The organism is Agrobacterium sp. MCAB5 (genome assembly GCF_052114365.1).
GTDB classification, from domain to species: Bacteria; Pseudomonadota; Alphaproteobacteria; order Rhizobiales; family Rhizobiaceae; genus Agrobacterium; species Agrobacterium tumefaciens.
The window spans coordinates 115,343-208,924 of record NZ_JBFREP010000012.1 but is presented as its reverse complement, the minus strand read 5'-3'; the positions used below and the strand labels follow the sequence as shown (position 1 = coordinate 208,924).

Sequence of the window (93,582 nt, the reverse complement as noted above, 5' to 3'; positions counted from 1 at the left end):
CGCCGTAACCGGGATGCATGATCATGTTCTTCCACACCAGCGCCGCAACAGGCGGCATGACGAAGAAGGGCGAGATGATCATGATGCGCACGATGCCCTGACCGAAGATGTCCTGGTCAAGCAGAAGCGCAATCGCAATACCGCCGATGACAGTGATCAGAAGCACGCCGCCGACGATGGCAAGCGTGTTGAAGATCGACTGGAAGAAGGCCGGATCGGTATAGAAATACTGGTAATTGAACAGGCCCGCGAAGCTGACATTGGCAGGGTTGAGCAGATTGTAGTTCTGGAACGAAAACCACAGCGTCATCGCCAGGGGCACGATCATCCACACCAGCAAAAGCAGCACCGAAGGCGCAAGCATAACCCGCGCCAGACCGCTCGTGTTTCGTGTTGCCATTGCACTAACCTCCCCATGGGCTCGGGCATCACGAAATGCCCCCGGCATATCCGGAAGAACCGGCTCATTCCAGTTTTGATTTGAAAGGCTTAAAGGCCGCCGCGCAGCTCGCGGCTTGCGCCCCCAAGGTTCGCTGCCCGGCATTGGCGCCGGACAGCGATCTTCAGGAGGATTACTTGATGTAACCGGCGCGGGTCATTTCACGCGTCGCTGTCGACTGGGCGCTGGCAAGCGCATCGTCGACACTGGACTGGCCGGCAACGACCGCCGAGAACAGCTGACCGACCGTGGTGCCGAGCGCCTGGAATTCAGGGATCGCCACGAACTGACCGCCGGTGTAAGGCACGGGCTTTACGGTCGGCTTGGTGATGTCGGCGGCATCCATCGCAGCAAGCGTCGGCTTGGCGAAGGCGGCTGCTTTTTCATAGTCAGCATTCTTGTAAAGCGAGGTGCGGGTACCCGGAGGCACGTTTGCCCAGCCTTCCTTGGCAGCGACGAGTTGGGTATATTCCTTGCTTGTTGCCCAGGAGATGAACTTCTCGGCGGCATCCGCCTTCTGCGAGCTCTTCGGGATAGCAAGGTTCCAGGACCACAACCAGTTGCCATGGTTCTTCAGCTCGCCATGCGTCGGGAAGAGCGCATAACCGACCTTGTCGGCAACGGTCGAATCCTTCGGGTTTGAAACGAAGGAAGCAGCCACCGTGGCATCGATCCACATGCCACATTTGCCCTGCTGGAACAGCGTCAGGTTTTCGTTGAAGCCGTTGGAGGAAGCACCCGACGGACCGGCATCCTTCATCAGATCGACGTAGAACTGAAGAGCACTCTTCCATTCCGGCTGATCGAACTGCGGCTTCCAGTTCTCATCGAACCAGCGGCCGCCAAAGGAGTTGGTGAGCGCGCTGATGAAGGCCATGTTCTCGCCCCAGCCAGCCTTGCCGCGCAGGCACATGCCGTTGATATCCGCCTTGCGATCGGTAATCTTGCGGGCAGCGTCACCGATGAATTCCCAGGTCGGGTTTTCAGGCATCTTCAGGCCGGCTTTTTCAAACAGGTCCTTGCGATACATGATCATGGCGGATTCGCCGTAGAACGGCGCCGCATAAAGCTTGCCTTCGCTGGAAAGACCACCACGGATCGCCGGCAGAATATCATCCACGTCGTATTTGTCGCCAAGCTTTTCGAGCGGCAGCAGCCAGCCCTGCTTGGCCCAGATCGGCACTTCATAGTTGCCGATGGTCATGATGTCGTACTGACCGCCATTGGTGGCGATATCGGTCGTCACGCGCTCGCGCAGGACGTTTTCTTCAAGCGTGACCCATTCCACCTTGATGTCGGGGTTCTTGGTGGTGAAGTCGGAGGTCAGACCCTGCATGCGGATCATGTCGCCGTTGTTGACGGTGGCGATGGTCAGCGTTTCGGCGGAAGCAAGGGTCGAAAAGGCGAGTGCCGAGCATGCGCCCAGCAAAATGGTCTTCAATGTCATATCTTCCTCCCAGAAGAAATTTATGAGCATTCGCTTTGCTCTGGGGCATTTACTCACCCGCAGCCGAAAAAAGTCAAGCAACATCCTGTGCTGCGGCGCACATGGAAAAATCAAACTATTGATTTTAATGGATTAATTTTTGCTCAGTGTGTGAGCAAATATTCACTTGTCGCTTCGTCGGTGATGAGGCCGTTCAAAAGACCACCCCTCAGTGCCGCGAGAATCGAGGCATTCTTGCGCGCGCCCTGCGCCATGCCGATGACCGTGCAGGTCTCTCTGGACGGAATGGGAACGGAGGCGACGCGCTCGTTGACGGAATGGTCGAGAATGCGGCCGTTGGCATCATACATCCAGCCGCAGATTTCGCCGATCGCACCGCTTGCCATCAGGGCCTTCATCTCGTCGACACCGAGAAAACCATCAACGCAGAGCGGTGCATTTTCTCCCAGTTCGCCGACGCCGACGAAGGTGACATTGGCGGCTGCACCCAGCGCCAGCGTGGAGCGCACCATGGACTGGTCGTGCAGCAGTTCCCGCTCTTCCGCAGACGAGCAGAGAACCGGCAGCGGCATCGGGAAATGCCGCGCCTTGATGGCATCGGCCATACTGAAGATGACGTTGTAATAGGCGGCCGATCCATCCGGCCCGATATTGCCTGTCAGTGACACGATGCGGTGCTGCGGACATTCCATCGGCGGCAGTTGGTCCACAGCAGCCTTCAGCGTACGGCCGGTGCCGATGGCAAGCACGATGGGATCGGCATTTTTCAGCCAGCGCTCGATTTCCGCCGCGCCGGCCTCGGCAATGCCGACCGTGGAGGAAACGCCAGCGGGATCGCTCGGCACCACCTCGATATATCTAAGGTCGAATTTCTGCTTCAGCCGCTCCGCTTTTTCGAGACAGGCGGCGATGGGATGATCGAGCCGGACCTTGATCAACCGCTCGGCAACGGCCAGCGATACCAGCCGCTGCGCCGATTGCCGGGATATGCCCATGGCAGCGGCGATCTCGTCCTGCGTGCGGCCCGCGACATAATAAAGCCAACCAGCACGCGCCGCATCATCCAGCCGTCCATGTGCGTCGTTCCGTCTGGCCATGCCGCCGCCCTCTAAGAATTATGCTCGAGCATTTGCTGGCATTTTTTCAGGCCGCCTGTCAAACGGCACAGCGACTGAGCGAAGCGTTTGGCGGGACCGGGCACCTCTAAAGAAGATGCAAAACATTTCCTCCGTCATGCTCGGGCCTGTCGCAAGCATCTGCAATGCACCGATTTACGAGACATTGGCAGATCCTCGGCACAAGACCGAGGATGACGTCGTGAACACAGAGGCACCTATCCCTGCGCAGTTTCCTCTATATCAAGCCGCTTCCTGCACCAGATGCCCTGCCGAAACCTCGCGGTAATGGCGTTGCGGCGGAACATAGTTCACAGGACGGATCGGGCTTTTGATCTCGTCCGTTGCTATGTTGCGCCTGATCTGGCGCCGGGCCGGATCCGGCACCGGAACGGCGGACATCAGCTTTTTCGTATAGGGGTGCTGCGGATTATCGAAGACGGCGGCGCGTGGGCCGATTTCGACGATCTCGCCGAGATACATCACCGCGACACGATGGCTGACACGCTCCACCACAGCCATATCGTGGGAAATGAACAGGAAGGCGAGGTTGAGGCTCTGTTGCAGATCGAGCAGCAGGTTACAGACCTGCGCCTTGATGGAGACATCAAGCGCCGACACCGCTTCATCGGCAACGATGACCTTGGGGTCAAGCATCAGCGAACGGGCAATGGCGATGCGCTGGCGCTGGCCGCCGGAAAACTCATGCGGGAAGCGCCGCATCATATCCGGGCTGAGGCCAACCTTCTCCATCAGGTCCGCCGCCTTTTCACGCGCCTGCGCCTTCGGTCCAAGCCGGTGTTCGATGAAGGGCTCCATGATCGCCGTGCCGATGCTCATGCGCGGATCGAGACTGGCGAAGGGGTCCTGAAAGATCATCTGCACGCTGCGGCGCATGGTGCGCAGCGTCGTCTTGTCGAGTTTCATCACCTCGTAACCGTCGAGAGTCACGTTACCGGAGGTCGGTTCGATCAGCCGGGTGATCGACCGCCCGGTGGTGGACTTGCCGCAGCCGGATTCACCGACCAGCGATAGTGTCTCGCCCTCAGCCAGATCGAAGGAGACCTTCTCCACCGCATGCACGGCACCGGACTTGCGACCGAGAAGACCGGAGCGGATATCGAAGCGGGTCGTCAGGTCCCGGACCGAAAGAATGGGCGTGCGACCACCGGAAACCGTGTTCCTGACCTCTTCGACCGGTTGGCTTTCGCCGGTCTTGATATCGATGATCGGAAAGCGGGCGGGCAGCACCCGCTCTTTCATCGAACCGAGCTTCGGCACCGCCGAAAGCAGGGCGCGCGTATAGGGATGGTTCCCGCGATGGAAGATATCGTCCGTCGTGCCGGTTTCCACCACGTCGCCCCGGAACATGACGATGGTGCGGTCAGCCACTTCCGCCACCACGCCCATATCATGGGTGATGAACAGGACCGACATGCCCTCCTCTTCCTGCAATTGCTTGATAAGGTCGAGAATCTGGCCCTGAATGGTCACGTCGAGCGCAGTCGTCGGCTCGTCTGCAATCAGGAGCTTCGGCTTCGACGCAAGCGCCATGGCAATCATCACGCGCTGGCGCATGCCGCCGGAAAACTGGTGCGGATAGTCGTCGAAACGGTTCTTCGCATTGGGAATGCGGACTTTTTCCAGAAGCCTGACAACTTCGGCCTTGGCAGCAGATGAGGAAATATCCTGGTGCACGGTCAGCGCTTCGGCGATCTGCTTGCCGATCGGGAAGATCGGATTGAGGCTGGTCATCGGCTCCTGGAAGATCATCGAAATGTCCTTGCCACGAACCTTGCGCATCTCCTCTTCCGGAAGTGCCAGCAAATCGCGCCCGCCGAGCATGACCTTACCCTCGATGCGGCTCGTTTTCTTATCGAGAAGCCGCATGATCGACAGCGACGTCACGCTTTTGCCCGAGCCGCTTTCGCCAACGATCGCCACCGTCTCGCGGGGCGCAATGTCGAAACTCATATTGCGGACCACCGATTTCCAGCCGCCATCAACGCGGAAGGACGTGGTCAGATTTTGAACCGAAAGAACCGGACTTACCGAACCGCCGGTCTGTTCCATGGATGTTGCCGCCAAAAGCATGCCGATCTCCTGAAAAGCGAAAGGCGGCCGTGAAGGCCGCCGGATGTCTTACGCAGCAAGCGCGGTTTCGGCCATCGAGACCCAGTAGCTGATGCCGTAAGGCAGGGCCTCGTCGTTGAAGTCATAGGCGGCATTGTGCAGCCCGGCCGTGTCGCCGTTACCGATGAAGATGAAGGCGCCGGGGCGTGCTTCCAGCATGTAGGAAAAATCTTCCGCGCCCATATGCGGGTTGGGATTGGTGTTGACGGCGTTTGCGCCTGCCACACCTGCCGCCACGCTGGTTGCGAATTCGGTTTCGTCATTGTGGTTGAAAGTAACGGGATAACCGCGATCGTATCTCACCTCCGCCGTCGCGCCATGCGCCATGGCGGTGGCTGTCGCCACTTCCTTCAACCGTTTTTCGGCGAAATCGCGGGTTTCCGGCAGCAGGGTGCGCACCGTGCCGGTCAGCGTCACCGAACCGGGAATGACATTGCCCGCTGTGCCGCCGTGGGTAGTGGCGACGGTGACGACCAGCGATTTCAACGGGTCCGTTTCCCGCGAGACGATGGATTGCAGGGCGATGATGATATAGGCCGAGGTCAGAACCGGATCGATGGAAAGATGGGGGGCCGCCGCATGGCTGCCCTTACCGGTAATGACGATCTCGAAACTATCCGCCGCCGCCATCGTCGAACCTTTGCGGATGGCGAAATTGCCGACCGGAATGCCCGGCTCGTTATGCATGCCATAGACCTGGGAAATGCCGAATTTCTCCATCATGCCGTCGTTCAGCATGGCAAGTGCCCCTGCGCCACCCTCTTCAGCCGGCTGGAAGATGACGGCCACGGACCCTTTGAAATTACGGGTCTCGGCCAGATATTGCGCCGCACCCAAAAGCATGGCCGTGTGCCCGTCATGGCCGCACGAATGGGCCTTGCCCGGAACCTTGGAAGCCCAAGGCTTGCCGCTGGTTTCGAGGATCGGCAGCGCATCCATGTCGGAGCGAAAACCGATGGTCGGGCCGTCCCCGTGCCGCCCCTTGATGATGCCCACCACGCCGGTCTTGCCAATGCCGGTTTCGACGATATCGCATCCGAAGGATTTGAGTTTCTCCGCCACGAATTTCGAGGTTTCGAAGACGTCGTAGAGCAGCTCCGGCGTCTCGTGCAGGTGGCGCCTCCAACCGGCTACTTCTTCCTGCATCTCGGCCACACGGTTCAATATCGGCATTCCCATTTTTCCTTTTTTTGTTCCCCGCCGGGTTGTCGGGAAGCATATTGCGTTTGGAATTTCTGCTTTTGCAAGTATGAATTTCGCTAGATGAGTGAAAAATAGGCCCGAAGCCAATCGGCTCAAATTTTGTTCATCAATCAGAGTTTGGGGCTTGCATTTCAAAAAAACTGACAATAGCATCACTGGGAACGGAAGAATATTCGTTAGCAAAGTCAAACACTTAAAACAAAAGACTTGCAAATGACGTTGAGGAAAAGCGTCAAACATTCAAACAGATAAAATCTTCAAAGGGGAAAATCACAATGAAGAAGCGCAGCGTTCTCTTTGCCAGCACGGTGGCGGCCTTGGCCATGGCAGGCTCTGCCGCCCATGCCGAGCGTGGCAGTGACGGCGAACTGAAAATTCTTTTCTGGCAGGCTGTATCGACACTCAACCCATATCTGTCCGCTGGCACGAAGGAAGTCTACAGCTCGTCCATGGTGATCGAGCCGCTGGCGCGCTACGACGAAAAAGGCGAGCTGGTGCCGATGCTGGTGAGCGAAATTCCGACGGTCGACAATGGCGGCATCGCGAAAGATCTGCTCAGCATGACGTGGAAACTGAAGAGCGACGTCAAATGGTCTGATGGCACGCCCTTTACCGCTGACGACGTCATCTTCACCTGGAAATATTGCATCGCACCGGACGGCGGCTGCGCGCAGGCGGCACAATATGAGGGCGTGAAGAACGTCGAGGCGGTCGACGCCCACACCATCAAGATCAGCTTCAACGAACCGAAGCCCTACCCCTATTCCGCATTTGTTGGCGCACAATCGCCTGTCATCCAGAAGAAACAGTTTGAAAAATGCGTCGGCGCTGCGGCTCCCGGCTGCACATCCGCCAATTTCGGCCCCATCGGCACCGGCCCCTTCGTGGTCAAGGATTTCAAGCCGAACGACGTCATCAGCTTCGTGGCCAACCCCAATTATCGCGATCCGGCCAAGCCCGCCTTCGCCACGGCTACCCTGAAGGGCGGCGGCGATGCAGCTTCCGCTGCACGCGCCGTTCTTGAAACCGGCGAATTCGACTACGCCTGGAACATGCAGGTGGAGCCGGAAATTCTGGCCACCATGGTAGCTGCCGGCAAGGGCAAGCTGGAAACTGCCTTCGGCACGCAGGTCGAGCGTATCAATCTCAACTGGTACAACGCCGATCCTGCGCTGGGTGACAAGCGCTCCACCAAGGAAGGCGGCCCGCATCCGGCCCTTTCCGACCCGGCCGTGCGCCGCGCGCTCTCGCTTGCCATCGACCGCGATATTATCGATGAGGCAGGTTATGGCGAGGCAGGCAAGCCGACCTGCAATATCGTGCCGGCTCCGGAAGCCGTCGCTTCGACCAAGAATGACAGCTGGTGCCTGAAACAGAATCTGGAAGGCGCAAACAAGCTGCTGGATGATGCGGGCTGGGTAAAGGGCGCCGACGGCATCCGCGCCAAGAACGGTGTGAAACTGTCCTTCCTGTACCAGACCTCCACAAACTCCGTTCGCCAGGCCACGCAGGAACTGGTGAAGGACATGTGGTCGCAGATTGGCGTTGCTTCCGAACTGCGCAATGTCAGCGCCTCCGTCTTCTTCGGCGGCGATCCGGCAAGCCCCGACACCTTCCAGAAATTTTTCGCCGATGTTGAAATGTACACCAACAATTTCGACGGAACCGACCCGGAAAAATATCTGGCGGAATGGCTATGCGACAAGATCCCGGCTCCGGCTAACGGCTGGCAGGGCCAGAACATTCCGCGTTATTGCAACCCGGAATTCGACAAGCTGGTGGGCGAACTCTCCAAGACCGCAGACCCTGCCAAGCGCGGTGAGATTTCCAAGCAGCTGAACGATATGCTGACCGAAGAAGGCGCGCATATTCCGCTCATCCATCGCGGCAGCGTCTCCTCGCATTCGTTGACACTCGAAGGCGTTCGCATGAACGCCTGGGATTCGGAACTCTGGAACGTCGCGGACTGGTCCCGCAAGAAGTAACCCGCAAATGCGCGGTCGCCCCTGACGGGGGGACCGCGCTCGTTTTGCGAGACCCTGACGGTCTGGAGACTTTCCGATGTTTACCTTTACGCTCCGGCGGCTTGCCTTTGCCGTACCGACGTTGCTCGTCATCAGCTTCGTCATCTTCGCCCTACTCGATCTGGCGCCGAATGATCCGACCGGCGACCTGCCGCTGACCATTCCGCCCGAAGTGCGCGAGCAGATCCGCGCCTCGCTCGGTCTCGACCAGCCCTTCTTCATCCGTTACATGCTGTGGCTGCAGCAGTTCTTCATCAATGAACCGCTGAACCTGTTCGAGAAGCTGACAGGCTGGCAGATCGGCGACGGCAGCCGCATGCGTGTGCTGTCCTGGGCAACGCGCAGCCCGGTGGTCGATCTTGTCATCCAGCGCATGCCGCAAACGCTTTGGGTCGTCGGCCTTGCCTATCTCTTCGGCGCGCTTCTGGCGATCCCGATCGGCGTCATTTCCGCCTACAAACAATATTCGATCTTCGATCAGATCGGCACCTTCGTCTCGATGGTGGGTTATTCGGTTCCCACCTTCTTCACCGGCGTGCTGCTGGTCGTCATCTTCAGCTCCTATCTGCAATGGTTCCCTTCCGTCTACGACACCAATCTGCAGGTGACTGACTGGGGAAGCCTCGTGGCACAGATCAAACAGATGTTCATGCCGGTTCTGGTGCTGACCCTCTACAACGTCTCGCAGATCAGCCGTTTCGTGCGCGCCTCCATGCTGGACAATCTCCATCAGGACTATGTACGCACCGCGCGTGCCAAGGGCGTGAAGGAAAAATCCGTTCTGCTCGTTCACGTCCTGCGCAACAGCCTTATACCCGTCGTCACCGTCATCGCACTCGGCGTGCCGACGATCTTTTCCGGCGCCATCATTACCGAACAGATTTTCCGTGTGAACGGGCTTGGCCAATTGCTGATCACCGCCGTTCAGGGTGCGGATATTCCGCTGGTGCAGACGCTGACCTTCATTTTCGCGGTGCTTATCGTGCTCTTCAACCTGATTGCCGACGTGCTTTACGGCATTCTCGACCCGAGGATCCGCTATGACTGACGCCACCCTCGCAGCACCAGCCGTTGCCGCCACGCCTGTGCAATCGGCACTTGCCGATATCTGGAAACAGTTCCGGGTCCACAAGGGCGGCGTGGCAGGCCTGTTCGTTTTCATCTTTATTTTGCTTGCGGTCTATGTCGGGCCCTATATCCACACTGTCGCGCCCAATGCCATCAATGTGAAGGAACGCAACCAGTGGCCGTCGCTGGCGCATCCCTTCGGCACCGACAATCTGGGCAAGGACATGCTGGCGCAGGTGCTGGCGGGCGGGCGCATCTCGCTTGCCGTCGGCATCACCGCCATGCTGCTGGCGCTGTTTCTCGGCACGCTGGTGGGGGTGCTGTCAGGCTATTTCCGAAGGCTTGACGGGCCGCTGATGCGGCTGACGGACCTGTTCCTGGCCCTGCCGCTGCTGCCGCTGCTGCTCGTCATTCTCATGCTGTTCCGTGATACGCTGCGTGCCGCCTTCGGGCCGGAAACCGGTATCTTCATCCTCATCGTCTTCGTGATCGGGGTAACCAGCTGGATGCATACCGCACGCATCGTGCGCGGCGACGTGCTGACGATCAAAAGCCAGGAGTTTATCATGGCGGCGAAATCGAGCGGCATGCGCGAATACCGCATTATCCTGCGCCATATCCTGCCGAATGTGTTGAGTTCGATCATGGTCTCAGCCACGCTCGGCATCGCCTCGGCCATCATCACGGAATCGGCGCTGTCCTTCCTCGGCCTCGGTTTTCCGTCCGACTTTCCGACCTGGGGACGACTGTTGTTCGATGGCGCCAACTTCCTGCAGCTGACGCCCTCGCGCGTGCTGTGGCCTGGACTGGCAATCTCGCTGACGGTTCTGAGCGTCAACTATATCGGCGATGCCGTGCGCGATGCGCTTGATCCAAGGGCGCTTAAGAGCTGAGGCGAAGGGCGCGGTGGCTGCGCCCTTCCCTTTACCTCAGTGATAATTCATCTTTTCCGCGTCGAGAATGCTGTCTGCATCCAGCGCAGCAATCGGAATGTCGCTGCGCGCCGGAATATCGCCGGAAAGCTGCAAGGCCAGATAACGCCCGCAGCAGACTCGTAGAAACGAGGTGAAGTTGCCGAGATCATGCCCGGCATCGATCGATTCATTATAAAGCTTGGCAATGAGCTGCGCGCTGTTCATGCCATCGCGGCGTGAAATCTCGTCCAGAGTCGTCCAGAAGAAGTTTTCAAGTCTGACACTGGTGACCATGCCATCGATCCGCAAAGACCGGGTATGGCTTTCCCAAAGCGTCGGGTCTGCCTTGATGAAAAGCTTGCACATTGTGTCCTCCCTCAGCAAGCTGCAGAAGATAGACGGGAAACGGGACCGGCAAAAGCCCCATTCCGCCGGCCTTATCTGCCGAGCACCGCCATGAATTGCGAAAGCCATGCCGGATGCGCCGGCCATGCGGGCGCCGTCACCAGCTTGCCGTCGGTAACCGCCGCATCGATGGCGATATCGGCATAGGTACCGCCCGCCAGTTCCACCTCGGGGCGGCAGGCCGGATAGGCCGAGCAGGTGCGGCCCTTGAGGACACCCGCAGCCGCCAGCAATTGGGCACCGTGGCAGACGGCCGCGACCGGCTTGTCAGCCTCGAAGAAATGCTTCACGGCGGCAAGCACATCCGCATTCAGCCGCAGATATTCCGGCGCGCGACCACCCGGAATGACCAGCGCGTCGTAATCCGCGACCTTGATATCGGCAAAAGTTGCGTTGAGCGCGAAATTATGGCCGCGTTTTTCTGAATAGGTCTGGTCGCCCTCGAAATCATGGATCGCGGTCGCGATCGTCTGGCCAGCCTTCTTGCCGGGGCAGACGGCATGCACCGTGTGACCAACCGCAAGCAGCGTCTGGAACGGCACCATGGTCTCGTAGTCCTCGGCGAAATCGCCGGTGATCATCAAAATCTTCTTCGGCATGCTTGCTCCTCCCGTTTTGAATGCCCGGGGCACCGTAACAGGAGGGGTGGAGAAGCGGGTATTATGGCTATACTACAGGGCCGATAAAGACGCGATCAGCGCGCTTTGGGCGGCTCCGGCCAGCGCCGAACACCGCCGCCCCAATCCTCGAAGGCCTTGGAAAGCTTGAGCACGAGCAGATCCGCGTAACGCGGGCCGACGATCTGCAAGCCGATCGGCATCCCGGATTTCGAGAAACCGCAATTGATCGAGGATGCTGGCTGTTCCGACATATTCCAAGGGACGGTGAAGGCGATATGTTCGAAGGGTCGCTCGGGGTCGTTGGTGGGCGAGGCCCAGTCGGCCGGATAGGAGACGATGGGATTGACGGGTGAAATCACCACATCAACCGACTGCATCAACCGCCCGCAGGCTTTGCGCATTTCCATGGTCTGGTTGAAACCGAAAACGGCCCGCGCGCCGGAAACATCAGCGCCCTTCTGCGCCCATTCGTGAATATAGGGAAGGATCGCCGCGCGTCGTTCGTCACTCAGCGCCGCCATATCGCCCCAGAATTTCGCCCGCCAGAAATCATCCAGCCCATCAAGCATGTCCCGAGACAGCACCGGCTCGACCGGGACCACGATGGCACCTGCATCCTCGAACAGCTTTGCGGACGCCACAACAGCATCCCGCACCTCATCGTCCAGGGCCAAGCCGCAGCCGGCATCCAGCATCAGGCCGATCCTCAGGCCCTTTACGTCGATATCGAGGTCCATCCAGTTGATATTGTTGGGCGGCAGCGCGGTGCCGTCGCGCCAGTCCGGGCGGGAAAGCGTGGCCATGGCATAGGCGGCGTCGACGACGGTGCGGGTCATCGGTCCGGCGCAGCGGCCGGTATAATAGGGATCGACGGGTATGCGGCCCTGGCTGGGCTTGAAGCCGAACAGCCCCGTCCACCCCGCCGGTAGCCGCACCGAGCCGCCAATATCCGTGCCGATATGCAGGGTGCCGTAACCCGCAGCACCGGCAGAAGCCGCGCCGGCACTGGAGCCGCCGGGGTTCTGTGTCGGGTCCCACGGGTTGCGGCTGAGCTTGTGAAAACTGGAAAGGCCCGATGACAACATGCCGTAATCCGGGCAGGTGGTTTTGGCGTAAATGATGGCGCCGTCCTCGCGGCAGCGGGCCGCAACCGGCGCGTCTTCCAGGGCCGGCACCAGTTCCACCGCTTTGGTGCCAAGCGGAACCGGCTGGCCTTTAGTGGCGATCAATTCCTTCAGCGACACCGGAATCCCATCGAGGGGCCCGAGCGTTTCACCTTTTTGCCAGCGCGTCGTTGAGGCCAGCGCCTGCTTGCGGGCATCCTCGGGATCATAGGCGTAAAGCGCGTTCACCGTGGGCTCGAATGCGTCGATACGGGCCTCTACCGCCTGCCAATATTCCGATGGCGACAGCTTCTTTTGCCCGTAAAGCGCCAGGATTTCGAGCGTGTTGAGGTGTATGAGATCGGTCATAAGCTTCGTCTCGTCAGAAAACAGATAATATGGGCGATATCGGCTTGAAGCGGTCAGCTGGTATCGCGTGGGTCCAGCAGGTCGCGCAGGCCATCGCCAAGCAGATTGAGGCCGAAGACCGCGAGCGCAATGGCAAGGCCGGGCGTGATGGCAAGCCAGGGTGCAGCACCTAGATAGGTCTGCGCATCGGCCAGCATCCGCCCCCAGGTGGCAGCCGGCGGCGGCATGCCGAGACCGAGGAATGAGAGTCCCGCTTCGGTAAGGATGGCAAGGCCGAGCTGGATGGTCACCTGCACGATGATCTGGTTGGAAATATTCGGCACGATATGAAACAGCGTGATCTTGGCGCGGTTCTGGCCGATGCTGGTGGCGGCGGTGACATATTCCCGCGACCATATCTGCAAGGCCGCACCCAGCGTCAGCCGCGCAAAGACCGGCACCATGAAGGTGGCAATGGCGATGATGGCGGTGAACCGCCCCGTACCGATGAACGCGCCGAGCATCATGGCCGACAAAATCGGCGGTACGGCGAAGATGATATCGCAGGCGCGCATCACCAGGGTTTCGGTGAAACCGCGCAGTGCCGCGACCGATACGCCAAGCGCCGTGCCAATGAGCGCGCCGATGGCAACGGCGGCGATGGAGGTGGAGAGCGAATTCCATGCCCCCGCCATCAGCATGGACAGCACATCGCGGCCAAAATGGTCGGTGCCAAGCCCGCCATAGGCAAAGGGCGATTTCAGCTTCTGGGCAATCTGTATCTTCGTCGGAGAAACCGGCGTCCAGACCAGCGAAAGCAGGGCAACCGCGACAAGAAAGAGAGTGACAGCGATGCCAAGGACGAAAGCGGGGCGGCGGCGGATCAGTCGCATCATCGTGCACCTGCCCGCAGTCTTGGATCGATAAAGAGATAGGCGATATCGACCAGAAAATTCATGACGATGACAAGCGCCGAGAAGAACAGCACGACGGACTGCATGACGACGATATCCCGCTGGGTCAACGCCTGATAGGCAAGCCGCCCGAGGCCCGGCAGGTTGAAGACATTCTCCACCAGCACTGCCCCGGCAATCAGGAAGGTGAATTGCAGGCCGATCATGGTGACAACGGGGATCATGGCGTTCGGCACCGCATGTCGCCACAGCGCTACCCGCTCGCTCAGCCCCTTGGCGCGGGCGGTGCGCACGAAATCCTCGTTCATTACCTCAAGTACTGCCGAGCGGCAGACGCGGGTGAGGACGCCTGCCTGCGACAGCGCAAGCGCGATGGCTGGAAGCACAAGCGCGATAAATCCGGCAGAAAAACTCGGACGCCAGCCGGGAAAACCGCCTGATGGCATCCAGCCGAGCGTGGTGGAAAAGACGATGATGAGCAGCAGCCCGACCCAGAAACCGGGAACGGCAATGCCGACATGGGAAAACAGCCCGGCTGCGAAATCCACCGGCCCGTTTCGGCTTCTCGCTGCCGCGACGCCGAGCGGAATGGCGATGGCGACCGACAGGCAGACCGCGAGCAGCGCAAGCGGCAGGGTGACGGCAAGCCGCTCGACAATAAGCCCCGCTACCGGCACGCCGTAGGTATAGGATTGTCCGAGATCACCCCGGAATACGCCTGCAAGCCAGTGGATGTAACGCAATGGCAAGGGCTGATCGAGACCCATCTGCTTTTGCAGCGCGAGAAGCGTATCCGGGCTCGCCGACGTGCCGAGCATGATGGCCGCCGGATCACCCGGCAACAGCCCCATGATGATGTAGATGATGAGCGACACCGCAAACAACGTGACGATGAGGCTTGCAAGGCGCCGGACGAGAACGGCTAACATCTGGCATTCTTTCCTTGCGTTGTTTCGTTTCGGGATGTGGCGGATGGATTTATTGTCATCCCCGCACACTCTTCCCTCACCCCTGTGCTTGTCACAGGGATCCAGCCGAAGCGTGCCTGCACGGCGGAAAGATTCCTTTCAGCCCAACGACTTGGGCTGGCTGGATTTCTGTGACAGGCACAGGAATGAGGTGGTGGGTAGGAATGCGCCTCACCGTTCACAACAAACGTCACTCTTCCCAATGCACATCCGTCAGCACATTGGACGGAATGGGTTCGTTTTCCCACAACCCCTTCAACTTCTTGTCCCAGACGCCGAGTTTCGGCATCACGAACAAGAACAGCGCCGGCACATCTTCGGCGAGGATTTTCTGGGCTTCGCCGTAAAGCTTTTCCTGCTCGGCCGCATCCGCCGTTTTTTCAACATTGGCGATGACCTCGTTGAAGGCAGGGTTCTTATAGTTGAAATAATAGGGATCACGGGAGTAGATATCGATATCCATCGGCTCAGCGTGGGCGACGATGGTCATGTCGTAATCCGCGCCCTTCAAAACATCCGCCACCCATTTTGCCGGAAATTCCGTGGTCTCGATGGTCATGGTGACACCGATTTCGGCCAACATCGCCTGGAGGATTTGCGAGGTCCGCTGGGCATAGGCCATTTGCGGGGCCTTGATCGTGAAGCTGAAACCGTCGGGGTAACCCGCTTCGGCAAGAAGCGCCTTTGCCTTGTCTATATCGTAAGAATGAACACCGGTCGTATCGATGTAACCGCGATCGTTCGGCGTGTAGTGGCTGCCGATGGCCGTGCCGTAACCCGACCATGCGCCTTCAATCACCGTGCCGCGGTCCACCGCCATCATCAGCGCCTGGCGCACGCGCTTGTCGTTGAAGGGTTTGCGGGCATTGTTCATGCCAGCCACGACCTTGAGTTCCGTATTGCCGACGAAGGTACCGAGACGCGCATCGCCGTCGAAGGACGTCATCAGTTCCGGCGCGCCGAATTCCGGGAAGGCATCGATATCGCCGGATTTCAGTGCCGCTGCCTGCGCCTGCGGATCGGAAACGAAGCGGAAGGTGGCCTTTTCAAGCTTCACCGCCACCGCCTTGTCCCAATAGGCCGCGTTCTTCTCCAATTCCACCTTGTCGCCCTTGGCCCAGTTCACGAACTTGAACGGGCCGGTGCCGATGGGCGTGGTACGGTTATTGTCAGCGCTCTTCGGCGCAACCATGACGGAGGCCGGCCAGCCGAGCCAGTAGATCAGGCTGCCCGCCGGCTGCTTCAGCTTCAGTACCAGCGTCGCGGCATCCGGCGTTTCTATGCTCTCGATGGCGGTGAAGAAGCGTTTTTGTGGGTTTACCGACGTTTCACCGCGCGCCCGGTCGAGCGAAAATTTCGCAACAGAGGAATCGAAGGCCTCGCCGTCGTGGAAGGTAACACCCTGGCGCAGCTTGAACGTATAGGTCTTGCCATCGGCTGAAATTTCCCAGCTTTCGGCAAGCTGCGGTTTCACCTTGCCGTCATGGTCGATGGTGACGAGACCTTCGAATATGTTCTGCCAGCTGACCTGACCGATGGCGACGGGTGCCGCAATTGTCGGGTCGAGACCAGTCGGCTCCACTGTCATGCCCAGCGTCAAGGCGGTCTTCGGCGCGGCCGCGGCGTCCGTCATAGAAAGCGGCATCCAGAGCGCCGTCCCCAGTGCAAGCGCAAGCGCGGCGCGCCGCGTAACTTTCAGCGGCTGCGAAAAATAAGTGCGTGGCATCATTTTCCCCTGTCTGGCGGCCGAGGCATTTTTGCCTTTCGAAGACCACCCGTTGCAAAAAGAGTGTCATGTTGCAGGCGCACACACAATCGTGATTTTTGTGTGCTCCGTGTAGCTGAAATGGCTACACGGAAATACGGATGGAAATCAACCGGGATGGACAATTCTCCAGGCTGACGAATTCCCCTACCCCGCTGTCGCCTCGCGCATGAAACGCTCGATGAAATCGGCAAGCTTAGAGGCGGCGAAGGATAGTTGACGGTCGGGCGCCACGCAGAGATCGATCTGGGTGTGGATGCCCTTCTTGCCGGAAAGCGGAACAGCAACCATCTGGCCGCTGCGAATTTCACGCGCCACCGACAAGGCCGGCAACAGCGTGGCCGCGGCATGGCCCAGAACCAGTTCCTTCAGCATTTCCAGCGAACTGGTGATAAAGACGGGATCAAGCTCGATACCGGCATCGGCAAACAGTGTATCGAAGGCCTGACGCGCCGCGAAACTCTTGTCCGGCAGGGCAAGCGGCAGGCCGGCCAGTTCTTTCAGCGAGACTTCCGCCTGCGCGGCAAGCGCATGGCCGGTCGGAAAGATAGCATCGTAACTGATACGGGTGCGCGAGCGCACTTTCACGCCGGAGACCTTGGGCGCAAAAAGGCTGACGACCAGATCCGCTTCGGCTGCACCCAGTGCTTCCATCGCCTGGCGCGCGCTGGTGATGTGCACCTCGAAGCGCAACTGCGGATATTTGAGGCTGAACTGCGCCAGCACCGGCGCCAGAAGGTTCGCAACCGTCGCGCCATTGGCATAAACGGTGACCCGGCCGCGCTGAAGCCCCTTCAGGTCATCGATCAGCTGGTGCACATGGTCGAGTTCGCGCAGCGTCTTGCCGGCGCGGGCAGCCAGCAATTCCCCCGCCGCCGTCAGCTTCACGCCCCGGCTGGAACGCTCCACCAAAGGCGAGCCAAAATAATATTCGAGGTTCTCGATCTGGCGGCTGACTGCCGTCGGCGCGACATTCAGATTTTCGGCAGCGGCGCGCATGGAATTGGTGCGGACAAGTTCGTCGAAATACATCAATGCGCGCAATTGCATGGTCGGGATACCCTGTTTTGGCCGACACTGTCCGTCATGCCGGGCTTGACCCGACTATAGCGGCAGCTCAAGCGCGCTTGAAGCCCTCGCTCGCCACCAGCAGCTGCCTGGTATAATCCGCAGTAAACTCGCGGCTTTCCAGCGCTTCCGCCTCCAGCATTTCCACCACCTTGCCGCTTTTCATTACCGCAAGGCGATCGCACATGTGGCTGATGACGCCGAGATCGTGGCTGACCATAACGAAGGTGAGGTTGCGGTCCTTGCGGGCCTGTTCCAGCAGATTGAGGATTTCCGCCTGAATGGACGCGTCGAGCGCCGAGGTCGGCTCATCCAGTAGCAGAATCTTCGGCTCGACGATCAGCGCGCGGGCAATGGCAATACGCTGCCGCTGACCGCCGGAAAGCTGGTGCGAATAGCGGAAGCGGAAACCGGTGCCGAGACCCACCTCATCAAGCGCACGCGCGATGCGTTGCTCGCGATTGTCGAGACCGTGGATGACGAGTGGTTCTAGCAGCAGCGCATCCACTGTCTGGCGAGGGTGCAGGGAACCGTAAGGGTCCTGAAACACCATCTGCACATCGCTATAAAAGCTCTTGTCGCGGTGCTTGCCCGAATAGGAGCGACCGGCCACCATCAACGAGCCTTCGTCGAAATGGTTGAGGCCGGCAATTGCCCGAAGCAGCGTCGACTTGCCGGAACCGGACTCGCCGACGATACCGAAGGACTCACCCTCGGCCACATCGATGCTGACGCTGTCGAGCGCGATATATCCGTCGAAATCGACCACCATGTCTTTGATAGAAAGAACCGTGCTCATGCGCGCCACTCCGCCTTGCGTTCCAGAACCGGCAGCGGATGCCGGTGGCCGCCAATTTCCGGCAGGCAGTTCAAAAGACCCTGCGTATAGGGATGCTTCGCCTCTTTAAGATTGGCAGAAGAGAGCTCCTCAACGACCTTGCCCGCATACATGACCAGAACGCGGTCGCAGAAAGACGACACCAGCCGCAGATCGTGGCTGACGAAAATCAGCCCCATGCCGCGGTCGCGAACCAGCTTGTCGAGAATATCGAGCACTTCGAGCTGGACCGTCACGTCGAGCGCGGAAGTCGGCTCATCGGCGATCAGAAGTTCCGGGCCGCAGACCAGCATCATGGCAATCATGACGCGTTGGCCCATTCCGCCGGAAACCTCGTGCGGGTAAAGATCGAACACGCGCTCGGGATCGCGGATCTGCACCGCCTCCAGCATGGCGAGCGTGCGTTGGCGCGCCTCGCCGGAACCGATGCTTTCATGGGTACGCAGCGTTTCCATGATCTGGCGGCCGATGGGCATGACCGGGTTCAACGAATATTTCGGGTCCTGCAGGATCATGGCCAGGCGCTTGCCGCGCATGAGCCGCCGTTCCTTTGCCGAAGCACTGAGAAGATCGACATCGCCGAAGCGCAACACATCGGCCTCGATGCGAGCGCTTTTCGGCGTCAGGCCCATGATGGCGCGGCCGGTCTGCGATTTGCCGGAGCCGGACTCGCCGACGATGCCTAGGCGTTCGCGTCCTAGCGTGAACGAGACGCCACGCACCGCCTCCACCAGCCCGGTGCGGGTGGGAAAGGAAACGCGCAGGTTCTCGACGGTCAGAAGCGGCGCGCTCATTGGTTCGCCTCCTTGGGGTCCAGCGCATCGCGCAGGCCATCGCCCAGAAGGTTGAAACCGAGGCTGACGATCAGGATCGCAATGCCCGGCATGGCGGCAACCCACCATTGGTCGAGAATGAAACGGCGTCCGGAAGCAATCATCGCGCCCCACTCCGGCAGCGGCGGCTGTGCACCGAGGCCAAGGAAGCCGAGACCGGCTGCTGTGAGGATGATGCCCGCCATATCGAGCGTGACACGCACGATGAGCGACGACATGCAAAGTGGCATGACGTGTTTCAGAACGATGCGAAACGGCGACGCGCCCATGAGCTTGACCGCCGCGATGAAATCGGAATTGCGGAAGGTCATGGTTTCGGCGCGCGCGATGCGCGCATAGGGCGGCCATGAGGTGACCGCGATGGCGAGCACCGCGTTTTCAATGCCCGGCCCAAGTGCGGCCACCAGCGCAAGCGCCAGAACCAGCTTCGGAAAGGCCAGAAAAATATCGGTGATGCGCATCAGAACGGCATCCACCCAGCCGCCGGCATAACCCGAGACGGTGCCGACGATGAGTCCGATGGGTGCGGCGATGATGGCCACCAGCAGCACGACGAACAGGGTCAGCCGCGAACCGTGGATGAGGCGCGAGAGAATATCACGCCCCTGATCGTCAGTGCCGAGCAGGTAACCTTCTGTCCCCGGAGGCAGAAGTCGGGCATTGCGCAGATCGCCCTGCACCGGATCGTGTGGTGCAAGCACATTGGCGAACAGTGCGACAAGCAGCAGCGCAATGATGATGCCGAGGCCAAGCAGCGCCAGCCGGTTTTCCGAAAAGCGCCGCCAGATGACATAGGCACGGCCTAGCCGTGCCTGCCTGCGCGAGGCAGGCCGGTCGGAGAGCAGCCATTCGCGGCTGTAGGGTTTGAGTGTATCGGTCGAAATCGTCATCGGCTGCGCGTCCTTGGGTCGAGCGTCCGGTAAAGCAGATCGGAGAAGAGATTGATGCCGACGAAGATGGCGCCGATCACGATCGTGCCGCCAAGAACGGCATTCATATCCGCATTCTGCAGGGAATTGGTGATGTAGAGGCCGAGCCCCGGCCACGCGAAGATGGTTTCGGTCAGCACCGAACCTTCCAGCAGACCGGCGTAAGATAGCGCAATCACGGTCACCAGCGGCACGGCGGCGTTGCGCAGCGCGTGAAACCAGATGATGCGCGTTTCCGAAAGCCCCTTGGCGCGCGCCGCAACGATATATTCCTGGGCGAGCTCATTCAGCATGAACGAACGCGTCATGCGGCTGATATAGGCCAGCGAAAAATAGCCGAGCAGCGAGGCGGGCAGGATGATGTGGCGGAACAGATCCCACAATACGTCCCATTGCCGTTGCCAGATCGCGTCGATCAGGAAGAAACCCGTGACCGGCGTAAAGGTGAATTCGTAGACGATATCCATCCGGCCGGGATAGGCGACCCATTGCAACCGGGCGTAAAACACCAGGAGCGCCAGGAGGCCAAGCCAGAAAATCGGCACGGAATAGCCGATAAGGCCGATGACGCGCACGACCTGGTCGGCAAAGCTGCCGCGCTTGACCGCGGCAAGCACGCCGAGCGGAATGCCAAAAACGGCGCCGATGATGGTGCCGAGCGTGGCAAGCTCTATGGTTGCCGGGAAAACCCGCTTGATATCCTCCATCACCGGGTTGGTGGTGAGGACTGAGATGCCGAAATCACCCGACAGCGCCTGCTTCAGATAGATGAAGAACTGCTGCCAGAGCGGCAGGTTGAGGCCGAGCTGCTCACGCACGCGCTCGACCACATGCGCAGGCGCGCGGTCGCCGACAATTGCTAGCGCGGGATCGATCGGCACAACGCGGCCAATGAAAAATGTGACCGCCATCAACCCCAGAAAGGTGGTGATGACGGTGACGGCGAAGCCGAGAATGGCCTTCGCGCGGGCGTTGGCACGGCGTTTGCCCTGCCTCGCCCGGCTGTTTGCTTCAACGATGCTCAATAGACCGATCCTTCCGGATCATTCCTTGGAGATCGTATAGACATAGTTGGTGTCGAAGCTCGGGCCGAGCTTCAGGCCCTTGAGCTTCGCGGAGTATCCCGCCACTTCCGTCTGCTGGAAGATGATGACGAACGGGCCTTTTTCGAGAACTTCCTTCTGGAGGTTCTGATAGATGGCGGCGCGCTTGGCATTATCCTTTTCCAGAAGTGCCGACTGCGTTTCCTTCGTCAACTCCGGAACGTCCCAGGCGTTACGCCAGGCAAGCGTCTTGTTCTTGCCTTCTTCGGAGTTGTCGTAGTTGATCGTGAAGGTCTCGGCATTCGAGTTCGGGTCGAAATAGTCCGAACCCCACTGGCCGATGTAGATATCGTGCGTGCGGGCGCGATACTTGGTAAGCGTCTGCTTGCCGTCGCCGGGAATGATTTCCAGCTTGATGCCAGCCTGCGCCAGCGTCTGCTGTACGCTTTCGGCAATGCCGGTCACCGGCTGCGTGTTGCGCACATCCATGGTCACGGTGAAGCCGTCCTTCAGACCAGCCTTCGCCAGCAGTTCCTTGGCCTTGGCGACGTCGAGCTTGTATGGGTTCTCGTCAAGCGCGCCGAGCTGGCCCTTTGGCAGGAAGGTCTGGTGGATTTCGCCGATGCCCTTGATGATCGTCGCGCCGATCGCGTCGTAGTCGACGAGATATTTAAAGGCCTCGACGACCTCAGGCTTCTTCAGGTTCTCGTTCTTCTGGTTGAGGCTGAAGTAATAAACGGTGCCCTTGGGCGCGGAGGTGACGGCAAGGCCTTCCTTCTTGGAAACGGCTTCCATATCACCCGGCTCGAGGTTGCGGGCAACGTCGATATCACCGTTTTCAAGCGCCAGGCGCTGGCCGGAGCTTTCCTTCATGTGACGATAGACCACGCGCTTCAACTTCGGCTTCTCACCGTAATAGTTGGGGTTGGCCTCCAGAATGACGGCTTCGTTGGCCTTCCAGCCAAGGATCTTGTAGGGGCCGGAACCGGCATAACCTGTTTTCAGGAACGCATTGCCGAAATCGGTGTCGTATTTGTAATCGGCGCTCGGCGTGACGGGCTTGGCCTTTTCGGTTACCAGCTTCTTGTCGACAACTGCGGCAACGGTCGCGGTCAGAACGTTCAGCACGAAGCTTGGTGCGTAGGGCTTGTCGACCGTCAGTACGAAGGTGTTGGCATCCGTCGCTTTCGCCTTCTCAGTGACGTTGTCGCCCTTGAGACCGAACTGCGTCAGAAGGAATGCTGGCGACTTGTCGAGCTTGATGGCACGTTCAAAGGAAAAGGCAACATCATCTGCCGTCACCGGATTGCCGGAGGCGAATTTCAGGCCGGTCTTCAGCTTGAAGGTATAGGTGAGACCGTCTTCAGAGGTCGTCCAGCTCTCGGCCAGATCGCCGATCACCTTGGAGGTGTCGTTGAGATCGATGGAAACCAGCTTGCTGTAGGTGTTGCCAGTAACTTCAGCTGCCGACAGCTCGAATGCCTCACCCGGATCGAGCGTGATGATGTCGTCGATGGCGAAACCTTCAACCAGCGTATCGGCCGGCGTGGCGGCAAAAGCGTGCGGCGCAGACAGCATCATCAGCGACAGAGCAGCGCTGGTGCTGAGGATACGCATGGACTTGTTGAGCGATTTGATCATAGGATCTCCCCTTTTGTTATGAGATTGATTTAGTTCGCTTTTATTTGCCTTCAGGCCGGCTCGTGCCAGGCCTGGGATAGGACGCGCAGCCAGTTTTCCCGGCATATTTTAGCAAGTTCTCCATCACCGTAGCCCGCCGATTTCAGCGCCGCAACCAGATTGTGGTTGCCGCTGGCATCGGCAACGCCAACGGGTACCGTCGCGCCGTCGAAATCCGATCCGAGCGCCACGCAATCGACGCCCATACGCTCCACCATGTAGTCGATGTGGCGCACCATGTCGGAAAGCGGCGTGTCGGCAATGTCGCGCGCATCCGCCCGCAACATGGTGACCGCGTAGTTGAGGCCCACCAGACCGCCGCTCTCCTTGATGGCATCCATCTGCCGGTCAGTAAGATTGCGGGCGACGGGGGTGAGCGCATGTGCGTTGGAATGGCTGGCGATCAAAGGCTGGTTCGTGGTCTTCGCCACATCCCAGAAGCCCTTTTCGGTGATGTGGGCGAGATCGATGAGAATGCCGAGCCGGTTGCACTCCTTGACCAGCGCAAAACCGGCATCGGTAAGGCCGGGCGCGGTATCGGGCGACATTGGATAGGAGAAGGGAACGCCGTGACCGAAAATATTGTGCCGGCTCCAGACCGGACCGAGCGAGCGCAGGCCGGCGGCATAAAAAACCTCAAGCGCATCGAGATCGGCACCGATCGCCTCACAGCCTTCCATGTGCAGCACGGCCGCGAAAATATCCTCGGCAAAGGCCTTGCGGATATCGGCCGTCGAGCGGCAAAGGCGCCAGGCGCCGGCACGGTCAAGCCTGAGCGCGATCGCAGCCTTTTCCATCGCAATATCGAGCGAGGGCTGGCGTTCGAGCGGCGCCGCAAGCGGTGTATCGTAATGACCCTGCGCGTCCGGCTCCTGCAGGACCAGATCGCCGGAAGGAATGTAGATGGCGCAGATGCCGCCGCCGAGACCGCCTGCACGTGCACGCGGACCGTCGATATGGCCTTCGCGGGTGCCGTTCTTGAATTCAGCCACCGGATCGCCACCGGCCTTGCTGTTGCGCCACAACCGAAGCAGCACATCATTATGACCGTCGAACACTGCATGCATGTCAAGAAATTCCAGTAAGCGGCAAAACCAAAGGGGGCGGGCAGACGCCGGAATAACACCGCGCGAGAGCAAACCGGCGCATTTTTCGCCGACTGCTATAGTCTGTCAGAAACGATCTTAGGACGATCTCTCACGGCTCCGCAAGACGCAAATTAGGCAACGATGAAATTATCACCACTTGCCTTTTGCCGGGAATTGCGCAACGTCAAGCCTGCCAGCCGCCTTCGGCTTTTTTCAGCAGCGGCGTCGCGAAAACACCCCTCACCCGCTCCGGCCATTCCGGCCCGAAAGCAGCGATTTTTTGCACCCAGCGATCCGATTGCAGCATGGCAGCGCCGATTGCCACCGGCTTGATGCCGGATGAGGCGAGAAGCGAAAGACCTGAAATGATTGAGCTGCCGCTGGAGATGACATCGTCCACCAGCGCCACCCGCCTGCCCTCGATGAGGGGCAACATGCGCGGATCGATGTAAAGCCGTTTTTCCTGCTTGGTGGTGATGGAGGACATCGGCACCGACAGTTCCTCCAGATACCAGAATTTGCGCGAAGTGCCGAGCGGCACATATCGCGAATGGCCGAGGTGACGGGCAACGGCTGCGGCAAGCGTCAGCCCCAGAGTCGGCAGGCCGATCACGACATCTGGCTTGAGGGGGCGAAGCTTTTCCGCCAGGTCGGCGGCCAGCACTTCCAGCACGTCAAAAGAGGCCTGATTGACGATGAGCGAGGCGAGCGCATGTTCGCCATCCGCCAAGGACCGGATCGGCAGGCAGATCTGCCGCCCGTCATCCAGCTCCGCCGGAAAGAAAGCCGAATGCGGGCCTGTCGTATCGAACGAACGGGGCGGAAGAACATCCTGCCAGAACTCATGCGGCGCGGCGGGGGATGATGCGGCGGGCGATGCGGATTGCGGCATCGGTTTTCCTTTCAGAAGCGGGACGGCAAAAGCGGAAGCGATTTTCATCCGCGCCATCCCCGTTCGGCATATCAGGCATTTCGACAACCGCAGGCATGCGGCGGGTTCATTTCATTGGGTTTTTCAGCTAGAAGGAAACAAAGCAACAGGCATTCGGACAAGCCCACCTATGGCGTGGGTTTTCCCCATATTCAAGGACAAGCTACCCATGAGACTGCTGGACCGCATCGGCGAGGACCTGCCATTCCTGACGGAGCTTCGCCACGATCTCCACGCCCATCCGGAACTGGGCTTTGAAGAGGAGAGAACCAGCGCCATCGTCGCCGATCTTCTCGAAAGGGCGGGAGTGAAGGTGCATCGCGGCCTTGGCGGTACCGGCGTGGTCGGCACGCTGCAGGTGGGCAACGGCACCCGCAGTATCGGTCTTCGCGCCGACATGGATGCGCTGGCCATGCCGGAAATTCCCGACCGGCCCTATAAATCGAAGTTCCCCGGCAAGATGCATGCCTGCGGCCATGACGGCCACACCGCCATGCTGCTGGGCGCTGCGCGTTATCTCGCCAGTACCCGCGATTTTTCCGGCACCGTCCATTTCATCTTCCAGCCGGCCGAAGAAGGCCGTGGCGGCGCGAAAAAAATGGTTGAGGACGGGCTTTTCGACCTGTTTCCCTGCGATGCAGTTTATGGCCTGCACAACATGCCGGGGCTTGGCATTGACGAAATGGCCGTGGTGGAAGGACCGCAGCTTGCCTCTTCCGATAGCTGGCGCGTCACCTTCAGGGGCATCGGCACCCACGGCGCCAAGCCGCATCTCGGCCGCGATCCGGTAACGGCGGCGGGCACCTTCCTCGCTTCGCTGCAAAGCATCGTCGGCCGCGTCGTCGATCCGCTGCAACCTGCCGTCGTCAGCGCCTGCTCGGTGCAGGCGGGTGACCCCAAGGCGCTCAACGTCATTCCCGATCTCGTCGAAATCGGCGGCACCGCACGCGCCTACGCGCCTGAGGTGCGCAGCCAGCTTGAAACGGAAATCGGCAGGCTCGCCAAGGGTACGGCGGCGATGTTCGGCATCGAGGCAAGCTATGAATTCATCCGCCGCATTCCGCCCGTCATCAACGATGCCGATGCGACGAAACGGGCGCTGCGAGCCGCCAAGACCGTCTTCGGCAACAAATCCCGCACCGCCTTCCCGCCCTCGACCGCCGGCGACGACTTCGCCTTTTTCGCGGGCGAAGCCCCCGGCTGCTACGTCTGGCTCGGCAACGGCCCCGCGGTGGATGGCGCGCTGCACCACAACACCTCCTACGACTTCAACGACGCGGCAATCGTTCCCGGCGTCGCTTTCTGGGCAACACTGGTGGAGCAGGAACTGGCGGCGGAGTAAGGCCGAAAGCCACTTTTTGCATTCCCAAATCTGAAAAGCCGGGCAGCGGCAGACGCGCTGCCCGGCTTTCTCGCTCAGATATTCCGGCGGTTCAACAAATATAGCGCCGTCAGGACAAGGCAGGCCATGATCGATGAATAGGCGATCACCGGCCATGCCGCATCACCCGGCAGAATGACGACAGCCAAGGTGCCCGCTATTCCCACAAACAGACTTTGAATGCAGAAATAGAAGGCGACGGCTGTTCCAGCCATGTGCCCGAACTCCTCCAGCGCGCCATTGGCGGTGACTGAAACCGTAAAAACGATTCCGACCGCCATGACCCACATCGGTACGATAAACGTCAAAAATGACGGAACCGCCCCGACTTCACCTGCAGTGAACAGAAACGCCCCCACGAACAACAGGGCCATGCCCCTCACGAGACTGCCCTGCACACCCCATCTGGCAACGAAAAACTTCGCAAAACGGGTGGTAACGATCATTGCGATTGCGACGGTTGCAAAAGCCAGGCTGAACTCCACCTCGGAGAGACCTGCCCTGCCGATCATGACGAGCGGAGCGGTGGAGAAGAATACGAAAAACGTTCCCATGGCAGTGCTGAACCCAAGCGTATAGGTCCAGAAGCGACCACTGCCCAACATGCGCAAAGGCGATAGGCGTGACATCGTTGCCGTCGCCGGTCGGGTTTCGCTCCAGTTCATCCCTGCGGCAACCGTCGCAATGAAAGCTGCCGCGCCCAGGGTGACGAAGATGGCACGCCAGCCGAATTCATTGGCGATGACCGCCCCGACAATCGGACCGAGTGCCGGGACGAATGCGAGAATGGAGCTGAACGTTCCGTATATCGTCGTTGCTTCCGGACGATCCGCATAGACGTCGCGAACGGTGGCGAAAGTGGCGACCAATGCCGCCGCCGCTCCAGCCGACTGAAGGAACCGGAAAACGATAAAGGCGCTCGCCGTTGTCACAGCTGCGAGGCAGAACGAGGCCACGACGAACAGCAGGGCACCGCCGATCAAGACGGGCCGGCGACCGATGCGGTCGGAGATGGGGCCAAACACGATTTGCCCAAGGCCGAGCATCACCATGTAAACGGTGAGCGTGAGTTGAACCACCACCGGTGTCGTGCCGAGGGCTTCCGGCATGATGGGGACGACCGGCAGGTAAATATCCATGGCCAGCGAGGCGAGAATATCAAAGGGAGCCATCAGCAGCATTGCTGCCAACAGCGATCTCCCCCAAACGGGAGTTGGAATAGACATTAGAATTGATCCGCTCAAATGAGGACATTTGGCGGCGTCTGCCCGAAGAAACAGGGATCGCTCGACAGAACGCCGCAACAACGAAATATCGTCGTTGCGGCTTACTTATCTGATGACTTCGAGGCACCCATGTTCAACATCCATATAGAGCGACAGGTAAACAGGGGTTGGATTTAGCAATATGCCGGCTTTTTGGCAACGCTCGACCCTGGTTTACCCCACCACCGCAAGCACCGGGCTTTCCATCACCCGTCCCGTCAACACATCGGCAATGCCCATATCTGTCTGGTGAGGACCGATGTTGCAGGCGAGCGTGGCGCCGAAGCAGGCTTTGAAGACCAGATAGGGTGGCTGCCAATCGACCACCTTGCCGACAGCGGCGCGCAATTCCTCGAAAGCCTGTGCTACGTCTTCAAGCGGCGCATCGGAAACGAGGCCTGAGAGCGGCAGGGGTAGAAGCGCGGTCACCTTACCCTCAGAGGCGACAGCCATGCCGCCGCCTGTCGCAATCACCGCATTGGCGGCCAGCGCCATGTCTTCGGCATTACCGCCGAAGACAGTGAGGTTGTGGCTGTCATGCGAGACGGTGGTGGCGAAGGCGCCGTTCCAGCGTCCCCAGCCGGTAAGGAAGCCGGTCCTGGTAACTGGCTCGGCCTTGCCGTGGCGGTGGGTGACGGAAATCATCGTGGCGCCTTCGGGGGGAACGACGAAACCATCCTTCACCTCGGCTTCCGCCTCGCCCCATTGCGTGAAGCGTGGGCGGTCGATGGTGGCAAGGCGCACCCTTGCGCCCTCGCAGGCAACCCGGAAATCATCGGCTGCGCGCAGCGGCAGCTTCATCGAGCCTTCGAGCGCCGCCGCATCGCAGGCTGGAATGTCGACGAGCATATGCCCGGCTTCCGCAACCGCCCTGCCACCGGCCAAGACATGACGGGGTGAAAAACCACTCAAATCCTCGAAAACGACGATATCGGCACGGCGACCGGCGGCGATGAGGCCGAGATCGGCACGGCCAAGCCTTTGCGCAGCATTCAGTGTTGCGGCGCGCAGCGCCCATTCCGGTTTCAGGCCATAACGGACAAGGCGGCGCACCACATCATCCAGCCCGCCGCCCCGCAACAGATCGTCCGGGAAAACATCGTCAGTGCAGAGCGTCAGCGTCTGCGGCAGGTGGCCGAGCGCATTCAGCGCCTCCACAAATTCCGGCAGCAGATGATCGTGCGAGCCGCGCAGCTCGATGGTCAACCCCGCCCGAAGCTTCGCCATCAGGTCTTCAGCCGAGACCAGCTCGTGATCGGAAGAAACACCGGCCACCATGAAGGCGTTGAGATCGGCGTCCTTCAGGCCGCGCGCATGGCCACAGATGAGCTTTTCCGAGACAAGACCGGCCTGTACGATGCCGCTCATGCGCGGATCGCGTTCGATGACGCCGCGCATGTTCATGATTTCCGCAACCCCGCCAATCTGCGGCCATGACAGGATATCAGCGAGAATTCCGGCATCGAAATCAGCGCCGCCGCGCTCCAGACCCGGTGCTGATGGCACTGAGGAGGGTGCAAGCAGAATGGCGCGCAGCGGCAGGTTTTCGATGGATTTCGCCGCCCAGCGCACCCCTTCGACACCATGGACATTGCCGAATTCATGCGGGTCCCAGACGATAGTGGTGACGCCGCGGGCAACCACGGCTGCCGCATAGGCAGCGGGCGTTATCATCGAGCTTTCGATGTGCATATGCGTGTCGATCAGGCCGGGCGAGACAAAGGCGCCCGACGCGTCGACGAGCTGCGCAGCATCGCTGCGGCTTGCCGGTTCGTGAACGCTGGCAATTAGCGGACCGACAATGCCGATATCAGCGGCGCGAAGCTCCCCCGTCACCACATCCACCAGCGTTCCGCCGGTAATGAGAACATCGAAAGCCGCATCGCCGCGCGCAGCGGCAACCGCGCGGGCGCGCATCGCATCGTCGTTGAGATCGGCCGGCTCGCGTATCGGGGATTGTGCACTCATCGGGCAGCCTCGCGGCGCAACGCCTCGAGAACCGCAGCCTTTGCCGCTTCGGCATTCACGGTGTCGGCGAAATGCGCGTTGAAGGCGGCAACCTTGTCGGCACGCGGCTCAACCACCGTTCGCCCGCGCGTTAGCGCCGCGTGAAGCTCGACATCGATCCGCGTATGGCGCCAGCCAAGCAGCTCGGAGGTGAAGCCGACAGCGGCAACGGGATCGTAAAGCGCCATGCCCGGTCTGCCGCGTCTCGTGGCGATGCCGATGAAACCTTCCAGCAGGTCGGCAATCAGGCCGGCGTTTTTGCCGCCAGCATTTCGGATCGGCAGCACATCGGCTGGCGAGGCGGTGACCTTGCGGCAGGCGTCCAGATCGACCATGCGCAGCGGCAGGTCATGGGAAAGCACGATGGCCAGCGCTTCCGGATCGGCAAAGGCGTTGAATTCGGCAGATGCGGTGTGGTTGCCGCTCGTCACGCCGCCACCCATCCAGGTCAGATCGGAAATTTTCGCGGCAAGATCGGGCCGGGCAAGGCAAAGGGCGGCGATATTGGTAAGCGGGCCGAGCGCGAGGATACGCTTTTCGCCTGCCCCCTCAAGCCAGCCGCACAGCGCAGTGAAAGCGTCGCTTTGCGGCAGAGCGGGCGCATCCGGCAGGCTAAGGCCGACGGTCGGAATGCCGCTGTCACCCAGAATGCATTGTGCGGTTTCGAGCGCGCCAAGGACGGGTTTAGCACGGCCCTGATGGAGCGGCATGGACCAGCCGAAGGCGGCGACCGCGCCTGCGGCGTTGCTGCAGACAACATCCAGCGTCGCATTGCCGAAGACCAGCGAAATGCCGTCTATGGCAAGGCCTGCCGACTGCACCACCATGATGGCGGCGATATCGTCAAAGCCCATATCGGTATCGATCCACACACCCATGATCAGCCAAACACCTTGAGGCTTGCCGCCTTTTCGACCGGGAGGTCGAAGGCGAGCGTATCACCGATCGTATGGGCGGTCAGCGCAGCATCGGTCTCCGCCTTGATGGGACCAAGCAGCGTATCCAGCAGGTACTCACGGGTATTTCCGGCAAAGGATGTGCCGCGCACGGTTCCCTGGAAAGGACCTGAACCAAGGGTGACCATGCGCGGCCGCCAGGCCAGTCCAGATGCTGAAGGGACTGGTCCGGTAAGCGGTGTTGTGCCGTTTTCGGTTTTCAACGCGCCGCCTTCCAGCGCGAAGATGTTTTCAAAGCCGACGAAATCCGCCACGAAGGCGGAAACCGGCGCATTGTAGATCTCTTCCGGTGTACCGATCTGCTCAATCTTGCCGCCCTTCATGACGACAATACGGTCGGCCAATGCGAGCGCCTCGATCTGGTCATGGGTGACGAAGATCATCGTCACACCGGTTTCCTTCTGCACGCGCTGCAATTCGGTGCGCATTTCAAGCCTGAGGCGCGCATCAAGGTTGGAGAGCGGCTCGTCGAGCAGCAGCACCTTCGGCTCCATGACCATGGAGCGCGCCAGCGCCACGCGCTGCTGCTGGCCGCCGGAAAGCTCGGCCGGCCTGCGCGATGCGAAGTTCGACAATCCCACGGACTTCAGACCGGAGGCGACCTTGTCATCAAGCGCCTTGCCGTTCATGCCCTTGAGTTTGAGGCCGAAGGCCACGTTTTCGTAAACCGTCAGGTGCGGAAACAGCGCATAGGACTGAAACACCAGCCCGACAGCGCGCTTGTTGGCGGCGACGCGGGTGATATCGGCGCCGTCGAGATCGATGCGCCCGCCCGCCACTGGCATCAGCCCGGCAATGGCGCGCATCGTGGTGGTCTTGCCACAGCCGGAAGGACCGAGCAGCGCGAGAAGTTCACCCTTGCGGATATCGAGGTCGAGATCCTTGACTGCGATGCTGTTGCCGTAGGCGAGCGAGACTTTTTGGAGCGAAAGGTAATTTGCGTCAGACATAACGGGAGAACCCCAGAAAACGTTCGGCCAGGAAGACGATGCCGATGGAAAGGAAGGCGAGCAGCGATGAGAGTGCGGCGACAGACGGATCGAAAACGATCTCCATGTAGCCCAGCATGTCGATGGGCAACGTGCGCACGCCCGGACCCGACAGGAACAGCGACACGGGCACCTGATTGAAACTCGTCACGAAACCGAGGATGAAGGCCGACAGGATGCCGCCGCGAATATTTGGCAGCACCACACGGAAAAATGCGCCAAACCGCGACGAGCCGAGCAGCACCGCCGCCTCCTCGATATCCGAACGCAGATTGTTGAGGCTGGCCGAAACCACCCGTACCGCATAGGGCAGGATGAGCGCCGTGTGCGCGAGAAACAGGGCAAGCGTGATGCCGATGCCGAAGGGAACGACGAAATAGCGCAGCAGCGCCAGACCGACGATGATACCCGGCACGATGATCGGCGCCGAAACGATCGTGCGCACGGTTTCCGCAAAGGGCAGCTTGTAGCGCGACATGGCGTAGGAAGCGGGAATACCGAGGACGAGCGCCGTGAATGTGCCGCCAATGGCGAGGAACATCGACATCGCGAAGCTTTCACGGAAACTTTCGACGGTGAAGACCTTCGCGATCCATTTCAGTGAAAAGCCCTGCGGCGGAAAGGCGAGCGTGTCGCCGGCCGAAAATGAGGCCGCAACGATGATGAGGAACGGCCCGATCAGGAAGCCGACAACGAGCAGGAGCGTGAGCGGAATGAAGAGCTGCCGGGTCATTTCTTGTTCCTTGCGGTGGCGATGCGCTTCAGCAGGATATTGGCGGCAAAGCTCATGACGATCAGGATGAAGGCGATGACGCTGGCGGCGACGAAATTGTTGGAGACCGTCACCTGCTGGTAGAGCAGGGTTTCCAGCATCAGCACCTTGGAGCCGCCGAGAATGGCCGGCGTGATATAGGCCGTGAGCGAACCGGTGAACACCAGCGTGCCGCCGACAACAAGCCCCTCCTTGGTGAGCGGCAGGATGACCTTCCAGAACACCTGCAGCCAGTTTGCGCCGAGAACGCGGGCGGCTGCGATCGTATCCTTGGGCATATTCTCCAGCGCACTGATGAGGGAAATGATCATTAATGGCAGGAACAATTGCAGAAGGCCGATGAAAACAGCCGTTTCGGAAAACAGTATACGGATCGGCGCATCGCTCAGTCCTACAGCCTGAAGCGCCTGGTTGACGATGCCGGTTCTTCCGAGAATGACGATCCAGGCATAGGTTCGGGCAACCGGCGAGATCATCAGCGGCAAGACGACCAGATTGACGACATGTCCTTTCGCGCCCTGCGACAGATTGACGATGGCGAAAGCCGCCGCATAACCCACAACCGCAGATACGATGGTGACGAGTGCGCCAAGCTTCAGGGTGCGCAGGAAAACCGCCCTGTTCAGCGGATCGGAGAAGAAATCGGCGTAAGCGGACAATGTCCAGCCGTCAGCGGTGTGAAAGCCTTCCGACAGGAGCATGAAGACCGGCACAAGAAAGACCGCCGCCGCGAAAATAGCGGCGGGCAAGGCAAGCGCCAGCGCTTCGGCCCGGTTCTGAAACATCGCTTTATTCCCTGAACGGCCCGCGGCCGATTGTTACTGCAACCGGCCAGGGCCAGCTTGCGGAATTGAGAGGTGGAAAAGCGGTCAGGGGACGACCAAACCGCTTTTCCGGGAATGGAGCCGCCCTTTCGGACGTTACTAAATGCCCCATTCCAAACCTTGATAAGGACTTACTGGCCGACCTTGGCGTTCCACTCCGACAGCCACTTGTCACGGTTGTCGAGCGTCACGGCGGAAGGAATGAGCTGCAGGCTTTTTGCGGTTTCGTCGCCATAGGTGATGTTGTTCGCCACCTCGTCGGACACCTTGACTTCCTTGTTGGTCGGGCTGTCCACGAGCTTTTCGGCCAGCACCTTCTGAACGTCGGTCGAGAGCCAGAAATCCATGAACTGCAGCGCCAAATCTTCGTTCTTCGTGCCCTTCGGCACCACGAGCACGTTCATGCCGCCGGTCTGGCCTTCCTTGGGCGTTGCCCAGGCAAGCGGCAGATCGAGCTTGGTAAAGGGCGCCCAGGAGAAGCGGCCGATGGGGGCGGCCCAGATTTCTTCCTGCTGCATGAGCTGCACCAGCTGCGAGGATTTCACGTAGAACGTGACGATATCGTCCTTCTTTTCGCCCACGGCTTCGATAGCGCCGGAGAGATCAGGCGTATCCTTGCCGATGGCCTTGCCCAGCATGTAAAGCGCCGGCGGGCCCTGATTGGTGGTGACATTTGGGAAAGCGACGTGGTCAACGATACCGTCCTTCAAAAGATCGGCCCAGCTGTCGATCTTCATCTTGTCTGTGCGGTAAACGATTGACGTGGCGTAAAAATTGACGCCGACGCTCATGCCGTCGCCATTCGGATCCTTGGCGATGTCATAGAGCTTGCCGATATTCGGCACCTTGGCGGCATCGATCTTCTGGATCAGGTCCTTGCGGGTGGCGGAAAGCGCATCCGCCATGGAAACAATGGCGAGATCGACCACCGGATTGGCCTTGTTGGCCTCCATCTTGGCGAGGCGCTCAACGCTGTTGCCGGTCTCGACGACCAGCTTGCAGCCGCATTGCTTTTCGAACGGTGTATAGACCAGTTCCTTGAATTCGTCCTGCGCGAAGGCGTAGACCGAGATCGTCAGCGTCTTGTCCTGCGCCTGCGCGGCACCCATCGTCAGCATCAGGGCGGTGCCCGATGCAAGAATGATTTTTTTCATGGTGTGAGTTCTCCTGCTGTCGTGTTTTTGGCTTCAATCGCATCATGCTTTTTTTCGCCGGTGGAGCCGCGCATGATCAGCGCCATCGGTACTTTCGAGATTTCTGCCGTGACCTCGGCAGCTATGCCGTTTTCGAAGCCCGCCTCGCCATCGATCGCGCGCAACAGCGCATCCACGGCCAGATCGGCGATGCGGCGCATATCCATGCGCATCGTCGTCAGCGGCGGCGTCACCACGGCGGAGAAAATCAGATCGTCGAAGCCGGTGACACTCGCCTCTTCCGGCACCTCGATGCCCTCGCGCTGCAATTCAGTGAGCGCGCGCAACGCATGCAGGTCGGATACGGCAGCAAAGGCAGTGAAACCATCCCTCACCTTTTCGGTAAGGCCGAGACGGCAACCCGCACCATCCGCCTTTTCAATGGCGTCCACCCACAGCGTTTCCGTGACGCAGGCCTTGCCCAAACCATCGCGAATGCCGCCGAGTCGGTCGTTCTGCACATTTGAGTCGCGGTTTTTGCCGATCAGCACCACCTTGTCGTGTCCGAGGGCTGCCAGATATTCGCCGATCTGCCGGCCGCCGTCCCAGTGGTCAGCGGCTACGGTGTTTCCGGGCGTCGAGGGGCTGTCGATCACCGCCACCGGGCAATCGACATCCGCGATACGCGTGCCGCGGCGGGGAACGACGACCATGCCATCCACTCCACGCTCGATCAGCCGGTTGATGGCGTCCGTCTGCATGGCGATCTCGCCGCGGGAGTCGGCGATCAAAACACCATAACCGGCATTGACGGCTGCCTTTTCGATGGCCTGCGCGATCTGTGGGAAGAGTGGATTGGCGATATCCGGCAGCACCAGCCCGAGAACTCCTGACCTGCCGGTGCGCAGCGCCCTGCCCGCCGAACTCGGCACATAACCAAGTTCGCTCGCGGTCTTGCGGATGCGCTCCACCAGTTCCGGCGAAACACGGCCCTTGCCTGACAGCGCATTGGACACGGTTGCAACCGACACGCCGAGTGCCGCTGCTATCGCGCTCAGATTGGTGGCAGGCCGTGAAGACGCCATGATGGTCCGAAAGGGCTGATTAAACGTTTAATCACGATAATCGACCAAAACCGTCCTGTCGAGTCCGGCCAGAGACAAAACCGGGCAAAAATCGAGGCACGAACTCTAAATGCCCGAAAAAAGTGCGCTTATTTTTCCAGTGGCAGATTGCCCGCGGCACGATAGGCCTCCACCTGCCGTACCAGCCAGTCGCGAAACAGCACGACTGGAACGTGGTTGGCACGGGATAGCGGCGCGACCGCATAATAGGAACTCGGGCTTTTGGCCTGATGATCGTAGGCTTTCACCAGTTGCCGCGATTTCAGTTCGTTATCGATCAGGAAAAGCGGCATCAAAGCCACGCCAAGTCCGGCGATACAGGCCTGCGCCACGCTGGAAAACTGCTCGAACCGCATGCCCTGCGGCAAGGCAAGCGAATGGCCGAGGCTCTCGAACCAGTGGCTCCAGGCACCAGGCCGCGAGGCCATGTGCAGCAGAGGCAGGCTGGCAATATCCTCACCCTTTTCGACCGGATGCGCCTTCAGGAATTCGGGGCTGCATACCGGCGCAACCATCTCATGCATTAGAAAGGTGCTTTCCGCCCCCGGCCAATCCGCCTGCCCGATGTGGATCGCCATATCCAGTTGCTCACGCTCGAAGTCGAACTGGCCGATGCGGGTGGCGAAATTGATGGTGATTTCCGGATGGCTGGAGACGAAATCAGGAATGCGCGGCAGAAGCCAGCGGGTGCCGAATGTCGGCAGCATCGCTAGATTGAGCGTATTGCCATGCGTTTTGGTCATGATCTGCAACGAGGCGGCACGTATCTCGCCAAGGGCTGCGGCAATTGATTTCGCGTAAGCACCACCCTCGTTCGTCAGTGACACCCCACGCGCGCCGCGCTCGAACAGCCGCACCCCAAGCTGTTCTTCCAGTGACATAACCTGACGGCTGATCGCCCCTTGCGTCAAGGCAAGTTCATCGGCAGCGGCTGAAAAGCTGCCAAGCCGGGCAACGGAATCAAAGGCGGCAAGCGCACTGGTGGAGGGCAGGAGTTTGCGGCTGAGAGATGTCATGACCTATTACTATAGGTAATGCAAAAATGAGTAAACATGGCTTGCGCGCGTGGGCTCGGATACGAATAATCCGGCCAGCAAATCCGGAGGCATAACGTGAGCGAACGCGCAGCATTCAATTGGCAGGACCCTTTTCTGCTGGAAGACCAACTGACCGAAGACGAGCGGATGATCCGCGACGCCGCCGCAGCCTTCGGCAAATCGGAACTTATGCCGCGTGTGTCCGAGGCCTATCTTTCTGAGACCACCGAACCGGAACTGTTCCGCCTGATGGGCCGCACCGGCCTTCTGGGCGTCACCCTGCCGGAAGAATATGGCGCCGCAAATGCCAGCTACGTGGCCTATGGTCTCGTGGCCCGCGAGGTGGAGCGGATCGACAGCGGTTATCGCTCGATGATGAGCGTGCAGTCCTCGCTCGTCATCCATCCGATCTTCGCTTATGGCTCGGACGAACAGAAGAAGAAGTATCTGCCCGGTCTCGTCTCCGGCGAGCTGATCGGCTGTTTCGGCCTGACCGAACCGGATGCCGGCTCCGATCCGGGCGGAATGAAGACCCGCGCCGAAAAGATCGCCGGCGGATATCGCCTGCGTGGTTCGAAAATGTGGATTTCCAATGCGCCCATCGCCGATGTCTTCGTCGTCTGGGCGAAATCCGAAGCCCACGACAACCAGATTCGCGGCTTCGTGCTGGAAAAAGGCATGAAGGGTCTGTCTGCACCGAAGATCGGCGGCAAGCTTTCGCTGCGCGCCTCCATAACAGGCGAGATCGTCATGGATGGCGTGGAAGTGGGCGAAGATGCGCTGCTTCCGAATGTTTCCGGCCTGAAAGGCCCGTTCGGCTGCCTCAACCGCGCCCGCTACGGCATTTCCTGGGGCGTGATGGGCGCTGCGGAAGATTGCTGGTTCCGCGCCCTGCAATATGGTCTCGACCGCAAGCAGTTCGGCAAGCCGCTGGCCGGCATGCAGCTTTACCAGAAAAAGCTCGCCGACATGCAGACCGAGATCGCTCTCGGCCTCCAGGCATCGCTGCGCGTCGGCCGCCTGATGGACGAGCACAAAATGGCGCCGGAAATGATCTCCATCATCAAGCGCAACAATTGCGGCAAGGCGCTGGATATCGCCCGCCAGGCCCGCGACATGCACGGCGGCAACGGTATCCAGATCGAATACCACGTGATGCGCCACGCCCAGAACCTCGAAACGGTCAACACCTACGAGGGCACGCACGACGTTCACGCGCTTATCCTCGGCCGGGCGCAGACGGGCATTCAGGCGTTTTTCTGAGACCTTCTCCGCATCATTTCCTTCATGAAAAAAGGCCTTCGAAAATCACTTCGAAGGCCTTTTTACTTTTCCGGTTCAGGCAATCGCTTAGAACGTGCCTCTGACACCAATGCCGAACATGCGCGGTTCGGTCATGCTGGCCTCGATGCCGCCAATGCCGCGGTTCTGCTGCATATAGGTCGGCGCACGCTCGTCGAAGACGTTCTTCACGTAAGCGTAGACCTCCATCTCCTCCTGGAACTTGTAGCTCGCACGCACATCGGCGATGGTGTAGGGGTCGATCGCATAGGCAGCCGTGTTGGCCGTGTCGGAATAATAACCGTCGATATGACGCACCTGACCCGAGACGGTGAACTTGTCGGTCACATCCCAGCTTGCCCCGATGCTGAACATGTAACCAGGCGATTTCGCGAATTCATTGCCTGCATAGCTGGCATTGCTGGAAATCTGGTCGATTTCGGTCTTCAGCACGCCGGCACTTGCCTTCAGCGTCAGATTGTCGAGAACCTGATAGTCGGCGCCGACTTCCAGACCATAGGCATGCGCTTTCTGCGCATTGATGGTGTAGGATTGAGTAATGCCTGACGAGATAACGACCGGAATATTGTACTGGGCGTTCTTGTAATCCATGTAGAACAGGTTGCTGTTGAGCGTCAGCCTGTCATCCAGCAGCTTCGCGCGCGTGTAGAGTTCGTAGTTCCAGATGGTTTCCTTCTCGAAGGGCAACCATTGGCCCGACGAGATGTTCAGCGATATGCCGCCGGGATTGTAACCACGGCTGATCATGCCGCCAACGGTCCAGTCATCATTGATCGCGTAAGCGAGCGTGGCCTTGGGAAGCAGTTCGGAGAATGTCTCGTCAAAATCCACCGCCCTGGCCGAATAGACGGAGCGGCCCGCCCGCTGGATACGGTCGGTCTGGTAACGCAGGCCGCCGGTAAGCGTCCACTGGTCCGTCAAACGATAGCTCAGCTCGCTGAAGATACCTAGATTGTCCTTGGTATCATCGAATGTCGAAACGCTGTTGTTGTATGTACCCCGCAGATAAAGAACTTCATCGGCCTGCGTGTGGGCATAAAATATGCCCGCGACGCCGCTCAGCACATCTTCCTGATCACCGAAGGTCACACGGGTCTCGTGGGACGTGTTCGTCTGATCGATATTGGCATCGCCATTATTGACCACACCCACCCTGCGGCGCGCGTCTGAGGCGGAAAACTGCGTCTGGTTGAAGAGTTTTACGCCGTTTTCAAAGTCGTAATTGATGTCGAGAATGCCGGTGTGGGTATTCTGGCTCCAGCTCGGCATGGTGGTGGTGATGTGGTTGAGATCCTCGAAAGGACGCGACGCCGCTTCCTGGCTCGGCCGGTTGGCGGCGTTATAGGAATAGGTCAGCTTGGTCGTCAGGCCCGGAATTTCCGGCGGTTCCCACAGAAGCTTGAAACGCGCGTTGAATTCCTTGAAATCCTGGTTGGTGCCTGCGTGGGCAAAACCGGAATTGATGTAATCGATAAAGGTATTGCGACCCGAATAATCGATTGCCAGACGCGCCGCCAGCTCGTCTTCGATCAACGGGCCTGAGACCGCAAAGGACGCCCGCTTCTGGTGATAATTCCCGATTTCCGCCTGATAGCTTGCTTCCGGCGTAAACGTCGGGTCCTTGGTATTGACGAGAATGGCGCCGGCAATGGCGTTAGCGCCCTGCGATGTGGTCTGCGGCCCACGGAAGACCTCGATGCTTTCGACATCCCAGATGGACGTCGCGCCATAGATGAACTCGTTATAACCGAGATAGTGACCATCGACATTGATCGTGGCGCGCGGCACGGTGCCGGCGAAGAATGCCGTTGCTCCGGTGTTCGGGCCCTGCGTGTCGAGACCGCGAATGATCGGGGCGCTGACATTGTCGGTATAAACAACGTTTGGAATGTCCTTGATCGCGTCTGAGACGGTTGGATCGCCTGTCTTTTCCTTTTTCAGTTCATCGCTGGATTTGACCGAGACGGAAGACGCCGTGTTCTTCATGTCGCGCGCGACTTTTTCGCCGGTCACCACAATCGGCTTGAGAACGGTCGTTCCCGAGGCCTCGGCCTGTTGCTCCTGGGCGAAAACCGGCGTCACAAACAGGGCGGCCAGCGTCAAAACGCTGACCCCGCCCATCAAACGGCCGCTAGAACGAAACCCCATAACACACCCCTAATAAACATGAGTATCAAAGTCATATTCAAGTAACGGAAGCGTTATCCGTTTCGCAATAGAGAATGCGTTCCGTATTGTGGACGGATAGGGTTCCGTAACGGGATGTGCCATATTTACAACAAAGTTTATCGACTGGCCGTTGTCGTGTAGTTCCCCGCCTCAAGGGGAAGGCTTTGAAATAGCTCAGAAATCGATTCCGATTTCCGGTCGGATGCGCTAGGCATGTTCACGACATAAATCGGGGAGCGGACTTGGACGCCATGGATGACGAGCCGGACAATCTGCCTGAAAACGACGGAGAGAAGCGCTCTGCCCTCATTCAGTCGGTCTCTATTGCTGCCCGTTTTCTCGACCTTCTGGCAAAATCGGACGGGGCGCTTGCACTCGGCGAACTCGCCAAACGCGCCGGCACAGGCCGTTCCACAGCTCATCGTTACCTGCAAAGCCTCGTGCGGGAGGGACTGGTGGCACAGGACCCTGCAACCGGCAGCTACGACCTCGGCCCAACCGCGCTCTCGATAGGCGTCAGCGCGCTCAGACGAATCAATCCGGTCGAAACCGCCGGTCGACAGATGAAAGCACTGGCCTCGCAGATCGGCGCCAGTTGCGGCGTGGCGATCTGGACCGATCGCGGCCCGACCGTGGTGCAATGGCACAGGAGTGCCAGCTTCTCCATCAGCACCGTGGCGCTGGGGGATGTTCTACCGCTGGATAACAGCGCCTGCGGGCTGGTTTTTCAGGCTTATCTGCCACCGGACAGGACAGCGCCGGTGCGCAAGCTGCAGCCGCCCGCCTTTCGCGGGTACCGCCCAGACGCTAAAGTCCTGCACGCCATTCGTGAGACGGGCGGCGCGGAACTCAACGAACACCTGTTCTCCGCCCTGACCGGCAAGGCCGCCCCGGTTTTCGACGCACAGGGCGAAATCTGTTGCGTCGTCACCACCGTTTCTTTCCTCGCGACCGCCGAGACCGAGCGGCACTTTCCGCAGCTTCTTGAAGCGGCCGGAAAGGCGACGGCAGAATCCGGCGGCTCGTAAACCTATCCGGCCAGGTGGTCGGCGAAGGTGCTGCCGGAATAGGCGGTGCGGAAGAGCCCGGCATCACCGAGCCTCGGAAGCAGCCGCTCCAGCACCAGCCGCATCGACGCGACCGAACCGCCAGGCACCGCGACAAAGCCGTCTATCGCGCCGGCCGCCACCCATTCGCGGATGCTTTCAAAAGCATCCTCAACCGTGCCGATGATCTGCCAATGGCCCGACCCCATCACTTCCGGACGCCGCAACAATTCGGCAACGCTCAGCGTTTCCCGTTCGATCAGCCGGCGGAGCAGATTGGCATGGGTGCGGCTTCTCGGTGTCTCGGGCGGCGGCGGCAAGTCAGACGGGGTCACGATCCGCGTGAGCGACCAGTCGGAAAGGTCAAGACCCGTCAGATTTTGAATGGATGCAAATACACGGCCATGGTTGGCCCTTGCGTGGGTCTCCGCAAACAGCTCCAGCGCTTCGTTCTTGGTGTCGGCCAGATAAAGACTGAGACCCGGCATCAGCTTCACCACATCTGGTGAGCGCCCATGCCGCTCCGCTCTTTGCCGCAAATCCGCCCGAAGTTCGATTGCCGCCTGCATATCCGGCGTCGAGGCAAAGACCGCATCCGCAACGGAGGCTGCGAAATCGCGGCCTTCGGGGGAAGCTCCAGCCTGCACCAGTGGAATACGGCTGGAATGGGCCGGCAGGTTGAGCGGGCCTTTGACGCTGAAGTGCTTTCCTTCATGCGCGATTGGCTGGACCAGCGACGAATCGGCAAAACGCCCGCTCTCTTTGTCCAGCTTTAGCGCCTCGTTGGGAAAGCTCGCCCAGAGCTGCTGTACTACCTGCGTGAACTCGGCGGCGCGTTCATAACGCTCCTGCGGCGACGGCATTTCTTTCAGACCGAAATTTTCGTGGCCGTCCAGCGCCGTGACGATGTTCCATCCCGCCCGGCCATTGCTCAGCCAGTTCAGCGATTGCAGTTGGCGGGCAACCACATAAGGCGGCAGGAATGTCGTTGAAACCGTGGATAACAGGCCGACATGGCTGGTCTCCCGTGCGATGGCGGCCAGAAGCATGTTCGGGTCCATGCTCGCAAATCCGCCGCCGTCCTCCAGCCCCTCAGTGCGCAGGAACAGCGTGTCGGGCCGGAAGACAAAATCCACATGCGCAGCCTCGGCGCGCTTTGCAAGATCGACGAAATAATCGCTGGAGAAAACCCCGTCTATACCGCTGTCTTGACGCCGCCATGCCTCGCCGCTGAGCCAGGTTGGCGCCAGCGACATGCCGACGTGAAGCTTGAGCGCGACTGACATGAAACACCTCGAATGAAAAAATCATCACGAAAACCGCGATGTGAATCGGCAAATTTCGATTTGTGGAGAATTTTACTATAGTTTAGTGTCGCTTCAAGACCAGCCTGTCGCGCTTGCCGGTACAGAACTCGATTTCCGCAAGTTCGATATGGGAATTCAACAGCTTAGGTAGGACGTGCGTCGAGTCGACGCATGGCCCTATGAATAACAGGAGTTGTAATCCGGTGCTTGATGCCACGGACCTTCATGCGAGTTACGGACACATCCCCGTATTGCAGGGCCTGTCTGCCCGCTTTCAAACCGGCCGCGTCACAGCGCTGGTCGGACCCAACGGCTGTGGCAAGTCGACGCTGTTGAAGACGATCATGGGTTTCGTGCCTTTATCATCAGGCAGGATAAGCCTCGGTGACCGCCTGATCGGCGCGATCGGACGCCGCGAACTCGCCCGCCGCATCTCCTATCTGCCGCAGGAATGCCATTGCCCTGACTATATGACGCTTGGCGAATTGATCGAGCTTGCGGGTTATGCGCGCTACGGGCTTGGCGGCGGTCCATCCGAACGCGACCGGGCGCTTTTTGCCGAAGCGCTTAAGACCGTCGGGCTGGAAGACAAGGCCAGGGCGCAGGTCAACACGCTGTCCGGCGGCCAGCGCCAGCGCGCCTTCATCGCCATGGTGCTCGCTCAGGACACGGAGGTGATCCTGATGGACGAGCCGGTCAACCATCTCGACATGAAATATCAATATGCCGTCCTCAGCCTCGTGCGCGAACTGACGGACAGGCACGGCAAAACTGTTATCGTCGTGCTGCATGATCTCAACCTCGCCTCCACCTTCGCCGATGACGTCATCATGCTGAAAGCCGGACGGGTTCTCGCCTCCGGGCCTGTCGCGAATACGGTCACATCAGCCAATGTTGCCGACGTCTTTGATCTCGAGGCCGACATATTTTCCCGGCAGGGGCGGCTCATCTGCGTGCCGCGGCTTGAGCGGCAGGAACAGGCCATTCCGGCATGACATCTAAAATAATGCTGATCTTTGCCGCCGCGATCTTGCTGGCCGCTGTTCTCGTCATCAACTTCGTGCTGATGACTGGCGACCTGCCACTTGCCGAAATCGCGACGACGCTCGTGCATGGCGAGGCCGAAACCTATGAACAGTCGGTTCTCCTCTATCAGCAAATCCCGCGCTCACTGATTGCGATCTATGTCGGCGCCACCACGGCCGTCAGTGGCTGCGTGCTGCAGGGGCTTGCCCGCAATCCTCTCGCCTCGCCCTCCACCCTGGGCCTGAATGCCGGTGCGACGCTTTTTGTGGTCGCCGGTGCGCTGGTGTTCGATTTCTCGCCCGAAATACAGGGGCTCATCGCGCTTATCGGCGCCGGCTTCGGCTTTGGCGCCTGCTTCCTCGTCGCCCGGCTGGCCGGGCGGTCAAACGATCCGCGCGGCCTGTCGCTCATCCTGTCCGGTGCGCTTGTCTCCATGCTGCTGATCGGCATCACCAATGCCCTCCTTTTGTCAAACCCCACACGTCGCGCCGAATTCCTGAGCTGGGTCGGCGGCAATATCAACCACGTCTATGCCGAGCGCCTCACCGATTTCTGGTGGATTGGCGCCATTGCGATGGTGATGCTCTGGTCGGTTGCCCGCCCGCTGACGCTCGTACTGCTGGGTGCGGAAAAAGCCGCTTCCGCCGGCGTCAACGTCACGCGCGTTTCCCGGGTGGCACTTTTCGCCACCATGCTGGCGTCCGGCTCGGCCGTGGCCATCTGCGGTCCCATCGGCTTCGTCGGCCTCATCGTTCCGCATATGGTCCGGCCGCTGGTCGGGGTGAATTTCACGCTCGCTTTACCCGCTTCCGCCCTTGTCGGGGCGAGTCTGTGCGTGGTGGCCGATCTGGGCGCGCAAACCCTGTTCAGGCCGTATGTGGTCAATACCGGACTGTTCATGGACCTGCTTGGCGGCCTCGTCTTCATCGTCATCGTCAAGCGCTTCTATCTTTCGCCTTCGGCCAATAAACTGTCATGAAGAGGGCTGTCATGAAAAGGCAATTGGCCACCGATGGCAAAGCGGTCCTGCGGCTGCCGAGCGGTCTGCAGATCGGCATCGGCAACCTAAAGGCCGGGCTTGCACTGATCCTGCTGGCGTTGGTGCTGGCCGCCATTTCCGTTAGTCTTGGAAATACACAGACCGGTCTCATTGACCTCCTGCGCGGCGTTGCCGGCGGGCATTTGAGCGACGATCAGGCCTATGCGCTGTGGACGGTGCGGCTGCCGCGCATCCTGCTTGGTTTCATGGCCGGATGGAGCGTTGCGCTGGCCGGGGCCATGCTGCAATCGGTCGCCCGCAATCCGCTTGCCGATCCCGGCCTGTTCGGTCTGAGCCAGGGATCAATGACCACCATAATGCTGCTTCTGGTGCTGGTGCCGGCGGCGCCCAAGATCATGGTGGCGCTTGCGGCCGTCGGCGGCGGCCTTGCGGTAGCTTTCCTGCTCATCGCGCTCGTGGGGCGCGAACGTTCCAGCGGGCTCGCCATCCTGCTGATGGGCATCGCAATCGAATCCGCCCTTTCATCAGTCTCATCAGTGCTTTTGCTCTACACACCAACGGAAACATCGCTGTCGCTTGCAGACTGGATGGCGGGTTCGCTGTTTCAGGCGAGCTGGCCGATCATCCTCGTATTCGCGCCTCTTTTCGCGGTCAGCCTTGTGGGCATTTTCCTCATCGGCCGGGCGCTTGCAGTCTTTGATCTCGGTAGCGAGATGGCCATGGCGCTCGGAGAAACGGTCAAACGCTCGCGCCCGCTCGTCATCGTTTTTGCGGTCATCCTCAGCTCCGCTTCCGTCACCGCTGTCGGCCCCTTGACCTTTCTCGGCGTCATCGCCCCGCATCTCGCCACCTTCGTGTCGCCCGCCGTCGGTCGCGCCAGGCTTTTCCTGTCGGGGCTGACGGGCGGCATTCTGGTGGTGACCGCCGATACGCTCTCGCGTGGGCTGGTGGCCGATACGCCAATGCCGATAGGCCTTGCGCTGACGCTGATCGGCGTGCCGCTTCTAATCCTCACGCTGCGCCTGCAGGCGCTGCGCAGAACCAACCGCCACTGAAGAAATTGAACAAAGGGTATGCCATGCGATTTGCCATCCTCGTTGCAGCACTTCTGACCGCCGGAAGCAGCCTTGCCGCAGAGCGAACCGTCACCGATGCCGCCGGCCGCACGGTCTCCATCCCCGAGCAGCCGCAGCGCATCGTCGTCATGCACGAACCGCTGCTGGGCGTGCCGCTGATGGATCTTGGCGCCAATGTGGTAGGCGCCTATGGCCGCAACAGCGACGGCAAATTCGCAACCGCCGTTGATTTCATCGACACCGTTCTCGGTGAAGGCCGCACGAAACCGAAAGGTTTCGGCGCGGTGGGTCAGATCGATCTGGAAAAGCTGAGAGCGCTGCAACCTGACCTGATCGTCGCCACGGAAATGGACAGCGGCAAGGCCGAGCAGCTTTCCACCGTCGCGCCCGTCTATCTGCAGAAGGTAAGCACTGGCCACACCTACGGCTTCAGCGTCGAAGAGAATCTTTCGGGTCTCGTTGGCAGAAGTGACGCTTTTGCCGAGCGCCGGAAGACCTATGACGAGAAACTCGCCACCGTCAAAAAAGCACTCGGCGAAGACGCAAAAGGCAAGACCTATCTCGCAATTCTGCTGACCGACCAGATCAACGCGGTCGGCGACATGTCCGGTGCGGTGCAGGCGCTCGAGGATCTGGGTTACGCACGGCTGAAAATCGACAACGCCACCTCGTCGGGTGGGCTGGGTTCCACCCTGGCGATGCCGCTCAGTGCCGAGGCTTTTGGCAAGCTCAACCCGGATCTGCTGGTGGTGATGAACAGCTATAACAGCCCCGCCCGAGGCGAAGCCGGAACGCGCGCCGCACTTGAAAAGATCATTCCCGGCTGGGAACGCTTCGTCAAACCGGCGCGTGACGGCCGGATCATCTTTCTCGATTCCAGCCGGGTCACGACGCCGTCCATCCCAAGCGCGCTGCACACGTTGGACGCGGTGGAAAGCTGGGCAGGCCGCCGTTAAACGCCTTTTCGACAAGCGTAATTCCGACGCAAACCATGCGCCGGACACAAACTTGAGTTTTTGAAGAAACTTATATTGCGACCGCCGGAACCGCCTGTTATGGTTTGCGCATCTTGACACAACGACGTCGGATCTCCCGCCGGAAAACTCCGGTGCGCGATTGTCCGGCATGCCGATCCGGGACAGCGAAACTGCCGATCCCCATCGGCGATATCCCAGGGAAGACAGCAACATGAGCATTGCACAAAGCATTGAAACCGGCGTTCCGGACCGGACACCCAAACGCCATCGTTACGCCGTCAAGCTACGCTGCCTTGACGTGGCCCGGGTGGAAAAACTCAGCCGGTCCATGGTGCGCATCGTATTGACCGGGCCTGAGCTTGAAGGCTTTGCCAGTCTCGGTTTTGACGACCACGTCAAGATGTTCTTCCCGCTTCCCGGCGAAACCGAACCTAACCTGCCGGTGATCGGCCCGAACGGCCTCGAATTTCCCGAAGGCGCGCCGCGCCCGCTCGCACGCGATTACACGCCGCGCAGCTTCGATGCCGAGAAGGGTGAACTCGCCATCGATTTCGCCACGCACCATGATGGCCCCGCCAGCAACTGGGCAAAATCCGCCAGGGTGGGTGACAAGGCATGGATTGCAGGCCCGCGCGGCTCGTTCACCATTCCCTTCACCTTCGACTGGCATCTGCTGATTGCCGACGATACCGGCCTTCCCGCCCTTGCACGGCGACTGGAAGAAATGCCCGAGGGCACCCGCGTCGTAGCGCTGATCGAAGTTGAGACGGAGGCTGATCGCCTGGACCTCGCCACGAAAGCTGACGCGTCGATCATCTGGGTAACGCAGGAGGCCGCGGGCGGCGCCGATCACGACGCCCTGACGGAGGCGCTGCGTACCCTTGAACTGCCTGAGGGCGATTTCTTCAGCTGGGTCGCCTGCGAATCTAAAGCGGCGAAAGACCTGCGCGCAATCCTGATCGGCGAGTACGGCGCGAACCCCAAATGGACGCGCGCTTCCGGCTACTGGCGGCGCGGAGCAAGCGGCGTTCACGATCATTTCGATGAATGAACCGGCAATCGCGGCGGCTGGCAAGCTGGAGGCGGACATGATGACGACGGAACTCAAAGCCCATCTCGCCAAGGTTCTGGACGATGAGGTGGGGCATATCGACCCGAACGCCAACCTGTTCGGCTGCGGACTTCACTCCCTCGCTCTCATGCGCCTGATCCCGCCGCTTTCGCAGCTCGCCGGCACGCGACTTCACTATGACGATCTCGCCCGTCAGCCCACGCTTGCCGCCTGGCAGGCGCTGATCGAGCAGTCGCGCGCGGGCTGCTGATCCCCGCAAGAGGGGACTTTTCCCGCCAAGCGCGACGTACCTCAACATTAGACTTCCAAGGAGAGGACCATGGCAGCAGATAATTCGCGCATGATTGCGCGCCGCATCGAACAAACCTTCGACAATGCGGACGAAGCCCCACGGAGCGGATCGCAGCCAAGCCAATATGAGGAGCGGGTCTGGTTCCAGCAGTTTCAGGACCCCGATCAGGTCTTCCGGCATATTCTCACCTACCGCATCGGCGGCGAGAGCGACCTTCTGCGCCTGACATCGGCACTGGAGACGGTTTGCGAGGCATGGCCCGAACTGCGCGTGCGGTTTTCCTTTGGAGAAGACGGCACCCTTGCCAAGAGCGTAGAGGCCCCTTCGGCATCTCTCGTGCAACTGTTTCAGACGGCATCGAAAGACGAAGCGGTAGCCCTTCTGCACGACCTTCAGGCAAGCCCGTTCGACGCGGAAATCGATCCGCCGTTTCAGGCCATCGTGCTCTTGAGCGAAGGAGAGGTACTGCTGGCGCTTCTGGTGCATGGCCTGCTTGGTGAATCCCTCTCGCCGCAGATTTTGCTGGGCGCTATTGCCGCAGCCTATGCTGGCGAGGCACCAAAGCCGCTTTCGCCGCGCATCACCGAAAACGCCATCGTCAATCCAGTTCCGCTCCCCTGGCTGCAAGGACCGGCCTCCAGCACGCCCGTCGTCTCTCTCCGAAATAACGGGACCAAGCCAGCGAGCCACTGCCACGGCGTCGATCTTCCGGCTGCCCTTCTCGACCCAAACGGCTCGGCGGCACCGGACGCGCTTCTGGCACGCACCGGCGCCCGTTTCGCGCTTTTTCTGGCGACCAAAGGCGATCTCGACACTGTTACCCTGCGCCTGCCGCTGCAACCCGGGAACGAGGCCGGCTTGCCGCTTCCGGCAGATGCGGTCGCCCGCGTCTCGATCTCACGTGGCCAGTCGCCGCAGGAGGCCGAAAAAGCCGTGCTGGCTGGGTTGGCCCGACATGGCAAACACAACGACGAGGTTGCCACCTTCACGCTTCAGGCGCTGGCAACATCGGCTGAAACCTCATCCGTCGAGCGGCTCCGGTTCGAGCGCCTGCCACTCCCCTCTCTCCAGTCCGGCCTTGGCCTGACGCTCGCTGCCGGCAGCACGGTTGATGGCCACATCCGTCTGGAACTGACCGGCGGCAAGGAGGCCTCGCCGCATGCGACGGCATTCTTGCTGGAACGTTTCGTCGCCCATCTCGAAGGCGGCGCGGATTTTTCCGACCTTACGCATCAAACCTCGTCCGCAGGGCCGGAGGCTGCAGCATCCCTGCCCGCCGCCTCCCGCTCCAGCGACGACGAGACTGCCGCAACGATCCTTGCCGAATTCCGCGAAGCGCTTGCGTCGCCAGACATGGGACCGGATGACGATTTCTTCGATTTTGGCGGCCATTCGCTGATCGCCACCCGCATCATCGGACGCCTTTTGAGCAATCACGGCATCGAAGTGCGTTTCAACGACCTGTTTAGCTACCCCACCGCCGCGTCGCTTGCAAAACAGGCGACCCGCCTCGAAACCGCAGCACCCGCACAGGCGGAGGCGACGGAAACGGGCTCGCTTACCGCGCCGCTGTCGCTGGCACAGATGTCGCTCTGGAAAGCCTATGCCGCCTTCGGTTTCGGCGAGATTTTCAACATCCCCTTCGCGCTCGATTTCCTCGATCCGGTGGATGAGAGCGCTTTCGAATGTGCATTCCTCGATATTATCGAGCGTCATCCCGGTCTGCGAACCCATTTTTACGTCGAGGATGGCACGGTTCTGCAGAAGATCGTGCCAATGCACGACCTGCCCGGCTACAAGTGGTTCTGGACGAGTGAGGAAAGCGAAGGCGTGGACCGGCATACGGAAGCGTCCTGGCGGTTCGACCTTGCCCGCGAATTGCCGATGCGGCTGCGTTTCCTGCGCAATCCCCAAACCGGCGGACAGGTGCTCTCTTTCCTCTTCCACCATATCGTGCTGGACGAATGGTCGGTAAACCTGATGATGGACGAGTTGACTGAGGCCTATAGGGCAAGAGCCACCGGCAAGGCTCCCGTCTTTGCGAGCAAGCCCGCACCCTTCCATGAATTCGCCAGAAAACAGGTGGCATCCGGCGTCAACGGCGACCACCTTGTCTACTGGACCGATATGCTGCGGGATGCGCCGAAGGGTCTTGCCCTTACCGGACAGAATAGCACGCCGACAGATGCTTCGCATGACGAGGCGCCGGCGGGCGGCTGGATCGAGTTCAAGCTGGAAAAACACGTCAGCGACGGACTTTACGCCATCGCCAAGCAGAACAGCGCTTCCCTGTTCAACGTCGTTTATGCCGCCATCGCCGCGTCGCTGCGACATCTGGGTGGGTTGAGCGATCTCGTGGTCGGCACATCGGCGTCCGGCCGCACCGACAGCGGCTATTTCGATACGATCGGGTATTTCACCACGGTCGTTGCCCATCGTGTGCGTTTCCGCGAGGAGATGACTGTCGGCGAACTGATCTCCTCGGTGAAGAACACGGTCAACGGCTCTCTTGAACACAGCGAAATCCCGATCGATCTCGTCGAAGAGGCGCTTGGCATGACACCGGGTCGAGATCATCTGTTCGAGGTATTCATCCAGATTCACGCCAAGAACAAGCTGAACGGCACTCTTACAGGACCGGACGGCAAAGCCGTCGAGTTCCGCCAGATCGATCCCGACAAGCACGAATCCATGCTGGGGCTGCAATTCGAGGTAATGGAAGAAACGATTGGCGGCGAACGCTCCATCCGCGTGTTGATGAGCTACCGCTCCGACCGTTACGGCCCCGAGGATGTCGACCGGCTGCGCACGACCACCAGCGGCGTCTTCAGCCGTTTCGCCGAAGCAGGCGCTTCGGGCCGTGTGCTGACCACGCTAGCCTGAGTGCTGGCCAGGCTTCCCAATAAACCCGGCTCCGCATGGCGGCGCCGGGTTTTGCTTTTTAACAAATGTCCGGAAAGCTCCCTTCCGTCATGCTCGGGCCTGTCCCGAGCATCTGCGACGTCTGGATTTAATTGGACGTGATTGGATCCTTGGGACAAACCCAAGGATGACGTTGTGTGGGAGGAGAGCATGTCACCCCATCAGGCAGGGTTTTGCATAACGGAGCCGGGTTTATCACATCCGCACCCAGTCACTCCCGACCAAATGCAGAGTGACGGCAGAGAGATTTCCGTCCCCTTCTTGCAGAGTACCCGGCTTCTCAAACCGCCAGACGGAAGGCCGAGGAAACCTCTCCGGCCGGAACCGCCAGCGCCTCGTCGCGCAGCATGGCATCCAGAAACAGCGGCAACTCCTCACGGTAACGCGCGAAATCGTCGGCTTCGGTCAGTGCGGAATCCGCGTCGATATGCAGGTTCAGATCACTGCCGTCATCCTCACCACGGAAGGTCAGGTTGAACCCGTCGCCCGGACCATTGGCGAGAATGTGTCTGATAACGGCAAGCCCTGCAAATACCGGCGCGCTGAAGGGCAGGACGTTGATAAGCGGTGAGAAGAAGAACCGCCGGCCCTTTGATATGTTGCGATCGGCGGCGATCTGTTCGATGCGGTAGCGGCCATGCAGGCGCTGCCGGCGCAGATTGGCGGCATTGCGCGCAAGGAAGCTACCAAGGCTCTCCTGCGGTTCTATCGTCAGATGGAAAGGCAGGATATTGACGAGCATGGCGGGCATATGCGCGCCGACACTGCCCCAGCGGCTCATGAAGGGCAGCCACAGCGTCAGCACATCGCGATCCGGGCGCGGCAATACGCGGTGAAGATAAAGGCCTGAAAGCAGCACCAGCAGGTCCGGCCAGCCTATCTCCAGTGCGCCGGATATCTGTTGCAGTCTTGCGCTGAAACCTTCCGGCAACCCCGCATCGGCATGCAGGCCGCCGCCACCGTAATCCTCGCAATCCTTGTCCAGCACGGGCAGATCCACCGGCGGCGCGAGATAGGCCGTCCAGAACTCGCGGTCCTTTTCGAAACGGCGGCTTTGCCGGTAGGCGTCCTCTTCGGCAAGAAAACTGGGGAAAGGATGGAAATCCGGACCCGCCTCGCCCTTGCCGCAATAGTGCCCGTAAAGCTGCCCGCAGCGCTGCTCCACCAGCGTAAGACCATAACCGTCGACGACGATATGATGGGCACGGATATACCAGAGGTAGCGATCGTCGGCGATGCGGTAAAGCACCTGGGCGGACAGCTTGTCGGTTCGAAGATCAAGCCTTGCCTCGACATCCGCGTTCATGCGCCCCAGCGCTTCCTCGAAAGGCGCGGGATGGGCACGGAGATCGACAAGCTCGACCATCGGAGCGTGGAGCGGATCGCAGCATTGCTGCGGCGTCTCGCCATCCTCACCGACGCGAAAACGGATAGACAGAACTTCCGATTCGCGCACGGTGCGCCTGATTGCCTCAAGCAGAGCGCCTTCGTTCACGGCACCGGAAAGCTCGATGTAATGGGCGACGGTAGAGACCGGTTCGTCGGGATGGAAGGAAAACTCCTCCCAAAAATCGAGTTGCGGCTGGGTCAGGGGAAGCCAGCCGCCGGCAGGATCGATATGCGCCATCTGTTTTTCCTTGAATTATTTCCGTAATTTTGGCCGCAATGATGCGGCTCATGCCGCCGAAGCGGGTAAAAGCGAACTGACCTGTTTGGCGTTCCGGCAACGCAGGAGTTGCTGCGGCGAAAGCTCCACGCCGAAGGCGCTGCGAATTTCGGCCGAGACGGTTTTCAGATGCGAAGGCAAAAGGCCAAGCGCCAGCAGATCGCTGGTCGTGTCCACATTCGCCGGGTTTTTGCCCAGTACGCCGAGATAGATATCCAGCACGCGGCGATCACCCTGATCGGCGACTTTGATTGTTACAGCCGCAGGTGCCTTTGCCGGTTCCACTGCCGTCAGCAATTCGCGGGCGCGGCGGCGATCCGGCTTGCCATTAGCCGAGAGCGGCAGATCGGCCACATTGAGAAAGCGGCCGGGCACATGCGATTCCGGCAGATGCCTGCGGGCGAAATTGCGCATATCGGCGGTGGAAAGCTCAAGGCCGGGCATCGGAACATAAAGCACGCCGATAGCGGCCTCCCCCTTTTGCTCGGCACCGTAATCCACCACCAGTACACGCTGGATGGAGGGGTGGCGGATAAGTTCATTTTCCACATCCGGCAGCGAGACCCGCACCCCGCGCACCTTGACGTAACCGTTGACCCGGCTGGCGAACATGATCTTGCCATCCGGCCGGTAACGGCCCCTGTCTCCGGTGCGAAAAGCGCGCACCGCATGTCCATCCGGATCGCTGACCGTCACGAAATCCGTCTGGGTAATGGCGCCATCTTCCAGATAGCCGATCGCCACATTCACGCCCACTGTGTGGATGCGCCCGACAACGCCCGTCGGGCAATGGCCGCCCTGATCATTGAGGATGAAATAGCGATTGCTTGGTAAGGGATGCCCGTAGGGTATCGCCGTGGTATCGGCTGTCACGATCTCGTGCCAGATGCTCCAGATGGTCGTTTCCGTCGGCCCGCCCAGCGATATCAGCCGAGGTTCAGGTTTCAGCCGGCGCAACTCCTCGATGACCACGGGCTTGATGTAATCACCGCCCTGCGCGACGAGCCGGAGCGAGCCGAGCTGGTCGCCACGATGGCAGGACAGGAGCATCTCAAGAATCGCCGGCACCGAGCACCACAGCGTAACGCCGTGTTCGGCCACCAGCTCGTTCCAGCGGACCGCATCCTTCTCCTCGCCAGGTTCCGGCAGCACCAGTGTAGCACCGGCGGCAAGCGACCCAAAAACATCGAAGACCGACATGTCGTGGTGCAAGATGGCCGGGCGGCAATTGGTCAGCAGATAGTGCAGGCGATCTTCCGGCGAGCTCGCATCGATCGGCACCCAAATGGCGCCGATAAGTGCAGCGGCGAGCGTGACGGCTGTGTGCTCCGGGCTGCGCGGCAGGCACACCGCTACGACATCGCCCCGGCCAATGCCGCGCGTCTTAAGGCCCGCCATCGCCCGCGCCACCGCGTCGCCAAGTTCGTGATAGGAGATGCGCCGTTTGCCGTTGATCAGGGCCGTGCGCGATCCGTCTCCTTCGAAAAGATGCGAGGCGATCCGTTCCAGTAATGGCGGGCAGACGAAGTTCCGCTCGTCGCCATTCAGCCGGTAGTGCGACAGGTCGACGACCTCACGGAAATTCATCGAAAACGTCCCGCTGGCGGTGATCGCGGTAATCGCACGCTCTATGGCACCGAGAATGCCAGCCACCATTCCGGCATCGATCGCCTGCTCCGCATAGTCGATAGCAAGGACGAGATCGCCATTCGGATCTTGCGAAAAACGGAAATCCAGCGCGACTTGGGGCGTCTGGGTAAGCCCGTCCGTCCACCGAAGCGTCGAAGCTTGCGAAAGCGTGGGCCATGAAAGGCCGTTGGTGATGACGACAGGCAGGGCGAGCCCACCCGGATTGGCGTTGAGAAGGATGCGATTGAGATCGATCCCTGAAAAAGCCAGATGATTGAGGCCCTCAAGCACATCGGTTTGCAAAGCTGCGGCCCGCTCCGCAAAATCGCCCTTGGCCGCATCCCATTTGACTGCGATGAAGCTCGAGCGATTGGCAAACGCGCCTTCCACCTGCGGGGCGACAGGAATGCCGACGACGAGGGCACCTTCGTTCAGCCAAAGCGACAGCACATCGAGGATTACCGCCGTCAGCGCAGAATTCTTGAACAGCCGCTCTTTCGCGCCGATCCGTGAAAAGGCGGTAAAGCGTTGTTTTTCCACGGTCAGGCTCTGGCGGCTGTAACGCGAAACGGCAATGGTTTCGAGCGGGGCTTTCCAGGGCAGTTGCGAGGGCACTTCCGCACCCTCAAGTTTCTCAGCCCAATATGCGGCATCCTCGGCACGGGCCGCTGCTACATCTTGCTGCGCGGCGGTGGCTGCGACGGCTGATCCGGGCGGCACGACATCATCGAAGAGTTCCGCCGCAAGGCTGGCTATTCCCCGTCCGTCGAGAATAAGGGCGTCGAAGCGCAGGAAGACCGCCACGCTGTCCCCCACCGCAACCTCCGGCAGACGAAAGACCGTGACCTGCCAGGGAGAAGCGGCAAGATCGAAATGGGCATGGGAGAAATCCTGCCGCACGGTGTCGATCCGCTGTTCGGCTTCGGAAGCGGACAGGTCCGAAAGATCAACAATATCAAGGTTTAGCTTCGGCTCATCCGAGATCACCTGCACCAGACGCCGCTCATCGATGTGGGTGCGCAGGCTTTCATGCCGCTCGACCATTGCGGTAAGGCGCGAGCGAAGCAATGCGGGATCGATATTGCCGCGATATTCGCGGAACTCCTGCATCGCCACGCCGCTCAGCGGCAGATGGGTGCCGCGACCGAGCAGATAGGCCTTTTGCAAGGCTGAGAGTGGCCGTTCCATGGATTTTCCTTTTGTCTGCACTGTCGCTTCAGGCGCTTGCAAGCCTAATCGCTCAACGGTCTCGGAAGCGAGATCGGGGCTGGCGGCGAGGTAGCGAAGAAGGGCGGTATGGGCGTCGAACAGGGCTCGCAGCCAGCTTTCCGGCAGCGCATCGAGCCGCACATCCCAGTTGATCAAAAGCCCGCCATCGAGCGCTGCGACCTGCGCATCCAGCGCAACTCCAGGCCCCTGCGAGACGGTGTGGATCATCGGGCCGAACACGCGCGCCACATTTTCCGAAAACAACTCGCCCCCGGGCAAATCGACACCCGCGGTAAAGACAACCGGTGAGGTCTGCAAACCGCCGCGCAGGCGGGAAAGGTCGCGCATGACGCTGACCCCGGGATAGGACTGGTGCGCCAGAAGCCCGTTCATCTCTCCGAACAGCCGTCCAAGCAGTCGCTCAAGGCTCTCCTCAGGCCGGATATCAACGCCAAGAATGAGCACATTGGAGAATTCGCCGACGATGCCATCGACCCCTTCCACCAGCGGCGCGCGCCAGAAAGCCGGCACGGAAAGCCGGAACTTTTCCGTATTCGTCGCCTGCGAAAGCACCACTGCAAAGATACCAAGCAACAGGGTCGACGTGGTCACGCCGCAGCGCCGCGCCACCCGTTCCAGACTGCTGCGTTCAGCCGGAGAAAGTCTTGCTGCAAGGCGATCGGTGTGAACGGCGCGTGACGGGTCCTCGGGCAAAAACGGCAATGGCGGTGCCTCCGGAATATCGGCAATATGTTGCCGCCACCACAGCCGGTCCCTTTCACGCTGGGCTTTGAGTTCCGGATCGGATGCAAGACGTTCCGCCCAGCTGAAAAACGATGGTGGTGTATCCCCCAATGGCTCGAGTTCGTCCGCGTCGGCTTCATAAAAGCGGGCGAGATCTTCCAGCACGATACGTATACTGGCGGGATCGATGGCCAGCATGTCGGTATCCAAATGCAGCCTGGCGCGACCTGCGGGCAGCAGGCTGAGCGACACTGCCGCCGGCGGGGCAACGCGTAGATCGATCTGGCGATGGCTCCACGCCTCACGTTTGGCGGCAAGACGGTGCGCAAGCGCCTCCTCATTGAGAGACGCCATGTCCTCCACGCCGAGGCGGAGCGGCCGGCCGGCGGGGTCCGCCGTCTGTCGCCCTTCCGCATCGATCCTGAGGCTGAGCATGGGGTGACGCCGGCAAAGCCTTTCGACCGCGACGGCCAGTCTTTCCGCCTCCAGCCCCTTGCCTTCGAACTCGAGATAGAGATGCGGCGTAACTTTTCCGAGTATCCCGTCCGCCTCTCGGCCGACCCAGTAGGCAACCTGCATGGGGGTTAAATTTAGCATGTGAATTTGCACCGATTGACAAAACATGATTATCATAATCAAGTATAAGCCACCGTCAACCACTCGCACAGGAGGCATCCCATGAAAACGGGAGCACTCAGGACGAATGACGTCGATTCCGACGAAATTACTGATTTTGATAGAGAATTTCTGTTCACTTCTGGCTCGGGCGAACTGCGAGCCAGAGGCATTCGCGAAAGGATAACGATTCCTGCCCATGGCGCCGAAGATGCGGGAAGCCCTTTGCAGAAGGCGATAAAGGCCGCTTTTGAGAGGGCGCGCAGGGCCGGACAGGACAATCCCATCGCCATTGGCGCCATCCCCTTCGACGTCAACGAGCCATCCTGCCTGTACATTCCCAACAACCATGAGTGGAATCCAAAGGGTACCGCTTCGATCTCGACTGATTCGGCGATGCCAACGCTTGTCGGCCAGAACAGCCTGCCCGATGAAAATGGCTTCAAGCGCGCCGTCGAGCATGCCATCGTCAATTTCCGCCATTCCGATGTCCGCAAGGCAGTGCTTTCGGTCATGCGCGAACTGACCTTCGCCTCCGAGGTCAATGTCGAAAGATTGCTGGCCAGCCTCGCCAAACAGAACCGCGAGGGTTACCAGTTCCGCATTCCGCTACCCGATGGCGGCGATCTGATCGGCGTGAGCCCCGAACTCCTCATCCGCAAGCAGGGTGAAAAAGTCATCTCGAACCCGCTCGCGGGCTCGGCAAAACGCATGGCTGACCCGGTAGCGGACAAGGCCAATGCAGACCGGCTTTCGGCTTCGGAAAAAGACCATTACGAGCATAGCCTCGTGATCGAGGATATGCGCTCGCTGCTTACGCCTTGCTGCACTGAAATCGACGTTCCCGAAAAACCCTCCCTCATCAACACGGCCGCTCTCTGGCATCTTTCGACGCGCATCGAGGGTCGCCTTGCTGATCCCGAGACCAATGCGCTGCAACTCGCGTGCCTGCTGCATCCCACACCTGCTGTTTGCGGTTTCCCTACCGAACGTGCCCGCAGGCTTATTCGCTTCGTCGAGCCTTTCGAGCGTGGGCTGTTCACCGGCATGGTCGGCTGGACGGATGCCGAGGGTAACGGCGAGTGGGTGGTGACAATCCGTTGCGGCACCGTGCAACGGCAAACCGTGCGGCTGTTCGCAGGCGCCGGCATCGTTGAAGCCTCGGAACCCGAATCCGAATGGGCCGAGGTGCAGACCAAGCTCAAGACCATGCTGAACGCCTGCGGTCTTTCTGCCTAATTTTCCCAGGGACACACCATGACAATCGAATTTGAACGCTGGCCCGAAGATCTGGCGCGCCGATACCGCGACCGCGGCTACTGGATCGACAGACCGCTCAGCGACATCCTCACCCAGCAGGTAGAACTTCGGCCGGACGCGACCGCGCTGATCTGCGGCGACCGCCGCTTCACCTATGCCGATCTCGACCGGCAATCTTCCAATCTTGCCGGGCATCTGGCTGCCGCCGGGATCGGCAGGGGCGACACGGCACTGGTGCAATTGCCTAATATCGCGGAGTTCTATCTCGTCTTTTTCGCTCTGATGAAAATCGGCGTTGCACCCGTCAATGCGCTTTTCAGCCATCGCCGGCTGGAAATGACCTCCTATGCGGAACAGATTGCGCCAAAGCTGGTGATCGGCTCGCGTTCCCACGAGCTTTTTGCCAATGACACGTTTCTGGATGCGCTGAAGCTTGCCTCTCCGCAGCTTGCCGTAACGCTGCTGCTTGGTGAGACGGAACCGCAGCGCAGCCTCGAACAATGGCTCTCATCACCCGCCGAAAATGCGCCGCATTACGGCCCTTCGGCAGCCGATGAGGTAGCGTTGTTCCAGCTTTCCGGCGGCAGCACCGGAACACCGAAACTGATCCCCCGCACGCATAACGACTATGACTACAGCGCCCGGGCCAGTGCGGAAATCTGCGAGCTGACGCCGCAGACCCGTTTCCTCTGCGCCATTCCGGTGGCGCATAATTACCCCATGAGTTCGCCGGGTGCGCTTGGCGTGTTCCACGCTGGCGGCACCGTGGTAATGGCGGCCAATCCCGAGCCGCTTGCCTGCTTCGACCTCATCGAAAAACATGGCATCGACATTGTGCCTCTGGTGCCGCCTGCCGTGGCGCTGTGGTTACAGGTGGCGCCCGCCCATCGCGAACGGCTGAAATCCCTCAAGCTGCTGCAGGTCGGCGGCGCAAGCTTTGCTGAAGCTTTAGCGCGTCAGGTGCCGCAGGTGCTGGGTTGCGCCCTCCAGCAGGTCTTCGGCATGGCGGAAGGTCTGGTGAACTATACCCGCGCCGGTGATCCCGACCATATTGTCTTCACCACGCAAGGGCGGCCGATCAGCCCGGATGACGAGATCCGCATCGTTGACGAGGACGGCAACGACGTCCCAGAAGGCGAAGCCGGCATGCTGGCGACGCGCGGCCCCTATACGTTTCGCGGATATTACCGCGCCGCCGAGCACAGCGCGCGCGTCTTCGACAACCAGGGTTTTTATTATTCCGGCGATGTCGTTCAGCGCACCCCCGAAGGTTACCTGCGGGTGGTTGGCCGGGTGAAAGACCAGATCAATCGCGGCGGCGAGAAGGTCGCATCGGAAGAGGTGGAAAACCTGATCCTTCAGCATCCGGATGTGACGCATGCCGCACTGGTCGCGATGCAGGACGAACTCCTCGGTGAAAAAAGCTGCGTCTTCGTCGTTTCCCGCAATCCCGCTCTCAAGGCACCGGCCATCCGCCAGCATCTCTCTGGTCTGGGTGTTGCGGATTACAAGCTGCCGGACCGGGTGCGTTTCATCGACACCATGCCGCTTACTGCCGTCGGCAAGATCGACAAGAAACGTCTGCGCGACATGCTCGCAGCGCCAATCCCGGCGTAATTGAGCGTGCACGCCTCAACCATTTGAAAATTGCGTGTCGCCCATGCCGATGCGCCAAACTATCGAGGTCAATATGACGATCCCCACCATTTCCGATTATCCGATGCCGGTCGCAGCAAGCTTTCCGGCCAACAAGACCAAATGGCAGCCGGACGCCAAGCGCGCCGTGCTGCTCATCCACGACATGCAGCGTTATTTCCTGCGGTTCTACGAGGCTGACGGCAGGTTGATGACAACCCTCATCGACAATCTTGCAAAGGTAAAGGCATGGGCGGTTCAGAACGGCGTGCCGGTCATCTACACCGCCCAGCCGCACGATCAGCCTGCCGCCGACCGCGCGCTTCTGAACGACATGTGGGGACCGGGCCTGACCGTGGTCGACCCGGAGTTGCAGAAGGTCGTGGACAAGCTTGCGCCGACGCCCGACGATGTGGTGCTGACCAAATGGCGCTACAGCGCCTTCCAGCGTTCAGACCTTGCCGAGCGCATGAAGGGGTGGGGCCGCGACCAGATCATCATCGGCGGCGTCTATGCCCATATCGGCTGCATGATGACGGCTGTTGAAGCCTTCATGAAGGATATTCAGCCCTTCATGCTGGGTGATGCCGTCGCCGATTTTTCCGAAGCCGAACACCGCATGGCGCTGCAATATGTGGCAACACGCTGCGGCGTGGTGATCGACACTGCAAGCCTTGCCGGCGCGGGAGAGACCACCGATATCAGCGAATGGCTGAAGGCCCGCGTCCTGCAAATGGTGGAGGACGAGAGCGACATCGACCCGGATGAGAACCTGATCTTCTATGGGCTGGATTCGCTGCAGGTGATGAAGCTTGCCGGCGAACTGAAGGAACGCGGCGTCATCGTGGGCTTCGAAGAGCTTGCCCGCGTACCGACGCTTTCTGCCTGGTGGGCGCTGATCGAAGAAAAGCGGCTCGCGGCCTGAGCGGACGGACAAGATGATGCAGAACAGATTTAACGGGCGGCGCGTGCTGGTGACAGGTGCCGCGCAGGGCATCGGCCGCCGCATCGCCGAGCGTTTCACCGAGGAAGGGGCCGAGGTCATCGGCCTTGACCTCATTGCCGATGCAACCGATGCAACCGATGCAACCTTCCGCCAAATCACGCTCGACATCACGGACGCGGCGGCAGTGGAGGCGGCGAGCGAGGCGATCGAGAAGGAATGGGGCGGGCTAGACATTCTCGTCAACGCCGCCGGCATCCTCCGGCTCGGCGACAGCGAAAGCCTGACGCCGCAGGACTGGAACGCCTGCATGGATGTCAATGCTGCGGGGCCGTTCTACCTGCTGCGGCAATGGAGCGGCGTCTTCAAGCGGCAGCGGCGCGGGGCAATCGTCAACATCGCCTCCAACGCCGCCGTTGTGCCGCGCATCGGCATGCTCGCCTATTGTGCTTCCAAGGCCGCACTCGTCAGCCTCAGCCATTGCGCAGCACTTGAACTCGCGCCCTATGGCGTGCGCTGCAATGTGGTGTCACCCGGCTCCACCGATACGCCGATGCTGGCCGGCATGCTGAACGATCCCAGCGGCAAACAGCGACTGGTCGCCGGTCTTCCCGAGCAGTTCAAGCTCGGCATTCCGCTCGGCAAGATCGCGCGGCCGGACGACATCGCCGACACGGTGCTGTTCCTCGCCTCCGATCAGGCAGGCCATGTGACGATGCAACAGATCGTAGTCGATGGCGGCGCCACGCTTGCCGCCTGAGCATCGGTCCGCGTGATGAGGATGACAGAAACGGCCAACGTGCCGGCGTTTCACGGCGAAGCTGTTTCCGGCGATCCACCCGAGGCCATCTGGCCTTGGCCGGATGACAGATGCGATTGTCATTGCGTCAGCCTTCATTACAGCGCCGAAGAAGGGCGCGGCGGCAAGGTCCCTCCCTTGCCGCCGCAGCTTTTGCGCGCTGCGCCCAGACGCAAGGCGGAATTTATCGCCGGGCGCAGATGTGCTGCCGAAGCCATACGCCGTCTCACCGGCCGCGCCGCCTTTCCCGGCATGGGAGAGGATCGCGCCCCTATCTGGCCCGAACGCGTGGTCGGCGCGATTTCCCACAGCCACGAGCGGGCAATTGCGCTTGCCGGCTCTTCCGAGCGGTTCTGCGGCATTGGCATCGATATCGAAAGGCTTCTGAACGAGGAGGAAGCTTGCGATATTGCCCCGCAGGTACTGACCGCAAACGAACGCCTCAGTCTTGGAAACGACATCGATCCCTTCATGACCGGGCTGATCTTTTCGGCCAAGGAAAGCCTGTTCAAAGCGCTTTATCCGACCGTCAGACGTTTGTTCTTTTTCGAGGCGGCGGAGTTATCCGGCTATGAAGAGTGCGGTTCAGCATCCCTTCGGCTGACGACCGACATCAGCGGCGAGTGGCGCAAGGGAACGGACATTCCTTTCCACTTCTGCCGCTTCGAAGGCTTTTTGCTCACCCGTATCCTTCTCCCGCATTGAGGGAAAAATACAGAATCCTTTCCTGTGAAGATCATATTTAAAGTCGTTATTCCCGTCATTTGTGTGAAACACTGAAACGGTACGCACCGTGTTGGAATGATTCCAAACATGCAAACGGTGGAGATACGATATGACCGACATCGATACGAGCAAGCTTTCCTGGGATGCGTGGGACGAGCTGCAAAACCCGCCGCCGGCCGAAACCGATTTCGACCGCGTGGTCGAGACCGCGATTTCCCGCCGCGGCTTTCTCGGTGGCGTGCTTGCCTTCGGTTCGGCCGCAGCAGCCATGGGCACGCTCGGCAACCTGATGACCAGCACCTCGGCGGAAGCGCAGGAAGCGGCAGCCGGCCGTTTCCCCTTCAAGCCGGTGGCTGCCGCGACCGACCACACCATTCACGTACCGGAAGGCTACAGCTGGAAGCCGGTCGCCAAGTGGGGCCAGCCGCTGTTCTCCAACGTGCCCGACCTCGACCCTGCCAAGGGTGTCAGCGTTGAAAACTCCGACAAGGTCTTCGGCGAAAATACTGACGGCATGGAACTGTTCATGGTTGGCAATCACCAGCTGATCGCCGTCAACCATGAATATGTAAACCCCGAAACCAACCTGCCGCATGCCGAAAAGGGCAACCCGAAAACGGCCGACGACGTCAAGATCCTGCAGAACATGCAGGGCGTCACCGTCATGGAAGTTGCGGAAGGCACCGGAGGCTGGGAAATCGTTCTCGACAGCCCGTTCAACCGCCGTATTCACCACAACACCCCGATGAAGCTTTCCGGCCCGGCCGCAGGCTCGGACCTCGTCAAGACCGCCGCAGATCCGAAGGGTGTCGACTGTCTGGGGACCTTCAACAATTGCGGCGCCGGCCGCACGCCCTGGGGCACCTACCTCACCTGCGAGGAAAACTTCAACGGCTATTTCGGTACCACTGATGCCGCCTTCAAGCTGCCGGATGACTACAAGCGCTACGGTATCGTCGCCGAGACCCGTTACGCCTATGAGAAGTTCGATGCGCGTTTCGATGTCGCCAAGAACCCCAACGAGCCGCGCCGCGCCGGTTACGTGGTTGAGATCGATCCTTCGGACGCCTCCTCCACCCCGATCAAGCGCACCGCCCTTGGCCGCATCAAGCACGAGAACGCCGCCGTGGTGATTGCCCGTGACGGCCGCGTGGTGGTTTATATGGGCGATGACGAGCGTGGCGAATTCCTCTACAAATTCGTCTCCAACGGCATTTACGTGCCCGGTGGCGACACCTCGAAACTGCTAGACGAAGGCACGCTCTACGTCGCCAGGTTCTCGGACGACGGCGCTGGTGAATGGCTGGCTCTCACGCCTGAGACGACAGGCATGAAGATCGATGAAATCTGCGTCTTTACCCGTCAGGCCGCTTCCAAGGTGGGCGCGACAACGATGGACCGCCCGGAATGGGTCGCCATCAACCCGGTCGCCATCGAAGCCTATTGCGCCCTTACCAACAACAGCCGTCGCGGCGAAATGAAAGACGGCAAGTTGCGCGCCAATGCTGGCGGTGACGCCATGGCGATCAATGCTGCCAACCCGCGCGAAAAGAACGAATACGGCCAGATCGTGCGCTGGTACCCGGAAAACGACGATCACGCGGACGGCAGATTCAAGTGGGACCTGTTCTGCATGGCCGGCAACCCCACCGTTCACAAGGATGCCTATGCCGGCTCTTCGAACATCAACGAAGGCAACATGTTCAACTCGCCCGATGGCATGATGTTCGATTCGACCGGTCTCCTCTGGATCCAGACCGACGGAGAGGACAGCAACGAGGGCAACTTCGCCGGCCAGGGCAATAACCAGATGCTGGCAGGCGATCCGGCGACCGGCCGTATCGAACGTTTCCTGACCGCGCCGAAGGGTTCTGAAGTTACCGGCCAGACATGGTCCGGCGACAAGCGTACCCACTTCGTCGGCATCCAGCACCCCGACGCCCCCTTCCCGGATGGCGAAGGCAAGCTGCCGCGCTCCACCGTTATCGCCATCAAGCGTGATGACAACGCGCAGATCGGCTGACGCTTTGGCTTAGGCGGAACCGGGTCTCGGCATAGCGGAGATCCGGCTCCTGTCACCCGTGACCAAGGGTCGATGCGGCCTGACTGAATTTTCACTCGCCAGTGGACAAGAGAGGCATTACCGCTTCAAATCTCCCCACACGATACCAGTCAGGAGAATGACCATGGAAATATTGCGCGCGGGAACACGGGCCTCAACCAAAGGCCCCGAGGCATGGTTTACCGGCACGGTCCGTATCGATCCTCTGTTCAACCCGTTCGATGCAGAGCGGGTGCAGGGCGCTCAGGTCACCTTCGAACCAGGCGCGCGAACCGCATGGCACACGCACCCGCTCGGACAGACCCTGATCGTGGTTTCAGGGTTTGGAAGGGTGCAGCGCGAGGGTGGCCCCGTGGAAGAAATCCGCCCCGGCGATACCGTGTGGTTCGCGCCGGGCGAAAGGCACTGGCACGGGGCGGCACCCGATGTCGCCATGACGCATATCGCGCTTCAGGAAGTGAAAGACGGCAAGGTCGTGGACTGGATGGAGCACGTCACGGACGATCAGTATGGTGGCTGAAGCGGCCTGGCCGAAATGGCGCTCGTCTTGCCTGCCGGACGATCTCCAGCGTTAAGCAACATCCGGAAGAGCCGAAATATTTCGGGGGCGCGATTTAAACTTTGACTCGTATGCGCATTGGGTGAACCTTCATTGCGTCGCGGGAACATGGTGGAGAATCGTGATCTTAACCGGTGGAATTGTCCTTGCCCTTATTGCCGCCAATGCGGTTGCAATTCCATGCCCATGACACTCAACCGGCGCGATGTGGTGGCGGGGTTGTCGATTGCCGGCCTGATGTTACCGGAAGCGATCGCCTATTCGGGGATTGCCGGCGTTCCAGCCCAGCACGCCATCCTTGCCGCCATCATGGGCTGCATCGTCTATGCCATTTTTGGCCAGAGCCGTTTTGCGGTCGTCTCGCCCACATCGTCCTCCGCCGCAATCCTGGCGGCAATGCTTGCGACGCTCTCGGTCACACCAGCGCAAAAGATGCTGCTCGTTGCCATTACGGTCGCTCTGGTCGGCCTGCTGTTTCTGCTTGCGGCTGCCACGCGGCTCGGCGCCCTGTCGAGTGTGATCTCGCGCCCGGTGCTGCGCGGTTTTGCCTTCGGCCTCGCCATTCTGATCACCTTAAAGCAATTGCCGAGCCTCTTCGGGATAAAGGCGCAGTCGGGCGAGCCGCTTTCCATTCTCCTGCAAATCCTCTCCCGCCCACAGGACTGGAGCCTTGAAAGCATCGCCGTCGGCGTTGTGGCACTCGCCGTGCTGCTTCTCCTGCGCAGGCGCCCCGCCATTCCCGGCAGCCTCGTCGTCATCGTGGCAGGAATTGCCATCTCGATCCTGCTCAACCTTCAAAGTCGGGGCGTCGCCGTCGTCGGCCAGATCGATCTTGCCGCCACTCGTCCTCATCCTCTTTGCGGAATCATGGGGCACCATCCGAAGCTTTTCGCTTCGCCATGGCGAGATTGTCGATTCCAATCGCGAACTCAGAGCATTCGGGCTTGCCAATATCGCCAGCGCCGCCATGCAGGGCATGCCGGTTGGTGCGGGTTTTTCCGCAGGCGCAGCAAGCGAGGCGGTTGGGCCGCAAAGCCGGCTTGCCTCTGCCATCGCCGCAATCGGCCTTGCGGTCTTCAGCCTGCTCGCCGCCAGAGGGTTCGCTTTCATCCCGGAAGCAGTCCTTGCCGCCGTGATCGCCGTGGCGCTGCTGCATGCGCTCGACCCCGCGCCGATCATCCGTTTATGGCGGCTCGGCAACGACGCCTATCTGGCACTTGCCGCTGCAGCCGGCGTACTTGCGTTCGGTGTGCTGAACGGCATGCTTGTCGCCGTCGCCCTTTCCTTCGCCGTCTTCGTTCGCCGGCTTTCCCTACCGCATGTCATGCATCTTGGCCGGCTGGGCGATAGCCATGACTTTGTCGACATGGAACGCCACCCGGATGCGAAGGATGTGTCAGGCATGATTATTCTCCGGCCCGCACAGCCGCTTTTCTTCGGCAATGCGGAACCGATCCTTGCCGCCGTTACCAAATACATCGTTGCGCGGCCGGAACTGGACATCGCAATTGTCAGCCTTGAGGAAACATTCGAACTGGATTCCACCGCGCTTGATGCGTTGCTGGAGTTCGATGCAGCGATGCAGCGCAGCAGCATCGTGGTCTACTATGCGCGCATGCACGACCATGTGAAGGATCTGCTGCTTGCTGGCGGCGGATCCGACATGGTGGCGCGCAGCAATTTCAGTGTCGATGATGCCGTGACGGCGGCCATGCATCGGGAGGACAGCCTTGCCACACAATCTTGAACCGCATCTGACCCCGGTTGAAATCACCTCACTCAAACCAACGCAGATGACAGTCGGTCTGCGCGAGGTGGAGGACAAGCGCCGGCAATGGGCCGCCATCCGTGAGGAAAAGGGAGCCGACTTCCTCGGACACCACATGGTGCCCGTCGTCCTTGGTCACAAACAACGTCTTTATCTGGTGGACCACCACCACCTCGCTTTGGCTTTGCATGAGGAAGGCGTGAAACATGTCCTGACCAGTATCGTTGCCGATCTTTCCCATCTCGACCGGCAGGAATTCTGGTCGGTGATGGACCATCGCAACTTCGTCTATCCTTTCGACGTGGATGGCGTGCGCCATCCCATCGAAAACCTTCCCAAACGGATCGTCGATCTCAAGGACGATCCCTTCCGCGCGCTGGCCGGCGCGGTTCGCGACGCTGGCGGTTTTGCCAAAATAGACGCTCCCTTCAGTGAATTCCTCTGGGCGGATTTCCTGCGCCGCCGTGTGGGTGGCAAGAAGCTGCGACATTCCTTCGAGGACGCTGTGGAGGAAGCGATGCAACTGGCACGCTCGCGCGATGCGCGGCATCTGCCTGGATGGTGTGGAGCGGACCGATGACCACCCTTCCCTCCCTTTTCCGATTGATGGCGGCTGCCATCGCAGTTTTCGTCCTGGGCGCGGCGAGCCTGCCTGCGCAAGAACTACCGCCGCCAGCGAGACCGGCCCCTACGGAACAGACAACAGAGCAGAAAGTCGACCAGTTGATACAGCTTCTGGGACAGGACGATGTTCGTGCCCTTCTCACACAGAAGCTTGCGGTAGCCGGCACAGAGCAGCCGCCAGAACTGACGCCGCAGAGCCAGTTGAGCGATCTCGACCAATGGGCAAGCAAGCGGCGCGAACACCTAGGCCGCCTCGCAAGGGACCTGCCCGGCATGTCCACGCAGATCATCGCGGCGCTGGGAAGGCTTTGCGACGAGATCAGAAACTACGGTGCAGCCGTCTTTTTGCTGCACGTATCCATCCTGTTCGGTGCGGGCCTTGCCGGCGGCATTGCCACGAACCGGATCATAGCGATGCAGGCCTCCCGCAGGAACAGCGCGGATATCGGCAAGGAGGCCTCGTCTGTCGTATCGCGGAGGCTTTTGCCCGTCTTCGGTTACGGCATTGCTGCCACCGCCATGTTCCTTGCCATCCAGTGGTCACCTTTGCTGAGCGCCGTTCTCCTGCCCTGGCTTGCAACCAGCATCGTGTTGCCGCTGCTTTTTGCCTTCACGGGTCTGCTGCGGCGGGTCGTTGGCCGCGAGGCCAATGCCCGGCGCGATTTCTGGATCGTCCGCTGGACATGGCTCCTGACCCTTGCCAGCGTCTTCTGGGCATTACTCAGGACGCTCGAGAATCTCGATGTCCCGCGTGACACGCTTGGGCTTCTGTCCTCCGCCATGGTCGGCCTGCTGTTCCTGCTCGCATGCATCTGGATCTGGCGTCGTCCGGTCGGCGATCCCGGCTCGGAGCGGGCTAGGTCAATCGATGTCGCGCTGATCTTCGGCCTCATCATCCTCTTCGGGTTGCGGCTCGCCGGCGCCGGGGTCCTGTTCTGGATCGGGCTTTATGCGCTGGTTCTGCCCGGCCTTGCCTCGACGCTTGGCATCGCGGCGCGAAAGCTGGCAACCGACATCGGCACCTATGGGGAAAGCGATCTTCGCCCGGTACTGGTCGAGCGAGGCGTGCGGCTTGCAATCGTCGGGACTGCCATCCTGTGGCTGATCTTCCTCGTGCGCGCGCATCCGAATTCCCTGCCCGATGGCGCATTGCTGACGTCGATCGTCGTCGGCGTCCTGCACGGGGCGCTGATCCTGCTTCTTGCCGATCTCGTCTGGATCGCGATCAAGTCGATGATCGCACGGCGGCTGGAGTTGAGTACACCCGCCGGCAACCCGATGAGCGGCCAACCGGGTGGGGGCCAGCCGCAAGATGACCGGCTTTTGACCATTCTGCCGATCCTTCGCAACATGCTCGGCATCATCATCGCCGCGGTTGCGGTTATGACGGCGCTTTCGGAACTCGGCGTCAATATCGGGCCGCTGCTGGCGAGCGCCGGCATCTTCGGCATCGCCATCGGTTTCGGTTCGCAGACGCTGGTCAAGGACATCATCAGCGGCGTGTTCTACATGATCGACGACGCCTTCCGCGTCGGCGAATACATCCAGAGCGGTTCCTACCGCGGCACGGTTGAATCCTTCAGCATCCGCTCGGTCAAACTGCGGCACCATCGCGGCCCGATTTTCACCGTCCCGTTCGGATCGCTCGGCGCCGTCGAAAATATGAGCCGCGACTGGTCGATCGACAAATTCCTCGTCACGGTCGCCTTCGATACTGACATTGCCAAGGTCCGGGCCATTACCAAGGAGATCGGTAAGGCGCTGAAGGAAGACCCGGAATTCGGACCGTTCCTGATCGAAACCGTCAAGCTGAAGGGTGTCGAGCAATTCGGCGAATATGGCATGACGCTTGGTTTCGGCATGATGCTGCGCGCCGGCGGGCAATCCTCCATGGTGCGCCGCAAGGCCTATTCGATGTTGAAGGATGCCTTTGCGCAAAACGACATCCAGTTCGCCAGCATGGCGGGCGCCTATCCCGCATCTACACGAAGCGCGCGGCCACAGGAGCCCGAAGCAAGCGACGGGACGGGGCCGGTGGAAGAATAGGCCTCCGGCAACCGCGCCCCAACCTTAGCCCATTCGTTCGGACATATATTCGCCCGGCGAAGCGGGAAACACCACGGTCTTATTGCCGTTGAGGAAGACACGGTGATGGATATGGGCATGAATGGCGCGCGCCAGAACCTGGCTTTCCACGTCCCTCCCGAGGCTCACATAATCCATGCCGCTCTGGGCATGGGTGACGCGGATCGTGTCCTGTTCGATGATCGGGCCTTCATCGAGATCAGCGGTGACGTAATGGGCCGTCGCGCCGATCAGTCGCACGCCGCGCTCATAGGCCTGCTTGTAAGGGTTTGCGCCCTTGAAGGACGGCAGGAAGGAGTGGTGGATGTTGATGATGCGGCCAGACATTTCCTGGCACAGCCGTTCCGACAGAACCTGCATGTAGCGCGCCAGCACGACGAGTTCGGCGCCTGCATCGCGCACCACCTGCAGTATGGCCGCCTCGGCTTCCGGTTTCGTCTCCGGCGTGACGCGAATGTGGTGAAAGGGAATATCCTCGTTCACCACCTGCTTCTGGTATTCGAGGTGATTGGAGATGACAGCGACAATCTCCACAGGCAATGCACCAATGTGGGAACGATAGAGCAGATCGTTCAGGCAATGGCCGAAGCGTGAAACCATGATCACGACTTTCGTTTTCCGCGAGAGATCATGGATATCGTATTCCATGTCGAAATCGGCGGCGACGGAAGCGAACCCTGCGACGAGAGCAGCGGGTTCCATACCTTCCTCCGAAACGAAGCTCAGCCGCATGAAAAAGCGGCCCGTTTCCAGGTCGGTGAATTGCGAACTGTCGTTGATGTTGCAGCCGGACCGCGCGAGGTATCCGGACACGGCGGCAACGATGCCGCTGCGTGCCGGGCACGAGACTTTCATGACATAGCTGGTCAAATCCTGCTCCCCTTGATGGATCAGCGATCGGGCACATTGGCGGTGATGCCGCCCTGCCCGATCATGGCTAACGAGACCGATAATAGCGTGTTACGCGCCGTAGATCGGGAAGTCCTCACACAGCGCTGCAACCTCGGCCCGCACGTTCGCCTCAATCTCAGCATTGCCTTCGGCACTGACAGCCAGCGCGTCGATGACGCGCAGGATCAGCACGCCGATCCGCTCGAATTCGGCCACGCCGAAGCCGCGCGTGGTACCGGCCGAGCTGCCGAGCCGGATGCCCGAGGTGACGAAGGGCTTTTCCGGGTCGTTGGGAATGGAGTTCTTGTTGCAGGTGAGACCTGCCCGCTCAAGAGCGATTTCGGCAACCTTGCCGGTAACGCCCTTCGGACGCAGATCGACCAGAACCATGTGGCTGTCGGTTCCACCAGACACGATCCCCAGACCGCCATCCGTCAGCACTCGCGCCAGAGCCTGAGCATTGGCTATGACCTGACCGGCGTAGTCGGCAAAGTCCGGCCGCAGCGCCTCGCCGAAGGCAACGGCCTTGGCAGCGATGACATGCATCAGCGGGCCGCCCTGATTGCCGGGGAAGACGGCCGAATTCAGCTTCTTTGCCAGATCGGCATCGTTGGTCAAAATCACGCCGCCGCGAGGGCCGCGCAGGGTCTTGTGGGTGGTGGAGGTGACGACATGGGCGTGCGGCACCGGATTTGGATATTTGCCGCCGGCGATCAGGCCGGCATAATGGGCCATGTCGACCATCAGCCATGCGCCAACCTCGTCGGCGATCTTGCGGAAGCCTTCGAAATCGATCTGGCGCGGATAGGCCGAGGCGCCTGCGACGATCAGCTTCGGCCTGGTTTCCAGCGCCTTTGCCCGCACCTTTTCCATATCGATCAGATGCGTCTCTGCATCCACCTCATAGGAGACGACATCGAACCACTTGCCCGACATGGTGACCGGCGAACCGTGGGTCAGGTGGCCGCCATGGGCCAGCGAAAGCCCCATGATCCGGTCGCCCGGCTGAAGAAGTGCCAGAAACACCGCCTGATTGGCCTGCGCGCCGGAATGCGGCTGAACGTTCGCGAACTCCGCGCCGAAAAGTTGCTTCAGCCGGTCGATGGCGACCTGCTCGACCTTGTCGACGAATTCGCAGCCGCCATAATAGCGTTTGCCGGGATAACCTTCGGCATATTTGTTGGTCAGCACCGAGCCTTGCGCCGCCAGAACGTCGGCGGACACGATATTCTCCGAAGCGATCAGTTCAATCTGGGTTTTCTGGCGATCGAGTTCCTCGGCGATGGCGTCGGCAATCACCGTATCCGAAACGGCATTATGGGACAGACGGTTGAGCATTGTTTCCTCCTCAAGGATCAGGCGATTTCGGCGGCAAGTTCCTTGCAGCCGGTTTCAAGCAAATGGCCGAGATGCGGCGCGAAACTGTTCCAGATATCCATACGGAAACCATCCGGCGCATCGCGCCACAGCACCACGGTCACGCCATCGAAAATCGTTCTGCGGGCCTCGCCAACCGGAATGGTGTCGATGTCGCGGGCGCAGCCGAGTGTCAAAAGCTCGGCGGCGAGCGGCCCCTTGATCGCGAGCGTCACTTCCCTTCCGGAAATGTCGACGAGACTATGGGGATGGCCCGCATAAACGCCAGCGCAGGCTGCAATCACCCCGTCGACCGCGCCAGCGGGAGCAAGGATCGTCCATTCGTCGGGACCAAGGCGCACGGCCTCGATTTCGCCTGCAGCAGTGCGAGCGCCGATCCGGTCGGGCAAGGTCAGGCCAAGGGCTGTATTGAGCGGTACCAGATCGCCGCGCGCACGCAGCGACAGCCGCCCTTGCGCGGCCAATATGCTGACCCGGGCTGCTTTGCTCTCGGCCAGCGTGCCGGGAACGGGGGAGGAAACGCGCATATTCATTGTCATCTCCGGGTCAGATCTTCAGACGGGTGTTTTCGGGATCGACAAAGACCATCCCGGTGATTTTTGCGGCAATCGTGCGTTCGGGCATCGGAATATAGACGGTCTCTCCCATCCGCTCATGGCCGCCCTCGACCAGCGCCAGCGCAATCGGCTGGCCAACCGCATCCGAATGATAGGATGAGGTGACATGACCGACCATTTTCATCGGGATAGGCTGCTTCGGATCGAAGACAATCTGCGCGCCCTCTTCCAGCTTCGAGCGGTCTTCGGTCAGAAGACCGACGAGGTGACGACGGCCCTTGGCGACGAGATCGGGGCGCGCGAGGCCACGCTTGCCGACGAAATCCGGTTTGGTCTTGCCCACGGCCCAGCCCATCGCGGCATCATAGGGCGTGACCGTGCCATCGGTATCCTGGCCGACGATGATGTAACCCTTTTCGGCACGCAGCACATGCATGGTTTCCGTGCCATAGGCGGTGACGCCGTATTGCTGGCCGGCCTCCCACAGGATTTCCCAGAGTTTGCGGCCGAGCGGCGCGGGCACGTTGACTTCGAAGCCGATCTCGCCGGTGAACGACACCCGGAACAGCCGCGCCGGCATGCCGGCCACCGTGCATTCCGCGCAGGACATATGCGGGAAAGCCTCTTCCGTCAGCTCGACGCCCTCGACCAGCGGAGCGAGCAGCTTTGCCGCATTCGGGCCGTTCAGCGCAATGGTAGACCATTGCTCGGTGGTGGAAGTCAGCCAGACGTTGAGATCCGGCCATTCGGTCTGGAGGTAATCCTCCATCATGTTCATCACCCTTGCCGCACCGCCGGTGGTGGTGGTGACGTGGAAGCGATCCTCGGTCATGCGGCCGATGACGCCGTCGTCGCGAATGAAGCCGTCATCACCCAGAAGCAGGCCGTAACGGCAGCGGCCCGGCGCGAGCTTCGACCACGGGTTGGTGTACATGCGGTTCATGAACTCGACCGCATCCGGCCCGACGACCTCGATCTTGCCGAGCGTCGAGGCGTCGAACATGCCGAGGCTTTGCCGCACCGCCCGGCATTCGCGGCCGACTGCCGCATCCATGTCTTCACCTGGTTTGGGGAAGTACCAGGCGCGCCGCCATTGGCCGACCGGTTCGTAAACCGCGCCATGCTCCTCAGCCCAGCTGTCGATCTGCGTCTTGCGCGTCACCTCGAAATGCTGGCCGCGATGATAACCGGCGAAAGCGCCGAAGGTCGTCGGCGTATAGGGTGGGCGGAAGGTCGTGAGGCCTACTTCCGGCTGGCGTTTGCCGAGCGCTTCTGCCGCGATGTTGAGGCCGTTGATATTGGACATCTTGCCCTGATCGGTCGCCATGCCGTTGGTGGTGTAGCGCTTGACGTGCTCGATGGAGCGCATGCCCTCGCGCACGGCCAGCCGCAGATCCTTTGCGGTCACGTCGTTCTGGTAATCGACGAAGGCCTTGGCCTTGCCGGCATCGCGATCGCTCGGCAATTCCGTCAGCGATACGCCGCTGCCGGTGCGGTCGTGCTCCACCGCATAGTCGCGGGTATCGCCCGTCTTGCCCAGGGCTGCAGCGATCTTCCGGCCCTGCTCGGCGCCATCCTTAAGCACCGCTTCAATGCCCCAAAGCCCGCGCCCGGCGCCGGCAATTGCACAATCCTCATTGGTCATGGCCGGCAGGAAGGTGGTCCGCTGATCGTCCCAGGCAATCTTGCCCTGCGTATGGGAAAACAGATGCAGCGACGGCGTCCAGCCGCCAGACATCAGCAACGCATCACAGGCGATTTCCTGCCCCGCGCCGACCGTGGAGCCATTCACCGGATTGACGCGGACTGATTTCACACGCAACCGGCCCGAAGTCGCCGTCACGGTATGCGACAGCCGCACCGGAATGCCGAGCGCGCGCGCCTCGTTCACCAGTTCCTCGCGCACCTTCGCACGGGTATCGACGATGGCCTGCACCCGCGCGCCTGCGCCATGAAGATCGAAGGCGGCATACCAGGCGCTGTCATGGCTCGTCACCACCACCGGCCTGTTGCCGACCTTGACGCCATAGCGGTTCAGATAGGTCTGGGCGGAGCCCGCCAGCATCACGCCCGGCCGATCATTGCCATGGAAGACCAGCGGTTTCTCGAGAGCCCCCTGCGCCAGCACCACATGGCGCGCCCGCACCCGCCACAGGCGTTCACGCGGCATGTCCTTGGTCACGGTTTCGAGATGGTCGGTCAGCTTTTCGCAAAGGCCGATCATGTTCTGGTGGTAGTAGGCAATCGCCGTCGTGCGGGTCATGACCCTGACGCCGCGCTCCTTCAGCGCCTTCAACTCGTCCGCCAGCCAGTTCCATGCTGGCTGGCCGTCGATCTGCGCCTGCGGCTCGGACAGCAGCGTCCCGCCGGCTTCGGCATTTTCGTCCACCAGCACGACCTTGAGACCATCGACCGCCGCTGCGCGCGCCGCAGCCAGACCCGCAGGACCGGCGCCGACGATCAGCACGTCGCAATGCAGGTTGCGCGAGGCATAGGTATCGGGGTCTTCTTCCGTGGGCGAGACGCCGAGACCGGCCGCCGCGCGGATGAAGGGCTCATAGACCTTGTTCCAGAAGCTCTTCGGCCACATGAAGGTCTTGTAGTAAAAGCCCGCCGAAAACAGCATATAGGCCATGTCGTTGACTGCGCCGATATCGAATTTCAGGCTCGGATATTTGTTCTGAGAGGTGGTTTCCAGCCCGCTCCAGATTTCCTGCACCGTGGCGCGGGTATTTGGCTCGAACCGGCCGGAGCCGCGGCGGGTGCCGATCAGCGCATTCGGCTCCTCGGAACCCGCCGCTACAGGGCCGCGCGGGCGGTGGTATTTGAACGAGCGGCCCATGAGATGTACGCCATTGGCGAGAAGCGCGGAGGCGACCGTATCCCCCTTTACGCCGCGATAGGTCTTCCCATCGAAGGTGAAGCTTACCGAGCGGGCGGCATCCACCCGGCCACGGCCGGGAACGCGATAGGAACTCATTTCGACACCTCGGAGCTGGCTGGTGCGCTGGATAGGGACGAGAGATCAGGACGCGGCTCGCCTGCGCGATAGGTCGTCAGGAAACGGTCGCTCACCGTGTCGCGCACCGCATTGAAGAAGCGACCGCAGCCATGCAGGTGCCGCCAGCGCTCGAAATGCGGACCCCTGGCGTTTTCGCGGATGAACAGGAATTCTTCCCACTGTTCATCACTCTGAGATGAGGGGTCGGCCGCGCGCACGACATGGGCCTGCCCGGCATAGGTGAATTCGGCTTCGGGTAGCGTTTCATGGCAATAGGGGCAACGGATCAGCAGCATGGGTTAGCTCCTCAGTGCGCCACGGCAGCGGCGGCGGCCTCGTCGATCAGGCGGCCGGAGCGGAAACGCTCCAGCGTGAAAGGCGCGTTGATCGGGTGCGGTTCGTTTTTCGCGATGGTCCAGGCGAAGGTGTGGGCAGCGCCCGGCGTGGCCTTGAAACCACCCGTGCCCCAACCGCAATTCACATAAAGCCCGTCGACCGGCGTCTTGCCGAGAATGGCCGAGCGATCCGGCGTGACATCAACAATGCCGCCCCATTTGCGCAGCATCCGCATGCGGTTGAAGATCGGGAAGATTTCGACGATGGCGGCGATCGTATGTTCGATCAGCGGCAGGCCGCCGCGCTGCGAATAAGAGGTATATTGATCCGTACCCGAACCGATCACCAGCTCACCCTTGTCGGACTGGCTGATATAAGCGTGAACCGCATTCGACATGACCACGCAGGGGAAGATCGGCTTGATCGGCTCGGATACCAGAGCCTGCAGCGGATAGCTTTCGAGCGGCAGGCGCACGCCTGCGGTATCCATGACCACCGAAGTGTGGCCGGCAGCGGAAACCGCAACTTTTTTCGCCTTGATGAAACCTCGCGCCGTCTCGACACCCGCGACGGACCCGTCGGCATTGCGGCGAATGGCGGTGACCGGGCAATTCTGGATGATATCGACGCCACGGGCGGCAGCACCGCGCGCATAACCCCAGGCAACTGCATCGTGGCGCGCCGTGCCGGCACGTTCCTGAAGCGCACCGCCCATCACCGGGTAGCGGGCGTTTGGCGATATGCTCAGCGGCGGACAATATTCCTTGCATTCTTCCGGGGTAAGCCAGCGATTGTCGACACCGTTCAGACGGTTGGAATGGATGTGGCGCTTGAAGCTCTGCACGTCGTGGACATTATGGGCGAGCATCAGAACGCCGCGCCGCGAATACATGACGTTGTAGTTCAGTTCCTGGCTCAAGTTCTCCCACAGATCGACGGCGTGATCGTAAAGACGCGCGCTTTCGTCGTAGAGATAGTTGGAGCGGATGATGGTCGTGTTGCGGCCGGTATTGCCGCCGCCGAGCCAGCCCTTGTCGATGACAGCGACATTGGTGATACCGTGCTGGCTGGCCAGATAATAGGCCGCACCCAGACCATGGCCGCCGGCGCCGACGATGACCACGTCATATTCGGCTTTTGGCTGGCTGTCGGGCCATTGCTCGTCCCAGTTCTTGTGGCCGGTCAGGGCATTCCGCAGGAGATTGAAGGCATTAAAACGCGTCATGAGCGGGCCTGCTGGTTGGAACTCTCGGTATTCAAAAGCCTACGGAGATTTACAGCGGCCGGGCTGGACAATCGCGTCTGTTTGCGTGAATATTTGCGCCATGAGCTCTCATCGCGCCAAGAAACGCCTCAGCGTCGCCTTCCTGCTCGCCGACCGGTTCACGCTGTCGGCCTTCGCCAATTTCGTTGATGTGCTGCGTCTTGCTGCTGATGAGGCTGACCGTTCCCGGCCGATCCTGTGCGAATGGTCAGTGCTGTCGGCGACCCTCGGCAATGTGCAATCGAGCTGTGGTGTGAAGGTGCAACCGGATACGCGGCTCATCGACGCCGTGCATTACGACTATATCGTTGTTGTCGGCGGATTGATCAGCGACCACAGCGCCCTGCCGCCGGAGGCATTGCGGTTCCTGAAAGACCGTGCGGCAGCGGGCACTCCCCTTATCGGGCTCTGCACCGGCGTTTTCATTCTACATGAAGCCGGCCTGCTGGATGGTTATCGCTGCTGCGTCAGCTGGTTCCACCATCAGGATTTTCTCGACCGTTTCGACGCCGAGCAGATGGTTTCCGACCAGCTCTTCGTCATAGATCGCAACCGCCTGACCTGTTCGGGCGGCCATGGTGCTGCGCATCTGGCGGCGTTCCTTGTGGAGCGCCATGTCGGCCAGTCGGCCGCCATCAAGAGCCTCAATATCATGATGATCGACAGCGCGCTCAGCGGCGAAAAACCCCAGCCCGGCCAGCAGAGCACCAGAACGGCAACCGATCCCCTGGTCAGAAAGGCGATCCTGCGCATGCAGCAGAACATCGAGGTTCCGAGAACCGTGCTGGAACTCGCGCGCGACCTCGGCCTTGGCCGACGCAGCCTCGAACGGCGTTTCCTTGGAGACCTGAAAGCAACGCCCTCCAAGGTCTATCTTGAGCTGCGGCTCGACCGCGCCCTTTCCCTCCTGCGCACCACGCGTGACCCGATCACCCAGATTGCGCTCGCCACCGGGTTTTGCGATGCCCCACACCTTTCCCGTACACTTCGTGCCGAGCGCGGCTTCAGCCCCAGCGAATATCGCAAAACGCAGATTGGCCACACGACAACGGACGAAGAATTCGCCGTCGGCGTGTTGTTGCCGCAACCTTGAGGCTTTGCTGTTCACCTGCCAAAAGTCGGGCCCTGCAAAAAATAGATCAACGTAATTGATATGGTCAGACTTGCCCGTACCGGTATAAAAGTCCCCGATCCTGTTTAGGGGAGCCGTGGGGGGTATGGGATGAATTCAGAGCGTCGTGGCGTTCTCGCGCTTTTAGGTGGCCTTGTGCTGGGAAGACCGTCTGTCGGCAAGGCCGCGAGCAACGTTCCGGCAGTTGCCCAATCCCGCTCCGAATACAAACCCCGCCATGTCCTTTGTTTTCTCGGCCCGGAAAATGGTCTGGCAGCGCTGCAGCAGAGCGCTCGCGCCGCTATCGATAAATTTGCCGGCGATTTCAGTCTCGATGAGGATTATTCGCAGGATGAACCGGACGACAGGATGGAACGCTCCTTCAATGTCTGCTGGGATCGTGTCGAGCCGGACGCCTATCAGGAGAGTGACGAGGAGGCAGTCGCAGGCCACGGCTCGGTTCTTTATGTGCTTGGCCCATCAATGGCCGCGGAAAGAGCCGTGGCGACCTGCGGTAAAGCCCTGATGTTCGTGCACCACATGCTCGATAGTGGCGCAGTTGCCGTAAAGGGTGAAAGCGCCGGCGTTGCCCATGGCGTGCAGCGGTGGAAGGAACTCTTCGAACAGTCGCGCCGTAACGCGACCGCAAACGACGCCCTGGCATTCGCCAGAACCTGCCGTATAGCCTTCGCGCGCCGGCCCATCGGCGGCGATGCCGACGGAATGGGGAGCGTCGGCTTTCATCTGGTCGGATTGCCTGACGTGGAGATACACTTCACCCGAAAAGACCAGCAGCAGCCCTCAACAAATAGCGAGCAGCTGAAGATCGCCGCGCTGATTGACGATATTGCCGATCAAATGACACGCGACGGGGTTGAAGCGGCCTTGAAGGATCGTCGTGCCGACCTATCCGATGACACGCGGTATGAGGAGGACGAATATAAATTCAACCCGTTCGGCGTTGCGACCATTCGAGACCACAAGCTTTGACGCCACGCTTATAAAGATGCGGGGCCTGGGTCGCTCTCTCCGGCGACAAGCTGCATCGGCCAGACGCAGTAACGCGCCTGATTTGGGTAAAACGGCGCATAGGCCGGCATGGTAGACAGAAGCGTCTGCGCGACCATTACACCGAGATCGTGCAGGGACATGCGGAAACTGGTCAATCGCGGTTCGAGAAACTGGCCGCGTGGACCATCACGAAAACCGATGACCGCAAGATCCCGTCCCGGTTTCAGACCCACTTCCGCCAGACGGCGATAAAGGCCAAGGGCCATCAACTCATAGATCAGCACAAGCGCGGTTGGCCGCGGCCGCATCTGTAGCCACTCGCTGGCGGCGTGATATCCGCCCTGCTCGCTCGATTTCGCCCGGATGACCAGAGAAGGATCGTAAGCAATGCCGTTCTCCTCCAGTCCACGCCGGTACCCGTCCATGAAAACATAACCGAGATTGACGTCGCTATCGGGTGCAGCAACCGCAATGGTGCGATGGCCGGCAGCGGCGAGCCGGTTGACGGCACTGCGCGCAACCTCTTCGAAATCGAGATCGATCCACGCATGATCGGCGCTGGAAGAGGTGCGGCCGAGCGTTACGAAAGGCAAGCGGGTCTGCTTTAAAAAATCGACACGCTTATCGACACGGCGGGTCGAGGAAATGATCATCGCATCCACCATGCGGCGCGCCACCATGCGCTTGAGATATTCGTCCGGGTCTTCCTCACCGGGACACGGCAGAACGATAAGATCGAGATTGTGAGCGGAAAACACGCTTTGCAAACCATCCGTCACTCCCATGAAGAAGTTGTCGGAGTTCTCCACCGTCTGCGCGTCGCTGCCGGTCATCAGGCCGATGACGTTAGTCGTCCCCTGCCTGAGGCTGCGGCCTGACTGGTTTGCGACATAGCCAAGTTTTTCCGCCGCCTCCAGAACACGCCGCCGCGTCTCCTCGTTAACGTCGGGCTTGCCGTTCAAGGCACGGGAAACGGTGCCTATCGATATCTCCAGATAATCGGCAAGCTGACGAATTCCTTTCATGCACTCCCCCTCCTGAGCCGGGTACGAAATATGCGTCCCCAATAACGGTATTGACATATCTAACATGATCATCCTAGTGTCGTAAACGTTTACGACGCTCTGCGCAAAGAGGAGTTTGCCCAGAGAGCGGGGAGAGAAGATGACATACAATGCCGTTTTATGCGGGTGCGGAGCTATGGCCAAAGGCTGGCTGCGCGCCATTCAATCGACGCCGGACATTCTCGGCGCGATCAAGATCGTCGGGTTCGTCGATCTGAACGAAGACACGGCACGCGCGCTTGCCGAAGAATTCTCCGTCACCGACGTCATCATCGGCGTCGATCTCCGCGATGTTCTCGCACGGACCAAAGCCGACATCCTGTTCGATGTCGTCATCCCGCAGGCACGGTATGCCGTGGTTGAAACCGGTCTTGCAGCCGGGTGTCATGTGCTCAGCGAAAAGCCGCTTGCGGCCTCGATGGAAGAAGCCGAAAAGCTGGTGGAACTGGCGAAAAAGGCCGGAAAAATTCATGCTGTAGTGCAAAACCGGCGCTTTATCTCCGGCATCCGACGGCTGCGCCGGGCCGTGGAAGACGGTATTATCGGTGATTTGACGGCCATTCACTGCGACTTTTTCCTCGGGCCCCATTTCGGCGGTTTCCGCGAGGAGATGAAGAACGTTCTTCTTCTCGACATGGCGATCCACACTTTCGATGCGGCGCGTTTCGTCGCCGATGAAAAGCCGCTCTCCGTGTTTTGCGTGGAGAAAAATCCGGCTGGCTCCTGGTATGCACATGGGGCAAGCGCCAATGCCATATTCGAGTTCTCCAACGATGTGGTCTTTACCTATCGCGGCTCCTGGTGCGCGGAAGGCGAAAGAACCAGTTGGGAAGCCCGCTGGCGGCTGATTGGCTCCAAGGGCATGATCCTCTGGGACGGCGAAGACAATTTCTCCGCATCCGTCGCCGGCGAAGAGCCGGGTCTTCTACGCGGATTCAAGACCGTAAACGTTTCCGACAGTATTTCCGAGAAGGATACGCACGGCCACGCCAGCGTCATACTCTCGTTTCTTCAATCCATCCATACTGGCCAGATGCCGGAAACGGCCTCCTTCGACAACATCAACAGCCTGGCAATGGTGATCGGCGCGATTGAAAGCGCCCGCATCGGCCAGCGCGTTTCCATCGCAGCATAAGGACCGACAGACGTGAGCAATCCGGCAAAATCCATCCGCATCGGCACCATGGTCAGCGCCACCAAGGGACAGGCAGCTGAACGCATCGGGCAGATAGCCGATCTTGGTTTCGAAAGCTTCGAACCGTTCTTCTGGCAGACGACCAACGGCCAAGACCTTGCCGAGCTTGGCAAGCGTTCACTTGACGCGATCGGCGATCGCGACATCACCATCGGCACGCTCGGCATGTTCGGCAATCCGCTGGAGGAAACGGAAATCGACCTTCAGACCTTGCAGGGCTGGAAAGACTGCATCGACAATGCCCATCACTTCGGTGCAACCTGCGTTGCCGGTTTCACCGGCCGCCTGCGCGGAAAGCCGCTGCCCGAGAGCTTGCCCCGTTACAAGGAAATCTGGAGCGAGCTTGCCAAACGCGCAGCGGACAAGGGCGTGAAGATCGCCTTTGAAAATTGCGCCATGGACGGCAACTGGCAAACCGGCGACTGGAACATCGCCCATAATCCGGATGCGTGGGAACTGATGTTCAACGAAACGCCGGACGAGAATATCGGCATCGAATGGGAACCCTGCCACCAGATGGTTTATCTCATCGATCCGCTGCCGCAGATCCGCAAATGGGCGGACAAGATTTTCCACGTGCACGGCAAGGATGCGACCATTCGTTGGGATGTCATTCGTGAGCATGGGATTTTCGGCAAGGAAAAATTCGTCTTCATGCGCACGCCGGGCTTCGGCGACAGCAACTGGACGGACATTATTTCGGAACTGCGCCTGGCCGGCTGGTCCGGCTCGATCGATATCGAAGGCTGGCATGACCCCGTCTATCGCGACGCGCTGGAAATGACGGGACAGGTACACGGCCTGAACTATCTGAAACATTGCCGGGGCGGCGATTTTGTCGTCGATCCCACCTAAGGAATGGAAGCCTTGGGAGAAGGCTTCCAGTAATTGCAGAGACGATAACCAAGAGGAGGAGATTATTATGGGTATCGCGAAATGCATGATCGCCGGTGCGCTTGTTCTGGCAGGCGTATCCGCCAGTGCGATGGTGGCGCATGCGGAAGATGTCACCTTGACCCTGTGGTCGCTGGACAGGGACATCCAGCCGGCACCCAACCTCGTAAACGAGTTCAACAAGCTCAATAACGGCATCAAGATCGAATACCGGCAATTGCAGTTCGATGATGTGGTGAGCGAATCCATGCGCGCCTACTCGACCGGCAACGCGCCCGATATCATCGCCATCGACAACCCAAACCACGCCATGTTCGCCGCACGTGGCGCGTTTCTTGACGTGACGGATATGATTGCGAAGTCGGACGTCATCAAGACGGCAAACTATTTTCCGGGCCCGCTGAAATCCGTAACATGGGACGGCAAATATTTCGGCGTTCCGAAGGCGACGAATACGATCGCACTCTATTACAACAAGGACCTGTTCAAGGCAGCCGGTCTCGATGCGGCAAAACCGCCGCAGACCTGGGACGAGCTTGTGGAAGCTGCCCGCAAGCTGACCAACCCCGCCAAGAATGTTTACGGCATCAGCTTCAGCGCCAAGGCCAACGAGGAGGGCACCTTCCAGTTTCTGCCATGGGCGCAGATGGCCGGCGCCACCTACAAAAACATCAATACCGATGGCGCGGTGAAAGCGCTTGAAACATGGAAGACCCTTCTCAGTGAAAAGCTGGCCTCGCCGGATACGCTGACGCGCAGCCAGTGGGATTCCACCGCTACCTTCAACGCCGGCAACGCGGCCATGGCGATCTCCGGTCCTTGGGAAATCGACCGCATGCTCAAGGACGCCAAGTTCGACTGGGGCGTGACGCTACTGCCGGTTCCGACGCCGGACGCGCCGCGGTCTTCGGCCATGGGCGACTATAACTGGGCGATCTTCTCCAAGAGCAAACATCCCGCCGAAGCCTTCAAGGCCATCGAATTTTTCGCCTCGCAGGACAAGGACATGTTCAAGAACTTCGGGCAATTGCCGGCGCGTTCCGATATTCCCGTTCCGCCCACCGGCAACGCGCTGAAGGACGAAGCGCTCAAGACCTTTATCGAGCAACTCAAATATGCGCAGCCGCGTGGTCCCTCGCCTGAATGGCCGAAGATTTCCAAGGCGATCCAGGACGCTATCCAGGGCACCCTGTCGGGTCAGATGACGCCGAAGGCCGCGCTCGATCAGGCCGCTGAAAAGATAAAGCTGATCGAAGGCTGATCTGTCTGGGCGGGCGGCCGGGTTCATCCGGCCCCATCCAAGGGGTTCCTCCCGGTGGGGCTGCCTGCTGCTTAATGCAGCGGCGGCCCCGATCGGAGCTTGTGAGGATGTTTCATGAAAAAACTGTTTTCCAGCGTCAGCGACGGTCGTGGTTTCGACCTCATCCTTGTCGCTTTTCCTTTGGGCTTCCTGTTCGTCATGGCGGGGCTGCCGCTCATCTACAACATCGTCATGAGCTTTCAGGAAGTCGACATGTTCAGCCTGGGCACCTTCGTGCGCCCCTTCGTCGGCTTCAAGAATTATATCGACCTGTTCCGGCAACCGGAAACATTGCCGATCCTTTTCAACACCGTCACCTTTGTCGTCACCTCGATTGCCGGGCAATTTGCCATCGGCTTCGGTCTGGCGCTGTTCTTCTGGGTGAACTTTCCCGGCGCCACCTGGCTGCGCGGGCTGTTCCTCGTTTCCTGGGTCATGCCCGGCCTCGTCGTCGGCGCGATCTGGAACTGGATATTGTCAGGCGATTTCGGCGTGCTGAATTTCTTCCTGCGGGAAAGCGGCATGATCTCAGGCAATATCTTCTGGCGATCGGACGCGAATTTTTCGCTCTGGGCCGTGGTCATCGCCAATATCTGGCTCGGCACCTCGTTCAACATGATCCTTCTTTCTGTCGGCCTCGCCTCCATCCCCGGTGATCTCTACGAAGCGGCGGAGCTGGATGGCGCGAACGCCTGGCAGCGTTTTTACACCATCACCCTGCCGATGATGCGTTCCACCATCGGCGCGATCATCTCGCTCGGCCTGATCTTCACGCTTCAGCAGTTCGATCTTTTCGCCGCCATCACCGATGGCGGGCCCAACAACAGTTCCAACGTGGCGCAATATTGGGCCTGGGATCTTTCGTTCCGGCAATATGATTTCGGCAAGGGCGCGACGATCTCCGTCATCATGATCGTCTTCGTCATGCTGGCTTCCGTCGTTTATGTGCGCTCGACACGGCATGAGGTGCGCGGATGAGTATCACGACCCGCAACCGGTTGATGCTGGCAATCGCCATCGTGCTTGCCGTCATCTATCTCTTTCCGCTCTACTGGATGTATCTGACCTCGCTGAAAAGCGGCTCGGAGATGTTTGCGAACCCGCCGGGCTTCTGGCCGGCCGATCCGCAATGGCAGACCTATGCCTATGTCTGGGAAAGCCGCAATATGGGCCGTTATCTGTGGAATTCGGTTCTCATCGCTTCAAGTGCCGTGGCGCTCATCACCGTGCTTGGCGTTGGCTGCGCCTATGTGCTGGCGCGCTATCGCAACGTCTGGGTTGATATCGGCCTCTTCCTCATCCTCATGCTGCAGGTTCTGCCGGCGTCCCTGATGATTACGCCGATCTTCGTCGGCTTCTCGCAAGTGGGTCTGCTGGATTATCCCCGCCTGTCGGTCATTCTCGCCATTGCGGCGAAAAGCATGCCCTTCTTCGTGGTGCTGGTGCGCGCAACCTTCATGGCGGTGCCGCAGGAGCTGGAAGAGGCAGCGCTTGTGGACGGCAATTCCCGCGTCGGCGCCTTCTTCAACATCGTGCTGCCGCTTGCCAGAAACGGCATTCTCGTCAGCGCCATTCTCATTTTCATGCAGGCATTCGGGGAATTCGTCTATTCGAAATCGATGATCCAGGCGGCTGAATTGCAGCCTGCCAGTGTCGGCCTCAATTCCTTCATGGGCCCCAACACCAGCGAATGGAACAACATCATGGCCTATGCGACCATGTATGTGACGCCCATTCTTGCCCTGTTCATTCTCTTGCAGCGCCGCATCGTTTCCGGCCTGACATCGGGAGCGTTAAAATGACCCTTCAGATCGAACTTTCCGGCGTAAACAAATATTACGGTGCCTTTCACGCGCTGAAGAACATCCATCTTTCCATCAAGAAGGGCACCTTCGTCGCCCTCGTCGGCCCGTCCGGTTGCGGAAAGTCCACCTTGCTGCGTTCGCTGGCGGGGCTGGAAACCATATCGAGCGGCGACATGCGCATTGCAGGCACTTTGATGAACGGTGTGCCGCCGCGCAAGCGCGATGTGGCGATGGTGTTCCAGTCCTATGCGCTCTACCCGCACATGACGGTGGAGGAGAACCTGACCTATTCGTTGCGCATGCGCGGCGTGGCAAAATCAGAGGCCCGCAAGGCGGCAGAGGAGGTTGCAGCCACCACAGGCCTGTCAAAGCTGATGAAGCGCTATCCGCGCGAACTTTCCGGCGGGCAGCGCCAGCGTGTGGCGATGAGCCGCGCGATCATCCGCAACCCGCAGGCATTCCTGTTCGACGAACCGCTCTCCAATCTAGACGCGGCCCTGCGTGTGCACATGCGCAAGGAAATCCGAGCGTTGCACGACCGCCTGCACGCCACCTCGGTCTATGTCACCCATGACCAGATAGAGGCGATGACGATGGCGGATCACGTCGTCGTCATGCGCGACGGCGTGATCGAACAGCAGGGCACGCCACTGGAATTATACGACCGCCCGGTCAATCGTTTTGTCGCCGGCTTCATCGGTTCACCGGCAATGAATTTTATTCCGGCAACGGTCAGCCCGGACGGCGCGGCGCTTCAGCTGCGTTTCAGTGAAGGCGAGCCGCAGCAGTCCATCAAAAACCCGGCTCCCTTATCGCCCGGCAAGCGTGTCATCGTTGGTATCAGGCCGGAACACATCCGGCCGCGAACCGCAACCGGCGCGGCGCTGACGTTACCTGTTTCGGCCGTGGAAACCACAGGTTCGGCCACCTTCCTCACCCTTGGCACATCGACCGAAGTGGTCATCGCTATACAGGGACGCAGTGAGGTCAGGAGCGGCGAAGTCGTCGGCCTCGACATCAACCCGACCGACCTGCATTTGTTTGATGAAGAAACCGGAGCCGGCCTCGGAGGCCGGTGAAACGAACCATGGGGCATATCCGGACCGGACGGCCCTTCGGGGCTTTCCGATCCGCACGAGGTGAAAGCTTCAGCGCCCCATGATGATGTCGAGGATGTTGCGGCGCGTGGTTGCGGAGGTGGCGGTGGCCCGGCCAACCTCGCGGGCGGCGATGGCGGGCGAACCGGAGCCTTCAATATCCACCCACCGACCGGCATGTTCCGTGGATTGACGCTTGAGATAGGTATAGGGCGTTTCGTCCCAGCGAAAGATCTTCGATTTCATATTGTCGAGAATGAAATCTCCGCGGTCCGTTCTTACCGTGAGGATGGCATGGCCATCGCCTTTTTCGTCGCGGACGACGGTGATCAGCAGATCGGAAACCGGGAAACCGGCATCCATAAGCCGTTTCCGTTTCTCCAGCGTGAGGTCCTCGCAGTCTCCCGCGCCGTTATAGGGATACTCCCAATAGTCCTCGTAACCCCACACTTCCATGTCGGAACGCTGGTCGATTTCGATATTGACTGCGCTGTTGATCGAAACAAGGGTAGCCCAGACATCAGGCGTAAGATTGAGCGGCGGCATTTCCTTGACCGGCTGACATTCATCCGTATGCCGCTTGCAGAAATCGTAATGCCCGATGGGCTGCGACGTGAACTTGCCAGTCTGCATCGAAGGAGACGCCTGCACCGGCGCAGCGAAACCCGCGACGGCCAGAATGAAACATGCTTGCAGCAATTTGATGAGATGGGTCATGTTCGTCTCCTGACGACATGACCTACCGGTGGCGATTTGAGTTCACATGAAACAAAATGCTCGACTTTTAACGAACCCGATAATTCCGCTCCCGATGGTCCCGACAACGAGCGGCGTTGACTGGGATAACGCCGGGGTAGCCACGGCATCTGAACGGTCAGCAACGGTAAAGTGAGCAGCGGGAACTTGCCACGCCGGGGCGGCCTGCCTATGAAGAGGCCGTCACGCAATAGTAATCCACATATTAGAGAACGCTGCATGAGCCTGTTTGCGAAGACCACCCGCGCGGCCGCTGTCATTCTGGCACTGGCCTGCCTGCCCTCAAATGCCGCAGCGCAGCAGATGATCGTCGTACCTCCCGGAAACCGCTCCGCCCAACAGCCGGAAATACCCCAGGCCTCGGCGATCAGGACCAGGGCGTTTTCCACGACCTATGAGGAAAAATTCCGCAAGACGGTCGATCTTCTAAACAGCGAACCCGGTCTACTCGGCAAGATCAGGAAGGCGGGAGCGGCCTATGGCATCGATCCTATCCATATCGTCGGCGCCATCGTTGGCGAACACACTTTCAACGTCACCGCCGTGGACCGCCTGCAGACATATTACGTCAAGGCCATTTCCTATGCGGAACTCGATATAAAATTCAGCTATCAGGGCGTTGCCCTGAAGACGTTTCTCGAGCGTCCGGAATTCCGCTCCTGCGCGACGCTTGCCACGACATCCGAGCAATGGAGCTGCCGCGATATCGTTTGGGATGCAAGTTTCCGCGGCAAGGTCGTCGATGGCGTGAGCTATGAAGCGATTTCGTTCCAGCGGGCCTTCTTCCAGCCCTTCTATGCCGGACAGACCTTTGGTCTTGGCCAGATCAGCCTGTTGACGGCGCTGCAGGTCACCGATCTCGTAAACAGAACCAGTGGTCTGCCGAAACTCTCCGCCGACAGGCCGAAAGAGATCTACCGTGACGTCATGGATCCTGACCGGAGCATCATCTACATCGCCGCTATCCTTCGAGATTCCATCGACGCCTACAGGGAAAAAGGCTTCGACATTTCCGGCAATCCCGGCATCACCGCCACTCTCTACAATGTCGGCCAACCCCGGCGTCGTGCCGAACGCCTGCGGACGGCCGTGGATGCAGGCGCAAAGAACCTGCTGCCGGTTGAAAACTACTACGGATGGCTTATCAACGAGCGCCTCGACGTTCTGAGAGGCATCCTCGATGGCAAGGCCATCGACAAGCGAACCACCTCGGATATCGGCGAAAAAACGCGATAATGCCCTTGCAGGGAGGATTGCAAATCTGCCTCGCAAAGGATGATGCACGCAAAACGCTTCCCCGACCGCCCGGAATCTGCTACTGCCACGTGCACAAGAATTGACTGATAGTGGGATAATTCCGCGATATGCCTGACGAAGGCGACAGTACCGACGATAGTCGACACCGAACGAGGCTGGCTTGCGTAAAGCGAAGCCAGCCTCGTCCTTTCTTGTTTTCTTCAACGAAACGGGTTTCAACCTCGGATGTTCAGTCCGGGGCTTTTTGCGTTCGCGCCCGTTCCCATAAAGGCCCCTGACCATGGAATTCCTCGCAGATCCGAATATCTGGATCGGCCTCGTTACCCTTATCGTCCTCGAAGTCGTCCTCGGCATCGACAACCTCGTTTTCATCGCGATCCTCGCCGACAAGCTGCCGCCGCATCAACGCCACAAGGCGCGGATCGTCGGTCTGTCGCTGGCGCTTGTCATGCGCATCCTGCTGCTGTTTTCGATTTCATGGATCGTGACGTTGACGCGGCCGCTATTTCAGGTCGCGGACTTCTCCTTCTCCGGGCGCGACCTCATCCTCATTCTCGGTGGTGCGTTCCTGCTCGCCAAGGGAACGATGGAACTGCACGAACGGCTGGAGGGCGCGCATAAGCCGAAACAGGGCAAGGTTGTCCATGCCGTCTTCTGGCAGGTGATCGTGCAGATCGTCGTGCTTGATGCCGTGTTCTCGCTCGACAGCGTCATCACCGCCGTCGGCATGGTCAACAATCTCTGGGTGATGATTACCGCCGTCTGTGTGGCCATGGCCGTGATGATGGCAGCATCGAAGCCGCTGATGAGCTTCGTGTCGAAACACCCCACCGTGGTCATTCTCTGCCTCGGCTTCTTGTTGATGATCGGCTTCAGCCTGATCGTCGAAGGCTTCGGCTTCCACCTTCCCAAGGGTTACCTCTATGCCGCAATCGGCTTTTCCGTGCTCATCGAGGCGGCAAACCAGATTGGCAGGCGCAATCGCGAAAGACGTATCACCGCCGGTGATATGCGCGAGCGGACGTCCGATGCCATTCTGCGGCTTCTGGGCGGCCGTGTCGGCGAAGAACAGTCCCTTGGCGAGACAGCCGACGTCATCGCGGCACAGGCGGCACGAAGCGACCTGTTCAAATCCGAGGAAAAGGACATGATCCGCGGTGTCCTTACGCTTGCCGAGCGCCCCGTTGTATCAATCATGACGCCACGGACGGAAATCGACTGGCTCGATGTCGACGCCGACCACGATACGCTAAGGAACCGCCTGCTGGAACTCGACCATTCCCGCCTGATGCTCGCGCAGGGCAAGCTGGATTCGTTCCTCGGTGTCGCCGCAACAAGGGACTTGCTGCGCGATCTTCTGCATGACGGCAAATTGAACCTAGAGCGCTCGCTGCGCCAACCCCTCGTCGTGCATGAAAGCGCCACCGCGTTGCAGGTCATGGAGCAGCTGCGCAAATCCCCGCTCCAGATGGCCGTCATCGTCGACGAATACGGCACGCTTCAGGGAATAACGACGCCTACCGACATTCTCGAGGCTATCGCCGGCGAATTTCCGGATGAGGGCGAGGAATCGCAGATTTCGGAACGGGCAGAGGACGGTTCCTGGCTGCTGGACGGCGCTGTCGACGTGAGACGGGTATCCTATCTGCTGGATATCGATCTGGTGGACGAGGATGATCGTTACTCCACCGTCGCCGGCTATATCCTCTGGCGCCTCAATCGCCTTCCCGAGATCGGCGAACGTGTTTCCGGCGACGGGTTCGAGTTCGAGATCGTTTCCTGCTCGGACAGAAACATCGAAAAGGTCCGGGTCTGGAACACCACGCTTCCCGAGGCGTGAGCTGGAAAAATCCCGAACCCGTTTCGAAATGGCGACGTGACGGGCAAGCCACGGCACGTCTCCACATTTGCGTCACCAAGCAAGCGGCCGACCGGTGAAAACCGTCCTCCGCTCTAGTGGGCGGCATCGATCGTGGTAATCCAGCCGGCGGCGCGGCGGGCTGCTTCCGCAAGCACCGGTTTCGGCGCCTTGTACCATTCGTTTTCAGGCAGCTCACGCTTCACGCGTACGAAGCTGATGGCATCGTCGAGCGTCGGGAATTCCACCGGCAACGTCATATGCAGAAAGAGCGCAACAACGGCGACGGAACGCGAGCGGCCGCCGCGGCAATTGATCAGCACGCTGCCGCGCTCGCGCCGGGGATAGGACGGCTTGTCGGGCAGTATCTGTTCGAGCGCCGCCCGCAGGATGTAATGGGCCGCAACCATCTGGGTATCGGGATTTCCATCGCCGTCGATCAGGCCGATCTTGTAATAACGTATTTCGCCGGGTCCATAGACGCTGCCTTCATGATCGGAAACGATCTGCGGCTGCTCCACGAAGTTGAAGTCGAGATTGACGGCGCAATTGACGACGGTGGTGATGCCGTTTTCACGCAGAAGCTTCAGATCGCTGGCCCCTTCCTTACCTGAAATGAAGAGATCGACGCCATAAAGCGGATGCCGTTCATAGATGCGGCTGAGCTTCGGCAATTCGCCGGTTTCCTGTTCGCGGGATAGGGTCTTTTCCGGTTGCGGCATGTCTTGTCTCCATCGGCGCCGATGTGGCGGCCGTCATGTCCTTGCTTGTTCAGGCGTTTGCAGCCGTCTGGCTTGGCGAGATCGCTGCCCTGGCTATGCGGCTTGCGGATATGGATCGCGCCACCCGCTGCAATGTCTGGTAATTCGCCCCCTCGCCCGTAGCGATATAGCCGGGGCAGAGAAAATCGGCCGACCCCTCCGCCACCTTCCCCAAGGTCAGCGGCTCGTATGTTCCCCCGGCATTCTTGAGAATGAGGATGGCTGCTGCCACATCCCAGGCGTTGACGCCGAAGCCCGCAGCAGCATCTGTCCAGCCAGCCGCCACATGCGCGATGCTGAGTGCAGCGCTGCCGGGCCGGCGCAGCGTCGAAAAGGTCTCGACAAGCGCACCGAAATTGGAAAGCGCCGCATCCCGCCCATCCAGCCGGAAATCGCGCGAGACCGGATAGCCCGTGATAAGCGTCGCCCGGGTTTCATCTGCAACGCTGCGGGAGCGCAGCCTTTCGCCATTGAGATAAGAAGCCTCGAGGTCGGCGGAAAACATCTGGTCAGCCACGGGGTCGTACACCACGCCGGCGACGGCTTCCCCACCGATGACGGCGGCGATCGATACGCACCAGAAGGCAAGGCCACGGGCAAAATTCGCCGTGCCGTCAATCGGATCGACATACCATTGCACCTCGCCGTTGCCGATCTGGCCACCCTCTTCGCCCATGATCGCCGAATTCGGCTCCCGTTCGAGAATGACGGCGCGGATCGCGGCTTCGGCGCGTTTGTCGTGAATGGTGACGATGTCGTGGAGATCGACCTTGTAATCCACCGCCATATCAGAGCGGAATGCCACCAGCAGCGGATCGCGCACGGCACGCGCCGCCGCTTCGGCGATTTTCATCAGCCGCACCGAGCGGGAAAGCGCCTCCTCATTTCCAGATTTGTTTTCAGTCGAAGAAGGGCTTTGCATCGGCATATCCAGTCTATTTTTTTCGCAAAGGAGGGACCAGCGCGGCAGGACCGCGCCAGCCTGGATTATTTCCTGTAGTTGACGCGCCAGACATCCTGCCATTCCTCGCGACGATCGAAATCGTTGAGGCCGGTGGCGGACTCGTAACCCATCAGCCTGTCGGCAACCTTCATCAGCCCCGACGGCTCGTCAGCCGGCATCTTGATGTCGATATTGGTCGGCAGCTTGCCGTCCTTCATCTGCGGTGCGATGCCCTCTTCCGTCAGTATGTAGTGGACGAAGAGTTTCGCCATGTTCGGACTTTTGGTCTTGGAGGCGATGAGCCCAAGCTTGATGTAGGTCCAGCCGACCCAGGGATCGAGACCAGTGCAGAGGCCGAGCTTGTAGCCCTTGTCGGCATTGTCGCGGAACTTGGCAGAGCTGAGCAGGCCGAAGAAGGGCTGCTTCTGGCCGGGTGCGCCGACGGCCTCTGCCACCGGGTCATCGCCATCGGTGGCGAGCGGGCCGTTCTGCGCCAGCGCCTTGATCCAGGCTGCGGCCGCATCCTTTTCGATATCCTTGCCAAAATGGGCCTTGTAGGCGGCCGCCACCTTCTCGTTGCCGTGGGCTTCGAGCTGGTTGAACCAGTCCGTATAGGTGCTCTTGCTCAGGGGATCGACCATGGCGACCTTGCCTTTCCATTTCGGCTCGGTCAGTTCCCAGATGTTGGTCACCGGGCATTTATCATAGGCTTCCGTATTGTAAGCCCAGACATTGGCGTTGGTGGAGATTGCCAGCGGGTTCTGGAACTGCGCCGGGATTTTCGCAACCATGTCGCCCGGCAGGTAATTCTCGACAAAACCCGCCGGCAGAAGCTGCGCGAGCGCCGATGGCGCATCGGTGATCAGCACCACGTCGCCCTGCACATTGCCGGACTGGCTTTCGCGGATGATCATTTCCAGCTGGCTGTTGGCGGAAACCTTAACGCCTGTCGCCTTTAACCCGTATTTGGCGCTGAACTTGTCGGCCATCTCCACGATCTTGCCGGTGCTGTCGTATATATTGATCGGCTTCTCCTGCTTCGCCGCCGCCAAGATCGCATCGAGATCGAAGGTTTCTTCGGCTGCAGCCCCCATTGCGGATATGCCTGCAACGGCGATGGCTATCGCCGTCATCGGTAAAAATCTGCTTCTTCTCATCGTTCCCCTCCCAAGGAAAAGGCAAGGCAGGCTCGCGCCTGCCCTGCCGTTATTTTTTGTAGTTCACACGCCAGAAATCCTGCCAGCCTTCGCGCTTGTCGAGGTCGTCGGCCGCCGTTGCGGCATCAAAGGCCATCAACTCGTCGAGATGATCGGCTACCCGCGATGGTTCGTCCGCCGGCAGACCGATTTTCGTGTTGCCGGAGATTTTGCCATCGACCGTCTGCGGCGCGATGCCCTCTTCCGTCATCAGATAGTGAAGGAAGAGCTTTGCAGCATTCGGGCTTTTGGTCTGCCCGGCAATCAGGCCGAAGCCGGGATAGAGGAACCCGGAAAACGGTTTGACACCGCTGCAAAGACCGAGCTTCAGCCCCTTGGCCTCATTATCGCGGTATTTCGCCGCCGAGGTGATGACGAAAAAGGGATCGGTCTGTCCCGGAGCGCCCGCCGCATCGGCAACCGTGCTCGAGTCCGTCAGCAGAGGAGCGTTCTCGGCAAAGGCCTTCACCCAGGCAGCCGTCGCGCTTTTTTCACCCGTTTCCAGCTTCTTGCCGTAGAGCTCCTCATAGGCCTTGGCGACATCGGCATCATGATGGGTTTCGATCTGGTTGAACCAGTCGGCATAAAGCGGCTTGTCGAAGAGATCGAGCATGGCAAGCTTGCCCTTCCAACGCGGCTCCGTCAGCTGCCAGATGTTGGTGACCGGGCATTTGTCGTATTTCTCGGTATTGTAGGTCCACACATGCGGATCCGAAACGACCACGAGCGGATCGCGCAGCTTTTGCGGAATATCGCTTTCCATATCCGGTGGCGACCAGCTGGTGGCAATGCCTTCCGGCAGAAGTTCCCCCATGGCGGAGGCGACATCCGTTGCGACGCTGACATCGCCGACGACATTGCCGGCGCGATGTTCGCGGATCATCAACTCGACCTGAGTTGCCTCGTTCACTTTCTTGCCGCTTGCCTGCACGCCATATTTGGCGGTGAAGGCCTGTGCGGTGTCGACGATCTTGCCGGTCACCGCATAAACGGTGATCGGTTTTTCCTTCTTCGCGGCGTCGATGAGCGCA

Annotated in this window: 76 protein-coding genes and 1 pseudogene (1 of these 77 running past the window's edge); 33 read left to right on the top strand and 44 right to left on the bottom strand. The window is 60.1% G+C overall.

The features are described from left to right. The 5 genes from AB4Z23_RS23410 to AB4Z23_RS23390 form a co-directional block, all read right to left on the bottom strand. Nucleotides 1-400, bottom strand: a 400-nt coding sequence (locus tag AB4Z23_RS23410) for a carbohydrate ABC transporter permease (RefSeq protein WP_421614012.1), incomplete at its 3' end; no start/stop codon positions are given. A gap of 172 nt (nt 401-572) precedes the next feature. Further along, nucleotides 573-1,886, bottom strand: coding sequence for an ABC transporter substrate-binding protein (locus tag AB4Z23_RS23405; RefSeq protein ID WP_003518078.1), 1,314 nt, complete (start codon nt 1,884-1,886; stop codon nt 573-575). 143 nt (nt 1,887-2,029) lie between these two features. After that, nucleotides 2,030-2,983 carry a sugar-binding transcriptional regulator gene (locus AB4Z23_RS23400; protein ID WP_003518080.1) on the bottom strand — a complete coding sequence of 318 codons (954 nt, stop codon included), beginning with the start codon at nt 2,981-2,983 and terminating at the stop codon, nt 2,030-2,032. Nucleotides 2,984-3,244: 261 nt separating this feature from the next. Next, the gene (locus AB4Z23_RS23395; RefSeq protein WP_065687412.1) at nt 3,245-5,095 is read right to left on the bottom strand and encodes an ABC transporter ATP-binding protein; all 1,851 of its coding nucleotides are present in this window, start codon (nt 5,093-5,095) and stop codon (nt 3,245-3,247) included. A gap of 48 nt (nt 5,096-5,143) precedes the next feature. Then, entirely contained in the window at nt 5,144-6,307 is a 1,164-nt protein-coding gene (locus tag AB4Z23_RS23390) for a M20 aminoacylase family protein (RefSeq protein WP_065687413.1), read from the bottom strand. Nucleotides 6,308-6,612: 305 nt separating this feature from the next. Between AB4Z23_RS23390 and AB4Z23_RS23385 the strand changes: the two genes are divergently transcribed. The 3 genes from AB4Z23_RS23385 to AB4Z23_RS23375 all read left to right on the top strand — a co-directional run bounded on the left by AB4Z23_RS23385 (nt 6,613) and on the right by AB4Z23_RS23375 (nt 10,322). Then, the gene (locus AB4Z23_RS23385) at nt 6,613-8,322 is read left to right on the top strand and encodes a peptide ABC transporter substrate-binding protein (protein ID WP_065687414.1); all 1,710 of its coding nucleotides are present in this window, start codon (nt 6,613-6,615) and stop codon (nt 8,320-8,322) included. Nucleotides 8,323-8,398: 76 nt separating this feature from the next. Then, nucleotides 8,399-9,409 carry an ABC transporter permease gene (locus AB4Z23_RS23380; RefSeq protein ID WP_003518086.1) on the top strand — a complete coding sequence of 337 codons (1,011 nt, stop codon included), beginning with the start codon at nt 8,399-8,401 and terminating at the stop codon, nt 9,407-9,409. Then, on the top strand, nt 9,402-10,322 hold the full coding sequence (locus AB4Z23_RS23375; protein ID WP_013762302.1) for an ABC transporter permease: 921 nt from the start codon (nt 9,402-9,404) through the stop codon (nt 10,320-10,322). Before AB4Z23_RS23380 ends, AB4Z23_RS23375 begins: the two co-directional genes overlap by 8 nt. Before the next feature lie 36 nt (nt 10,323-10,358). Here AB4Z23_RS23375 and AB4Z23_RS23370 read toward each other — a convergent pair whose 3' ends face one another. From AB4Z23_RS23370 to AB4Z23_RS23305, 14 genes are all read right to left on the bottom strand, one after another. Continuing rightward, nucleotides 10,359-10,709: a ribbon-helix-helix domain-containing protein gene (locus tag AB4Z23_RS23370; RefSeq protein ID WP_003518088.1), complete on the bottom strand. Its 351-nt coding sequence runs from the start codon at nt 10,707-10,709 to the stop codon at nt 10,359-10,361. A 71-nt stretch (nt 10,710-10,780) separates the two neighbouring features. Continuing rightward, complete coding sequence (locus AB4Z23_RS23365; protein WP_003518089.1) at nt 10,781-11,347, bottom strand: DJ-1/PfpI family protein; 567 nt, start codon at nt 11,345-11,347, stop codon at nt 10,781-10,783. A 95-nt stretch (nt 11,348-11,442) separates the two neighbouring features. Further along, a complete protein-coding gene (locus AB4Z23_RS23360) occupies nt 11,443-12,840 on the bottom strand; it encodes an amidase (protein ID WP_035200163.1) in 1,398 nt (465 codons plus the stop codon). Nucleotides 12,841-12,893: 53 nt separating this feature from the next. Then, nucleotides 12,894-13,715 (bottom strand): ABC transporter permease, encoded by an 822-nt coding sequence (locus AB4Z23_RS23355; RefSeq protein WP_035200162.1) that lies wholly within the window; start codon nt 13,713-13,715, stop codon nt 12,894-12,896. Next, entirely contained in the window at nt 13,712-14,662 is a 951-nt protein-coding gene (locus AB4Z23_RS23350) for an ABC transporter permease (protein WP_003518092.1), read from the bottom strand. The genes AB4Z23_RS23355 and AB4Z23_RS23350 overlap by 4 nt, the downstream gene beginning before the upstream one ends. A gap of 229 nt (nt 14,663-14,891) precedes the next feature. Further along, nucleotides 14,892-16,427 (bottom strand): ABC transporter substrate-binding protein, encoded by a 1,536-nt coding sequence (locus AB4Z23_RS23345; protein WP_025595067.1) that lies wholly within the window; start codon nt 16,425-16,427, stop codon nt 14,892-14,894. Nucleotides 16,428-16,613: 186 nt separating this feature from the next. Continuing rightward, nucleotides 16,614-17,516, bottom strand: a complete 903-nt coding sequence (locus AB4Z23_RS23340) for a LysR family transcriptional regulator (protein ID WP_025595068.1) — start codon at nt 17,514-17,516, stop codon at nt 16,614-16,616. 67 nt (nt 17,517-17,583) lie between these two features. After that, nucleotides 17,584-18,333 (bottom strand): ABC transporter ATP-binding protein, encoded by a 750-nt coding sequence (locus AB4Z23_RS23335; RefSeq protein ID WP_025595069.1) that lies wholly within the window; start codon nt 18,331-18,333, stop codon nt 17,584-17,586. Next, complete coding sequence (locus tag AB4Z23_RS23330) at nt 18,330-19,166, bottom strand: ABC transporter ATP-binding protein (protein ID WP_035200158.1); 837 nt, start codon at nt 19,164-19,166, stop codon at nt 18,330-18,332. Before AB4Z23_RS23330 ends, AB4Z23_RS23335 begins: the two co-directional genes overlap by 4 nt. Then, the gene (nikC, locus tag AB4Z23_RS23325; protein ID WP_003518097.1) at nt 19,163-20,095 is read right to left on the bottom strand and encodes a nickel transporter permease; all 933 of its coding nucleotides are present in this window, start codon (nt 20,093-20,095) and stop codon (nt 19,163-19,165) included. Before nikC ends, AB4Z23_RS23330 begins: the two co-directional genes overlap by 4 nt. Further along, nucleotides 20,092-21,159: an ABC transporter permease gene (locus AB4Z23_RS23320; protein WP_003518099.1), complete on the bottom strand. Its 1,068-nt coding sequence runs from the start codon at nt 21,157-21,159 to the stop codon at nt 20,092-20,094. The genes nikC and AB4Z23_RS23320 overlap by 4 nt, the downstream gene beginning before the upstream one ends. A gap of 18 nt (nt 21,160-21,177) precedes the next feature. Next, nucleotides 21,178-22,818: an ABC transporter substrate-binding protein gene (locus tag AB4Z23_RS23315; protein WP_003518100.1), complete on the bottom strand. Its 1,641-nt coding sequence runs from the start codon at nt 22,816-22,818 to the stop codon at nt 21,178-21,180. Nucleotides 22,819-22,868: 50 nt separating this feature from the next. Beyond that, complete coding sequence (locus AB4Z23_RS23310) at nt 22,869-23,924, bottom strand: dipeptidase (protein ID WP_003518101.1); 1,056 nt, start codon at nt 23,922-23,924, stop codon at nt 22,869-22,871. Between the two features lie 205 nt (nt 23,925-24,129). Continuing rightward, nucleotides 24,130-24,837 (bottom strand): phosphoribosyltransferase, encoded by a 708-nt coding sequence (locus AB4Z23_RS23305; RefSeq protein WP_065687468.1) that lies wholly within the window; start codon nt 24,835-24,837, stop codon nt 24,130-24,132. A 208-nt stretch (nt 24,838-25,045) separates the two neighbouring features. Between AB4Z23_RS23305 and AB4Z23_RS23300 the strand changes: the two genes are divergently transcribed. Beyond that, a complete protein-coding gene (locus tag AB4Z23_RS23300) occupies nt 25,046-26,218 on the top strand; it encodes a M20 aminoacylase family protein (RefSeq protein ID WP_003518103.1) in 1,173 nt (390 codons plus the stop codon). 74 nt (nt 26,219-26,292) lie between these two features. Here the strand turns inward: AB4Z23_RS23300 and cml are convergent, their stop codons facing one another. The 9 genes from cml to AB4Z23_RS23255 form a co-directional block, all read right to left on the bottom strand. Further along, nucleotides 26,293-27,483: a CmlA/FloR family chloramphenicol efflux MFS transporter gene (cml, locus tag AB4Z23_RS23295; RefSeq protein WP_035200154.1), complete on the bottom strand. Its 1,191-nt coding sequence runs from the start codon at nt 27,481-27,483 to the stop codon at nt 26,293-26,295. Between the two features lie 213 nt (nt 27,484-27,696). After that, on the bottom strand, nt 27,697-29,490 hold the full coding sequence (locus AB4Z23_RS23290) for an adenine deaminase (protein WP_441360826.1): 1,794 nt from the start codon (nt 29,488-29,490) through the stop codon (nt 27,697-27,699). Beyond that, nucleotides 29,487-30,407 (bottom strand): nucleoside hydrolase, encoded by a 921-nt coding sequence (locus AB4Z23_RS23285; protein ID WP_441360825.1) that lies wholly within the window; start codon nt 30,405-30,407, stop codon nt 29,487-29,489. The genes AB4Z23_RS23290 and AB4Z23_RS23285 overlap by 4 nt, the downstream gene beginning before the upstream one ends. A 2-nt stretch (nt 30,408-30,409) precedes the next feature. Continuing rightward, on the bottom strand, nt 30,410-31,435 hold the full coding sequence (locus AB4Z23_RS23280) for an ABC transporter ATP-binding protein (protein WP_115064548.1): 1,026 nt from the start codon (nt 31,433-31,435) through the stop codon (nt 30,410-30,412). Beyond that, nucleotides 31,428-32,207: an ABC transporter permease gene (locus tag AB4Z23_RS23275; RefSeq protein WP_003504740.1), complete on the bottom strand. Its 780-nt coding sequence runs from the start codon at nt 32,205-32,207 to the stop codon at nt 31,428-31,430. Before AB4Z23_RS23275 ends, AB4Z23_RS23280 begins: the two co-directional genes overlap by 8 nt. Then, the gene (locus AB4Z23_RS23270; protein ID WP_097099532.1) at nt 32,204-33,031 is read right to left on the bottom strand and encodes an ABC transporter permease; all 828 of its coding nucleotides are present in this window, start codon (nt 33,029-33,031) and stop codon (nt 32,204-32,206) included. The genes AB4Z23_RS23275 and AB4Z23_RS23270 overlap by 4 nt, the downstream gene beginning before the upstream one ends. 170 nt (nt 33,032-33,201) lie before the next feature. Continuing rightward, nucleotides 33,202-34,224: an ABC transporter substrate-binding protein gene (locus tag AB4Z23_RS23265; RefSeq protein ID WP_441360824.1), complete on the bottom strand. Its 1,023-nt coding sequence runs from the start codon at nt 34,222-34,224 to the stop codon at nt 33,202-33,204. Continuing rightward, nucleotides 34,221-35,288, bottom strand: a complete 1,068-nt coding sequence (locus AB4Z23_RS23260) for a LacI family DNA-binding transcriptional regulator (RefSeq protein WP_003518110.1) — start codon at nt 35,286-35,288, stop codon at nt 34,221-34,223. The genes AB4Z23_RS23265 and AB4Z23_RS23260 overlap by 4 nt, the downstream gene beginning before the upstream one ends. Nucleotides 35,289-35,416: 128 nt before the next feature. Next, entirely contained in the window at nt 35,417-36,343 is a 927-nt protein-coding gene (locus AB4Z23_RS23255; protein ID WP_035200145.1) for a LysR family transcriptional regulator, read from the bottom strand. Between the two features lie 96 nt (nt 36,344-36,439). Here AB4Z23_RS23255 and AB4Z23_RS23250 point away from each other — a divergent pair, with 96 nt between their 5' ends. Beyond that, entirely contained in the window at nt 36,440-37,627 is a 1,188-nt protein-coding gene (locus tag AB4Z23_RS23250; RefSeq protein ID WP_035200144.1) for an acyl-CoA dehydrogenase, read from the top strand. 87 nt (nt 37,628-37,714) lie between these two features. Here AB4Z23_RS23250 and AB4Z23_RS23245 read toward each other — a convergent pair whose 3' ends face one another. Then, nucleotides 37,715-39,814 carry a TonB-dependent receptor gene (locus AB4Z23_RS23245; protein WP_441360823.1) on the bottom strand — a complete coding sequence of 700 codons (2,100 nt, stop codon included), beginning with the start codon at nt 39,812-39,814 and terminating at the stop codon, nt 37,715-37,717. A 272-nt stretch (nt 39,815-40,086) separates the two neighbouring features. Here AB4Z23_RS23245 and AB4Z23_RS23240 point away from each other — a divergent pair, with 272 nt between their 5' ends. Further along, nucleotides 40,087-40,863 (top strand): IclR family transcriptional regulator, encoded by a 777-nt coding sequence (locus AB4Z23_RS23240; RefSeq protein WP_019566931.1) that lies wholly within the window; start codon nt 40,087-40,089, stop codon nt 40,861-40,863. 2 nt (nt 40,864-40,865) lie between these two features. On the opposite strand, the gene AB4Z23_RS23235 is transcribed toward AB4Z23_RS23240, so the two are convergent. Then, complete coding sequence (locus tag AB4Z23_RS23235) at nt 40,866-42,167, bottom strand: NtaA/DmoA family FMN-dependent monooxygenase (RefSeq protein ID WP_441360822.1); 1,302 nt, start codon at nt 42,165-42,167, stop codon at nt 40,866-40,868. 200 nt (nt 42,168-42,367) lie between these two features. Here AB4Z23_RS23235 and AB4Z23_RS23230 point away from each other — a divergent pair, with 200 nt between their 5' ends. The 7 genes from AB4Z23_RS23230 (at nt 42,368) to AB4Z23_RS23200 (ending at nt 50,514) form a co-directional block, all read left to right on the top strand. Then, nucleotides 42,368-43,183 (top strand): ABC transporter ATP-binding protein, encoded by an 816-nt coding sequence (locus tag AB4Z23_RS23230; protein WP_034502490.1) that lies wholly within the window; start codon nt 42,368-42,370, stop codon nt 43,181-43,183. Continuing rightward, the gene (locus tag AB4Z23_RS23225; RefSeq protein WP_112492865.1) at nt 43,180-44,193 is read left to right on the top strand and encodes an iron ABC transporter permease; all 1,014 of its coding nucleotides are present in this window, start codon (nt 43,180-43,182) and stop codon (nt 44,191-44,193) included. Before AB4Z23_RS23230 ends, AB4Z23_RS23225 begins: the two co-directional genes overlap by 4 nt. 11 nt (nt 44,194-44,204) lie before the next feature. Continuing rightward, nucleotides 44,205-45,269 (top strand): FecCD family ABC transporter permease, encoded by a 1,065-nt coding sequence (locus tag AB4Z23_RS23220; protein ID WP_112492866.1) that lies wholly within the window; start codon nt 44,205-44,207, stop codon nt 45,267-45,269. A 23-nt stretch (nt 45,270-45,292) separates the two neighbouring features. Then, nucleotides 45,293-46,246, top strand: a complete 954-nt coding sequence (locus AB4Z23_RS23215; RefSeq protein ID WP_112492867.1) for an ABC transporter substrate-binding protein — start codon at nt 45,293-45,295, stop codon at nt 46,244-46,246. A 232-nt stretch (nt 46,247-46,478) separates the two neighbouring features. After that, entirely contained in the window at nt 46,479-47,318 is an 840-nt protein-coding gene (locus AB4Z23_RS23210) for a siderophore-interacting protein (RefSeq protein ID WP_013762282.1), read from the top strand. Further along, complete coding sequence (locus tag AB4Z23_RS23205; protein ID WP_112492868.1) at nt 47,311-47,589, top strand: phosphopantetheine-binding protein; 279 nt, start codon at nt 47,311-47,313, stop codon at nt 47,587-47,589. Before AB4Z23_RS23210 ends, AB4Z23_RS23205 begins: the two co-directional genes overlap by 8 nt. A 69-nt stretch (nt 47,590-47,658) precedes the next feature. Continuing rightward, nucleotides 47,659-50,514 carry a condensation domain-containing protein gene (locus AB4Z23_RS23200; protein ID WP_441360821.1) on the top strand — a complete coding sequence of 952 codons (2,856 nt, stop codon included), beginning with the start codon at nt 47,659-47,661 and terminating at the stop codon, nt 50,512-50,514. Nucleotides 50,515-50,833: 319 nt separating this feature from the next. On the opposite strand, the gene AB4Z23_RS23195 is transcribed toward AB4Z23_RS23200, so the two are convergent. Both AB4Z23_RS23195 and AB4Z23_RS23190 read right to left on the bottom strand, forming a co-directional pair. Next, complete coding sequence (locus AB4Z23_RS23195; RefSeq protein ID WP_112492870.1) at nt 50,834-52,180, bottom strand: condensation domain-containing protein; 1,347 nt, start codon at nt 52,178-52,180, stop codon at nt 50,834-50,836. Nucleotides 52,181-52,228: 48 nt separating this feature from the next. Then, the gene (locus tag AB4Z23_RS23190) at nt 52,229-56,398 is read right to left on the bottom strand and encodes an AMP-binding protein (protein WP_441360820.1); all 4,170 of its coding nucleotides are present in this window, start codon (nt 56,396-56,398) and stop codon (nt 52,229-52,231) included. An 81-nt stretch (nt 56,399-56,479) separates the two neighbouring features. Between AB4Z23_RS23190 and AB4Z23_RS23185 the strand changes: the two genes are divergently transcribed. The 10 genes and pseudogenes from AB4Z23_RS23185 to AB4Z23_RS23140 all read left to right on the top strand — a co-directional run bounded on the left by AB4Z23_RS23185 (nt 56,480) and on the right by AB4Z23_RS23140 (nt 68,838). Continuing rightward, the gene (locus tag AB4Z23_RS23185) at nt 56,480-57,655 is read left to right on the top strand and encodes an isochorismate synthase (RefSeq protein ID WP_441360819.1); all 1,176 of its coding nucleotides are present in this window, start codon (nt 56,480-56,482) and stop codon (nt 57,653-57,655) included. Nucleotides 57,656-57,673: 18 nt separating this feature from the next. Continuing rightward, nucleotides 57,674-59,293 carry a (2,3-dihydroxybenzoyl)adenylate synthase gene (locus AB4Z23_RS23180; protein WP_441360818.1) on the top strand — a complete coding sequence of 540 codons (1,620 nt, stop codon included), beginning with the start codon at nt 57,674-57,676 and terminating at the stop codon, nt 59,291-59,293. 73 nt (nt 59,294-59,366) lie between these two features. Next, nucleotides 59,367-60,236 (top strand): isochorismatase, encoded by an 870-nt coding sequence (locus AB4Z23_RS23175; RefSeq protein ID WP_038495882.1) that lies wholly within the window; start codon nt 59,367-59,369, stop codon nt 60,234-60,236. A 13-nt stretch (nt 60,237-60,249) separates the two neighbouring features. Further along, entirely contained in the window at nt 60,250-61,014 is a 765-nt protein-coding gene (gene dhbA / locus AB4Z23_RS23170; protein ID WP_441360817.1) for a 2,3-dihydro-2,3-dihydroxybenzoate dehydrogenase, read from the top strand. 15 nt (nt 61,015-61,029) lie between these two features. Next, nucleotides 61,030-61,758: a 4'-phosphopantetheinyl transferase family protein gene (locus AB4Z23_RS23165; RefSeq protein ID WP_441360816.1), complete on the top strand. Its 729-nt coding sequence runs from the start codon at nt 61,030-61,032 to the stop codon at nt 61,756-61,758. A gap of 130 nt (nt 61,759-61,888) precedes the next feature. After that, a complete protein-coding gene (locus AB4Z23_RS23160) occupies nt 61,889-63,802 on the top strand; it encodes a PhoX family protein (RefSeq protein ID WP_121557414.1) in 1,914 nt (637 codons plus the stop codon). 163 nt (nt 63,803-63,965) lie between these two features. Further along, nucleotides 63,966-64,361, top strand: a complete 396-nt coding sequence (locus AB4Z23_RS23155; protein ID WP_003518141.1) for a (R)-mandelonitrile lyase — start codon at nt 63,966-63,968, stop codon at nt 64,359-64,361. Nucleotides 64,362-64,586: 225 nt separating this feature from the next. Next, nucleotides 64,587-66,147 (top strand): annotated as a pseudogene (locus AB4Z23_RS23150) (SulP family inorganic anion transporter). After that, nucleotides 66,131-66,748 (top strand): ParB-like protein, encoded by a 618-nt coding sequence (locus AB4Z23_RS23145; RefSeq protein ID WP_019566914.1) that lies wholly within the window; start codon nt 66,131-66,133, stop codon nt 66,746-66,748. The pseudogene AB4Z23_RS23150 and the gene AB4Z23_RS23145 overlap by 17 nt, the downstream one beginning before the upstream one ends. After that, on the top strand, nt 66,745-68,838 hold the full coding sequence (locus AB4Z23_RS23140) for a mechanosensitive ion channel domain-containing protein (RefSeq protein ID WP_111828697.1): 2,094 nt from the start codon (nt 66,745-66,747) through the stop codon (nt 68,836-68,838). Before AB4Z23_RS23145 ends, AB4Z23_RS23140 begins: the two co-directional genes overlap by 4 nt. A 24-nt stretch (nt 68,839-68,862) precedes the next feature. On the opposite strand, the gene purU is transcribed toward AB4Z23_RS23140, so the two are convergent. The 6 genes from purU to AB4Z23_RS23110 form a co-directional block, all read right to left on the bottom strand. Next, the gene (gene purU, locus AB4Z23_RS23135) at nt 68,863-69,747 is read right to left on the bottom strand and encodes a formyltetrahydrofolate deformylase (protein ID WP_013762268.1); all 885 of its coding nucleotides are present in this window, start codon (nt 69,745-69,747) and stop codon (nt 68,863-68,865) included. 90 nt (nt 69,748-69,837) lie between these two features. After that, nucleotides 69,838-71,106 carry a serine hydroxymethyltransferase gene (gene glyA, locus AB4Z23_RS23130; RefSeq protein ID WP_019566911.1) on the bottom strand — a complete coding sequence of 423 codons (1,269 nt, stop codon included), beginning with the start codon at nt 71,104-71,106 and terminating at the stop codon, nt 69,838-69,840. Between the two features lie 17 nt (nt 71,107-71,123). Continuing rightward, nucleotides 71,124-71,678 carry a sarcosine oxidase subunit gamma family protein gene (gene soxG / locus AB4Z23_RS23125; RefSeq protein ID WP_060642873.1) on the bottom strand — a complete coding sequence of 185 codons (555 nt, stop codon included), beginning with the start codon at nt 71,676-71,678 and terminating at the stop codon, nt 71,124-71,126. A gap of 13 nt (nt 71,679-71,691) precedes the next feature. After that, nucleotides 71,692-74,682 carry a sarcosine oxidase subunit alpha gene (locus tag AB4Z23_RS23120; RefSeq protein ID WP_111828696.1) on the bottom strand — a complete coding sequence of 997 codons (2,991 nt, stop codon included), beginning with the start codon at nt 74,680-74,682 and terminating at the stop codon, nt 71,692-71,694. Continuing rightward, nucleotides 74,679-74,999, bottom strand: coding sequence for a sarcosine oxidase subunit delta (locus tag AB4Z23_RS23115; RefSeq protein WP_019566908.1), 321 nt, complete (start codon nt 74,997-74,999; stop codon nt 74,679-74,681). The genes AB4Z23_RS23120 and AB4Z23_RS23115 overlap by 4 nt, the downstream gene beginning before the upstream one ends. An 11-nt stretch (nt 75,000-75,010) precedes the next feature. Beyond that, nucleotides 75,011-76,264: a sarcosine oxidase subunit beta family protein gene (locus AB4Z23_RS23110; RefSeq protein ID WP_003518155.1), complete on the bottom strand. Its 1,254-nt coding sequence runs from the start codon at nt 76,262-76,264 to the stop codon at nt 75,011-75,013. A gap of 100 nt (nt 76,265-76,364) precedes the next feature. Between AB4Z23_RS23110 and AB4Z23_RS23105 the strand changes: the two genes are divergently transcribed. Both AB4Z23_RS23105 and AB4Z23_RS23100 read left to right on the top strand, forming a co-directional pair. Next, nucleotides 76,365-77,396 carry a GlxA family transcriptional regulator gene (locus tag AB4Z23_RS23105; protein WP_019566906.1) on the top strand — a complete coding sequence of 344 codons (1,032 nt, stop codon included), beginning with the start codon at nt 76,365-76,367 and terminating at the stop codon, nt 77,394-77,396. A 129-nt stretch (nt 77,397-77,525) separates the two neighbouring features. Then, the gene (locus AB4Z23_RS23100) at nt 77,526-78,404 is read left to right on the top strand and encodes a hypothetical protein (RefSeq protein ID WP_441360815.1); all 879 of its coding nucleotides are present in this window, start codon (nt 77,526-77,528) and stop codon (nt 78,402-78,404) included. 8 nt (nt 78,405-78,412) lie between these two features. On the opposite strand, the gene AB4Z23_RS23095 is transcribed toward AB4Z23_RS23100, so the two are convergent. Beyond that, complete coding sequence (locus AB4Z23_RS23095) at nt 78,413-79,450, bottom strand: LacI family DNA-binding transcriptional regulator (protein ID WP_003518158.1); 1,038 nt, start codon at nt 79,448-79,450, stop codon at nt 78,413-78,415. Nucleotides 79,451-79,589: 139 nt separating this feature from the next. Here AB4Z23_RS23095 and AB4Z23_RS23090 point away from each other — a divergent pair, with 139 nt between their 5' ends. From AB4Z23_RS23090 to AB4Z23_RS23065, 6 genes are all read left to right on the top strand, one after another. Next, nucleotides 79,590-80,624, top strand: a complete 1,035-nt coding sequence (locus tag AB4Z23_RS23090; RefSeq protein ID WP_111828693.1) for a Gfo/Idh/MocA family protein — start codon at nt 79,590-79,592, stop codon at nt 80,622-80,624. A 12-nt stretch (nt 80,625-80,636) separates the two neighbouring features. Beyond that, the gene (locus tag AB4Z23_RS23085; RefSeq protein ID WP_013762259.1) at nt 80,637-81,539 is read left to right on the top strand and encodes a sugar phosphate isomerase/epimerase family protein; all 903 of its coding nucleotides are present in this window, start codon (nt 80,637-80,639) and stop codon (nt 81,537-81,539) included. Between the two features lie 67 nt (nt 81,540-81,606). Further along, on the top strand, nt 81,607-82,839 hold the full coding sequence (locus AB4Z23_RS23080) for an ABC transporter substrate-binding protein (protein WP_441360814.1): 1,233 nt from the start codon (nt 81,607-81,609) through the stop codon (nt 82,837-82,839). A gap of 114 nt (nt 82,840-82,953) precedes the next feature. Beyond that, nucleotides 82,954-83,856 carry a carbohydrate ABC transporter permease gene (locus AB4Z23_RS23075; protein ID WP_003518164.1) on the top strand — a complete coding sequence of 301 codons (903 nt, stop codon included), beginning with the start codon at nt 82,954-82,956 and terminating at the stop codon, nt 83,854-83,856. Beyond that, entirely contained in the window at nt 83,853-84,680 is an 828-nt protein-coding gene (locus AB4Z23_RS23070; protein ID WP_003518166.1) for a carbohydrate ABC transporter permease, read from the top strand. The genes AB4Z23_RS23075 and AB4Z23_RS23070 overlap by 4 nt, the downstream gene beginning before the upstream one ends. Then, entirely contained in the window at nt 84,677-85,762 is a 1,086-nt protein-coding gene (locus AB4Z23_RS23065; protein ID WP_025595105.1) for an ABC transporter ATP-binding protein, read from the top strand. The genes AB4Z23_RS23070 and AB4Z23_RS23065 overlap by 4 nt, the downstream gene beginning before the upstream one ends. Before the next feature lie 69 nt (nt 85,763-85,831). Here AB4Z23_RS23065 and AB4Z23_RS23060 read toward each other — a convergent pair whose 3' ends face one another. Next, nucleotides 85,832-86,497: a transglutaminase-like cysteine peptidase gene (locus AB4Z23_RS23060; protein ID WP_441360813.1), complete on the bottom strand. Its 666-nt coding sequence runs from the start codon at nt 86,495-86,497 to the stop codon at nt 85,832-85,834. Between the two features lie 258 nt (nt 86,498-86,755). On the opposite strand from AB4Z23_RS23060, the gene AB4Z23_RS23055 reads away from it, so the two are divergent. Continuing rightward, complete coding sequence (locus AB4Z23_RS23055) at nt 86,756-87,772, top strand: DUF1402 family protein (RefSeq protein ID WP_441360812.1); 1,017 nt, start codon at nt 86,756-86,758, stop codon at nt 87,770-87,772. Nucleotides 87,773-88,073: 301 nt separating this feature from the next. After that, on the top strand, nt 88,074-89,633 hold the full coding sequence (locus tag AB4Z23_RS23050) for a TerC family protein (protein WP_019566897.1): 1,560 nt from the start codon (nt 88,074-88,076) through the stop codon (nt 89,631-89,633). A gap of 113 nt (nt 89,634-89,746) precedes the next feature. Here the strand turns inward: AB4Z23_RS23050 and AB4Z23_RS23045 are convergent, their stop codons facing one another. The 4 genes from AB4Z23_RS23045 to AB4Z23_RS23030 form a co-directional block, all read right to left on the bottom strand. Beyond that, entirely contained in the window at nt 89,747-90,373 is a 627-nt protein-coding gene (locus tag AB4Z23_RS23045; protein WP_013762253.1) for a dual specificity protein phosphatase family protein, read from the bottom strand. Between the two features lie 49 nt (nt 90,374-90,422). Next, nucleotides 90,423-91,340, bottom strand: coding sequence for an inositol monophosphatase family protein (locus tag AB4Z23_RS23040; RefSeq protein ID WP_029658839.1), 918 nt, complete (start codon nt 91,338-91,340; stop codon nt 90,423-90,425). 59 nt (nt 91,341-91,399) lie between these two features. Beyond that, a complete protein-coding gene (locus AB4Z23_RS23035) occupies nt 91,400-92,488 on the bottom strand; it encodes an ABC transporter substrate-binding protein (protein ID WP_035200115.1) in 1,089 nt (362 codons plus the stop codon). Nucleotides 92,489-92,561: 73 nt separating this feature from the next. Beyond that, nucleotides 92,562-93,582, bottom strand: the 3' portion of a protein-coding gene (locus tag AB4Z23_RS23030) for an ABC transporter substrate-binding protein (protein ID WP_441360829.1). 80 nt of this gene lie beyond the right edge of the window; the window shows 1,021 of its 1,101 coding nt (coding positions 81-1,101); its start codon lies off the right edge, out of view; the stop codon is at nt 92,562-92,564.

Bases quoted from the DNA above. Each gene is read 5' to 3' on its own strand.
- AB4Z23_RS23375 (WP_013762302.1), top strand. From the start codon at position 9,402: ATGACTGACGCCACCCTCGCAGCACCAGCCGTTGCCGCCACGCCTGTG.
- cml (WP_035200154.1), bottom strand. From the start codon at position 27,483: ATGTCTATTCCAACTCCCGTTTGGGGGAGATCGCTGTTGGCAGCAATG.
- AB4Z23_RS23190 (WP_441360820.1), bottom strand. From the start codon at position 56,398: ATGCTAAATTTAACCCCCATGCAGGTTGCCTACTGGGTCGGCCGAGAG.
- AB4Z23_RS23340 (WP_025595068.1), bottom strand. From the start codon at position 17,516: ATGCAATTGCGCGCATTGATGTATTTCGACGAACTTGTCCGCACCAAT.
- AB4Z23_RS23105 (WP_019566906.1), top strand. From the start codon at position 76,365: ATGAGCTCTCATCGCGCCAAGAAACGCCTCAGCGTCGCCTTCCTGCTC.
- AB4Z23_RS23100 (WP_441360815.1), top strand. From the start codon at position 77,526: ATGAATTCAGAGCGTCGTGGCGTTCTCGCGCTTTTAGGTGGCCTTGTG.
- AB4Z23_RS23225 (WP_112492865.1), top strand. From the start codon at position 43,180: ATGACATCTAAAATAATGCTGATCTTTGCCGCCGCGATCTTGCTGGCC.
- AB4Z23_RS23165 (WP_441360816.1), top strand. From the start codon at position 61,030: ATGAGGATGACAGAAACGGCCAACGTGCCGGCGTTTCACGGCGAAGCT.
- dhbA (WP_441360817.1), top strand. From the start codon at position 60,250: ATGATGCAGAACAGATTTAACGGGCGGCGCGTGCTGGTGACAGGTGCC.
- AB4Z23_RS23405 (WP_003518078.1), bottom strand. From the start codon at position 1,886: ATGACATTGAAGACCATTTTGCTGGGCGCATGCTCGGCACTCGCCTTT.
- AB4Z23_RS23330 (WP_035200158.1), bottom strand. From the start codon at position 19,166: ATGAGCGCGCCGCTTCTGACCGTCGAGAACCTGCGCGTTTCCTTTCCC.
- AB4Z23_RS23140 (WP_111828697.1), top strand. From the start codon at position 66,745: ATGACCACCCTTCCCTCCCTTTTCCGATTGATGGCGGCTGCCATCGCA.
- AB4Z23_RS23070 (WP_003518166.1), top strand. From the start codon at position 83,853: ATGAGTATCACGACCCGCAACCGGTTGATGCTGGCAATCGCCATCGTG.
- AB4Z23_RS23385 (WP_065687414.1), top strand. From the start codon at position 6,613: ATGAAGAAGCGCAGCGTTCTCTTTGCCAGCACGGTGGCGGCCTTGGCC.
- AB4Z23_RS23095 (WP_003518158.1), bottom strand. From the start codon at position 79,450: ATGAAAGGAATTCGTCAGCTTGCCGATTATCTGGAGATATCGATAGGC.
- AB4Z23_RS23360 (WP_035200163.1), bottom strand. From the start codon at position 12,840: ATGACCGATCTCATACACCTCAACACGCTCGAAATCCTGGCGCTTTAC.
- AB4Z23_RS23220 (WP_112492866.1), top strand. From the start codon at position 44,205: ATGAAAAGGCAATTGGCCACCGATGGCAAAGCGGTCCTGCGGCTGCCG.
- AB4Z23_RS23160 (WP_121557414.1), top strand. From the start codon at position 61,889: ATGACCGACATCGATACGAGCAAGCTTTCCTGGGATGCGTGGGACGAG.
- AB4Z23_RS23265 (WP_441360824.1), bottom strand. From the start codon at position 34,224: ATGAAAAAAATCATTCTTGCATCGGGCACCGCCCTGATGCTGACGATG.
- AB4Z23_RS23395 (WP_065687412.1), bottom strand. From the start codon at position 5,095: ATGCTTTTGGCGGCAACATCCATGGAACAGACCGGCGGTTCGGTAAGT.
- AB4Z23_RS23045 (WP_013762253.1), bottom strand. From the start codon at position 90,373: ATGCCGCAACCGGAAAAGACCCTATCCCGCGAACAGGAAACCGGCGAA.
- AB4Z23_RS23075 (WP_003518164.1), top strand. From the start codon at position 82,954: ATGAAAAAACTGTTTTCCAGCGTCAGCGACGGTCGTGGTTTCGACCTC.
- AB4Z23_RS23235 (WP_441360822.1), bottom strand. From the start codon at position 42,167: ATGTCAGTCGCGCTCAAGCTTCACGTCGGCATGTCGCTGGCGCCAACC.
- AB4Z23_RS23055 (WP_441360812.1), top strand. From the start codon at position 86,756: ATGAGCCTGTTTGCGAAGACCACCCGCGCGGCCGCTGTCATTCTGGCA.
- AB4Z23_RS23200 (WP_441360821.1), top strand. From the start codon at position 47,659: ATGGCAGCAGATAATTCGCGCATGATTGCGCGCCGCATCGAACAAACC.
- AB4Z23_RS23335 (WP_025595069.1), bottom strand. From the start codon at position 18,333: ATGAGCACGGTTCTTTCTATCAAAGACATGGTGGTCGATTTCGACGGA.
- AB4Z23_RS23380 (WP_003518086.1), top strand. From the start codon at position 8,399: ATGTTTACCTTTACGCTCCGGCGGCTTGCCTTTGCCGTACCGACGTTG.
- AB4Z23_RS23120 (WP_111828696.1), bottom strand. From the start codon at position 74,682: ATGAGTTCCTATCGCGTTCCCGGCCGTGGCCGGGTGGATGCCGCCCGC.
- AB4Z23_RS23260 (WP_003518110.1), bottom strand. From the start codon at position 35,288: ATGGCGTCTTCACGGCCTGCCACCAATCTGAGCGCGATAGCAGCGGCA.
- AB4Z23_RS23240 (WP_019566931.1), top strand. From the start codon at position 40,087: ATGGATGACGAGCCGGACAATCTGCCTGAAAACGACGGAGAGAAGCGC.
- AB4Z23_RS23080 (WP_441360814.1), top strand. From the start codon at position 81,607: ATGGGTATCGCGAAATGCATGATCGCCGGTGCGCTTGTTCTGGCAGGC.
- AB4Z23_RS23065 (WP_025595105.1), top strand. From the start codon at position 84,677: ATGACCCTTCAGATCGAACTTTCCGGCGTAAACAAATATTACGGTGCC.
- soxG (WP_060642873.1), bottom strand. From the start codon at position 71,678: ATGAATATGCGCGTTTCCTCCCCCGTTCCCGGCACGCTGGCCGAGAGC.
- AB4Z23_RS23115 (WP_019566908.1), bottom strand. From the start codon at position 74,999: ATGCTGCTGATCCGTTGCCCCTATTGCCATGAAACGCTACCCGAAGCC.
- AB4Z23_RS23245 (WP_441360823.1), bottom strand. From the start codon at position 39,814: ATGGGGTTTCGTTCTAGCGGCCGTTTGATGGGCGGGGTCAGCGTTTTG.
- AB4Z23_RS23300 (WP_003518103.1), top strand. From the start codon at position 25,046: ATGAGACTGCTGGACCGCATCGGCGAGGACCTGCCATTCCTGACGGAG.
- AB4Z23_RS23155 (WP_003518141.1), top strand. From the start codon at position 63,966: ATGGAAATATTGCGCGCGGGAACACGGGCCTCAACCAAAGGCCCCGAG.
- AB4Z23_RS23060 (WP_441360813.1), bottom strand. From the start codon at position 86,497: ATGACCCATCTCATCAAATTGCTGCAAGCATGTTTCATTCTGGCCGTC.
- AB4Z23_RS23255 (WP_035200145.1), bottom strand. From the start codon at position 36,343: ATGACATCTCTCAGCCGCAAACTCCTGCCCTCCACCAGTGCGCTTGCC.
- AB4Z23_RS23090 (WP_111828693.1), top strand. From the start codon at position 79,590: ATGACATACAATGCCGTTTTATGCGGGTGCGGAGCTATGGCCAAAGGC.
- AB4Z23_RS23350 (WP_003518092.1), bottom strand. From the start codon at position 14,662: ATGTTAGCCGTTCTCGTCCGGCGCCTTGCAAGCCTCATCGTCACGTTG.
- AB4Z23_RS23035 (WP_035200115.1), bottom strand. From the start codon at position 92,488: ATGACGGCGATAGCCATCGCCGTTGCAGGCATATCCGCAATGGGGGCT.
- AB4Z23_RS23185 (WP_441360819.1), top strand. From the start codon at position 56,480: ATGAAAACGGGAGCACTCAGGACGAATGACGTCGATTCCGACGAAATT.
- nikC (WP_003518097.1), bottom strand. From the start codon at position 20,095: ATGACGATTTCGACCGATACACTCAAACCCTACAGCCGCGAATGGCTG.
- AB4Z23_RS23280 (WP_115064548.1), bottom strand. From the start codon at position 31,435: ATGTCTGACGCAAATTACCTTTCGCTCCAAAAAGTCTCGCTCGCCTAC.
- AB4Z23_RS23270 (WP_097099532.1), bottom strand. From the start codon at position 33,031: ATGTTTCAGAACCGGGCCGAAGCGCTGGCGCTTGCCTTGCCCGCCGCT.
- AB4Z23_RS23210 (WP_013762282.1), top strand. From the start codon at position 46,479: ATGAGCATTGCACAAAGCATTGAAACCGGCGTTCCGGACCGGACACCC.
- AB4Z23_RS23345 (WP_025595067.1), bottom strand. From the start codon at position 16,427: ATGCCACGCACTTATTTTTCGCAGCCGCTGAAAGTTACGCGGCGCGCC.
- AB4Z23_RS23365 (WP_003518089.1), bottom strand. From the start codon at position 11,347: ATGCCGAAGAAGATTTTGATGATCACCGGCGATTTCGCCGAGGACTAC.
- AB4Z23_RS23370 (WP_003518088.1), bottom strand. From the start codon at position 10,709: ATGTGCAAGCTTTTCATCAAGGCAGACCCGACGCTTTGGGAAAGCCAT.
- AB4Z23_RS23230 (WP_034502490.1), top strand. From the start codon at position 42,368: ATGAATAACAGGAGTTGTAATCCGGTGCTTGATGCCACGGACCTTCAT.
- AB4Z23_RS23050 (WP_019566897.1), top strand. From the start codon at position 88,074: ATGGAATTCCTCGCAGATCCGAATATCTGGATCGGCCTCGTTACCCTT.
- AB4Z23_RS23400 (WP_003518080.1), bottom strand. From the start codon at position 2,983: ATGGCCAGACGGAACGACGCACATGGACGGCTGGATGATGCGGCGCGT.
- glyA (WP_019566911.1), bottom strand. From the start codon at position 71,106: ATGCTCAACCGTCTGTCCCATAATGCCGTTTCGGATACGGTGATTGCC.
- AB4Z23_RS23180 (WP_441360818.1), top strand. From the start codon at position 57,674: ATGACAATCGAATTTGAACGCTGGCCCGAAGATCTGGCGCGCCGATAC.
- AB4Z23_RS23290 (WP_441360826.1), bottom strand. From the start codon at position 29,490: ATGAGTGCACAATCCCCGATACGCGAGCCGGCCGATCTCAACGACGAT.
- AB4Z23_RS23355 (WP_035200162.1), bottom strand. From the start codon at position 13,715: ATGATGCGACTGATCCGCCGCCGCCCCGCTTTCGTCCTTGGCATCGCT.
- AB4Z23_RS23310 (WP_003518101.1), bottom strand. From the start codon at position 23,924: ATGCATGCAGTGTTCGACGGTCATAATGATGTGCTGCTTCGGTTGTGG.
- AB4Z23_RS23205 (WP_112492868.1), top strand. From the start codon at position 47,311: ATGAATGAACCGGCAATCGCGGCGGCTGGCAAGCTGGAGGCGGACATG.
- AB4Z23_RS23215 (WP_112492867.1), top strand. From the start codon at position 45,293: ATGCGATTTGCCATCCTCGTTGCAGCACTTCTGACCGCCGGAAGCAGC.
- AB4Z23_RS23110 (WP_003518155.1), bottom strand. From the start codon at position 76,264: ATGACGCGTTTTAATGCCTTCAATCTCCTGCGGAATGCCCTGACCGGC.
- AB4Z23_RS23275 (WP_003504740.1), bottom strand. From the start codon at position 32,207: ATGACCCGGCAGCTCTTCATTCCGCTCACGCTCCTGCTCGTTGTCGGC.
- AB4Z23_RS23315 (WP_003518100.1), bottom strand. From the start codon at position 22,818: ATGATCAAATCGCTCAACAAGTCCATGCGTATCCTCAGCACCAGCGCT.
- AB4Z23_RS23305 (WP_065687468.1), bottom strand. From the start codon at position 24,837: ATGCCGCAATCCGCATCGCCCGCCGCATCATCCCCCGCCGCGCCGCAT.
- AB4Z23_RS23040 (WP_029658839.1), bottom strand. From the start codon at position 91,340: ATGCCGATGCAAAGCCCTTCTTCGACTGAAAACAAATCTGGAAATGAG.
- AB4Z23_RS23390 (WP_065687413.1), bottom strand. From the start codon at position 6,307: ATGCCGATATTGAACCGTGTGGCCGAGATGCAGGAAGAAGTAGCCGGT.
- AB4Z23_RS23195 (WP_112492870.1), bottom strand. From the start codon at position 52,180: ATGGCGCATATCGATCCTGCCGGCGGCTGGCTTCCCCTGACCCAGCCG.
- AB4Z23_RS23285 (WP_441360825.1), bottom strand. From the start codon at position 30,407: ATGGGTGTGTGGATCGATACCGATATGGGCTTTGACGATATCGCCGCC.
- AB4Z23_RS23175 (WP_038495882.1), top strand. From the start codon at position 59,367: ATGACGATCCCCACCATTTCCGATTATCCGATGCCGGTCGCAGCAAGC.